Raw genomic sequence first — 86619 nt, 5'->3', positions numbered from 1 at the left:
CGCAAGGCGCCGGAGTGCCCGCGTGGCGGAGTCACGTGGGCACTCCGGCAACGCGGCGAGCGCGCGTGCCAGGCGTCGCGCGGCAGGCGGGAATGTGACGACAGACCCTAGAGGTCGCGCAGACCGTGGTCGGGCTCGTCGTCGAAGGTGGCCGCCGCCGCGTCCCAGTCGGTACGCGGCGCGGTCGCGTCGTCACCGTCGTATGGCATACGACCGAGAGTGACACGCGCCACTGACAGTCGAATTCGTGACAACCACCACTGACAGGACACCCGCCGATGAGGAACTCTCGGCGAAAGGGTCTACCTCCGTGAGAACACGGGAAGTCGGTAGGCACCGAAGGAGGCAGCCATGCGCCGCATCACCGTGCAGAAGCCCCTGAAAAAGACGGAGTCCGGCCGTTCGCCCCGTGACGAGGCCGACGAGCGCCCTTCCGGCCGTCCGGAGGTCCGCAAGGACATCGCACGGACGTGGTGGCCGGACGGCTGAGCCGGGCCGTTGAATCCGGCCCTACCTGATCTCAGTCTGAGTGCTTCCTTAAAGCGAGCATAAGGATCTCCATCACCCGCCTCCAGCAGGCGATTTCACGGTTTCCTCGGGCTAGCTTGCTGATCGCCCCCACGGGCCCGGCAAGCAACCGACGACCGTTCCCCAGGAGTTCCCCATGCCCGCACGCCGCAGGGTCGCCACCACCGCCTCCATCGCCTTCGCGGGCGTCGCGCCGCTCGTCCTGACCGCGCTCGGCGCGGCGCCCGCCGCGGCGCACGGCTCGATGGGCGACCCCGTCAGCCGGGTCTCGCAGTGCTACGCGGAGGGCCCCGAGAGCCCCAAGTCAGCCGCCTGCAAGGCAGCCGTCGCGGCGGGCGGCACACAGGCGCTCTACGACTGGAACGGCATCCGCATCGGCGACGCGGCCGGGCGCCACCAGGAGCTCATCCCCGACGGGAAGCTGTGCAGCGGCGGCAACGACGCCTTCAAGGGCCTCGACCTGGCCCGCGCCGACTGGCCCACGACCTCCGTCAGCAGCGGCTCGTACACCTTCAAGTACCGCGTGACCGCCCCGCACAAGGGCACCTTCAAGGTGTACATCACCAAGGACGGCTACGACCCGGCCAAGCCGCTCGCCTGGGGCGACCTGGATCTGGCGAACCCGGTGGCGACGGCCACCGACCCGGCCGCGTCCGGCGGTTTCTACACCTTCTCCGGCACCCTGCCGAAGCGTTCCGGCCAGCAGGTCCTGTACGCGGTGTGGCAGCGCTCGGACAGCCCGGAGGCGTTCTACTCCTGCTCCGACGTCACCTTCGGCGGCGCGTCGGGCGGCGGCGACACCACGAAGCCCGAGACCTCCCCCGCGCCCACCGCCTCCGCCCCCTCCGAGGAGCAGATCGAGGACGGCGCCGACCAGTCGACGATCGAGCACGGCGGCCACGGCGACCAGGACGCGAACACGACCGCGGACCCGGTCGACGGGAAGAACGACGTGCAGAACGACGCGAAGAACGACGCGAACGAGCCTTCCGCCGAGCCCAACCAGCCCAAGGCCGACGGTGCCGGGCAGAACCTCGCCGAGACCGGTGGCGACAGCTCCACCGGGTACCTCGCGATGGGCGGCGCGGCAGCGCTCGCGCTCGGTGCCGCGGCCCTGTTCCTGTCGGTCCGGCGGCGCGCGACGAGCGGCCGCTGACCGCAACGAGACTCCGGGGTCCGACCGGCGGCTCAGGCCGGTTGGACCCCGGCGGTGCTCAACTGAACACCGACGCGCAGGTGGTGGGCTTCGCCTTCGCCGGGTCGAGGGCATTGGCCACCTCGTGGAAGGCGATCCGGTCGATCAGTCCGATCGCCACATGCTCGGAGAGGTCCACCGGGCACAGGTCCTGGAGCAGCACGTTGCGTACGTTCGCCCCGCTCAGGAACTGACTCCGGTACGGCGTGACCACCTCGTCGTACTTGGTCGCGATCACCGTGTACTTGACGCCCGGCACGGTGTCGCCGCCCGCGTTCAGCTTGGTGAGGAACGCGGAGCCGACGATCTGGTCGGTGAGTGCGGGCGTGAGGGAGGAGATCAGGTCCTCGGCGCCCGGGAAGAAGGGCAGCAGATTGGTGAGGCCGGACAGATTGGTGCCGTGGTTCGACGGCGCGATGCCGACGAGGGCGTTCACCTCGGCCGCTCCGCCGAGGAACTTCAAGTAGTAGCGCGGCATCATCCCGCCCTGCGAGTGGCCGACCAGGTCGACCTTGGCGGCGCCGGTCGCGGCGCGCACCCTGTCGACGAAGGTGTCCAGTTGCTCGGCCGACTTGTCGATGGGCCCGAGGCCGTGGAAGAACGGCACGCCGGGCAGTTGGCCGTAGTCGAGGGAGAAGACGCAGTAGCCGCGCGCGGTCAGATAGGGCGCGAGGCCCAGCCAGTTGTCGACGGAGTTGCCGAGGGTGCCGTGCACCAGCACGACGGGGCGGGGGTGGGCGGTGGAGGGCTTGCAGTCGTAGTTGTTCCAGCCGGAGCTGGGCGCGGCTTCGGCGGCGGAGGCGGGGACGAGGGCGACCGTGGCGGCGAGCAGGAGGCCGAGGGCGGGTCTGAACAGTCTCTTCCAGGGCAGCATCGGGTGATCTCCTTGCGGCTCAAGGGAGTGGCGATGGCCTTACGCCCTGTGATCCGGATCACGGGATGCTGGTTCACTTGTCAAGTTACGGACCAGTAGTTCAAGTGGGAAGTTACGCGTCAGTAAAAACTTCCAGCGCTAACCGGTCACCAGGAAGGGCGCACCGGCCCGTTGGGCGCGATCTCCAGCAAGTACCGCCTGAGCTGCGCGACTTCCGCCTCACCGAGCACCGAGGACCACTCCCGCACCACGTCCGCCGCCGCCTCCTCCGCGGCCCGCGTGCCGGCCCACCCGAGCTCGGTCAGCACCAGCAACCGGGCCCGCGCGTCGCCCGGATGGGGCCGCCGCTCGACGTACCCCTTGCGCACCAGCTCCTCCACGAGCTGGCTCGCCGCCTGCTTGGTGACCCCCAGATGCGCGGCCAGCTCGGAGACGGTCGCCCCGCCCGCCGCGATCCGCGTGAAGGCGAACCCGTACGCCGACTTCCCCTCGAAACCGCGCGCGACGACCCCGTCGTTGATGCGTCGCACCAGCTCACCGGCGGTGGCGAGGAGCGCGAAGGACAGGGAGAGGGCCTCGGAGTTCTGCACGGGGGCATTCAAACACCCTTGACGATCCGGTCAAGCGGCTTGACCATGGGGGCAACCAAAGTAGTCAAGCAGCTTGACTATTTACGCCCAGGGGGAGAGCCATGCCCGTCATCCGTTCGTCCGACGCCGTGACCCACGAGATCCACGGCGCCCGTTTCGTCTCGTACGCCACCCCGCGCACCGGCAGCAAGGAGCTGTGCGCCTGGCGCGGCGAGGTCCCGCCGGGCACCGACGCCCCGGCCCACACCGTCAGCAAGGAGGAGATCCTGCACGTCCTGGTCGGCACCCTGCGCGTCACCCTGGACGGCGACACCGCCGACCTCGCGGCGGGCGACACCCTGGTGATCAACGCGGGCTCGACCCTGGCCGTTCAGAACCCGACCGACCAGACGGCCCTCACCTGGGTCACCACATCCGTCGGCCTGACCGCAGAACTGCCCGACGGCACCGTACTCACTCCCCCGTGGGCCAACTGACCCGCGCCACCAGCAGTTCGGAGCGCACCAGCTCCAGCAGCCGCCCGACCCAGTTGCGCCCCCGGCCGCGGCTCTTGTCCGTCCAGTACGGCGCCTCCTGGAAGCCGGTGTAGCTGATCCGAGCGTCCCCCGTGGAGAGCAGGACGTCGGCCAACCCGGGGTGCTGTCCGAACTTGGCCCGCAGCAGCTCGCCCATCACGCCGGCCCGCAACTCGGTCCAGCCGTCCCGCCGCGCCGCCCGTCCGCCCAGTTCATGGGCGTCCCGTGGGGTGGCGGCGGCACGGATGCGGTCGTGGTCGGCGGCGTCGGCGGCGGACAGGGCCCAGTAGGCGTGCAGGACGGAGGGGTAGGTCCGGCCGCCGAACTCGACCGGCACGGGGTAGTCGTTGCGCAGCACGAACAGACCGGGGGTCTCGGGCCAGCCCCGGGGGTAGACGGTCTCGTGGGACACGAGGGCCGGACGGGCGGGGCCGTCCCGGTCGTCGGCGTGGACGACGGCCAGCCATTCCTCGCTCTCCTGCACGGATTCGTCAAGGCGGTCGAAGTACTCCAGGGCATCCCGGTGCATCTCTGCGGTGGCCACGGGCCCGTCCCCGTCGACGGCCTCACCGAGGTCGGTGACCAGGATGCGCAGGGGCTTGTCCTGGAGGTCCATGTCCCCGAGGACGTAGATCCGCAGATGCGCGGGCACGCCCAGGTACGCCTCGCGCAGCAGCTGCCGGTTGGCCTCGGTCCGCTCCCGCCGATACCGCCGGATCGCCTCCATGAGCCGGTCTCTCGCGGTCGTCCGCCCGCCCAACTCCTCGATCTTGTCGGTGACTTCGAGGAGGAAGCTGTCCGGCGTGCACACTTCCGGGCTGCGCGAGCGCCACTTGGGCGCGTCCGGCGCCGGTTCGGGAGCCCAGGGGCTCCGGGCCGAGATCCAGCCGGACGCGAGCGACTCCGCCAACTCCTCCAGGTCCAGCCACTTCACACAGCGGACGGCCCCGTCCGCGAAGGCGTACAGGTCCTCGACGTCGTAGTCCTCGCTGTACGGATTCCACCGCCACACATGGCACCAGGCCCCGTCGATCCGCTCCCCGTCCACGACCCGATGGGTCGGCCCCCGCCAGCTCATGACCGCACCCTATGCGCTCACGCCGCCAGCGACCCCGGCACCACCGCCCGGGGTCCGAACTTGGCGCGCACCCGGTCCGCGACCTCCTCGATGCGGCGGACCTTCTCGTCCACGGGGTCGAAGCTGAGCTGGTAGGAGGCGTCCTCGGCGGAGTCGAGGCCCTCCGCGCGCAGGGCCAGTGAGCGGACCCGGGCCCGTTGCAGGCCCAGCGCCTCGTACATGCCGTACGCCACGCGGGTCAGGGCGGCCGAGTGCGCGGTGGGCTCCTTCAGGGTGCGGCTGCGGGTCGTCGCGGAGCGGTCGGCGTACCGCACGGTGAGGGTCAGGGCGCCGCACACCTGGTCCAGGGCCCGCAGCCGCATCCCCAGTTCCTCCGCGGCCGAGAGCAGGGCGCGGCGGTGCCGGTCGGGGTCCAACTCGTCCCGTCCGAAGGGCCGTTCCGTCATCAGGGAGCGGGCCACGCCGTTCGGCACCACGCGTCCGCGGTCCACGCCGTTCGCCTTCTCCCGCAGCTCCCGTCCTACCTTCGCGCCGACCAGCCGCTGCAGGGTGGACAAGGGGGCGGCGGCGACCCGGCCGAGGGTGTCGAGGCCGTACTCGCACAGGGTGCGCGCGGTCGCCGTACCGACGCCGGGCAGCGCGCTCACCGGTTTGTCGGCGAGGAACTCCGCGATGGCTTCCCGGCCCTCGGGCACCGCGCGGGTCACGCCGGGCCGGGCCTCGCGCAGCGCCATCCGGGCCAGCATGGTGCCCGGTCCGGCCCCGATCACGCAGTCCACGCCGTACAGGGCGAGCGCCCGGACCCGGATCACGGAGGCCAGTTCGACCGCGGTGCGCCCGAAGTACCGTTCGGCGCCCCGCAGATCGACCAGCACCCCGTCCGGGGGCAGCGCCTCGACGACGGGCGAGAACTCCTCCAGCAGCCCGAGCAGCCCCGGCAGGGCCGCCTCGTACATCGGCGGCAGCTGGAAACGTACGCAGAGGATGGTCATCCCGCACTCCCCGGACTCTGATGCCACAACTTCCGTGTCTGCGAGGGCTCCTGGCCCGCGGGTCGCAGATCGGCCCACGGATGCATTTCGTAACCGGTCGGCATCTGGATGCGCCGTCCGCCGGTCGGGTCCGCGCCCGCCTCGGGCATCGGCTCCGCGAGCCGCGCCGCGACCACGTCCAGCCCGCCCTGGGCGCGCAGTTCGACCAGTTCGGCGAGGTTCCAGGCGGCGGACCCCACCACACTGAGGCTGCGCGGGCCGCGCCGCTGCACCACTCCGCGCACCAGCAGCAGCCAGGAGTGGAAGACGGTGTGCGCGCAGGCGTCGTGGGAGTCGTCGAAGAAGGCGAGGTCGACCAGGCCGGTGCCGTCGTCGAGGGTGGAGAAGATGACCCGCTTGCCGGACCGGATCGGCGGTGTCTGGGTGGCCGCCTTGGCCCCCGCGACCAGCACCGTCTCCCCGTGCCGCGCCTCGCGCAGCCGGCGCGCGCTGACCACGCCCAGCTCGGCCAGGAACTCCCGGTGGTCGTCCATGAGATTGCGCGAGGCGTCCATGGACAGCACCCCCAGCTCGGCGCTGAGTTTCTCGGCGGAGGACAGGTCGGGAAGCCCGGCCGACGCCGTCTTCCGCCCACCGGCCAGCGGCAGTTGGCCGCCGCCGGCACCCCGGGAGCCGCGGTGAAGCTCCGTCAGATGCAGCTGCAGATCACGCCGGTTGGCGCCGAACGCGTCCAACGCGCCGACCTGCGCCAGCCGTTGGGCGAGCGGACGGCTCGGCCGCGCCCGCTCCCAGAAGTCCAGCAGTGAGGCGTACGGCCGCCCGGCCGCGATCCGCTCCGCCTCGGCCTCGCTGATGCCGTGCACATCGGAGAGCGCGAGCCGCAGCCCCCACACCTCCGGCGATTCAGACACCAGTTCGATACTGTGGGCGACCGCCGACCGGTTCACATCCAACGGCAGGATCGGCACCCCCCGCCGCCGCGCGTCCGCCAGCAGCAGCCGCTTGGGGTACATCCCGGGGTCGTGGGTGAGCAGCCCGGCGTAGAAGGCGGCCGGGTGGTGCGCCTTCAGCCAGGCCGACTGGTACGTCGGCACCGCGAACGCGACCGCGTGCGCCTTGCAGAAGCCGTACGAACCGAAGGCCTCGACGATCTCCCAGGTCCGCCGGACCGTCTCCGCGTCGTACCCCCGGGCCGCCGCGTGCTGCGCGAACCAGACCCGGATCCGCCCCTGCGACTCCGGGTCGGACAGACCGCGCCGCACCCGGTCCGCCTCGGCCCGTCCGCAGCCGGTCATGATGTCGACGATGTCGATGATCTGCTCATGGAAGACGACAACCCCGTACGTCCCCTTCAGCGGCCCTTCCAGATCCGGGTGCGGATAACGCACCGGCGCCCGCCCGTGCCGGGCCTCGATGAACGGCCGCACCATGTCGGCGGCGACCGGACCGGGCCGGAAGAGCGAGATGTCGACGACGAGGTCGTGGAAGGTGGCCGGCTGCAGCCGCCCGACCAGGTCCCGCTGCCCCGGCGACTCGATCTGGAAGCAGCCGAGCGTCTCGGTGGAGCGGATGAGCCGGTACGTGGCCGGATCGCCCGGCGGTACGGCGTCCAGGTCGACCCGCTCCCCCGTCGCCCGCGCCACCTCCGCGACCGCGTGCGCCATCGCCGACTGCATCCGCACCCCGAGCACATCCAGCTTGAGCAGCCCCAGGTCCTCCACGTCGTCCTTGTCGAACTGCGCCATGGGGAACCCCTCGCCGCTGGTCGGCATGACCGGCGTACGGCTGAGCAGGGAGGCGTCGGAGAGCAGCACTCCGCAGGGGTGCATGGCGATTCCGCGCGGCAGCGCGTCCAGCGCCTCGGTCAGCTCCCACAGCCTCCCGTACTTGTCCTTCTCCCCCGCCAGCTCGCGCAGTTCGGGCAGCTCCTCCAGCGCGGCCCGCGCGTCGCGGGCCCGGATGTGCGGGAAGGACTTGGCGATGCGGTCGATGTCGGCGGGGTCCATGGACAGGGCCGCGCCCACGTCCCGGACGGCGTGGCGCACGCGGTAGGTCTCCGGCATCGCGACGGTGGCCACCCGCTCGGTGCCGAACCGGCCGATGATCGCGCGGTAGACCTCAAGGCGGCGCGCGGACTCCACGTCGATGTCGATGTCGGGCAGCACCATCCGGCGCTTGGACAGGAACCGCTCCATCAGCAGCCCGTGCTCGACGGGGTCGGCGTGCGCGATGCCGAGCAGATGATTGACGAGCGAGCCCGCCCCGGAGCCCCGCGCCGCCACCCGGATACCCATGTCCCGCACATCGTCCACGACTTGAGCGACCGTCAGAAAGTAAGTGGCGAAGCCGTGGTACGCGATGATGTCCAGCTCGTGGTGCATCCGCTCCCAGTACGCGCGCCGATCGGCGTACCCCTTCAGCACCATCCCGGCCGCCGCCCGCGAGGCGAGCACCCGCTGGGCGGTGCGGCGGCCCGCGCCGACCAGGTGCGGCTCGGGGAAGTGGACGGTGCCGATGCCGAGGTCGTCCTCGGGGTCGACCAGGCACTCGGCGGCCGTCGCCCGCGTCTGCTCCAGCAGCCGGTGCGCGGTGTCGCGCCGGAAGCCCGCGGCCTCCACGATCCGCTCGGCGGCGTGCAGCATGGCGGCGGCGTCCTTCAGCCATGCCTCACCGGAGTCCAGTTCCTTGGTGGGGTCGATGGGGACGAGGCGGCGGGCGGCGTCCAGGACGTCGGCGACCGGTCCCTGTCCGGGGTCGGCGTAGCGGACGGCGTTGCTGAGCACCGGCCGCACCTTCTGCTCGGCGGCGAAACCGACGGTACGGGCGGCCAGCCGCAGCGAGCCCGGTCCGGTGCCCTTGCGGCCGTGCCAGACGGCTTCCAGGCGCAGGGCGTCGCCGTAGACCTCCCGCCAGGGGGCGAGCAGGCGGGCGGCGCGGTCGGGGCGCCCGGCGGCGAGGGCGCGGCCGACGTCGGAGTCGGGGCCGAGCAGGACGGTGAGGCCGTCGCCCCGGTTGGCGGACCGGGGCAGCAGCGGCGGCCCTTCGCCGGAGTGCGCCGCCGTAACGATTCGGCAGAGGTCGGCCCAGCCGCGGGCACCGTCCCGGGCGAGAAAGGCGACCCGAGGTGTCGACTCATCGACGAAAGCACCCCCACGAACAGGAGCACGACGCTTCTCCCCCCGCGCACCTTCCCGTCCGGCCCGAAGCCCCTCCACCGCCAGATCGACGCCGAACAGGGGACGCACCCCCGCCCTGGCGGCGGCCTTGGCGAAGCGGACCGAGCCGGCGAGGGTGTCGCGGTCGGTGAGGGCGAGGGCGTCCATGCCCCGCTCGGCGGCACGCTCGGCCAGCCGCTCCGGATGGGAGGCGCCGTAGCGCAGGGAGAACCCGGAGACGGTGTGCAGATGCGTGAAACCGGGCATCCACACCTCCGAAATCGAACATCAGTTCCCGACAGCCCCACCCCCACCATAGACCAAAACTCGAACGTCTGTACGACAACCGTTCGGCCCTCCCCCACCTGCGGAAACGCCCCCCGTCTCGGACCGTGGGGACATGACACGGAACGGCCTTCTCGCCGAGATGAAGGACGCGGTCACCCCGCGCGCCACCCTGCTCGTCCTCGGCGTACTCGCCCTTCAGCTGCTGTTCATCGCCTCCTACGTGGGGGCGCTGCACGACCCGAAGCCGAAGGACGTGCCGTTCGCGGTGGCCGGCCCGCGAGCCGCGGCCGAACAGACGGCGACCAGGCTGGACCGGCTACCGGGCTCCCCGCTGGACCCACGCGTGGTGGCCGACGAGGCGACGGCCCGGGACCAGATCCTGAACCGCGAGATCGACGGAGCGCTGGTCATCCACCCGGACCGCACGACCGACACCCTCCTGGTCGCGAGCGGCGGCGGCACGGCCCTCGCGGTCACCCTGGAGAAGTACCTGACCACCCTGGAGACCTCCCAGCAGCGCACCCTGCGAACGGTGGACGTGGCCCCGGCCTCCCCGCACGACTTCAACGGACTGTCGGCCTTCTACCTGGTCATCGGCTGGTGCGTCGGCGGCTATCTGTGCGCCTCGGTCCTGGCGATCAGCAGCGGCGCCCGGCCCGTCAGCCCGCACCGGGCACTGATCCGGCTGGCGTCGATGGCCGTGGTGGCGATCGTCGGCGGACTCGGCGGCGCGGTGATCGTGGGCCCGATCCTGGACGCGCTGCCCGGAAGCCTGATGGCCCTGTGGGGCCTGGGCGCCCTGGTCATCTTCGCCGTCGGCGCGGCCACCCTGGCCTTCCAGGGCATCTTCGGCATCATCGGCATCGGCCTGGTGATCCTCCTGGTGGTCATCGCCGGCAACCCCAGCGCGGGCGGCGCCTTCCCCCTGCCGATGCTCCCCCCGTTCTGGCAAACAATCGGCCCCGCCCTCCCCCCGGGCGCGGGCACCTGGGTGGCCCGCTCGATCGCCTACTTCGACGGCAACGACACGACCGACGCCCTACTGGTCCTCTCGGCGTGGGCGGCGGGCGGCATCGTGGTGACCTTGCTGGCGGCGGAGCTACGAGCGAAACGCACCCGCAGAGAACCCCACACACCGACCACCTCCAGCCCGTCCGCCACATGAGAACGCAGGCCAGTTGCACTCAGCCCGTCCGGCGTTTGAGGACGAGGCCCTTTCAGGGCCGACAGCGGGGGTCCGGGGGCGGCAGCCCCCGGGGACGGGACGGGTAGGGGCGGCGGGGGCGAAAACCCCAGAGAGCCCCGCCCCCTACCGAACAGGGACGGGACTCTCACACACAGGACGTCAGCCGATAGCTGCCCCCGTCACCGACAACGCCTCGGTCACCGGCTGGAAGAACGTCTCCCCACCGGAGGAACAGTCCCCGCTCCCCCCGGACGTGAGCCCAACCGCCTTGTCCCCGGCGAACAGCGATCCCCCGCTGTCCCCCGGCTCCGCACACACATCGGTCTGGATCAGCCCATTGACGATGTCCCCGTTGCCATAGTTCACGGTCGCGTCCAGCCCGGTAACCGTCCCGGAGTGCACCTGCGTCGTAGACCCGCTCCGCGTGACCTCCATACCGACCGTCGCCTCGACCGCCCCGGAGATCGCCTGCGTGGACCCGTTGTAGAGGTTCACCTCGCTCGGGTGCTCGACATCGGCCGTGTACTTCACCAGCCCGTAGTCGTCACCGGGGAAGCTGGACACCTCGTTCGTGCCCAGCTCGTTCCCGTTCGCGTCCTGCCAGTTGGTGATGGACTCGGTGCAGTGCCCGGCCGTGAGGAAGAACGGCTCCCCGCCCTTGACCACGTTGAAGCCCAGCGAGCATCGGCCACTGCCGCCGGTGATGGCGTCGCCACCGGCGACGAAGGGCTTGTACTCCCCCTTCGTGCGCTGGAGTTCGGCCTTGCCGCCGAGCTCCTCGACGACCTTGCCGAGCTTCTTCCACTCGGCGTCCGACACCGTGCGGTCGGCGGTGACGACGATTCTGTTGGTCGTCGGGTCGGTCACCCAGGAGGTGCCCGGGATCGTCGCGTCCTGCTTGAGCGTGGTGCGCGCACTCTTCAGCTCGGCCAGCGAGTTGGCCACGACCCGGGCCTTGGCCCCGGCCTCCTCGACCGCCTCCGCCGCGCTCTCGTCCAGGACGTTCACGACGAGGCTCTTGCTCTGTGCGTCGTAGTACGTGCCGGCCGCGGCGTTGCCGAGATCCTGGACCAGCGTCGAGGCGAGCTTTCCGGCCGCCGTGACCGACAAGGGCCGGGGCCCGGCGGTCGTCGAGGGCTCACTCGCGTTCGCAGTCTGGAAGGTGACTCCCGCGGCCACCAGCGCGGCGATGCCCGCTCCGACCGCGGCGGCCCGCCGCTTGGGTATGCGTCGGTGCTTCAACTCACGTCCTCCTGTGGGGGGTCGGCCGAGAGGTTGTGGGGACCTCTCGGACCGGAAGGCGTTCGGTCACAGAGGCGGCGCACAGCAAAAAGCCGCGTCCGTGCCGGTTGATCGCCGCCCACTATTCCGATCCTCACAGGGGGCACACAAGGTCGGCTCCAGGACGTACACACGGCCGTCACACCACATCCCCGCCCTCTTGACCGCACACGGTCACTCCAGTCGGGTTCGCACTGCAAACACCCCTACCGAGCAAGCCATATGCGGCGGGTGCGGCCTACTCCTGTCCTGAATTCAACCTTTCCCGTCCCTGTTCCACGACTGCCTGCGTAGCTGGCGGCCCCGCCACCGCCCCCGGCTGCTGCGCCTTCTCCAGGAACCTCAGCAGCTCCACCGGGAACGGCAGCACCAGCGTGGAGTTCTTCTCGGCCGCCACCGCCACCACCGTCTGCAACAACCGCAGTTGCAGCGCGGCGGGGGTGTCGGCCATCTGCTGGGCCGCTTCCGCGAGCTTCTTCGACGCCTGGAGTTCGGCGTCGGCGTTGATGACCCGGGCCCGCCGCTCACGGTCGGCCTCGGCCTGGCGGGCCATGGACCGCTTCATGGCCTCCGGCAGGGAGACGTCCTTGATCTCGACCCGGTCGACCTGCACGCCCCACCCCACGGCCGGACTGTCGATCATCAGCTCCAGGCCCTGGTTGAGCTTCTCGCGGTTGGAGAGCAGGTCGTCCAGCTCGCTCTTGCCGATGATCGACCGCAGCGAGGTCTGCGCCATCTGGGAGACCGCGAACCGGTAGTCCTCCACCTTGATCAGCGCGCTCGCCGGGTCCACGACCTTGAAGTACACGACCGCGTCCACCCGCACGGTCACGTTGTCCCGCGTGATCCCCTCCTGCGCCGGGACCGGCATGGTCACGATCTGCATGTTCACCTTGTGCAGCCGGTCCACCACCGGAACGACCGTCGTGAACCCCGGCTCCCGCACCTCGCCCCGCAACCGCCCCAGCCGCAGCACCACGCCACGCTCGTACTGCTTCACCACCCGCGCCGCGGCCATCACATAGACCACTCCGGCCGACGCGACCGCCGCTCCCGCCGCCACCAGTTCCTCGACCATCACGGCCCCCAGGGTCCGATGTGGACGCATCAGGTTGTCAGGTGCCACCTGGTGTCTGCTTCGACCGTAACTCCGCACGCGGGACAAGGGCGAGCCCCCGCACGACGGTTGCGTGCGGGGGCTCTTCAGGCGCTGCCGGAGGCGTCCGGACCCGCTCCTAGAAGACGCTCATGCCGTAGGCGTTGAGGGCCTCCACGACGGGCTGGAAGAAGGTCGTGCCGCCGGAGGAACAGTTGCCGCTGCCGCCGGAGGTCAGACCGTAGGCGGTGCCGTTGCTGCCGTAGAGCGGACCACCGGAGTCGCCGGGCTCGGCGCAGACGTTGGTCTGGATCATGCCGTAGACGATGTCACCGCCACCGTAGTTGACGGTCGCGTTGAGCGCGGTGACCCGGCCGGTGTGGATACCGGTGGTGGAGCCGTCACGGATGACGCTGGTGCCGACGGTGGGGTTGGCCGCGCGGACGATGTCCGTGTTGCCCGCGGTGCCCGACTTGGTGATCGAGGTGTTGGTGTAGCGCACCAGGCCGTAGTCGTTGGTCGGGAAGCTGGAACCCGCGGTCGGGCCGAGGACGGTCGTACGGCCGGAGTTGGAGTACCAGGTACCCGCGCCGTCGGTGCAGTGACCGGCGGTCAGGAAGTAGTCGGCACCCGAGCTGTTGCGGACGTTGAAGCCGAGGGAACAGCGCCAGCTACTCGCATAGATGGCGTCGCCGCCCGCGATGTACTTCTGGAACTTGCCCGGGGTGCGCTTGATGGTGAGGGCGTCGGCGTTGGCGCCCGCCTGCTGCCGGATCTCGGCGATCTCGGCCTTGGAGACCGTGCTGTCGACGGTGACGACGACCCGGTTGGTCTTGCTGTCGACGGCCCAGGCGGTGCCCGGCACGTCGGCCTTGAGCACCGAGGCGCTCGCACTCTTCAGCTGGCTCGCGCTGAAGGTGGTGGGGGTGTCGGCCGCGTTCGCGCTGGGGATCGCGATGGCCGCGGCGGCCACGATGCCGGTGGATACGGCGATCAGCCGGGTCCGTCTCGTAATGCCGCTGCGGGGGGTAATGCGCTTGATCCTCACTTTTCGTTCCTCCACATGGGAAGTCGGGGGCCCTCGTGGGGTTCGGGCCCGTGAGGCGCAGCCAGGAGCCGGAGTCATCCGGATTCCGAACACGCCGTGCCCCTGACAAGCGCTGTGGGGGAGTATTCGGCCGCACGGCTGATGGGCGCAAGAGCGCCTTTCAGCCGTCAACCGTTGAATCGCCTACCACATGACGGGGTGTCAAGGCCGCGCCGCGCGCCTCAGCAGTCGCACCCGCAGTCACAGCCGTCACCGCAGCAGCCGTCGTCGCCACAGCAATTCGAGCAGCAGTCACAGCAGCTGCAACAGCTGTCGCAACCACTGCAATCGCAATTGGCGCACGGCCCCTGGCGTCGCTCGCGCGACCAGGGGTCCTCGTACTCCCCGCAGCAGACCTGACAGGTACAAGCCAAACCAAGCCACACCGCGCACCCCGCGAGCAGCCCCCGCCGGTCCCGTCGGGGCGGCTCGGGAGGCGGGCCGGCCGGGCCGCCCGGACCGCCGGGCGGCGGGGCGTACGGGGCGTGCGCGCAGGAAGGGGCGCCGAACGCCCGGTCCACCGACCGCCGCAGTTCGTGCACCAGCAGCAGGTGCGCCAGGTGCGGATCGGTGAACTCGACCTCGCGCAGCGCGAGCCGGATGCCGTGCAGCGCGTCGTCGGCCAGCCGCCGCGCCTCCGTCAGGGACGTGCCGGTCGCCGTCAGCGGGTTCCAGGCACCTGACGCCGCGTCAGCCTCCCGGTCCTCCACGGCGTCCAGCAGATGCGCCAGCCGCCCGAACAGCCGCCCCGCCTCGGCGAGCGGCTCGGCGTTGGCCGGGCGCCCGGCCAGCACCGCCGTGTGCGCGAAGGCGGCGGCCGTGGCCGTCTCCGTCGGCTCGGTCACCACCAGTAGCGAGGTGCCCGGCCCCGCCAGCGCCTCGATCCCGGTCTGCCGGTCGACCGCGTCGACCAGCAGGGCGGTGTCGAACCCCACCGCGGAACCGCCGCGCGCCCCCGCGGCACCCCAGCTCGACGCGACCCGGCGCGCGGCCAGCGCCACCGGCTTGCGTGCCAGCAGGCCGTCGCCGTCGGCGAGATGGTCGCGCACCTTCGCCGAGGCCAGGACCAGCGACACCGCCGCCGCGAGCCGGGCGCCTTCACCTTGTGCCACCGACGCCGTCCGCATTCCGCGCAGCGGGCAGGGCCCGGCGGTCCGCCGAAGGCCCTCGGTGCCGACGGACTGAGCCTCCGTCAGAACCGAGATCAGCAGCCCGTCGTAGTTGGTCACCACCCGCGCGAGCTGACCGTGGTCCCCGCGCAACGCCAGGCACAGACCGCACAGATGGGCCATCCACTGACCTGCGTACCGCTCCCCCAGCCGGTGGCGGCAGGGCCTGACTATTCCGAACACGGCATCCCCCGAGGTTGACGCGACATGGAGCCGCCGCATCGTACCGGCCGCCCCTGAGGCCCCTTTCACGGCCTTCCGCATCACCCGTACGCACCGCACCTCACCCATACGCCGCGAAGAATATTATTTCACTCACAGTCAGCAGCCGTGTGTGTCACGACCCTTGGCACTACTGGGCTCTCGACGGATGCGCTGTGCACCAGTACCGTCACAAACCCCCCGCGCGGCGTCTATCCACTTGGCGCGCCGTCCGCATCATGGATGACCATAGGGATGCGGAATGCAAGAAAGACCGCTGTGAGAGGAGGCGTCCATGGGATCGGTGCGCAAGGCGAGTGCCTGGCTGGGCCTCGTTGACGACAACGATGACGAGCGTTACTACGACGACGACTACTCCGAAGGGACCGAGTCCGGGGATGCCTGGGTCACCGACCCGCGGGTCAAGGTGGCAGCGGACGTCGCCGAGGAGAAGGGCCGCCGGATCGGCACGGTCACCCCGGACAGCTTCCGGGACGCCCGCGCGATCGGTGAGATGTTCCGGGACGGGGTGCCGGTCATCATGAACCTCACCGCGATGGAGGCCGGCGACGCCAAGCGCGTCGTGGACTTCGCGGCCGGTCTGATCTTCGGCCTGCGCGGTTCCATCGAGCGGGTCTCCACCCGGGTGTTCCTGCTGACCCCGGCCGACACGGAGATCGTCAGCGGCGAGCCCGCGGCGCACCGCGCGGACGGCTTCTTCAACCAGAGCTGAGGCAGGGCCGCCGCCACGGCCCTGCCCCGCTGTTCACTTCTCCGGGCTCACCGGAAGGCGTCGATGCCGGTGAGTGCCTTGCCCAGCACCAGCTGGTGCATCTCGACGGTGCCCTCGTACGTCAGCACCGATTCGAGGTTGGTCGCGTGCCGCATGATCGGGTACTCCAGCGAGATCCCGTTGGCACCGAGGACGGTCCGCGCCGTACGGCAGATGTCGATGGCCTCGCGGACGTTGTTGAGCTTGCCGAAGCTGACCTGCTCGGGACGCAGGCGGCCGGCGTCCATCCGCCGCCCCAGATGGTGGGCGAGCAGAATCCCCTTGTGCAGTTCGACCGCCATGTCGGCGAGCTTGGCCTGGGTGAGCTGGAAGCCGCCGATGGGCCGCCCGAACTGCTCCCGTGACTTCGCGTAGTCGACCGCGGCCTCGAAACAGGAGCGGGCCGCGCCCATCGAGCCCCAGACGATGCCGTAGCGGGCGTGCGACAGACAGCTGAGCGGTCCGCGCAGTCCCGTGACCTCCGGGATTACGGCGTCGGCGGGCAGCCGTACCTCGTCCATGACCAGTTCGCTGGTGACCGAGGCGCGCAGGGACAGCTTGTGCTTGATCTCGGGGGCGGAGAACCCGGGGCTGTCCGTGGGCACGACGAACCCGCGGATCCCCTCCTCGGTCTGCGCCCAGACGACCGCCACCCCGGCGACGGACCCGTTGGTGATCCACATCTTCCGCCCGCTCAGCACCCAGTCGCCGCCGTCGCGCTTGGCGTACGTGCGCATACTCGCGGGGTCGGAGCCGATGTCGGGCTCGGTGAGCCCGAAGCAGCCGATGACCTCACCGGCCGCCATCCGGGGCAGCCAGGCCTGCTTCTGCTCCTCGCTGCCGTAGCGGTGGATGGCGTACATGGCCAGCGAGCCCTGTACGGAGACCAGGGAGCGGATGCCGGAGTCGGCGGCCTCCAGCTCCAGACAGGCCAGTCCGTACTGGACGGCGGTGGCGCCCGCGCAGCCGTAGCCGCTCAGGGACATGCCGAGCGCGCCGATCCCGCCCAGCTCACGGGCCAGTTCCCGGATGACGGGCAGCTCGCCGGTCTCGTACCACTCGGCGACGTGCGGCAGCACCCGGTCGGCGGCCCAGCGCCGCACGGTGTCGCGGACCGCGAGGTCCTCGGGCTCCAGCAGATCGTCGATCCCGAGCGGATCGGCGGGATCGAACGGGGGCAACGGCATGGGAGACCCTCCGGCAGCTCAAAACTAGCAGCGCTAGTCACGGATTGAAGGCCGACGTTACGACGCAGTCTCCACCACGTCCAGGGCGGCTATGCCGACACCCTGGCGTCCGCGACCTCGCGTGGCGCCGGAACCTCCACCGGAGCCGGAGCGGGCTCGCAGTTCATCGCGCGCGGGAGCCTGAGCGCCATGACCGCGCCGAGCAGCAGCAGCCCCGCGCTGACCAGCAGCGTCACATGCAGGCCGTGCACGAAGCAGTTCCGCGCGACCTCGCGCAGGGTGTCCCCCGCTCTGCCGCCCAGCTGCCCGGCCACCTCGTACGCCTCGCCCAGCGAGTGGCTGGCGGACGCGGACGCGGAGGCGGGTACGCCGGGGACGGAGGACAGGCCGGGCGCGTACGCCGCGTTCATCACGGTGCCCAGCAGGGCGATGCCGATACCCGCGCCGAGCTGGTAGGAGGTCTCACCGATGGCCGCCGCGCCGCCCGCCTGCTCCGTCGGGGCCTCGCTGAGCATCGACTCGTAGGCGCCGAAGAGCGTGGTCTCCAGACCGAAGCCCAGCAGGACGAACCCGGAGAGCATCAGGGCGGGGTTGTCGGTGTCGCCCATCGCGGTCAGCAGCACCACGGCGAACGCGGTCAGGCAGAACCCGGCGCACACCATCCGGCGCGGCCCGAACCGGCGCAGCATGCGCGCCCCGGCGAGCCCCGCGCCCATCGCCGCGAAGGTCAGCGGCAGCAGGCGCAGGCCCGTCTCCAGCGGGGACAGACCGAGGACGAGCTGGAGGTACTGCGCCGCGATCAGCTCCAGGCCGACCAGTGCGAGCATCGCCAGCACGATGCAGCCCACCGAGGTGCTGAACGCGGGCCGCGCGAACATCCGCAGGTCCACCAGGGGATGCTTGCGGCGCCGCTGACGCCGTACGAAGAGGAAGAGCAGCACCGCGCCCAGCACCAGCGGAAGGACGGTGACACCGTCGACCTCGCCGCCGCCGAGGCGCTTGACGCCGAGCACGACCCCGAACAGACCGGCCGCCGCCATCAGCGCGCCGACCACGTCCCAGGGGCCGTCGCCGTCGCCCTTGGACTCGGGCAGCAGGATCCGGCCCACGGGCAGGCTGACCAGCATCAACGGAATGTTGACGAGGAACACCGAGCCCCACCAGAAGTGCTCCAGCAGGAACCCGCCGAGCAGCGGTCCGACGGCCGCGCCGACCGCGGCCACCGCGCTCCAGATGCCGATGGCCAGCGCCCGCTCGCGCCGGTCGGGGAAGACCTGGCGCAGGATCGAGAGCGTGGCCGGCATGATCATGGCGCCGCCGACGCCGAGCAGCGCCCGGGCCACGATCAGTACCTGGGCGGTGTCGGCGAAAGCGGCCAGCGCGGAGGCGACCCCGAACAGGCCGTACCCGAGGAGCAGGATGCGTCTGCGGCCCACGCGGTCACCGAGCGTGCCGAAGAGAATCAGCAGCGAGGCGCAGACGAGCGGGTAGACGTCGACGATCCAGAGCAGTTCTATGGCGCCGGGCTTGAGGTCCTCGGTGACGGCGGGCACCGCCACGTGCAGCACGGTGGCGTCGACGGCGACCAGCAGCAGGCTGGCGCACAGCACCACGAGGACGACCCAGCGGTTGGCACCGGCCCCGGCCGCCCGACGGCGCAGCGCGGCGGCCGTGGTCGTCCCGGACATGTACGTACCTCCCAGATGTTCCCTCGCGTTCGGCGGGCACACGGGGTGGGGACTCCCCGTGACTCGGCCGGGGAGGAGCGATGGTCCCCGGCCCGCGCAACGAAGCGAGTGACTCGTCAGCGTACGCGAGTCCATGCCCCCACCGAGTGGCGGACCTCTCAGACTCCGGACCCAACACGTGTGGCGTACGCCACTTTCCTCCCACCGTGGAGTACGTCCCGGTGGGCCGTCCGGTTCCGCGCCGCACAGATAATCGAGCCCGTGACCGATCTATCCACGCGCGTACGCCAGGCGGCTCCGGCCCTGGTCGGATACGCCGCCGTACGCGCCCTCTGCCTGCTGGTGCTGGCCCTGTGGAGCGCGACGCGCGACAAGAGCGCCTACACGCTGCTCACCGCCCGCTGGGACTCCCTCTGGTACACGAGAGTGGCCGAGCTGGGATACGGCTACGAAGTCCGCCTGCCCAATGGCGACATCCACTCCAACCTGGCCTTCTTCCCGCTGCTGCCCTGGCTGGAGCGACTGGTCGCGGCCGTTTCCCCGCTCTCGGCGGCGGACGGCGGGTTCCTGGTCTCCCTGCTCGCCTCGCTCGCCGCGGCCTGGGGGATCTTCGCGGTGGCGGAGCATGTGTACGGCCGCCGGGCGGCCGTCTGCGCGGTCCTGCTGTGGGCGGTGCTGCCGGTCGGGATCGTGCAGTCGATGGCGTACAGCGAGTCACTGTTCACGGCGCTGGCGGCCTGGTCGCTGTACGCGGTGCTGACCGGCCGCTGGGTGACGGCGGGCACCCTCGCCCTGCTGGCGGGCCTGACCCGTCCGGTCGGGCTCGCCGTGGTGGCGGCGGTGTGGGCGGCCGGGATCAGCTCGATCGTGCGGGACCGCGGCGCGGCGCCCGGCGACCGCGCGCGGCACCTCAGGCGCGCCGTCGGCATGCTGCTCGCGCCCCTGGGCGCCGCCGGTTACGTCCTGTGGGTCGGTCACGACACCGGCAAGGGCCCGCTCGGCTACCTCGACGTCCAGGCCGGCTGGCGCAACGGCTTCGACGGCGGCTACGCCTTCGCCCGCTTCGTCGGCGACAAGTTCACGTCGTTTCCGTCGGCGCTCGCCGGGCTCGGCCTGATCGTCGGCGTGGGCCTGGTGGTGTGGCTGTACGTCGTCTGCGTCCGCCAGGGCCAGCCGCTCCCGCTGCTGGTGTACGCGGGTGTCGTCACCGCCCTCGCCCTGTGCGCGTCGAGCTACTTCGGCTCGAAGCCGCGCCTGCTGATGCCCGCCTTCCCGCTGCTGCTGCCCCTCGCCCTGGCGCTGGCCCGGATACGGACGCGCACGTCGGTCCTGGTACTCGGGCTGACCGCGGCGGCGTCGGCGGTGTACGGGGCGTTCTGGCTGAACGGCTCCGGTCCGCCGTGACCGCCTCAGGTCCGCCGGATGACCTCACGCGAATTCCGTAGCGGCTTGTCGATACCTCAATTCCTCAACCGTACAAAGCCGTACGTCGGAATGATCAAAGGAATTGAAGGGGAGCGTTTACCGCCGGTTGTGAACTCGCAGGAAATAAGCCCCTCCTGAGAGCAATCCCACATCACATCGTCATCACAAACCGGCGGTATGGACGGGCTTCAGAGCTCACTCGCTGTAACGTCGATTGGGTGCGTACCGAACGAAACCTCACCCGTCTGGACCGGGTGTTCGCGAGGCTCGACCGGGAGCCGGAGCGACCGGCCCACATCGATGTGCCGCGGATGAGCCGGCACCGGGTCGCGCTTTTCGCGGCGACCCTGGCCTTCTACGGGGCCATCGTGTGGGCCGTCGTGATCACCTCGTGGCTGGTCCGGCTGGACTGGCAGGTCATGTTCTTCCGGCCGTACGAGCAGTGGTCGGAGATCCACGCATTCGTCGACTACTACGTGGTGCTCGGCCAGCGCGGCCCCACCGCGGTGATGATCGCGGCCTGGCTGGGCTGGCGGTCCTGGAGACAGCACACGCTGCGGCCGCTGCTGGCGCTCGCCACCTCGCTGCTGCTGCTGAACGTCACGGTCGGCGCCGCCAAGATCGGCATGGGCCGGCTCGGACCGCACTACGCGACCACCATCGGCTCCAACGAGATGGGGCTGGGCGGCGATATATTTCCCAGCGGCCACACCGCCAACGCCGTGGTGACCTGGGGGATCCTGGCGTATCTGGCGTCCACTCCGGCGGCCCGCCGCTGGCTGTCGGCGCTGTCCGCGGTGACCTCCCTGGGCGTCGGTCTGTCCACCGTCTACCTCGGTACGCACTGGCTGAGCGATGTGCTGCTCGGCTGGGTCGCGGGCCTGCTGATCCTGCTCGCGCTGCCCTGGTTCGAGCCGCTGATCGCCCGTACCGAGGCGGCCATCTTCGACTTCCGCGACCGGCTGCGGGCCCGTCGCGCCGGTAGCGTGCCCGCCCTGCCCACCCCGGTGCAGGTCCCGGTACGGCACAAGCCGCGCGAATCGGCCCACGACGTCTCCCCCACGGCCCGAACCCCGAAGGCGCCGGTCTACCTGGCGCCCGGCCCGCACTCGGCCCGCTCGGAGCGCACCCCGGTCACCCCGGTCGGCAGCCGCCGGCCACCGCACCCCCACAACGACCGCGGCACACGTGGCACGGCCTCGACGGCCCGCCCGGTGACGTAGTCCGAGAAGGACGGCGGGGTCCGGTACGCACAACCCTCCCCGCACCGACGGCCCCGGCCCCTGCCAACAGGAGCCGGGGCCGTCGCCGTAACGGCGGAGTCCGGAGGCCGGTTCAGCCCTTCCAGGCCCGGGTCACCCGCCCGTCGCGCACCTCGAAGTTGAGCCGTCCCACGCGGTACTCCATGGTGATGATCGCGCCCGGCGGCAGCGAGCGCACGGTGGACCAGCCCCGCTCGCGGGCCAGCCGTTCGGCCCGGTCGGCGGCCAGTCCGAGATAGCTGTCCGGCTGGTCGTGGGGTTCTGCGGGGGGTTTCGGAATGGGTGCCATGCCGCCACGCTAGGCGTTGTGCGCCGATCGAGGCCAGGGCGGGGGTCATTTCGGGCGGTCGTCCCTCTCCTGTCACGCTTGTGTCACAAGATCACGACACGCGTTTCAGTCGCACCACGTCACACGTGCGAGCGATTCACTACGCCTTTCGCAGGTATTCGAACGTAATTCCCGCGTGTCGCGCCGACGTGTCCAAAAATGCGTCGGAGAGTTCCGGGAGAACTCCCCCCGGACTCCTTTCTCCTCTCGATTCCGCGCGGGTTCCAGGGAACTGACGCCCCGCGGGAATTGCCCCGCACCGGTTCGGCCGACCCTCGCACGCCCCCTGTCGGAGCGCGCGGTGGCGCGAGCATCATGGCGTGGGCTCGCGGGTACGCGTGGCGCGGGCTTCAGCGGGCCCGGGGCAGGCGAGCGAAGGGGCGAGCGAGCGATGGGCACTCATACTGTGCAGGCGCCGGAACGACCCGTGCGGAGCAGGCGGAAGGGCCGGGTCGTCGTCGACTGGCTGACCACCACCGACCACAAGAAGATCGGCCATCTGTACCTGATCACGTCGTTCCTGTTCTTCCTCGTCGGCGGGGTGATGGCGCTGCTGATGCGGGCCGAGCTGGCCCGGCCCGGGCTGCAGATCGTCACTAACGAGGAGTTCAACCAGCTCTTCACCCTGCACGGCACGATCATGCTGCTGCTCTTCGCGACCCCGGCGTTCGCGGGCTTCGCCAATGAGCTGATGCCGCTGCAGATCGGCGCGCCGGACGTGGCCTTCCCCCGGCTGAACATGCTGTCGTACTGGTTCTTCCTGTTCGGCGGTCTGATCGTGCTCGGCTCGCTGCTGGTGCCCTCGGGCCCCGCCGACTTCGGCTGGTTCGCCTACGCGCCGCTGAACAGCGAGGAACGCTCCCCCGGTGTCGGGGCCGACCTGTGGATCATGGGTCTGGCGCTGGCCGGGTTCGGCACGATCCTCGGCGCGGTCAACTTCCTGACCACGATCATCGGGATGCGCGCGCCCGGTATGACGATGTTCCGGATGCCGATCTTCGTGTGGAACACGCTGTTCACGTCGATCCTGATCCTGATGGCGTTCCCGGTGCTGGCGGCGGCGTTGCTGTGTCTGGAGGCCGACCGGCGCTTCGGCTCGCACATCTTCGACGCGGCGAACGGCGGGGCGCTGCTGTGGCAGCACCTGTTCTGGTTCTTCGGCCATCCCGAGGTGTACATCATCGCGCTGCCGTTCTTCGGGATCGTCAGCGAGATCATCCCGGTCTTCGCGCGCAAGCCGCTGTTCGGCTATCTGACGCTGGTCGGGGCGACGATGGCGATCACGGGGCTGTCGATCGTGGTGTGGGCGCACCACATGTTCGCCACCGGCGCGGTGCTGCTGCCGTTCTTCTCGTTCATGAGCTTCCTGATCGCGGTGCCGACGGGGGTGAAGTTCTTCAACTGGACGGGCACCATGCTCAAGGGCTCACTCTCCTTCGAGACGCCGATGCTGTGGTCGACGGGCTTCCTGGTGACGTTCCTGTTCGGCGGTCTGACCGGGGTGATCCTGGCCTCGCCGCCGATGGACTTCCATGTCACGGACTCCTACTTCGTGGTCGCGCACTTCCACTACGTCGTCTTCGGCACCGTCGTCTTCGCGGTGTTCGCCGGGTTCTTCTTCTGGTGGCCGAAGTTCACCGGGAAGCTGCTCGACGAGCGGCTCGGGAAGATGCAGTTCTGGACGCTGTTCGTGGGCTTCCACACCACGTTCCTGGTGCAGCACTGGCTGGGCGCGGAGGGCATGCCGCGCCGGTACGCCGACTATCTGGCCGCCGACGGCTTCACCGCCCTGAACACGGTCTCCACGATCGGCTCGTTCCTGCTGGGCCTGTCCACGCTGCCGTTCCTCTACAACGTCTGGAAGACGGCGAAGTACGGCGAGAAGGTCGAGGTCGACGACCCCTGGGGCTACGGCCGTTCGCTGGAGTGGGCGACGTCCTGCCCGCCGCCCCGGCACAACTTCACCAGTCTGCCCCGGATCCGCTCGGAGTCCCCGGCGTTCGACCTGCATCACCCCACGTTCGCGGCGATCGCTCAAGAGCCCTCGACAGCCGGTCCCGAGCGGTCCTGATGGCGTCGGTCAGCTCGATCGGTTCCAGCACCTCGAACTCGAAGCCCAGCAGCATCACATGGATCACCATGACGTCCAGGTTCCCGGCGCCGGTGCGCAGCAGGCAGCTGTCCGGCCCCTCGGGCTCCAGCACCCCGGCGGAGGGTGAGATGTGCTCGGCGGCCTCCTTCAGGGGCACCAGGAGCCGGACGAGGGCGTGGGTGGCGTAGGCGCGGGTGGAGACGCCCCGGGAGACGTAGGCGGCGAGATCGTCGGCGGGCGGGCGGCGCGGGGTGAAGCGGGGGCCGTGCGGGGGCTTGGGCACGACGCGGTCGACGCGGAAGATGCGCCAGTCCTCCCGGTCCAGGTCCCAGGCGACCAGGTACCAGCGGCGCTCGGTGCACACCAGCCGGTGCGGCTCGACCCGGCGGCGGCTGGGAGTGCCGTCGTGCCCGCGGTACTCGAAGCGCAGTTGCTCGCAGTCCCGGCACAGGTGGGCGAGTTCGGTGAGCAGACCGGGGTCCACACCGGAGGGCTGGTCGCGCAGCATCGGCACGGTGAAGGCGTTCAGGGCGCTGATGCGGCGGCGCAGCCGGTTGGGCAGCACCTGCTCCAGCTTGGTCAGCGCCCGTACGGAGGTCTCGCCGATGCCCTCGATGCCCTGTCCGGCGGCGGTGCGCAGTCCGACGGCGACGGCGACCGCCTCGTCGTCGTCCAGGAGCAGCGGGGGCAGTTCGGCGCCGGCGCCGAGCTGGTAGCCGCCGCCGGTTCCGGGGCTGGCGTTGACGGGGTAGCCGAGCTCACGCAGCCGCTCCACGTCCCGCCGCACAGTGCGGGGGGTCACCCCGAGGCGTTCGGCGAGTTGCGCGCCGGACCACTCCCGGTGGGCCTGCAGGAGGGAGAGGAGGCGCAGCAGTCTTGCTGAGGTGTCCAACATGGCGCCGAGTCTGCCAGCGCGACCGGACAGTTACGGTCCGCAATGCTCAACTCACAGAAGGACTAGGACAATTCGTTGTCACCTCGGTCAACGTCAGCGCTCGCTCAGGGCTTGTAGGGCAGCTGCGGCACCTCGAAGCAGTTCTTGTCCATCTCGCCCTGGGAGACCCAGCCGCGCCCGTCCTGCCAGCGGGCCACCGACAGACACGCCCGCCGGGTCTTCGGCGGCTCGGCGAGGTGCTCGAAATGCACCGGGAGCAGCAGGCCGTCGGCGGTGAAGCCCTGGCTGCGGCTCATCCAGCCGTCCACGCACGCGCGCGTGACGCCCTCGTCGGCGCAGGCCCGCGCCGCCTCGGTGAACCAGCGCGCCGCGGCCCACCCCTCCAACTGCCACTGCGAGTGGGTCTCCAGGCCCTCCGTCGCCTCCCGGAACTCCCGTACGGCCGGGTGGTCCGTGTCCTCGAAGTTGCGGCTGGAGCCGGTCGCCCACAGGGCGTTGCGGCAGCGCGGGGCGTCCTTGTAGTCGTCGGCGACCGTGGAGGTCCAGTTCTGCACGTTGGTCACCTTGGCGGTGATCTCCACGCCCGCGTCGTCCATGGCCGCGCACAGGCGGGCGTTGCCGTGGCTGTCGATGGCGTCGAAGACGAGGTCGGCGCCCTGCTGCTTCAGGTCGGCGGCGACGGCGCGGAAGTTGGGCAGCGCGAAGTCGACCTGCTCGGTGACGACCTTGTACCCCTCCGCCTTCAGCCCCTGCTCGACCAGGCGCGCGTAGGCGGCGGACGCGGACTGGTTGTACGAGACCACGGCGGCGGTGCGGGCGCCGTGCTCGCGCTTGAAGTACCGGTAGACCTCGGTGCCGCCGTACAGCTCTCCGTCCCAGCCGACCGTGCCCTCGCGCGGGGCGAGACTGCCGTAGATGCCGTACAGGTGCGGCCAGGTGTCGTAGGCGGCGCCGATGGGCTGGCCGCCGATGTCGGGCACGCGCGCGCGGGAGACCCGGGAGGCGCCCGCGTAGTCGAGGGCGGTGGTGGCGACCAGGGCGACGACCTCGTCCTCGTCGACGAGTTCGTGCACGCACTCGTTGTTGCCGACCCCGCTGCCGCCGTCGTCGCACAGCCGTACCTCGACCGGTCGCCCGTCGATGCCGCCGCGCGCGTTGAGGTGCTCGAAGTACGCCTTGGCGCCGTCGCGCGGTCCGGTGAAGGCGTTGCCGCCGACCGGGCTGGTGGCGCTGGTGATGATGCCGACCCGGATCGGCTCGCCCGCGGTCGACGGTGTCGTACGGTCCGGGCGGCTACCGTCCTCGAAGTCGCTCTCCGGCAGCCGGCTGCCGCAGGCCGCGCTCAGGGCGAGCAGCAGCAGCGCGGCCAGCGCCTCAGCAGCCCGGAACCGGCGACGCCGAGCCATTGCCGCTCAGTTGCACCAGCGCGCACAGGGTCTTCGCGGACACCTTCCAGGTGCCGTCCTGCTCCACGGCCGTCCCGGAGGCGTCCGGCAGGGCGGTGGCGCCGTTCAGGGTGAGGGTGTACGTCACGTCCGCCTCGGACGGCGAGGTGAAGGCGATCTCGGTGACCTGAGCGCCGACCTGGCCGCCGCGCTCGTCGCCGCTGAACGCCTGGAGCACCGGGGCCATCTGCTCGCCGTTCTCCAGGACGGTCTGCTTGTCCGCCATCGAGGTCTTCGGGTCGAAGAACTTCTGCCAGTTCTGCTTGATCTCCTGCTCCGCCGCGGCGGCGTCGGCGGGAGCGGTCGCCGGGGCGCTGGTCGTCCGTTCGACGGACGGGGTGGGCGGGGTGGATTCGCTTCCGCCTCCCTCGTCGTCGCTGCATGCCGCGAGCGCCGGGGCGAGGAAGAGCAGCAGGGCGGCCACGAGTGCCGTGCCGCGTCCCGTGTTCCGCCGACTGAGGTCGCTCCCGAGAACCATCTGGCTCACCACCGGGTGTCGGTCCGGGCCGGGTGCGCCCGGTGCTTTCAGGGTCAGCTCACAGAAGGCATAGTGCAAGCCATCGGCTGACATGGACAGACACACGACGTGTGAAGCCAGAGGAGCCCGACATGCGGACAGCCCGACTGCGGACCGTGCACCCCGTCCTGTGGGCGGGCTGGACCGCCCTCGCCGCGGGTGCGGTGCTGTGCGTGCTCGGCTGGTACGGCGTCTCCGGCGAGCGGTTCGCCGAGCGGCAGCTGCCCTACCTGGCCTCCTGCACGGTGCCCGGCGCGGCGCTGATCGTCGCCGGGGCGGTGCTGCTCACGCACGGGCGGTCCGCGCTCGCCGCCGCGCGCGTGGAGGAACTGTACGGCCTGCTGGTGGCCGCCGAACCGGTCGACGAGCGGTCGGGGCAGCAGGCGTCCGCGCCGCTCGCGGTGAGCGCGGACCGGCTGATGGTGCCCGGCGGCACGCTCTTCCACCGCGCGGACTGTCCGCTGGTGGCGGGCAAGGCGGAGGCCGTGCCGGTGGACGCGAAGCTGGTGCGCAGCGGCGAACTGGGCCCGTGCCCGATCTGCGAGCCCGCCGCGGCGGACGAGTGATGTCGTCCCTCACCTACGACCTCACCCTGGCCGGCCTGTCCGTCGGCAGCGCCGCCGCGCTCACCGGGATCGGCCTGGTCGTCACCTACCGCGCGACCGGCGTGCTCAACTTCGCGCACGGCGCCATCGCCATGGTGTGCGCGTACACGCTGCGGCAGTGCGTGGTGGAGTGGGGCTGGCCGCTGTGGGCGGGGGCCGCGCTGACCCTGCTGGTGCTGGCGCCCGCGATCGGCATGGTGCTGGAACGCTTCGTCTTCCGCCCGCTGTCCGTCCTCGGCAGCGATCCGGCGCAGACGCTGGTGGCGTCCATCGGGGTGTTCGTGCTGCTGGTGGGCGGCGCGGCGCTGCTGTGGGGGCAGGGGGCGCGGGACGACGCGCCGGAACTGCTCACGGACGCCGACCCGTGGGGGCAGCTCGCGGTGGTCCTGGTGCTGGCGGCGGCGGTCGGGGCGGTCGTGCGGTGGACGCGGTTCGGGCGGGAGCTGCGGGCGGTGGTGGACGACCGGCAGCTCGCGGTGCTCGGCGGGATCGACGCGGACCGGGTGGCGGCGGCGGGGTGGGCGTTCGGCTCGTTCACGGCGGGCCTGACGGGGGTCCTGCTGGCGCCGTACGTCCGGCTCGACCCGTACGGGCTGCCGCTGCTGGTGATGGAGGTCGTGGCGGTGGCGGTGGCGGCCCGGATGCGGAGCCTGCCGGTGGCGGTGCTGGTGGCGCTCGGGATCGGGGTGGCGCAGAGCCAGCTGACGCGGCTGCATCCGTCGGGCTGGCGCGAGCCGCTGCTCCAGGCGGTGGGCGCCAATCTGTTCGTGGTGGCGCTGCTGGTCGCCGCGCTGGCCCTCCCCCGCGTCGGCACCCGGGACGCGCTCCCGCGCACGGCCACCGCGCGGGTGCCCACTCCGCAGGGCGCCTGGACAGTGGCCGTGGTGCTGTTCCTGCTGCCCCTGGGCTTCGCGGGCTCGGACCTGCACACCTCGGTGCAGGTCCCGGCACTGGCCGTGGTCCTGCTCTCCCTGGTCGTGGTCACCGGCCGGGGCGGTCAGATCTCCCTCGGCCAGGCGGCGTACGCGGGCCTGGGCGCCCTCTTCACGGCCCTGCTGGCGGCGGGCCGCTTCCCGGGCCTGCCGCGCCTGCCGGAACTGGCGGCACTGGCCGTGGCGGTACTCCTGGTGGCGCCCCTGGGCCTCCTCACGGGCTGGCCGGCGATCACCCGCAGGGGCCTCGCCCTGGCCTTGGCCACCTTCGCAGTCGGCGTCGGGGTCAGCCGCTTCGTCTTCGCCCAGCCGTACGCCACGGCGGGCCTGTCGCTGGGCCGCCCGTCGGGCTTCGAGGGGGACCGCGCGTACTACGTCCTGGAGTTGGCGCTCCTGGCCACGGCGCTGCTCGCCACCTGGTACCTGCGCCGGGGCCGCATGGGCCGCGCCCTGGCGGCCATGCGCGACCACGAGGCGGGCGCGGCGGCCTCCGGCGTCCGGGTCCCCTCCCTCAAGCTCCTGGCCTTCGTCTCGGGCGCGGCCCTGGCCGCCCTGGGCGGCGGCATGCTCGGCATGGGCCTGCGCGCCTTCGACCCCGCCGCCTACGACCCCGTCCGGGGCCTGCTCTGGTTCGCCGCGATCATGGTCCTGGGCGCCGACAGCACCCTCGGCGCCCTGGCCGCCGCGGCCCTCCTGGTCGGCCTGGACGCAGGCACCCGCGGCGGCGTGGCCGCGGCCCTGATCGGCCTCCTGGCAGTCCTGATCGGCCGCTTCCCGGGCGGCCCGTACGAGGCCCTGCGCACAGCGGCGACCCGCCTGCGGGTACGCCCGTCGAGGGCGAGGTTGTCGGAAAGGGGGAGGGCGGTACGGGGCCTGCTGCGGGAGCGGACCGGAGGACGGGAGGAGGACGTACCGGAACGGCCGAGAGCGGCCGCGCTCCGCACATCAGCCCGCCTCGGAGCCGACTCGACACGGGCACCCAGGGATACGGCCGCGAAGCCCGCGCGCCCCCCGAACCAGCCCGCCACGGAGCCCGCACCGCCCCCGGAACAACCGGGCTCGGAGCCCGCGCCACCTCCGAACCAGCCGACCGCGCAACCCCCGCCGGCCACCCCCCACCCCGCAGCCGCCGACGGCGGGGCACCCCCACCAGGGCCACCCGCACCCGACCACGAAAGCCGCACGAGTGGTGCGGGTGGGAAAGCAGACCCGGCCGAAGGCCGGGTGCCCACCCTCCGGGCCCGCGGCCTGCAGGCGGCCTACGGCGGATTCAGGGCCCTGACCGGCGTCGACCTCGACGTACACCCCGCCCGCGTCACCGCCGTCGTCGGCCCCAACGGCGCCGGAAAAAGCACCCTGTTCCACTGCCTCGCAGGCACCCTCCACCCCACCCACGGCCACATCCACTACGGCGGCAGAGACATCACCCCCCTCCCCGCCCACACCCGAACCCGCCTGGGCATCGCCCGCACCTTCCAACAGCTCTCCGTCTTCCCGACCCTCACCGTCGCCGAGAACGTCCACGTAGGAGCGGAACAGGGCCGCACCAGAAACCCGGAAGCAGCGGAGCAGGCCCTGCGGCTCCTGGCCCTGGACGGCGACATCCGCAACGCCCCCGCCGCCGACCTCCCCACCGGCACCCTTCGCCGCGTAGAACTCGCCAGAGCCCTCGCCGGACAGCCCCGCGTCCTCCTCCTCGACGAACCCGCCGCCGGCCTGGACACCGCCGAGGTCACCGCTCTCACCCGCGTCCTGAAGGCCCTCGCGGCGGACGGCACCGCGATCCTCGTCGTCGAGCACGACCTCGACCTCGTCGCCGGCCTCGCGGATGTCGTCCACGTCATGTCCGCGGGCCGCGTCATCGCCTCCGGCCCCCCGGACCACGTCCTCGACGCACTCGGCGCCCAGGAGACCCCCGTATGACCCTCTCCCTGCGCCACGCGCGCGTGCGCTACGGCCCGTTGGAGGCCCTGCACGGCATCACGCTGGCCGCCCCCTCCCCCGGCCTCACCGTCCTGCTGGGCCGCAACGGCTCCGGCCGTACGACGGCACTGCGCGCCCTGGCCGGAACGGTCCCGCTGTCCGCGGGCGCGGTGGTGTGGGACGGCGTCGACGTGACCCGCGTACCGGCGTACGAACGCGCCCGCAGGGGCCTGTGCCTGGTCCCGGAGCGCCGGGCCGTCTTCGGCTCGCTCACCGTCCGGGAGAACCTCGAACTCACCGCCCGCGCCTACGACAGGGCCCTGGACGCCTACCCCCGCCTGGCGGGCCTGCTCGACCACCGCGCGGGCACGCTCTCCGGCGGCGAGCAGCGGATGCTCGCCCTGTCGAGGGTGCTGCTGGCCCGCCCGCGCGTGGTGCTCGTCGACGAGGCGGCGCAGGGCATGTCACCGGCGGTCGCGGCCCGTACGTACGAACTCCTCGCCGCGCTCGACGCCTGTGTCGTCCTCGCCGAGCAGCGGCTGCCGCCCGCCCTGCACCAGCGCCCGGCGCTCGTCTACGAACTGCGCCGCGGCGCCGTGGTGTTCAGCGGCGAGGCGGCCGAGCTCAGAACCGCTCCAGGGGCGGCCCGAAGACCGCCCCGGAGCGGGCCGCGCCCTTGGGGATGACGAGCAGCATGCCGGGCTTGATCCGGTTCGGATCGGCCCCGATCGTCTTCTTGTTGGCCTGGTAGAAGGCCGGCCAGCCGCCCTTGACCTTGTACTTGCGGGCGATCGAGGAGAGCGTGTCACCGGACTTGACGGTGTGCATCCGGCCCTTGAGCCCGTACCGCTTGGAGCACACGGGCCAGGCACCCCAGCCCTGCACGGCCAGGACCTCCTGCGCGACGGCGATCTGCTGGGCCTTGGTGGCGAGATCGGCGCGCGGGGCGTACTTCAGACCGCCGAACTCCTCCCACGTGGGCTGCCAGAACTGCAGTCCGCCGTAGTAGCCGTTGCCGGTGTTGATGTGCCAGCGGCCGCCGCTCTCGCAGTCGGCGATGCAGCCCCAGGGCCACCCCTGCTTGGCGCAGGCGTACGGCGGTGCCGCGGCGTGGGCGTCGCCGGGGGCGAGCACGGGGAGCAGTGCGGCGGCGAGGGCGAGGGTGACCGGCGTGCTGATCATCGGACCACGCTAAGCAGCCCGCCGCGTGCCGCCGCTCCGCCGCGTCGGTGTGGCGCGGGGCCCCACCCGGTCGGCGGACCGGCGGGCGGGGCCCCTGTGCCCGGTGAGGGGGAGTCGCGTCAGATGCGAAGACGCTGACCGGGCACGATCAGATCGGGATCACCGCCGATGACGGCCCGGTTGGCGGCGTACAGCCGCTGCCAGGTGGTCCCGTGCCGGGCGGCGATGCCGCTCAGGGTGTCGCCCTGCCGGACGATGTGGTCGCCGCGGGACGCGCCGCGGTCGGTGTGGCCGGTGGAGCGCTCCGGCGCCTTCGACGGAGCGGCCTTCGGCGGGGTCCCGTTGGACGGGGCCGCCTTGCGGGGCTTGGGCGCGGTGTTGGCCGCCGGCGCGGCGGGCACGCTGCCGTACGCCCCGGCGCGGGCCGAGCAGGTGGGCCAGGCCTGCCAGCCCTGCGCGCGCTGCACCTTGGCGGCGACGGCGATCTGCTGGGCCTTGGTGGCCCGGTCGGCGGTGGGCGCGTAGGCCGTGCCGCCGTAGGCGTTCCAGGTGCTCGCGGAGAACTGGAGTCCTCCGTAGTAGCCGTTGCCGGTGTTGATGTGCCAGTTGCCGCCGCTCTCGCACTGGGCGATGCGGTCCCACACTCCCGCGTCCGCCGCGGCGGCCTGGCCGGTGGCGGCCAGCAGTCCGAGCGGGGCGAGCAGCGCGGCCCCGGCGAGGGCCGCCGTCGTACGCGCCCTACGGGCGTGGTCGCGGGTGGTATCGGCACATTCGGACATGGAGTCCCCTCCCGACTGACCCGGGCTCCCCCAAGGCCGGGCGCGTTCCGCGCGCTGGGTCGCGGTGGTCGCGCCCCGCCCCGTCCGCCGGTGGGGTCGTACTGAGGACGTGCTGTGGTGCGGCCGGCGGACGTACCCGAGCGGTGCTCCGTGCACACGGCGGAGGAATGTAGGGAGGGTGACGGCCCGGCATCAACCAACTCCTTGTCATTCCTGGCCAGTTCGCCGTTACCGCGGGTATCAGCGAATTCCGGCCACCCACTTCATTCCCTGATTTCATGATTTGTCGACCAGTTGTTTCCGTGATCTGTGAGTCACTTCACGCAACCAACTGCCTTGACGTGTCATCGACTTGACCAGGAGTACCGGATTCCGCGGGCGTGGTGACCGTCCGCGACGGATGGTTCGATTCCGTTCGCCCTGGTGCGTGACTCCCGCCACAGATCCGGCGTTGTCTTCTTCATGAGCCCGGGACCCACCCGGATCACGGGCCGGGAGCCACCCGGCCGCGCCACGTACCACATCCCGAGGGAGCCACCCGTGCCGCGCATGCTCGACGTCAGCGACGAGGTACGCGCCGAGATCGGCGACGAAGAAGCCGACCGGCTGCTCGCCGGAGACAACGCCCCCGGCAGTTACGACTGCACGTCCTGCCGCACTCCGGGCGACTCCGCCCAGGAGCGCACCAGCACCGTGCTGTTCGTCGGTGACGAGACCGCCGTGCTGGCCTTCGCCCACGCAAGCTGCCTGCCCTCCCAGGTCGTTCAGGTGACCGAGGAACAGCTCCAGGGGGCCGTCCGGTCCATCACCGGCGACAGCGTCGGCCTGGAGCCCGACAAGGTCGTTCCCGAGCAGGCGGTGCTCGGCGTCACCAGCGGACTGGTGCTGATCGCCGGGGAGTTGCACCCGGCGCTGGTCGTGGAGCCGACCGCGCCCATCGTCCGTCCCGGCTCCACCGCCGCGGGCGACGACTTCCTGCCGCTGCTCATCGAGCAGGGCTTCATGCCGCTCACCGCGATCGAGTCGGTGCCGCCGGTGCTGCACGGCTGGTCGGTGCTGCTCGCCATGGGGCAGCTGCACGCGGTGCTCCAGCCCAGTGCCAACGGCGGTCAGCCGGTGGCCTGGTGGCAGGCACACCAGCCGCTCCAGGTGACCGAGGGGTGGCGTACCGCGGCCAACAAGCACCAGCAGGTGCTGATGTTCGCGGCGCCGGTGGGATCGATCGGGCGGCAGCCGCGGGAGGACCTGCTGCGGGACGCGCTCGACAAGGCGGCGGCCAACGGGAAGTTGGTCGCGTGCGCGCTGCCGCTGGCCGGAACGTGAGCGCCTGAGGGGTGGGGGTGCGTGTGGGTGCAGCGTGTACGGGTCGTTCGTGGCCTGTCGCGCAGTTCCCCGCGCCCCCATACGCACGTCCTCTGACCGCATCCCTTGATGTGCCCGGTCGTTTGGACATACGTGCACGCATACGATGTTTCTCCATCGGCCACGCCGATCTACGACGCGCTCTACGCCGAGTACGTCAAGTCCTTCCGTACGCTGCCGGGTGACCGCAGCGGCGAGGAGGGCCTGGGGTTCACCGCCTTCGGGAACATCCCGCGCAGTACGGGCTCCTACGGCGGACACCGGCCGGGTTCCTTCAGCAGCTCCTACAGCGCCTACAGCGCGGGCGCGCACACCGCCCGGCAGTCGCAGTGGCAGCGCGTGGGACACATCGGACCGCAGGCGTCCGGCACCACGCACGCGGCCCTGCAACCGGTCCCCCGCGGAAACATCTGAACATCGAAGAGGGCGGCCCCGAGCGGGGCCGCCCCTCTTCGATGTCGTACCGGCTACTTCTTCCTGCCACGCTTCTCGCGGACCCGGACCGAGATATGGATCGGGGTCCCTTCGAAGCCGAACTCCTCGCGCAGGCGGCGCTCGATGAAGCGCCGGTAGCCCGCCTCGATGAAGCCGGAGGCGAAGAGCACGAACCGCGGGGGCTTGGTGCCCGCCTGGGTGCCGAAGAGGATACGGGGCTGCTTGCCGCCGCGGATGGGGTGCGGGTGGGCGGCGACCAGCTCGCCGAGGAAGGCGTTCAGGCGACCGGTCGGGACCCGGGTCTCCCAGCCCGCGAGGGCGGTCTCGATGGCCGGGACCAGCTTCTCCATGTGTCGGCCGGTGTGCGCCGAGACGTTCACCCGGGGCGCCCAGGAGACCTGGCCCAGCTCGGTCTCGATCTCCCGCTCCAGGTAGTAGCGGCGCTCCTCGTCGAGGGTGTCCCACTTGTTGTAGGCGAGGACCAGGGCGCGGCCCGCCTCGACGGCCATCGTCACGATGCGCTGGTCCTGCACGGAGATGGACTCCGAGGCGTCGATCAGGACGACCGCGACCTCGGCCTTCTCCACGGCGGCGGCGGTGCGCAGCGAGGCGTAGTAGTCGGCGCCCTGCTGGAGGTGGACCCGCTTGCGGATACCGGCGGTGTCGACGAACTTCCAGGTGACCCCGCCGAGTTCGACCAGCTCGTCGACCGGGTCGCGGGTGGTGCCCGCGAGTTCGTTGACGACGACGCGCTCCTCGCCCGCCACCTTGTTCAGCAGCGAGGACTTGCCGACGTTCGGGCGGCCGATCAGGGCGATGCGTCGCGGGCCGCCGACGGCGGTGCCGAAGGTCTGCTCGGGGGCGTCCGGCAGCACCTCCAGGACGGCGTCGAGCATGTCGCCGGTGCCGCGGCCGTGCAGCGCGGAGACGGGGTGCGGTTCGCCGAGGCCGAGGGACCACAGGTAGGCGGCGTCCGCCTCGCCGCTCGGGCCGTCCACCTTGTTGGCGCACAGCACGACGGGCTTGCCGGCCTTGCGCAGCAGCCGTACGACGGCCTCGTCGGTGTCGGTGGCGCCGACCTTGGCGTCGACGACGAAGACGACGGCGTCGGCGGCCTCGATGGCGTACTCGGCCTGGGCGGCGACGGAGGCGTCGATGCCGAGGACGTCCTGCTCCCAGCCGCCGGTGTCGACGACCTTGAAGCGCCGCCCGGCCCACTCGGCCTCGTAGGTCACGCGGTCCCGGGTGACGCCGGGCCGGTCCTCCACGACGGCCTCGCGGCGCCCGATGATGCGGTTGACGAGGGTCGACTTGCCGACATTGGGGCGGCCGACGACGGCGAGGACGGGCAGCGGACCGTGGCCCGCCGCCTCGATGGCGCCCTCGACGTCCTCAAGGTCGAAGCCCTCTTCCGCGGCGAGCTCCATGAACTCCGCGTACTCGGCATCGCCCAGTGCTCCGTGGTCGTGCGCCTCGCCCGAGCCCTCGGAGGGGATCTGGTCGTTCATGAAGTCCGTACCTCGTTCAGTGTGGTGATCGGTGGATCTCCCGGTTCGCCGGTTGATCCACTACTCAGTGTCGCCTAGCGGCCGGTCAGCCGCCTGGCGTTTTCCAGGTGCTCGGTGAGCTGCTTCTGGATGCGCTCGGTCGCCTCGTCCAGCGCCTTGCGGGTGCGCCGTCCGCTGCCGTCGCCCGCCTCGAAGGGGTCGCCGAAGACGACGTCGACGCGGGAGCGCAGCGGCGGCAGCGCCTTGACCAGGCGGCCGGGCCTCTCGGAGCTGCCCAGGACCGCCACCGGCACGATGGGCGCGCCGCTGCGCACCGCGAAGTAGGCGAGCCCGGCGCGCAGCGAGGCGAAGTCGCCCTCGCCCCGGGTGCCCTCGGGAAATATCCCGAGGACGCCGCCGCTCTCCAGGACACCGAGCGCCCGGGTGATGGCGGTGCGGTCGGTGGAGGTTCGGTCCACCTTCAGCTGGCCGATCCTGGTCAGGAAGGGATCCAGCGGCCCGACGAACGCTTCCTTCTTGATCAGGAAGTGGGCGGGCCGGGGCGCCACGCCCATGACCATGGGACCGTCGACGATGTGGGAGTGGTTGACGGCGAGGATCGCCGGACCGGCGGCCGGCACCTTCCAGGCGCCGAGCACCCGGGGCCGCCACAGCCCGTACATCAGACCGACGCCGATGCACCGTCCGACCTCGGCGCCGCGCTCGGAAGGCAGCTCGGTCACTTCCCGGCCCGCTTCTCCTCGACGAGGGTCACGACGCACTCGATGACCTGCGGCAGCGTCAGCTCGGTGGTGTCCACCTCGACCGCGTCGTCGGCCTTGGCCAGCGGCGAGGTCTTACGGGAGGAGTCCGCCGCGTCCCGCTTGATCAGGGCCTCGCGGGTGGCGTTGACGTCGGCGCCCTTCAGCTCACCGGTGCGCCGGGCGGCGCGGGCCTCCGGGGAGGCGGTGAGGAAGATCTTCAGGTCGGCGTCGGGCAGCACGGTGGTGCCGATGTCCCGGCCCTCGACGACGATGCCGTCCACCGCGGCGGCCGCGATGGACCGCTGCAGCTCGGTGATCCGGGTCCGCACCTCTGGCACCGCGCTGACCGCGCTGACCTTGGAGGTGACCTCCTGGGTGCGGATCGGGGCGGCGACATCGGTGCCGTCGACGTGGATCGTGGGGTTCGCCGGGTCCGTACCGGAGACGATGTCCGGCTTACCGGCCGCGGCGGCGATCGCGTGCGGGTCGTCGATGTCGATGCCGTTGGTCACCATCCACCAGGTGATCGCCCGGTACTGGGCGCCGGTGTCCAGGTAGCTCAGGCCGAGCTGCGCCGCGACGGCCTTCGACGTGCTCGACTTGCCCGTGCCGGAGGGGCCGTCGATGGCGACAATCACGGGCTTGGCGGCGCCGTTTTCCACGGGGGGACACCTTCCTGGTGCGGTGCGAGGGGGTGAGCGGGACGCGAGCACGCCCCGCACAAGGTTACTGGGTGCGCGTCACTCGTCCGGACGCGCGCCTTTCAGGAGGGGCCCGTCCCCTTCAGCCCGTCCGGCGTTTGAGGACGAGGCCCGTCCGCCCCCAGCCCGTCCGGCGTTCGAGAACGAGGCCCGTCCGCCCCCCAGCCCGTCCGGCGTTTGAGGACGAGGCCCCTTCAGGGCCGAAGCGGGGGTCTGGGGGCGGCAGCCCCCAGGGACGGGAACGGGAAGGGGCGGCGGGGGCGAGAAAACCAGGGCCACACCCCACCCACCGTCACTGCCGGATCGCCCACCCCCGCTCCCGCAGCGCAGCGGTCAGCACAGGCACCGCGTTCGGCTCGACCATCAACTGCACCAGACCAGCCTGCTGCCCCGTCGCATGCTCGATCCGCACATCCTCGATGTTGACCCCGGCCCGCCCGGCATCGGCGAAGATCCGCGCCAGCTGCCCCGGCTGGTCGTCAATGAGCACCGCAACCGTGTCGTAGACCCGCGGAGCGGACCCGTGCTTGCCCGGCACCCGCACCTGCCCGGCATTCCCCCGCCGCAGCACGTCCTCGATGCCCGCGGCCCCCTCACGCCGCTTGGCGTCGTCGGAGGACTGCAGGGCCCGCAGCGCCTGCACCGTCTCGTCGAGATCGGCGGAGACGTCCGCGAGGAGGTCGGCCACCGGCCCGGGATTGGCGGAGAGGATGTCGATCCACATACGCGGGTCGGAGGCCGCGATCCGCGTCACGTCCCGAATGCCCTGCCCGCACAGCCGCACGGCGGCCTCCTCGGCGTTCTCCAGGCGCGCGGCGACCATGCTGGAGACCAGGTGCGGCATGTGGGAGACGAGGGCGACGGCGCGGTCGTGGGCGTCGGCGTCCATGACGACCGGCACCGCGCGACAGTGCGAGACCAGCTCCAGGGCGAGGTTCAGCACCTCGGTGTCGGTGTCCCGGGTAGGGGTCAGCACCCAGGGCCGCCCCTCGAAGAGATCGGCGCTGGCGGCCAGCGGCCCCGACTTCTCGCGGCCGGACATGGGATGCGTACCGAGGTAGCACGACAGGTCCAGGCCGAGCGCCTCCAGCTCCCGGCGCGGCCCGCCCTTGACGCTCGCCACGTCCAGGTAGCCGCGGGCCACCCCGCGCCGCATGGCGTCGGCGAGCACCCCGGCCACGTGCGCGGGCGGGGCGGCGACGATCGCGAGGTCCACCGGGCCCTCGGGGGCCTCGTCGGTCCCGGCGCCGAGCGCGGCCGCCGTGCGGGCCTGCTCCGGGTCGTGGTCGGCGAGGTGGACGACGACGCCCCGGCTCACCAGAGCAAGCGCGGCGGACGTACCGATCAGGCCGGTACCGATGACGAGTGCGGTTCTCACTGGGCGATGTCCTTGCGCAGAGCGGCGGCGGCGCCGAGGTAGACGTGGGCGATCTCGGAACGGGGCAGGTCGGACTCGATGTGCGCGAGCAGCCGGACCACCCGGGGCATGGCGCCCTCGATGTCCAGTTCCTGCGCGCAGATCAGCGGGACGTCCACGATGCCGAGCTTGCGGGCGGCGGCAGCGGGGAAGTCGCTGTGCAGGTCGGGCGTGGCGGTGAACCAGATGCTGATCAGGTCGTCCGTGGTCAGGCCGTTGCGTTCGAGCACGGCGGTGAGCAGGGCCCCGACCCGCTCCTCCATGTGCCCGGCCTCGTCCACGTCGAGCTGGACGGCGCCCCGGACCGCTCGTACCGCCACGGTTTGGCTCCCTTGCTGCGGATCGACTCTGTGCGCATCCAGCGTAGTTCCCCCGGAGGTTCCTTCTTCCTCGGCGGTTTCAGTGCCAAGATGCTGTTGATCCAGGTCTATACCGTTTGCGACCCATTTCGGAGTGACGCCATGACCCACCGTCCGAAGCGGCGCACGATCCTTCTCGCGACGGGCGCGGCGGCAGTCGCCGTCGGCTGTGGCGACTCGGGCGGCGACGACAGCGGTTCCACCGAGCAGACCGCCGAGATCGCGGAGACTCCCGGGACCGGCGAGACGGGGCAGAAGACCGGTTCGCCCAAGGCGGGCGAGGAGCTGGCCACGACCGACGAGATCCCGGTCGGCGGCGGCAAGATCTTCCGGGACGAGAAGGTCGTGGTGACGCAGCCCGAGGAGGGGCAGTTCAAGGCGTTCTCGGCGATCTGCACCCATCAGCAGTGCATCGTGGCGAACGTCGAGGGCGGCACGATCAACTGCACCTGCCACGGCAGCAGGTTCAGCATCACGGACGGCGCGGTGGAGAACCCGCCCGCGACCCGGCCGCTGCCCGCGGAGAAGATCGCGGTGGACGGAAATTCGATCCGTATGGCGTGATCCGCCCCGTACGCTGCGGGCCATGCACCCCGAGACCCTGGTCCGCGACCACACCGTCTACGCCTGTGTCATGGGCTCGCGCGCCTTCGGTCTGGCGACTCAGGGCAGCGACACCGACCGGCGGGGCGTCTTCCTCGCCCCCACTCCCCTGTTCTGGCGCTTCGAGAAGCCGCCCACGCACATCGAGGGCCCGGCGGAGGAGCAGTTCAGCTGGGAGCTGGAGCGGTTCTGCGAGCTGGCGCTGCGCGCGAACCCGAACATCCTGGAGTGCCTGCACTCCCCGCTGGTGGAGCACATCGACGACACCGGCCGGGAGCTGATCGGCCTGCGCGGCGCCTTCCTGTCCCGGCAGACCCACACCACCTTCGCCCGGTACGCCGTGGGCCAGCGCAAGAAGCTGGAGGCGGACGTCCGCAACCACGGCGCCCCGCGCTGGAAGCACGCCATGCACCTGCTGCGGCTGCTGATGAGCGTCCGCGATCTGCTGCGCACCGGCGAGCTGGTCCTCGACGTGGGCGAGCAGCGCGGGCCGCTGCTGGCGGTCAAGCGCGGCGAGGTGCCGTGGCCGCGGGTGGAGTCCTGGATGAACCGGCTGGCCGAGGAGGCCGAGCGGGCGGTGGACCGCAGCCCGCTGCCGGCCGAACCGGACCGGCGGCGGGTGGAGGACTTCCTGGTCCGCGTCCGCCGGGCCTCAGCGCTCCAGCCGTATCCGTACGACGAGGTCGTGCAGGGCGTCGTACCCGGTGGGGGCGTCGGGCAGGGCTGAGGCGGCCTGGGCCTCGTCCAGTACGCCGTGCAGCCGCTCCACGTCGGCTGCCACGCGCGCGTGGTCGACACCGGCGTCCCCGTGTTCCCGCTCGGCCTTGGCGGCGATCAGGTCGGGCAGGTAGGCGGGCGCCTCGGGCACCTCGCCGAGCAGGGTCGGCAGATGGGCCTGCACCTCGCCGGAGCGCATCAGGTGGGTGCCGGTGAGCAGGACCCGGAAGGTGTAGAGCAGCGGCTTGAGCTCGCCGGTCTTGTCGAAGAGCCGCCACTGGGTGCCCGCGAAGCCCCGGTAGTGGTGGGCGTGGTGGCGGGTGACGACGCCGGGGGCGAGCGCGGACAGTTCGCGGTGCGCGTCGGTGGTGTGCACGACGAGTGGGGAGAGCAGCTGCTCCAGGACGTAGCCGTTGCGGCGGAGCATCAGCCGGACGAACTTGCGCAGGTCGTGGGTGACCAGGTCCATCTCGACGCCGTCCCGGTCCCACATCCGGGACCGGGTCTCGGCCGGCTCGCGCAGCCCGACGAGGTCGGCGGCGGGCAGCAGGTGCACCCCGCGCAGGTCCACGTCGGAGTCGCGGGACGGGAAGCCGTAGAGGTGGGCGCCGGAGACCGTCGCGAACAGCACCGGGTCGGGCTGTTCGGCGACGACGGGCGCGAGGTCGATGTCCAGGGCGTCGAGCATCCGCTAAGCGTCCCAGAGGGCTCCCAGGGCGATCAGGTCGCCCCGGTACTCGATGCGGTCGGCCCACTCCGTCGGCCAGGCGTCGACCCCGTGGTACGCGCCCGCGAAGGCGCCGGTCAGGCAGGCGATGGAGTCGGAGTCGCCGGAGGAGCAGGCGGCCCGGCGCAGCGCCATGACGGGGTCGTCGACCAGCAGCAGGAAGCACAGCAGCCCGGTGGCCAGGGCCTCCTCGGCGATCCAGCCCTCCCCGGTGGCCAGGCACGGGTCGGTCTCCACCGACCCCTCCCGCACGGCCTGCTGGAGCCGTTCCAGTACGCCCAGGCACTCGTCCCAGCCGCGCGCGATGAAGTGCTCGGGGCTGGGGTCCTGGCCGCGGGTCCACAGGTCGCCGAGCCAGGTGTGGTGGTAGCGGGTGCGGTTGTCCAGGGCGTACGAGCGCAGCAGTCCGACCAGTCCGGTCGGCTCGGCACCCTGGGCGAGCAGCCGTACGGCGTGCGCGGTGAGGTCGGAGGCGGCGAGCGCGGTGGGGTGGCCGTGGGTGAGGGCGGACTGCAACTGGGCGGCGCCGGCGCGCTGTTCCTCGCTGAGTCCGGGGGCGAGGCCGAGGGGGGCGACGCGCATGTTGGCGCCGCAGCCCTTGGAGCCGATCTGGCTGGCGTCCTGCCACCGGCGGCCCTCGGCCTTGAGCAGGTCGCAGGCGACGAGGCAGGTGCGGCCCGGGGCGCGGTTGTTCTCGGGCGACTGGTACCAGTCGACGAACTCCTCGCGCAGGGGCCGCTCCAGCCGCTTGGGGGCGAGCACGCCTCTGTCCATGGCGGTGCGCAGTGCCTTGCCGACGGCGAGGGTCATCTGGGTGTCGTCGCTGACGATGGCCCGCCCCGGCAGGTCCAGCTCCCGCCAGGGCCCGAACTTGGCGAGGATCGAGGGCACGTCGTTGAACTCGGTCGGGAAGCCCATCGCGTCCCCGAGGGCGAGGCCGATCAGGGAACCGGTGGCGGCGAGCTTGTGCGTACGGGCGGTCATGTGGCGGGTCCTTCCGGGGCGGGCCGGAGCAGCGGCGGGTGGAGGGCGGTGGCGGTGCCCGCGCGGTAGAGCGCGGCGGGTTTGCCGCGCCCTCCGGTGAGCCGGGAGGCACCGGCGACCTGTTCGACGAACCCGGCGGTGGCGAGCACCTTGCGCCGGAAGTTGGGCCGGTCCAGGGCGGTGCCCCAGACGGCCTCGTAGACCTGCTGCAGCTCGCCGAGGGTGAACTCGGGCGGGCAGAAGGCGGTGGCCAGGCAGGTGTACTCCAGCTTGGCGCCGACGCGTTCACGGGCGTCGGCCAGGATCCGGTCGTGGTCGAAGGCGAGGTCCACGGCCTTGTCGTACGGCACCCAGCGGGCGTCCGCCGCGTCGCTGCCGCCGTGCGCCTCGGGGGCGTCGGGGAGCAGCGCGGTGAAGGCGACCGAGACGACCCGCATCCGGGGGTCGCGGTCCGGTTCGCTGTAGGTGCGCAGTTGCTCCAGGTGCAGCCCGGTGACGTCGGTCAGCCCGGTCTCCTCGGCGAGTTCGCGGCGGGCGGCGGTCTCCGCGGCCTCGTCGGGCTGGACGAAGCCGCCGGGCAGCGCCCACCGTCCGGCGTACGGATCCTGTCCACGCTCCACGAGGAGGACACGCAGGGTGCCGTCGCGGATGGTGAACACGGCGAGGTCGACGGTGACGGCGAAGGGTTCGTAGGCGTGCTTGTCGTAACCGGGCATGTCGGTGCCGCTCATGGGAAAGACCCCCACCCCCTTTAATAGTCACCACGACTATAAAGGGGGTGGGGGTCGGTCACAACCTCTTGGGGACCGTCCCTTACAGGTCGACTTCCTTCATCAGCATGCCGACCTCGGTGTTGGACAGGCGGCGCAGCCAGCCCGACTTCTGGTCGCCCAGGGTGATCGGGCCGAAGGAGGTGCGCACCAGCTTCTCGACCGGGAACCCGGCCTCGGCCAGCATGCGGCGCACGATGTGCTTGCGGCCCTCGTGCAGGGTGACCTCGACGAGGTAGTTCTTGCCGGTCTGCTCGACCACCCGGAAGTGGTCCGCGCGCGCGTAGCCGTCCTCCAGCTGGATGCCGTCCTTGAGACGCTTGCCCAGATCGCGCGGGATCGGGCCGACGATGGCGGCGAGGTAGGTCTTCTTCACGCCGTACTTGGGGTGGGTCAGCCGGTGCGCCAGCTCGCCGTGGTTGGTGAGCAGGATGACGCCCTCGGTCTCGGTGTCGAGCCGGCCGACGTGGAAGAGCCGCGTCTCACGGTTGGTGACGTAGTCACCGAGGCACTGCCGCCCCTCCGGGTCCTCCATCGTGGAGACGACACCGGCGGGCTTGTTCAGCGAGAAGAACTGGTACGACTGGGTCGCGACCGTCAGGCCGTCGACCTTGACCTCGTCCTTCTCCGGGTCAACGCGCTTGCCCTGCTCCAGCACGATCTCGCCGTTGACCTCGACCCTGGCCTGCTCGATCAGCTCCTCGCAGGCGCGCCGGGAGCCATAGCCGGCCCGCGCGAGCACCTTCTGCAGCCGCTCGCCCTCCTGCTCGGCGCCGGGGAAGGTCTTGGGCAGCTTGATCTCCTTCTTGCCCGCGTACCGCTCCCGGTTGCGCTCCTCCGCGCGGGTCTCGTACTCGCGGGAACGGGCCGGTTCCGTACGGCCGCGCCGCGGCTGGCTCTTCTTCGGGCCGCCCTTGGCGCCGCCGCGCGCCGCGCCGCCGCGCCCCGACTTCGGTCCGTCCGGGGAGGCGCCGGGGCCGACGTCGTAGCGGCGCTCCTCCGGGCGGGGCTTGCGGGGCCGGCCCTGGCCGCCCTGCTTCTGGTCCCGGTTGTTGCCGGCACCGCGGTAGTTACCGCGTCCGCCGGTGCCGCCACTCTTGCCGCTGCCGCTGCTTCGCATCAAAGTTCCGTCGTCTTGTCGTCTGCGTCCTCGGAATCCGGAGCGTCCGGATCGAACGACGGCACGCCTTCCTGGGTCTCGGCCTCGATCGCCTCCGCCTCCGGGAGGAAGGGCGCGAGCTCCGGGAGTTCGTCCAGGCCGCGCAGGCCCATCCGCTCCAGGAAGTAGTTCGTCGTCGTGTACAGGATCGCACCTGTTTCGGGTTCCGTGCCCGCCTCCTCGACCAGACCGCGCTGGAGGAGGGTGCGCATCACGCCGTCGCAGTTGACTCCGCGCACCGCCGAGACGCGGCTGCGGCTGACCGGCTGCCGGTACGCGACCACCGCGAGGGTCTCCAGGGCCGCCTGGGTGAGCCGGGCCTGCTGTCCGTCCAGGACGAAGCCCTCGACGGCGGCGGCGTACTCGGGGCGCGAGTAGAAACGCCAGCCGCCCGCGATCAGGCGCAGCTCGAAGCCCCGGCCCTGGACGGTGTACTCGTCGGCGAGGGCGCGCAGGGCGTCGGCGATCTGCCGCTTGGGCCGCTGGAGGATCTTGGCGAGGTGTTCCTCGGTCGCGGGCTCGTCCACGACCATGAGGACGGCCTCCAGGGCGGGCTTGAGGTCGAGGTCGGCGACGGCGCCGCTGGTCTCCTCGCTCACGGCTTCTTCTCCTCGTCCTTGTCCCCGGGCGCCTCGGGCGGCCGGTCGAACTCGTCGGTCACCATCGGCTGGACATCGCCCTCACCGCCGGTCCAGCGCACGATCAGGTCGCCGAGGGCGGTCTCCTGGTCGAGGGCGACGGCCTTCTCCCGGTACAGCTCCAGCAGGGCCAGGAAGCGGGCGACGACGGTGAGGGTGTCGTCGGTGTCCTCGACGAGGTCCCGGAAGGACGCCTCCCCGAGTTCCTTCAGCCGGTCCACCACGATCCGCGCCTGCTCCTGCACGCTGACCAGCGGGGCGTGGATGTGGTCGACGTACACCTGCGGCTTGGGCTTGGGCTGCATCGCCTTCACGGCGAGCTTGGCGAACCCCTCGGCGCCGATGCTGATGACGACCTCGGGCAGCAGCTCGGCGTGGTGCGGCTCAAGACCGACGGTACGGGGGTAGCGCCGGGCCTCTTCCTCCAGCCGCCGGTTGAAGATCTCGGCGATCTGTTTGTAGGCCCGGTACTGCAGAAGCCGGGCGAAGAGCAGGTCCCGCGCCTCCAGCAACGCCAGATCGGCCTCGTCCTCGACCTCGGCGGCGGGCAGCAACCGGGCCGCCTTGAGGTCGAGCAGGGTGGCGGCGACCACCAGGAACTCGGTCGTCTCGTCCAGGTCCCAGTCCGGCCCCATGGCCCGGATGTACGCCATGAACTCGTCGGTCACCTTGGACAGCGCGACCTCGGTGACGTCGAGCTTGTGCTTGGAGATCAGCTGGAGCAGCAGATCGAAGGGACCCTCGAAGTTGGCGAGCCGAACCTTGAAGACACCACCGTCGTCCTCGCCGGGAGCGTCGGCTTCCGCGCCTCCGTCGACGCCGGGAACGTCCGGATGCGGCTCACCGGCCTCGGGCGCCCCGGTCATCGGCGTGGACGGCACCGCCCCGTCGGCCACGACTTGCCCGAACTCCTCGGGCGCCCCCAGCCGCTCGGGCACGGTCCCAGGCTCCCCGGCCCCCGGCTCGGGCTCCTCCGCCGCGGCTCCGGGCTCCCCGAAACCCTCGGGCTCCAACGCACCGATCCCGGGCGCAGACGGCCGCAGACCGCCGCTGTCAGGCCGGGCCGCACCGGCCCCGGGCCGCCGCGGCCGCTCGGGCGCGACTGCGGAGCCCTCGGTCTCCAGGACGCCCGGCGAAGGCCGTGGCCCGTGCGGTTCGGGGACTTGCCGAGTCGGTCGATTCGGCTCGTCGGCATCCGGGTCCCCGGCCGCGGCGGGCTCCGGCGCACCACCGGTCCCGGACCGCGCCAACGGCTCAGGAGTCGGCGGCACCTCAGGAGTCGCCGACGCCTCGGGTTCGTCGGCTGCGGAGCTCCCTGGCTCACGGGGATCGGCCACGGGTCTCTGGGGACCCAGATCATCGGCCCCGGGCCCCGGAGGGGCAGCCGCCGGTTCCGTCGCCGCGCCGCCCGGCCCCCGGCCCAGCGCACGCCGCCGTGCCCCGGCGGGGCGGGGGGCGGGGGTGGGGGCGTCGTTCGAGGTCATAGCCCCCGCAGGCTACCGCTACCGTCCGCGGAGGCGGCGTACGAGGATGCTGGCGTCTCCGCGGGTCTCCAGGTCGGCGAGGACCACGGCCACCGCTTCCCGGACGATCCGCCCGCGGTCGACGGCGAGCCCGTGCTCGCCGCGGAGCACGAGGCGCGCGTGCTCCAGGTCCATGAGTTCCTCGGCGGAGACGTACACGGTGATCTTCTCGTCGTGCCGCTCACGTCCGCTGGGCCGCCGGGCCGCGGCCCGGCCCCGCTTGCGCGGGCCCGCCGGGGCGTCCTCCTGCGGAGCCTGCCGCCGGGCGGCGGCGCGGCTGCGGGACTCCCCGGTCTCCGCCGCATCGGCGTCCGCCGCGACATGCTCCGCGCCCTCGCCGTCCCCGCCCTGCGCGGGCACGGACTGCGGCGCGTCCTCCGCCGCGGCGCCGTCGCTCTCCCCCGCCGGTGCGGGCACCCGGGCCTCGCCGTTGGCCCCTCGCCGGGGGGTGGACGCCTGGAGCGCCATCCCCCCTGTCGTACGGAACAGTTCGTCGGCCCCCGGCAGACTCACTCGGCGTGACACCGGGCGAGCACCTCCCTGGCGAGCTGACGGTAGGCGGCGGCACCGACGGAGTTGGAGGCGTACGTGGTGATCGGCTCACCGGCGACCGTGGTCTCCGGGAAGCGCACCGTGCGCCCGATGACCGTGTGGTAGACGTGGTCGTCGAACGCTTCCACGACACGCGCCAGCACCTCACGGCTGTGCACCGTGCGCGAGTCGTACATCGTGGCGAGGATGCCGTCGAGCTCCAGCTCCGGGTTGAGCCGCTCCTGGACCTTCTCGATGGTCTCCGTCAGCAGCGCGACACCGCGCAGCGCGAAGAACTCGCACTCCAGGGGCACGATCACCTTGTGCGCGGCCGTCAGGGCGTTGACCGTGAGCAGGCCGAGCGAGGGCTGGCAGTCGATGACGATGTAGTCGTAGTCCGCCATCAGCGGCTTCAGGGCACGCTGCAGCGTCGACTCGCGCGCGACCTCGGAGACCAGCTGGACCTCCGCCGCCGACAGGTCGATGTTGCTCGGCAGCAGGTCCATGTTGGGGACCGCGGTCTTCAGCAGGACCTCGTCGGCCGACATACCCCGCTCCATGAGCAGGTTGTAGACGGTGAGGTCGAGCTCCATCGGGTTGACACCGAGTCCGACCGACAGCGCGCCCTGCGGGTCGAAGTCCACGAGCAGGACCCGGCGTCCGTACTCCGCGAGCGCGGCGCCCAGGTTGATGGTCGACGTCGTCTTGCCGACGCCGCCCTTCTGGTTGCACATCGCGATGATCTTCGCGGGTCCGTGATCGGTCAGCGGGCCCGGGATCGGGAAGTACGGCAGCGGGCGTCCGGTCGGGCCGATGCGCTCACGACGCTGGCGTGCGGCGTCGGGCGCGAGCGTGGCCGCGTACTCGGGGTCCGGCTCGTACTCCGCGTCGGGGTCGTAGAAGTGCCCGTCGGGCAGTTCGTCGTAGTCGGCGAAGTGGTTGTGGGGCGCGCCACTTCCGTCGCCGGCCATGGCGTTCACGTGATGGCCATCCATGCTCTGGTGTGCTGACAGAGTCACGCCGGTCTGCTGGTGACTCTGGTGGGCTGCGAAGGTGCGCACCGCGACGGAGCCGACAGCCTCGAACCCCGCGGGAGCCTGGCCCCGCGCAGGGCTTCCTGGTTGACCACCCCCGGGAGAAAATGTCGACTCATTCACAAGTCGTCTTACCTCCTTGGTGACCAGGAAACTTCTAGACAAGGTCAGCGTGGCACCATGCCGACAGTCGGCGACTCTATGGCGTGTCGGGCGTCCGCAGCAACACAATCCACCGGACCCGGCACGATGTGTCGGCAATGAAACATCCCTCTGTCAAGGGCGTACGGCCGTCGCACGGTAGGTTTCACCGGTGTGCGAATCGGTCGAAGGCCTACGTTCGAGGCGAGTTGACCGAGCTGCGCAAAGTGACCATACACACATCCGGCCGGACCTTGTGGGGCAAGGTCCGGCCGGGTGGGCGACGTTGACGACCCGATGTTGACGAATCGCCTTTACGAAAAGGTGACTTAACCGTTCGCCGAGGTCGGACGGTCAGCCGAGCAGGGTCTCCAGCTCCACGTGCTCCAGGCCGTGCGCCTCCGCGACCTCGCGGTAAACGACCTTGCCGTCATGGGTGTTGAGGCCCTTGGCGAGCGCGGGGTCGCGGCGCAGCGCCTCCACCCAGCCGTTGTTGGCCAGCGAGACGATGTACGGGAGCGTGGCGTTGGTCAGCGCGTACGTCGAGGTGTTGGGGACCGCGCCGGGCATGTTGGCGACGCAGTAGAAGACCGACTCGTGCACCTTGAATGTCGGCTCGGCATGCGTGGTGGGGTGCGAGTCCTCGAAGCAGCCGCCCTGGTCGATCGCGATGTCGACAAGAACACTTCCCGGCTTCATCCGCGCGACCAGCTCGTTGGTGACGAGCTTCGGGGCCTTGGCGCCGGGGATGAGCACCGCGCCGATGACGAGGTCGGCGTCGAGGACGGCCTTCTCCAGCTCGAAGGCGTTGGACATGATGGCCCGCACCTTGGTGCCGAAGACCTTGTCGGCCTCGCGCAGCTTGTTGATGTCCTTGTCGAGCAGCGTGACGTGGAAGCCCATGCCGACGGCGATCTGGGTGGCGTTCCAGCCGGAGACACCGCCACCGATGACGACCGCCTTCGCGGGCTGGGTGCCGGGGACGCCGCCGGGCAGCACACCGCGGCCGCCGGCCGAGCGCATCAGGTGGTAGGCGCCGACCTGCGGGGCCAGCCGGCCCGCGACCTCGGACATCGGGGCGAGCAGCGGCAGGGCGCGCGAGGGCAGCTCGACCGTCTCGTAGGCGATGGCAGTGGTGCCGGACTCGATCAGCGCGTCCGTGCACTCCTTGGACGCGGCCAGGTGCAGGTAGGTGAAGAGCGTCTGGTCCTTGCGGAGGCGGTGGTACTCCTCGGCGATCGGCTCCTTGACCTTCAGCAGCAGGTCGGAGGTGGCCCAGACCTCGTCGGCGGTGTCCAGGATCCGGGCGCCCGCCGACACGTACTCGTCGTCCGGGATCGAGGAGCCGAGACCGGCGCCGCGCTCGATGACGACCTCGTGGCCGTTGCGCACCAGCTCGTGCACGCCGGCGGGGGTGATGGCCACCCGGAACTCGTTGTTCTTGACCTCGCGGGGGATGCCGACCTTCACGTCGATCACGGTCCTTGGATCAGAGGGTATGGGGGCAATACAAGACATACCCAGGCATGCGGGGCACACTGGGAGACACCGCAGGAGAAGGTGCGGCAGAACCAGTCTAATGAAGGTGTTCCCGCTGTCTAGCCTTTCATTGCATCAATCTTCAGGGGAAGCACTACGGATTTCGCAGGCCCTACCCCTCCGCAGGCTCTTCTTCCTGCCCGGATTCCCCCTCCAGGGGCTCCTCACCCAGCATGCGCTCGGCGGCCCCGCGGTGCAGTCGGGCGGCGGCGGGGTCCCCGAGATGTTCCAGCGTGTCGGCCAGTCGCAGATGCAGCGCGGCCTGCAGCCGGGTGTCGTCGGCGTGCCGTGCCCACTCCACCGCCTCCTGGCAGGTGTGCAGGGACTCCTCCATGCGCCCCGCGTACTCCTGCACCCGCGCCAGCTCGCTCAACGCCCGCGCGTGGGCGGTGACATCGCCGCAGCGCCGGTGCCCGGCGACGGCCGCGCGCCAGTTGCGCTGCGCCTCGCCGTAGCGGCCCGCGAAGGTGTGCGCGGCGCCGATCCGGCCGTAGAGCCGGGCCGCGTCGGCGCGCTCGTCGCGGGCCAGCCGCTGGGCCAGCGCCCGGCCGAACCAGTCGGCGGCCCGGTCGTAGTCCCCCAGTTCCAGATGTGCCCCGCCTACGGATTCCATCGCGCGGCCGGTGGCGTACGGGTCGTTCGCGGCGCGTCCGGCATCCAGTGCCGCCCGGTAGCGGCCCAGCGCCTCCCGGGTCCGCCCGGTGCGGGCGTCCAGATCGCCCAGGTTCAGCAGCGCGGCGGCCTGCTCGCGGGGCAGGTTCCGGCGCTCGGCCACGTCCAATACCAATCCGTGGATGCCATACAGGTCGGCGGCGGCCGCCTGGGTGCCGAAGTGCGCGACCATGGCCCGTACCAGCTGGGACATCAGCCGCCGGGCCAGGGTGTCCAGGTCACCGTCGGCGACGGCGAGCCGGGCCGCCGCGAGCAGGGCGGGTCTGCGCAGGCGCAGCCAGTCGGCCGCCGCGCGCGGGCTGGGGAAGCGCAGCGAGCGCGGCATGCCGAGCAGCTTCTCGCGGGCCTGCGGACTGTCGGTCTCGGTGATCGCCCGGCACGACTGGAGCAGCCGTACGGTTCGCTCCAGCATCCGGGCGCGGGCCAGCTGCAGCTCGGCCGCCCGGTCGTGGACCTCGGTGAGCGACGTGAGCAGGGGGTGCAGACAGCCGGGCACCTCGTACTCGGGCAGGGGTGAGTCCACGGTCCGCAGCAGTCCGAGGGCGACGAAGTCGTCCAGGGTGGTGCGGGCGCTGCTGACCGAGCAGCCGGCCAGCGCGGAGGCGGTGTGCGGGTCGACCAGACCGGCCGGGGCGAGGCTGAGCAGTCGCAGTATCCGGGCGGCCGGGGCGGGCAGGGAGGCGTGCGCGAGCCGGAAGACCCGGGTGAGCGGGGTGGCCGCGTTGTCCTCGTCGAGTTCGGCGTGCAGGTGCTTGGCGAGGTCGGCCACCGCCGACTTGGGACGCGCGGCCAGCCAGCCGCCGGCCAGCATCAGCGCGGCGGGCTGTGCCTGGCACTCCTCGACGAGTCCTTCGGCGGCGCGCGGGTCGACGGTGATCCGGACCGATCCCGCGTGCCGGGACAGCAGTTCCACCGCCGACTTGGTGTCCAGGCCGCCGAGCGTGCAGGGGCGCACGTCCGCGATCCCGGTGAGCGGTCCCGCGGAGACGGCGACGACCAGGCAGTCCGGGGTGTCGGGGAGCAGGGCGTCGACCTGTTCGGCGGTGGCCGCGTCGTCGAGCAGCAGCAGGACCTTGCGGTCGGCGAGCCCTTCGCGCAGGGCCGCGGTCAGATCGTCCTCGGCGGCACCAGGCGGGGTCGGCAGGTCCAGGGCGGTGAGCAGTTCCCGGGCGACGGCTTCCACGGGGACGGGGGCGCCGCCCGGTTCGCTGAGCCGGGCGCGCAGCACGCCGTCGGGGTAGCGGTCGGCGACCTGCCGTACGAGTTCCTCGGCGAGGGAGGTGCGGCCGGAACCGGGGCGGCCGGCGATGAGCAGCACCCGCGCGCGGGGGGCCTTCTTCCCGGAGAGGGTGTCCAGTCCGGCTCGCTCGATGTCGGCGAGCAGTTCCTTCAACTCCCTTGTACGGCCCAGGAATTGACCGTCAGCCGACACCCGTACGCCGCCTGTGTCCACCGCCTGATCCGTCACGGGCCACACTCCCGTCCCACGCACGCGCAAGCCCGCCGGGATTCCGGTACGGGCGTGTTTCCGAGCCTAGTTCACGCTCTGCGACGAACTGTGTGGACCACGACCCCGCAACCCAAGACCCCCCGATCGGATCAACAGATCGTAGGACTCGGCAGTGAAGAGGCGCAGGCAATAAGGGGCGCGGGGAACTGCGCGACAAAGCCACGACGAACCCGCAGCCGCGATACGGCAGCTCCCGGCACCCCCGTAGGCGTCAGGCCTCGAACGGCCGTGAGCGCTACGCCTCGAACGGCCGCGCAGGCCAAGGGGCGTCAGCCGGACGCAAATCATCCAGCCGGCCGGAGGCCCGCGCCGCGGCCAGCGACAGCACGCCCACCACCAGGCAGTTGTTGTGCAGGTCCCCCGCCAGCACCCCGCGCACCAGCTCGTCCAGCGGCACGCGCGCGTACTCCAGGTCGGTCTCCTCGTCCTCGACCGCGAACCGCTCCCCCTCGGCCTCCGACAGATCGCGGGCCAGGAAGATCCGGATCGCCTCGTCGCAGCCGCCGGGCGTGGTGTAGACGTCGGTCAGCACCCGCCAGTCCTCGGCCTTGACGTGCGCCTCCTCGTACAGCTCGCGCTGCGCGGCGTGCAGCGGGTTCTCGCCGGGGACGTCGAGCAGCCCGGCCGGGATCTCCCACAGCTTCTGCCGCACGGGGTGCCGGTACTGCTTGATCAGCAGCACCCGGTCCTCCTCGTCCAGGGCGAGGACGGCGACCGAGCCGGGGTGGACCTGGTAGTCGCGGCGGACCACATGGCCGTCGGGCATGACCACGTCGTCCGTGCGGACGGAGGTCTTGTTGCCCACGAAGGGGGTGTCCGTCGCCCGGACCTCCCACTCCTGAGGGGTGTCCTTGATCGTCATGCCCTGCCCTTCCCCACGTACCCAGACCCGCGCTCACCCGCGCAGAGAAACCGGGGCGCGCGCGTCCTGAACGCGCACACCCCGGCCACCGTAACAACCCGTGTGTTACTTACCTGTCTTGCGCTCGACCGCCGCCTTGACCAGACCCGCGAAGAGCGGGTGCGGGCGGGTCGGGCGCGACCGAAGCTCCGGGTGGGCCTGCGTGGCCACCAGGTAGGGGTGGACATCGCGGGGGTACTCGACGTACTCCACGAGCTTGCCGTCCGGCGAGGTGCCGGAGAACACGATGCCCGCCTTCTTCTCCAGCTCCGCGCGGTAGGCGTTGTTCACCTCGTAGCGGTGCCGGTGCCGCTCCTCGACGTACTCCTTGCCGTCGTAGACCTCGCGGACGATGGAGCCCTCGGCCAGCTTGGCCGGGTACATGCCCAGGCGCATCGTTCCGCCCATGTCGCCCTCGCCGGCCACGATGTCCAGCTGCTCGGCCATCGTGGAGATGACCGGGTGGGAGGTGGCCGGGTCGAACTCGGTGGAGTTGGCGTCGTTGATGTCGGCGAGGTTGCGGGCCGCCTCGATCACGATGCACTGCAGGCCCAGGCAGAGGCCGAGCAGCGGGATCTTGTTCTCGCGGGCGTAGCGGATCGCGCCGACCTTGCCGAGCACACCGCGGTCGCCGAAGCCGCCGGGGATGCAGATGCCGTCGACGTCGGAGAGCTGCGCCTTGGCGCCGGCCGGGGTCTTGCAGTCGTCCGAGGTGACCCACTTGATCTTCACGCGGGCCCGGTTGGCGAAGCCGCCCGCGCGCAGCGCCTCGGTGACCGAGAGGTAGGCGTCGGGCAGGTCGATGTACTTGCCGACCAGGGCGAGGGTGATCTCGTGGTCGGGGTTGTGGACGCGGTCGAGCAGGTCGTCCCAGGTCGTCCAGTCCACGTCGCGGAACGGCAGGTCCAGCTTGCGGACGACATAGGCGTCCAGGCCCTCGCCGTGCACGGTCTTGGGGATGTCGTAGATGGAGCGGGCGTCGGGGCAGGCGACCACGGCGGCCTCGTCGACGTCGCACATCAGCGAGATCTTCCGCTTGATCGCGGTGGGCACCTCGCGGTCGCAGCGCAGCACGATCGCGTCCGGCTGGATACCGATGTTGCGCAGGGCCGCAACCGAGTGCTGGGTCGGCTTCGTCTTCAGCTCTCCCGAGGGCCCGATGTACGGGAGGAGGGAAATGTGGACCACGAAGACGTTGTCCCGGCCGACCTCGTGCCGGACCTGACGCACGGTCTCCAGGAACGGCAGCGACTCGATGTCGCCGACCGTGCCGCCGACCTCGGTGATGACCACGTCGACCTCGTCCGTCGCCATGCGGCGGATGCGGTGCTTGATCTCGTTGGTGATGTGCGGGATGACCTGGACGGTGTCGCCCAGGTACTCGCCGCGCCGCTCCTTGGCGATCACCGTCGAGTAGACCTGTCCTGTAGTGACATTGGCGGAGCCGTCCAAGTCACGGTCGAGGAAGCGCTCGTAATGTCCGATGTCCAGGTCCGTCTCGGCGCCGTCGTTGGTGACGAAGACCTCACCGTGCTGGAAGGGGTTCATCGTCCCGGGGTCGACGTTCAGATACGGGTCGAGCTTCTGCATGACGACGCGCAGGCCCCGCGCCTTGAGCAGCATGCCCAGGCTGGAGGCGGTGAGGCCCTTGCCCAGCGAGGAGGCGACACCCCCGGTGACGAAGATGTGCTTGGTCGTCGTGGCTGTGCTGTTTCGGAAAGCAGCGGGCGGCATGGCCAAAGGGGGGCTCCCGTGGTCGCGGTCTGGGGTGCGGTGCGGCTGGACCGCCGGAGATTCCGGAGTCGCCGTCGCTGCGGTTCGGGGGTTTTTCTCCCACCGGTCCACGGGCTACCAGGGTATCAGCGCCTCGGGGCGATGGCTTCCGGCCACGCTCTGCGCACACCCCGACACGCAGCCGAGGGGGTACACGGGTTTATCACCCGTTGCTCACCCGTTCGGCCCATCCACGTTGTCCGGAGCGGCACGCAGATCATCTACGTGCGTCGTATCCTGCTCGGACACTCACTGCCGAGCCGGACCGGCACGACGGCACCACCCCCGCCCGTACCACCGGAACAACGCGAGCTCGTCAGTTCGTTGAGCAACAATTGACGTTTTGCCCCCAGGGCGGAGCGGCTGCTTTGCTTCACCGCTCAACGACGCTTTACAACGACCCCTTGACCGCACTAGCGACCGCCCCCCTTTTCCTGTTCGGGGGGTGACGTGGCCGTTCGACTGGAGTTGCACGTGGCCGGGCGCATCGAAGACTACGCACTCATCGGAGACATGCAGACCGCAGCACTGGTCTGCCGGGACGGCACAGTGGACTGGCTGTGCCTGCCCCGCTTCGACTCGCACGCCATCTTCGCCGGTCTGCTGGGCACCGAGGAGCACGGTTTCTGGCGGCTCGGCCCGGCGCACGCGTCGGACGCCCAGCCGCCGGCCGCCGCGCGCCGCAGTTACCGGGGGGACTCCCTGATCCTGGAGTCGGAGTGGGACACCCCGCGCGGCACGGTCCGGGTGATTGACTTCATGCCCCCGCGTGACGGCGCCCCGCAGTTGATCCGGATCGTCGAGGGGGTCTCCGGCCGCGTCCGGATGCGCTCGGCGCTCAGGATGCGGTTCTCCTACGGCCGGGTAGTGCCGTGGGTGCACAAGCACGAGGGCCGTACGGTGGCCGTCGCGGGCCCGGACTCGGTGTGGTTCGACACCGAGTGCGAGACCTACGGCAAGGCCCTGACGACGTACTCCGACTTCACCGTCGGCCCCGGTGACCGGATCGCGTTCACCATCTCCTGGGAGCCCTCGCACCGTCAGCCGCCGGCGCTGCCCGAGCCGGAGCAGTCGCTGGAGGCGACCGAGGAGTTCTGGCGGGAGTGGGTGGAGCACTGTACGTACCACGGCCCCTACCGGGAGGCCGTGATCCGCTCGCTCATCACGCTCAAGGCCCTCACCTACGCCCCGACCGGCGGCATCGTCGCGGCCCCCACCACCTCGCTGCCCGAGGAGATCGGCGGCGTCCGCAACTGGGACTACCGCTACACCTGGCTGCGGGACGCGGCGATCACCCTGTCCTCGCTGCTGCGCACCGGCTACCGCGAGGAGGCCCGCGCCTGGCGCGAGTGGCTGCTGCGCGCGGTCGCCGGCGATCCGGAGAACCTGCAGATCATGTACGGCATCGCCGGTGAGCGCGAGCTGGGCGAGGCGGAGCTGGACTGGCTGCCGGGCTACGAGAACTCCGCGCCGGTGCGGGTCGGCAACGGCGCCGCGCACCAGCTCCAGCTGGACGTCTACGGCGAGGTCACCGAGGCGCTGCACCTGGGCCATATGACGGGCCTCGCCCGCAACGACTACGCCTCGCTGCTCCAGCTGAAGCTGATTCGCTACCTGGAGGACCACTGGCAGGAGCCGGACGAGGGCATCTGGGAGGTGCGCGGCCCGCGCCGCCACTTCGTGCACTCCAAGGTGATGGCCTGGGTCGCCGTCGACCGCACCATCAAGCTCATCGAGTCCGGTGACGCGGACGGCCCACTGGAGCGCTGGCGCGAACTGCGCGACGACATCCACCGGGACGTGTGCGAGAAGGGCTACGACAAGGAGCGCAACACCTTCACCCAGTCCTACGGCTCCACCGAACTGGACGCCTCGCTGCTGCTGATCCCGCAGATGGGCTTCCTGCCGCCGGACGACAAGCGGGTCATCGGCACCATCGAGGCGATCCAGCGGGAGCTGTCCACGCCGGACGGCTTCATCCTGCGCTACCCGACCCAGGGCGAGGACGAGGGTGTGGACGGGCTGCCCGGTGACGAGGGCGCCTTCCTCGCCTGCTCGTTCTGGATGGCGGACGACCTGGCGATGATCGGCCGCGTGGACGAGGCCCGCAAGCTGTTCGAGAAGCTGCTCTCGCTGCGCAACGACCTCGGCCTGCTGGCCGAGGAGTGGGACCCGCGCCGACAGCGCCAGGTCGGCAACTTCCCGCAGGCCTTCAGCCACGTGCCCCTGATCGACACCGCCCTGCGCCTGACGGCCTCCGGGGCCTACGGAGGCTGAACGAGGAAAACCGCAGCCCCGGTCGCGAAACAGATTTCGCGGCCGGGGAATTTTTCTTTTCCACTCGCTTAAGCCTGTCTACAGGATTGCTTGATTGTGACCCGCACCACAGGTTGATTCCTGGACAGCCGCGCGAAAACCCCGATTCGATAGAGCAAGCGAGGCCGACAATCTCGGCCGCAATCCACGGGGGAATTACCCGAATCTTGTCGTTGGCAATGGCGCTGAACGAGAGGTATGGGGCATGTTGGCGATCCTGACGTGCACGACCGGCAGAACCGAGAACGCGGCGGAGCCATGCTGAGCCGGCTCCTCCCGCCACAGGGTCCCGCGCGTGTCCTCACCGGCATCACCCTGGTCCACACCCTGGGCCAGGGCCTCTGGATGGCACTCAACGCCATCTACGCGATCACCGTCCTGCATCTGACGCCCGGCCAGTTCAGCGTGGGCGTGGGCATCGCCGCGGGCGTGGCGCTCGCGGTCTCCACCCCGACCGGCCATCTCGCCGACCGGGTCGGACCGCGGTCCGTCCAGGTCTGGTCCTTCCTCGCGCTCGGTCCGCTGACCGCCGCGCTCCTCGCGGTGGACGGCTTCGCCCAGTACGTGGCCGTGGTCAGCGTGCAGGCCGTCGCCTACAGCGCCAGCCGCAGCGCCCGGATGGCCATGGTGGCCGGGCTGATCCCGCCCCAGCAGCGGGTGACCGTGCGTGCCTACCTGCGGGCGACGAGCAATGTCAGCGTCTCCGTGGGCGCGGCACTGGCCGGACTGCTGCTGACCGTCGACTCGGTCGGGGCGTACAAACTGGCCGTCGTCCTGAACGCCGCCACCTACCTGGCCACCGGGCTGCTCACGCTGCTGCTGCCCGCCGTGCCCGCGCAGCCGGCCCGGCCCGGACCGGCGCTCATCGTGCTGCGGGACCGGCCCTATCTGACCTTCATCGTGCTGGACGGGCTGCTGTCCATGCACAATCTGCTGCTCGACGTGGTGCTGCCGCTGTGGGTGCTGCACGAGACCGACGCGCCCCGGTGGATGATCGCCGCGATCCTGCTCACCAACACGATCGCCGTGGTGCTGCTCCAGGTCCGGGCGGCGCGCGGCACCGACGAACCGCCCGCGGCCGCGAGGGCCTCGCGCTCGGGGTCGCTGTGCATCGCGGCCGCCTGCCTGGTGTTCGCGATGACCGGTGCCGCCCCGGCCGCGGTCGCGGGGGCCTTGCTGCTGCTCGGCGCGCTCGCCCATGTGCTCGGCGAGATCCGGCAGTCCGCCGGGAGCTGGGGCCTGTCGTTCGGCCTGGCGCCGGAGCACGCCCAGGGCCAGTACCAGGGCACGTACGCCATGGGCGCGGACCTGGGCAAGATGATCGCACCCGCGCTGCTGACCTGGCTGGTGATCGAGTTCCAGGGGCTCGGCTGGATCGTGATGGCGGCCGGTTTCGCCCTGGTCGGTGCCGCGGTGCCGACCGTCACCGCCTGGGCGCTGCGCAGCGGAAAGGCCGCCGCGGACTGCGTCACGGCCTGATCGCCGGAATCCCGGCATTCCCATTTCCTTTCTTCCGGCGTGGCCGTCATTCGGATCATCGCGATTTATGGGCGCATGCCGCGCGGCCCGAATTCGAAAAAGCGAGGAGAGAACCACCATGACCGTGGGCGATATCTCCGCCGAATCGTCCCTTGCGGCACCTGCGCTGCAATTGCCCGTCCGGGACGGCACCGCACCGCAGGCGGGCACCGGAACGCACTCCTGGTCCTCCGGCTCCTGGCCCCCGGAGCTGGTGCACGCCGCGTTCACCGTGCTCGTCCACCGCTACAGCGGGCAGGACGACATCGTGCTGGCGCGGGACGGCCGGGCCGTGCGGTCGTACGACGTGGAGGGGCTGCCCCTCACAGAGCTGGCCGCCGTTCTCGACGACCGGTATCTGCGAGCCGCAAGGGCCCTTCTCGACCTCGGCGCCGGGCTGCGGGTCGGGACCGTCCGCGCCCCGTCCGCCCCCGAGGGCTTCGCGCTGCTCCTCTCCATCGCCCCGGACCGGCTGACCCTGCGCTACGACCGCGCGCTCTTCGCACCCGAGCCGGTCCAACGCATGGCCGCCAACCTCGACACTCTGCTGCGCGACGCCCACCGGCGACCCCAGGCGCCCGTCTCCGAGCTGGAGCTGCTCTCCGCCGAGGAGAGCCGGTACCTGCTGCACCGGTTCAACGACACCGCCCTCCCCTACGACCGCGGCGCCACCGTGCACGGCCTGGTCGAGGCGCAGGCCGCGCGCACCCCCGACGCCCCGGCCGTCGAGTGGCGGGGCTCGGTGCTGACGTACCGGCAACTCGACCGGCAGGCCAACCGGCTGGCGCGCGCCCTGGCCGCCGGCGGGATCGCCCCCGGCTCCCGGGTCGGCCTCTGCCTCCCCCGCACCCACCACGCCGTCGCCCTGTTGCTGGCGGTCCACAAGGCGGGCTGCGCCTATGTCCCGCTCGACCCCGCCTATCCGGCCGACCGGCTCACCGCCATCGCCGCGAGCGCCGACATGGCCGCCGTGGTCCACGACGGGGACACCGCCCCCGACTGGCTCGCGGGTCTCCCCGCGACCGCGCTGTCCTGGCCGGAGCTGTGGGAGAAGGCGTCCGCCGAGGACGACACCCCGCCCGGCACGGCCGTCGGCCCCGAGGACACCACTCACCTGATCTACACCTCCGGATCGACCGGCGTGCCCAAGGGCGTGGTGATCGGGCACCGCAACGTGGTGGCGCTGCTCGCCTGGTCCGAGGCCACCTACGGGGCCGGGGACCTGGCGCGGGTGCTGTTCTCCACCTCCCTCAACTTCGACCTGTCGGTGTACGAGCTGTGGGCGCCGCTGACCCGGGGCGGCTGTGTCGTGGTCGTGGACAACGTCCTCGCGCTCACGGAGGACCCCGGGCTGCGGCCGACGCTGGTCAACACCGTGCCGAGCGCCCTGAACGTGCTGCTCCAGCGGGCGGCGGTGCCGGAGACGGTGCGGGTGCTCAATGTCGCGGGCGAGCCGCTGTCCAAGGAGCTGGTGAACGCCGCGTTCGCCGGGACGGAGGCGGAGCGGCTCTACAACCTGTACGGGCCGAGCGAGGACACCACGTACTCGACGTGGAAGTGCTTCACCGGTCCCGTCGACGAGGCCCCCACCATCGGCGTCCCGGTCCACAACACGGTCGCGTATCTGCTCGACGCCGACGGCAGGCCCGTACCGCACGGCGCCACCGGTGAGCTGTGTCTCGGCGGTGACGGACTGGCGGGCGGCTATATCAACGATCCCGAGCGGACGGCCGCCGTGTTCGTGCCCGCCCCGGACCGTCTGGGCCCCGTGCCGGGCGGCCGGCTGTACCGGACCGGCGACCTGGCCCGCTGGACCGAGGACGGCGAACTGCGCTTCCTGGGCCGCAGGGACAACCAGGTGAAGGTGCGGGGCTTCCGGATCGAGCTCGGGGAGATCGAGTCGGCGCTGCGGGAGGTCGTGGGCCCGCGGGACGTGGCGGCGCTGGCGGTGGGCAGCGGCCCGGACACCCGGTTGGTGTGCTGGGTGGGCCTGGACGGCGCCGAGGTGACGGCCGAGGCGATGGCCGCGCATCTGCGGGCGAAGCTGCCGCACTACATGCGGCCCGCGAAGATCCTCGTCGAGGAGCGGCTGCCCCGGCTGCCCAACGGCAAGGTCGACCGCAAGGCGCTGGCCGACCGCGAGATCGACTGGGGCACGGCCCCGGCCGCCGCCCTCACCGGGGACGAGGCCGATGTCGCCCGGATCTGGTCGGAGCTGCTGGGCCTGACCGGGATCTCCCCCGATCTGGACTTCTTCTCCGTCGGCGGGCACTCCCTGCTGGCCACGCTGCTCGCGGCGCGGCTCTCCGACGCCGCCGGTCGGCCCGTCCGGGTGGCCGAGATCTACGGTCACCGCACCCTGGCCGAGCAGGCGGCCCTGCTGCGCCACGCCCGCGAACGGGCGGCCACGGACGCCCCGGCCGTGGCGGACACCCTGCGCGAGTCCGCGCGCGGGCACGGGGTTCCCGGGGCCGGAGTGGCGGTGTTCGCCGACGGCAGGCTGGAGTTGACGTACTACGGCGTCACCGACATCGACTCCCGCAGCCCCTACGGGCCGCGGACCCGGCAGCGCGTCACGTGCGTCACCAAGGCCATGCTCGCCTTCGTCGCGCTCCGGCTGGTCGACCGAGGTCTCGTCGGCCTCGACGAACCGTTGCACGGCCCGCTGCCGCACGCCTTCCGGCGCCGCGACGGCCGTACCGTCGAGGTCACCCTGCGCCAGCTCCTCTCGCACACCAGCGGGATCGACGACTCCTACGAGGTCTGGCACGACACCGATCTGCCCGACCTGGACACCTACCTGGACAGCCTGTCCCGGTACGGCCAGATATTCGAGCCCGGTGAGGTGTTCGCGTACTCGGCGGTCGGCACCTCCATCGTCGCCGGACTGATCGAGAAGCTCTACGGCAAGCCCTGGCGCCGCGCGCTGAACGAGCTGCTGCTCACCCCGCTCGGCATCAAGGAGATCCCCGAGACCCGCACCGAGGGCGGGCACTACGGGCGCTCGGTCTCCACCGGTTACGTGTGGACCGAGAAGCTCCAGCGGTACGTCCGCCACGACCCGCCGCCGCAGACCATCGCCGACGACGCCGCCGGGTCCTTCTCCGTGTGCCTGACGCTGGAGGAGGTGGCGCGGATCGCCCGGCTCGCCCTGGACGACGGGGTCACCCCCGACGGCGAACGGCTGCTGTCGGCCGAGCTGGCCCGTCAGATGCGCACCCCTCAGATCCCGGTCCCGGGACACCACTTCATGCACGCCTGGGGTCTGGGCTGGCTGATGTTCGGGCCGAGCGCCTTCGGCTTCAACTCCAACGGCAGCGGCCACCACAACTTCGTCCAGATCTTCCCCGAGCGGCGCTCCTTCCTGCTCCTGCTCGCCAACGCCTACCCGGCGTTCGGCCTCTACGAGGACCTGCTGCGGGCCTTCACCGGCGAGGGCCTGATCCGCACCGGGCGCCCGTTCGAGATGGAACTCGCCGACTGCGCCGGGCTCTACGCCTCCGACGGCTACCGGCTCCAGGTGGACCGCGGCGCCGAGCACCTGCGCTACGCCTACTCCGAGCGGCAGCGGGACGGCTCGTGGCAGTGCCTCGACGAGGGCGACCTCGTCCTGTCCGGGGCGGGCGGGTTCAGCTCCATGTCCGAGAGGAACATCCTCGCCGGTTCCATCTCCTTCATCCCCACCCCCGGTACCACCACCCCGGGCTACGTCCGGATCGGCCAGCGGTTCGCGAGGAGGACCCGATGAAGCACGTGGTCTTCGTGACCTGGAAGGCCGGCAACGCCCCGGCGTTCGAGGCGGCCAAGCGGCTCGGTCACCATGTGACGCTCATCCGCTCCCAGGTGATGGAGCAGGCCCAGAACATCGACTTCGACTCCTCCCCCTACGCGCGGTTCGTGGACGAGGTGCACGTCCTGAAGGACGCCACCGACCTCGACGCCCTGCGCGCCCGGGTCCGGGCCGTGCACGACGCACGGCCGGTGGACGGGTTCGTCGCCACCGTGGACGCGCTGGTGGTCCCGGTCGCGCGGATCGCCGAGGAGCTCGGCATCCCGTTCACCGACGCCGTCGCGGCCGAGACCGCCAAGCAGAAGGACCGCTGCCGGGACGTCCTCGCGGCGGCCGGGGTCGACAGCACCCGGCACACGGTCGTCGACGGTTTCGAGGGGGCCGCCGCCTTCGCCGCCGCCACCGGCTACCCGGTCGTCGTGAAACCGGCCCGGGGCTCCGGCAGCGAGGGCGCCCATGTCGTGGCCTCGGAGCGGGAGCTGGCCGAGGTGCTGGCGCGGGCCGGTGCGGGCGTGTACGCGGCGGGCATCCTGGTCGAGGAGTACCTCGAAGGGCGGTTCCTGTCCGCCGAGATCGGCCTGGCGCACGGCCGGTTCCTGCGCCTGGCGGTCAGCGAGCGGTCCACCTGGCACCGGCACGAGGCACTGGAGACCGGGACGACGATCCCCGCCGGGGTCGGCGCCGAGGACCACGACCGGGTCATGTCGTTCGCGGAGGCCGTCGTCGGCGCGCTCGGGCTGCGGCTCGGCATCTTCCACGTCGAGATCATGCTCGGGGACGACGGCACGCCCCGGCTGATCGAGGTCAACCCCCGGCTGATGGGGTCCTGCCTGCCGAACCTGTTCCGGCTGGCCGGCGGCGGGGACATCTTCGAACTGCTGGTCCGCGTCCACCTCGGCGAGCGGATCGAGCCCTCCCCCAGCACCTTCACCCGGTACGCCACCGTCCGCTGGTTCGGCGCCGCCGACACCCAGCCCAAGCCGGAGCACGTACCGGACCTCGGCTGGGCCGCCGCCCGGTACGGCGACGCCCTGCACTCGCTCACCGTCCGCTTCCCCGACGGCGACACCCTCCTTCCCTGCCGGGGCAACCTCGGCAACTTCGGCGAGGTCCAGGTCGTGCACCCCGACCGCGTGACATCGATCCGCATCGCCGAGGACATCGTGGCCGGCATGGCCGACCGACTCGGTTTTGAGGTGACCCGGTGATGGCCCCGACCGCCTTCTACGACCAGACCCGCAGACAACTCGCCCGGCTGGGCCTGCCCCTGGGCGACCTGGAGCGCATCCCCCGCTCCGAGGGCACCTTCCCGGACGGCGGGCACTTCCGCATCGAGGTGCCCACCGTGAACACCGTCCAGGCCGCCGAGACCCTGCTCGCCGAGAGCCGCCGCCGGGGCTTCGCCATCAACCGCATCACCGAGACCCGCGGCATGTACCGGCACACGGAGCGCGAGATCGGCGCCTATGTCGCGCTCGGCGAGGAGTACGGCACCGAGATCCTGATGTCGGTCGGGCCGCGCGCCACCTACGACATCGGCGGCGGGGTGCAGACCCCCGAGGGCTCCCGGATCGGCTACCGGTTGCGCGGACAGGACCAGATCGTCCGGGCCGTCGAGGACGTCAAGCGCGGCATCGCCCTCGGCGTGCGCGGCTTCGTCGTCTACGACGAGGGCCTGCTGTGGGTACTGGGGCGGCTGCGCAGCGCCGGTGAACTGCCCGCCGGTATCCATCTGAAGGTCTCCGCGCACTGCGGACAGGGCAACCCGGCCTCGGCGCAGTTGCTGGAGATGCTCGGCGCGAACAGCTTCAACCCGGTGCGCGATCTGACCCTGCCGATGATCGCGGCGCTGCGGCAGGCGGTGCGCATCCCGCTGGACTGCCATGTCGACAACCCCCGGATGTCCGGCGGGTTCATCCGCACCTACGAGGCCCCGGACATCGTCCGCGCCGCCGCGCCGGTGCATCTGAAGACGGGCAACAGCGCGCTCGACGGGCACGGTGTCAGCCCCACCCCGGCCCAGCTCGACGACATCCTGCGGCAGGTCGAGATCGTCACCGAGTTCCTCGCCCGGCACTACCCGCAGGCCCGCCAGAGCGGCACCCGGTCCCCGGAGCCGGCGGCCGCCGCGGTGGCGGCGAAGGAGGTCTGAGCCGTGTGCCGTATCTACGGCTGCTTCGGCGGCGAACGCGCCGCGCCCGGCGTACTGGACGCGGTGGCGGCGGCCATGCTCCCGGGCGGGCCGGACGAGCAGACCCGGCGCGTCGGCGACGGGTGGGCGCTGGGGACGAACCGGCTGGCCATCCAGGGCGTCGACTCCGGCCACCAGCCCTTCGTACGCGGCCGGCTGACCTGCGTGTTCAACGGGGAGATCTACAACCACCGGCAGTTGCGCGCGGAGTTGCGGGCCGCGGGGTACTCCTTCGACGGGGACTGCGACGGCGAGGTGCTGCTGCCGCTGTACGAGCGGTACGGGGACGCCTTCGTCTCGCGGCTGGAGGGCATGTTCGCCCTTGCGCTGGTCGACGAGCGGGAAGCTCCGGTGCTGAAGCTGTTCACCGACCACGCGGGCATGAAGTCGCTCTACTACTACCTGTCCGCCGACGGCCGGCGGCTGCGCTTCGCCTCCGAACTCCAGGCCCTCAGCCGCTTCCCGGACTTCCCCGACGAGCTGGACCCGCTCGCCGTCGACCGCTACCTCGGCGGCAGGGCCGTCTGGGGCCCCGGCACGGTCCACAGCCGGGTCCGCACCCTGGAGCCCGGCTCGGCCCTGCGCTTCGCCGACGGGCGGATCACGCTCACCCGCGCCCCGCTCGAACCCGCCGAGCCGCACTGGCCCGACGGCGAGCCCACCGTCGCCGCCGCGGCCGGGCTGCTGGACGAGCGCCTGCGCACCGAGGTGGGCCGCATGGTCGACGCGGACGTGCCGGTCTGCGTCATCACCAGCGGGGGCCTCGACTCCAGCTACACCACCGCCCTCGCGGCCCAACTGGTCGGCGACGTGGCCTCGTTCAACATCGCCTACCGCGGCGACTGGCCGGCCGACGAGCGCCATCACGCCGCCGAGGTGGCCCGCCACTGCGGTACCGACCACCACCAGGTGCTGCTGGACCCGGCCGGGTTCCCGGAGCTGGTCGAGCGGTTCGTGCGCAGCCTGGACCAGCCCAACAACGCCCCGCACAGCCTCAGTACGTACGCCCTCTTCGAGGCCGTGCACGAGGCCGGGTTCAAGGTGGCGCTGACCGGCGACGGCGCCGACGAACTGTTCGCCGGGTACGCGCGGTTCGTCAAGGCCGAACGGGACGGCGCCGCCACCTGGCACCGCACCTACCAGGGCACGATGGCCGCGGCGGAGACGGCCGCCCTCGAACGGCTCTACACGCCGGACTACTTGGCGCTCGTGAGGGCGACGGGCGGCTTCTTCGCGGACCGCAGCGGCGACGAACTCGACCGCCGGGTCCGCTCGGGGCGGCACGGCAAGCTGGAGACGCTGCTGCGCTACGACCAGGCCGAGCGTTTCCCGTACTACATCCTGCGCCGCGTCGACCACTTGAGCATGGCGCACTCGGTGGAGGCCCGGATGCCGTTCCTCCAGCCGTCCGTGATGCGCCTGGCGCACGCCCTGCCCGCCCACGTCAAGGTGGCCGGAGACACCGTGAAGGCCCCGGTCGCCGAGGCCGCCCGGCGCTGGGTGCCGCGCACCGTCGTGGAGCGCCCCAAGCAGCCGTTCACCCTGCCCGTCACGGCGATGATCAGGCCCGGCGAGGCGCTGTACGACATGATCGGCGACCTCCTGCTCGGCCCGAACGCCCGCTGCGGCACGTACGTCCGGCGGGACACCGTCCAGGACGTCTTCCGCACCCAGACCGAGAGCCCGGCGCCGCACGCCGCCGAACTGCTCTGGTCCCTGCTGATGCTGGAGACCTGGCTCTCCGCACGCAGTCTCACGCCCGCCCCTCTCACGGAAAGCCCGCGCCCATGACCGAGACGCCCCGGACCGCGCCCGCGATCACCTCCCTGCTGGCGGGTGTCACGAAGGACGACATACGCCGCGACCCGTTCCCGCACATCGTGGTCCCGGACGCGCTGCCGAAGGACCTGTACCAGGCGCTGTCGGAGTCGATGCCGACGGCCGAGTACATCGGCGAGCGGATCGGCAAGCCGATCACCTCCAACGAGCGCTACAACTACATGTCGGAGATGGTCCTGGGCGATCCGGCGATGCCCCGGGTGTGGAAGGACTTCGTGACCTACCACGCCTCGCCCGCCTTCTACACCGAGTTCCTCGACCTGTTCCAGGAGGACCTGCTCGCCAACCTCCCCGGCACCGAGGAACGGACCGGACCGCTGCGGGACCTGCGGGTGGGCCGCCGCAACCGCGACTCCTTCGAGAGCCACGACATCCTGCTGGACTGCACCGCGGTCATCAACTCGGCGGTCACCGGCCGACCGTCCAGCTACCGCGGACCGCACGTGGACAAGCCGTACAAGCTCTTCGGCGGCCTGTTCTACATGCGGCTGCCCGAGGACGACGCCGTCGGCGGCGACCTGGTGCTCTACAAGTACCGGCCCGGCGCGCACAGGTTCCGCACCAGCGCCTCCGAGTACGGCGACACCCGCTTCGACATCGACCCGGGCTATGTCGAGGAGGTCGCGACGGTGCCGTACCGGGCCAACACGCTGGTGATGTACCCGATCAACCCCCTTGCCCTGCACGGGGTCTCGGTCCGGAGCCTGACCGAGCACCAGCGCCGTTTCATCGCCCTCGTCGGCGACCTCCCGCACCCGCTCTTCGACCTCGCGCTCTGAAAGGCACCCCGTGCTCCCCTTCGACCAGCGCACCGGGAAGATCTGGTACGACGGCGCCCTCGTGGACTGGGCCGACGCCCGACTCCATGTGCTCAGCCACGGACTGCACTACGCGTCCAGCGTTTTCGAGGGCATCCGCGTCTACGGCGGCACCCCGTTCCTGCTCCACGAGCACATCGCCCGGCTCGGCTCCTCGGCCCGCGTCCTCGACTTCGCCCTGGAGTACGAGGAGGAGGAACTGTACGAGGCGACCCTCGCGGTCGTCGCCGAGGACAAAATCACCGAGGGCTACGTCCGGATGAACGCCTGGCGCGGCTCGGAGATCATCCAGACCGCGGCCCTGCACACCTCCGTGCACACCTCGGTGGCCGCCTGGGAACTCCCCGAGGGCTACTACGCGGCCACGGACGCCCTGGAGAAGGGCATCTCCCTGGTGACCGGCCGCTACCGCCGCCCCTCGCCCGAGTACGCACCGGTCAAGAGCAAGGCGGCCGGCAACTACATGATCGGCACGGTGAGCAAGAACGAGGCGCTGCGCGCCGGTTTCGACGACGCGCTGCTCCTGGACGACCGGGGCAACTTCGTCGAGGCGACCGGGGCGCACCTGTTCTTCACCAAGGACGGCGCGCTGCACACGCCGACGACCCGCTGCACCATCGAGGGCATCACCCGTGCGTGTGTGCTGGCGCTCGCCGAACGCGAGGGCATCGCGTGCGCGGTCGGCGATCTGCCCCCGGCATTCGCGGCGGAGGCGGACGGCGCGTTCCTGTGCGGCACGGCGTGCGAGATCCTCCCGGTCAGTCGTATCGATGATCATTACTACGACCTCGGCGGCAACGAGGTGCTGCGCCGGATCGTGACCGGGTACCGCGAACTGGTCGACGGGCACGCCGAAGTGCCCGCCGAGGTGCGCGTCCGTTAGCGAGGAGCAGGGGCACATGCATGGGAGCTGTTTCGGCTCTGGAGAAGCTCGTACCGGTGGTGCTGGCCTTCGGCTGCGGGGTCGTCCTCGCCCGGCGGAAGGTGGTGCCCGCCGAGAGTTCGAAGGTCTTCGCCGACTACGCCTTCCTCTTCGCGGTGCCCTGCTTCCTGTTCGGCAACATCTACACCAGCAATCTGGGCGCGCTGTTCGACTGGCGGGCCATCACCGGTTACGCGGCCGCGGCCGGGGCCGCCGTCGTCATCACCGGGGCGATCGCGGCGGCCACCGGGGTGCGCGACCCGCGCGGAGTGGCGCTGCGCATCATGGCGGCCGTGCAGGTGAACACGGCGTACTTCGCGGTGCCCGTGTTCATCATGCTGTACGGCAACGCGGCGCCGATCTTCCCGGTGCTGCTGTTCCAGGTGTGCGTGCTGTCCCTGGTCATCATCTCGATCATGGAGCTGGGGCGTCCGGACCGGCTGGGCAGTCCGGGCCGACGGCTGGGCTCGGCCGTGACCGCCTCGCTGCTGACTCCGGTGGTCATCGCCTGCAACGCGGGCATCCTGCTCAACCTGGTGTCCGTGCGGGTGCCGGAGGTGGTCCTCGACAGCTTCGCCTTCGTCGGGGACAGCGCCTCCCCGGTGGCGCTGTTCGCCCTCGGGCTCCACCTGGGCGGCAGCGGGCTGAATCTGCGGGGCACCACCCGGGAGGAGATGTGGATCATCGCCTTCAAGTGTGCCGCGCTGCCCCTGATCACCTACGCGGTGTGCCACCACCTCTTCGGGGTGGACGGCGACTGGCTCGGCTACCTGGTGCTGATCGCCGCCATGCCCGCGCCGCAGAACCTGTTCATCTTCGCCCAGCGCTACGACGTCGGGGTCGACCTGTCGGCCTCCCTCGTCGTGAAGTCCTCGCTCGTGGCCCTGCTCCTGCTCCCGCTGTGGACGCAGTGGGCGGCGCAGGTGTCCTGAGCGCCGTCAGCCATCCACCAGGAAGGGCACAGACATGCGCGGAACCGCGCAGCTCAGCAGAGTCACCGTCCAGCAGGTCGCCGGCCGCATCGGCGCCGAGATATCCGGGGTCGACCTGCGGGAGGAGCTCGACGACGCCACGGTCGCGGAGATCCGCCGGGCCGTGCTGACGCACCGGGTCGTCTTCTTCCGCGACCAGCACATCGGCCACGCCCAGCACATCGCCTTCGGCCGCCGTTTCGGCGCGCTGACCCGGCGCCCCGGCAACAAGCACGGTCTGCACCCCGAGGGCCACCCGGAGATCCTCACCGTCGACCCCAAACGGGACGTGGAGCGCTACGGCGCCGACTTCGAGGAGCACTACCGCCGTAAATGGCTCTCCCCGCTGGCCGGCTGGCACAGCGATCTCACCCAGGCGGTCAACCCGCCCAGCCTGTCCATCCTGCGCGCCGAGAAGACCCCGCCGGTCGGGGGTGACACCCAGTGGACCAACACGGTCGCCGCCTACGAGGGCCTGTCGGCGCCGTTGCGGGAGTTCGTGGACTCACTGATGGCCGAGCACGCCTTCTTCACCGCCGTGCACCTGCGCCACTCCGATCCGCGGGACCGCGAGATCCTCAAGCTCTACTGCGCGGACCCGCAGGTCGCCGTGCACCCGGTGGTGCGCGTCCACCCGGAGACCGGCGAGCGGGCGCTCTTCGTCAGCCCCGGCTCGACCACCCGGATCACCGGGTTCACCGAGTTGGAGAGCCGCCATCTGCTGGACCTGCTCTTCCAGCATCTGACCAGTGCCGAGTACACCGTCCGCTTCCGCTGGGAGCCCGGGTCCATCGCCTTCTGGGACAACCGCAGCACCTGCCACCTCGCCCCGACCGACTTCGCCCATCTCGACGTGGAGCGCGTGATGCACCGGGTCACCGTGCTCGGGGAGCCCGCCGAGGGGCCGAACGGGTTCGTCTCGCAGCAGGTGAGCGGGGAGCCGATGCGCGCCTGGTAGGCCGTTCGGCTGAACGAGCCGGTCGGGCCGCCTCCGCCTACGCTGGAAATCCAACAATTCCCCCTTTTCGGAAAGGGGGCCTGCCATGGCTTCCCCTTCGAAGGCGGGCGCGGCGCTCGCCGCGCTGCGCGAGGATCTCAGCGGTGATGTCTTCGCCCCGGGGGACCCCGGCTACGACGACGCCCGCATCGTCTTCAACGCGATGATCGACCGCCGTCCCGCCGTGATCGCCCAGTGCGTGGACGAGGCGGACGTGGTGCGCTCGGTGCGGTTCGCCCGCGATCTCGACCTGCCGATCGCGGTGCGCGGCGGCGGCCACAGCGTGGCGGGCTCGGCGCTCAACGACGGCGGGCTGGTCATCGACCTGCGCCATATGCGCACCGTGACCGTGGACCCGGCGGCCGAGGCGGTCAAGGTCGCGGGCGGCGCCACCATGGGCGACCTGGACCGGGCGACACAGGAGCACGGGCTGGTCACCACCGGCGGGCGGGTCTCCACCACCGGGGTCGGCGGCTTCGTGCTGGGCGGCGGCTCGGGCTGGCTGGACCGCTGCTACGGGCTGGCCGTGGACAACCTGATCGCGGTGGAGCTGGTCACCGCCGACGGACGTCAGGTGCACGCGAGCGCCGACGAGAACCCGGACCTGTTCTGGGCACTGCACGGCGGCGGCGGCAACTTCGGCGTGGCGACCTCGCTCACCCTGAACCTGTACGAGCTGCCGGAGTTCTCCATGGCGTTCCTGCTGTGCCTGCCGGAGTACGGCGGCGAGCTGGTGCGCACCTTCCGCGATGTCATCGACTCCGGCCCGAACGAGGCCAGTGGCGGTGTGCTGTACCTGACCGGCCCGCCCGAGGACTTCTGCCCGCCGCACCTGCAGGGCAAGCTGCTGTGCGCGGTGCTGCTGACCTACGCCGGTTCCGAGGCGGCGATGCGGAAGGTGGCCGAGCCGCTGCTGGCGCTGCCGCACGAGGCGGCGATGGTCGGGCCGATACCGTACGTCGAGATGCAGCGCATGCTGGACGACCCGCCGGGCTTCCGGAACTACTGGTCGGTGGAGTATCTGACGGGGCTGCCGGACGACTACGTGGACGCCTTCTGCAAGGGCGTGGAGTCGATGCCGGTGCCGTCGGGCACGATCCACGTGGTGTGGCCGCAAGGAGGCGCCATCGCCGCCGGACCGCACGAGTACCCGGTGCCCTACCGGGACGCGCCCTGGGCCACGCATCCCTTCGCGATGTGGGAGGACCCGGCGGACGACGAGCGCTGCATCCAGTGGGTCCGTGACGTCCGCGCCGCCGCCCGCCCCTGGAGCACGGGCGACGTCTACCTCAACTTCATCGGCGAGGAGGGCCACGACCGGGTGGTGGCGGGCCTCGGAGCGGACAACTACCGGCGGCTGGCGGAGATCAAGCGGCAGTACGACCCGGACAACGTGTTCCGCTTCAACCACAACATCAAACCGGCCTGAGCGGGCGCGCGCCGGTGCCCCGGTGGTGATCGGGGCACCTCGGCGCGGGTAGCGTCCGGCTATGGACAGCGGCAAGGACAGCAGATTCGACACCCAGGGCGCCGGGATCACCGTGCAGCGGGCGCTGGAGCTGCCCGGCCTGCGCGGCGGGCTGCCGGAGATCGTGGCGGGCGCCGACCGGCTCGGGCGGACGGTGCGCTGGGTGCACGCGGGCGAGGTGCCCAACATCGCCTCCCTGCTCAAGGGCGGGGAACTGCTGCTGACCACGGGGTACGGGCTGGGCACCCGCCCGGCCGAGCTGCGCGCGTTCGTCCGCACGCTCGCCGAGCGGGGCATCGCCGCCCTGGTGGTGGAGCTGGGCCCGCGCTTCACGCGGCTGCCCGCCGCCCTGGTCGACACGGCCCGGGCCACCGGGCTGCCGCTGGTCCAGCTGCACCGCGAGGTGCCGTTCGTGACGGTCACCGAGGAGATCCACACCGAGATCGTCAACGGCCACTACGCGCTCCTGCAGCGCGCCGAGGAGGTGCACCGCCGCTGCACCGAGGCCCTGCTGGGCGGCGGGGGCATCCCCCAGGTCCTGGGCATCCTGGCCGACTTCAGCGGCAACCCGGTGTTCCTGGAGACCACCGACGGGCAGTTGCTGTACGCGGCCGGTTCGGGCCCGGAGAACGCCGATCCGCTCCAGGTGTGGGAGGGGCTGCGCGGCCAGCACGGCAAGGACACGCCGCCGCCCGCCGGTTCGGTCCTGGTGGACGTGCCGGGCGGGGGTCCGGGCACCGGCTCGGTGCGCGCCCGTCTGGTGCTGCTGCCGGTGCGCGGCCCGCTGGCGCCGGTACACCGGATCGCGGCCGAGCGGACCGCGGGGATCCTCGCCGTGGTGCTGATGCAGGCGCGGCAGGAGGAGGAGCTGGCGGCGCGGGGGCGCGGCGACTTCCTCACCGACCTCGCCGAGGGCCGGATCGCCCCGGAGGACGCGCCCGCGCAGGCGCGCGTGCTGGGCTTCAAGCCGGGCAACAGTCCGCTGCTGCCGGTGGTGATGCGGCTCGGTGACGCGCTGGCGCCGGGCGGCGGCTGGGCGGTGCTGGCCCGCGCGGTCGCCGAGGAGCTGGCCTCGGTGGGCGTGCCGGTGCTGCTGGGCGTGCGGCCGGTGGAGGGCCGGGTGCTGGTGCTGCTGGGGCTGCGCTCGGAGTCGGAGCGGTCGGCGGTCGCGGACCGGGTGGCGGCGGCGCTGCGGGCGGGGGTGGAGCGGGCCGGGATGCAGCGGCCGGGGGCACTGCCGCCGGTCGTGGTGGTGGGGGTCGCGGGCGGCTGGGCGGCGGCCTCGGCAAGCCTGAGGCACGCGGCGGAGACGGCGACGGCGGCGCAGGGCCTGACCGACCGTCCCTGGTACGACGCCCGCCGGCTGGACATCGACCTGCTGCTGTGGCGGCTGCGCGACCACCCGGACCTGGCGGCGTTCGTGGACCGCGCGATCGGTCCGCTGCGTGACCACGACGCCCGCTCCAAGCCGCCGCTGCTGCCGACGCTGCAGACCTATCTGGCGCACGCGGGCCGCAAGGCGGAGACGGCCCGCGAACTGCACCTGAACCGCCAGACGCTCTACAACCGCCTCGCCCGCATCGGCGAACTGCTCGGCACCGACCTCGACGACCCGCAGGCGGTCCTGGCCCTGAGTCTGGCCCTGCGCGCCCGCCGTCACCTGCCCTGACGCGGGCCTAGATGAACGGCCGGTGCTGGGTCAACTCGTCGTACACGCTCAGCACTTGGGCCACCGTCTCGTCCTCGCTCGGCCAGGTCGCCGCCTGCCGCACACCCCGCTCCCGTAGTTCGTCGCACCGCTCGGGGTCGCCGAGCAGCCGTACCACCGCGTCGGCGAGGGCCTTGGCGTTGCCGTAGGGGACGAGTTCGGCGGCGTCGCCGACGAGTTCGGGGATGCCGCCGACCTCGGTGGCGACGAGCGGCACGCGCGCGTGGAGGGCTTCCTGGGCGAGCACGGACCGCGCCTCCCAGCGGCTGGGCAGCAGGGCGAGGTCGGCGGCGGCGAGCAGTTCCCGTACGTCCTCGCGCCGTCCGATGAGCCGCACCGGCAGCCCCTCGTCCTCGATACGGCGCTGGAGTTCGCCCCGCAGCGGCCCCTCACCGGCCACGACGACGAGCGGCACGGGGTCGAGCCGCAGCCAGGCGCGGGCGGCGTCCAGCAGCACGTCGTAGCCGCGGTGCCGGTCGAGGGAGCCGACGGCGATCAGCAACGGGCGTCCGGTGGCGCCGAGTTCGGCCCGCACCTTGGGGCTGAGCCGCTCGGCGTCCTCGCCCTCCTGCTCGGCGCTGCCGCGCGGCCGGGGCAGTGACACAGCGGCGAGCCGCGCGTCCCGCGCCCCGGTGCGCCGGGCCCGGTCCACCAGCGCGGAGGTGGTGCCGAGCACCACGGAGGCGGCCTTGGCGACCCGCCGCTCCAGCAGCCGTACGAGATGGGCGCGGGCGCCCTCGGCGTAGGCCCGGTCGTGCCAGGTGACGACCAGGGGCGTGCGGCGTCCGCCGAGGGCGAGGACGGCGCGGAAGGAGGCGTGCAGCCCGTGCGCGTGCACCAGGTCGGCGTCCGCGCAGGCCGCCCTGAGCGCGGCCACGGACCCGGGGTCGCTGCTGCGCGGCACGGGCACGTGTTCGGCTCCGGCGCCGGTGAAGTCGTAGAGGTGATCGGCCTCCGTGGGGGCGCACACCGTGACCCGTACGCCCCGCGCGACGAGCCCCGCGGCCAGCGACCGCACGTGCACGCTGCTGCCGGCGTTGCCGCCGCCCAGTACCTGCACGGTGCGCAGCGGCGACTGGCCGTGCGGTGAGTGGCTGCCAACGGGGGTCACGTGGCCGTGCTCCTGGTTCGGGGTCGGTCGGTCACGAAGAAAGTACAGAAGGATCGAGCGGAGGGGGTGAACCGCCCAGATCCCTGCGCGTACGTCACGCACCCCCAAGGATGCCAGCACGCAAGGCCGTTCCGGGAACCCCGAGGCGCCCGGGAAGCACCGCCGACGCGGCCCGGAACCCCCCGCACCTCACCCACCTGGATGAACGCGGGCACGAATGTTCGCCGCGCACAAAAGCGCAGGGGAAGCCTCTACCGACCCGGGGGTACGGGAGTCAGCCCCCGCGCCCCGGCCCTCGCCGGGAGGTGCCGTCACCGCGCAAGTGGCAACTCACGGCCACCCGGACACCGCCGTACCGCCCTCCCCGAGGCGAAAAGTGACCCGAAACCGCCGGACAACCCGAGGACCACGCCCCCTCCGCGATCACCGCGCCCAGCGCCTCCGCGCCGCCCCGCTCACCGCGTCCCCGCACACCGCCGCGGCCACCACCCCGGCCGCGTGCACCACGAGCCCCGCCCTGCCGTTGCCCGCCGCGATCGCGGCGCCCAGGGCCGCACCCAGGGCGTGCGCGCCGGTGTCGCCGAGCATGGAGCGCTCGGCCAGGTCGTCGGGGAGTACGGCAGCGGCGGCGCCCATGGTGGCCGCGCTCAACTCCCGCGCGGGACCGCGCCGGAGCAGTCCGGGCGCGAGCACGGCACCCGCGGCCCGCCCCGGCCGTACGTCCACCAGGTTCACGAAGTGCGCGGTACCGGCGACGACCACCCCGGCGAGCAGCCGGTCGACGGGCTTCTCCTTCAGCAGGGCGCCCGCGACCAGCCCTGCCGCGCCGACGCCGAACAACTTGACGGCGCCGCTGGTGACTTCGCCGTGCCGCAGGGCGGACAGATGCGCCCGGAACCCGCGTCGCGGATCCCCGGCGCCCACGACGTCGTCGTACGCCCCGCACGCCCCGGCGGCCAGCACGGCCGCGCCGAGGCCGGGCCGGACCAGGCCCGCACCCACGGCGGCGGCCAGGGCGCTCGCGGGACCGGTGTGCAGGTCGACGCTCTTCCCGGCGTGGTTCACGCGCCGCCACCCGTCGGGCGCGCGGTGGCGGAGGCCGGTGAGCGTGCTGCGGGTGAGGGCGGCGGAGAGGACGGAACGGAGGATCATCCGTCCACCCTGCCGTATCAGCCCTCGCCGCGTGCTGTCGCCAGCAGTTCCTCCGCGTGCGCACGGGCCGTCTCGGAGTCCTCCTGGCCCGCGAGCATCCGGGACAGCTCCCGGATCCGCTCCTCGCCCTCCAGCACCTTCACACCGGAGCGCGTCACCGAGCCGTCGTTGGTCTTCTCCACCAGCAGCTGCCGGTCGGCGAAGGCCGCGACCTGCGGAAGGTGCGTGACGACGACCACCTGCGCGGTCTTCGCCAGCTTCGCCAGCCGCCGCCCGATCTCCACCGCCGCCTTGCCGCCGACGCCCGCGTCGACCTCGTCGAAGAGATACGTCGGCACCGGGTCCGTGCCCGCGAACACGACCTCCACGGCCAGCATCACGCGGGACAGCTCACCGCCGGAGGCGCCCTTGGCGATCGGCCGCGGCGGCGCCCCGGGGTGCGGAGCCAGCAGCAGCTCGACCTCGTCGACACCGGCCGGCCCGTAGGCGACGGTCCGCCCGCCGACCTCCACGCCCTCGGGGTCCTCGGTCTGCCGGATGGCGAAGGACACGCGCGCGTGCGGCATCGCCAGCGAGGCCAGTTCGGCGGTCACGGCCGCCGCGAACCGCTCGGCGGCCTCGGTGCGCGCGTCCGTCAGGGCCTGGGCCAGACCGCCCAGTTCGACCCGCAGCGCGTCCCGTTCGGCGGTCAGCTCGTCGAGCCGCTCGTCGTCGCCGTCCAGTTCGGTCAGCCGCGCCGCGCCCTCCTCGGCCCAGCGCAGCACGGCGTCGATGTTCTCGCCGTACTTCCGGGTCAGCGCGGTCAGCGCGGCCCGCCGTTCCTCGACGGCGGCCAGCCGCAGCGGATCGGCGTCCAGGTCGTCGGCGTACCCGGCCAGCTCCCCGGCCACATCGCCCAGCAGAATCCCGATCTCCCCGATCCGGTCGGCCAGCGCCGCCAGCGCGGGGTCGTGCGACCGTACGGCGTCCAGGGCCCGCTGCGCGCCCGCGACGAGCGTGGCGGCGTCGATGCCCTCAGGGTCCTCGGGGTTGCCCGCGAGCGCGGCGTGCGCGGCCGTCGCGGCGGACGACAGGGCCTCGGCGTGCCCGAGCCGCTCCGCCTCCTCGGCAAGCTCCACGTCCTCACCGGCGCGCGGTTCGACCCCGGCGATCTCGTCCAGGCCGAAGCGCAGCATGTCGGCCTCCTGGGCCCGCTCACGCGCGCGTGTGGTGATCTCGTCCAGCTCGGCGGAGACCGCCCGCAGCCTGCGGTACGCCTCGGCGTACTTGGCGAGCGGCACGGCGACGGCGTCCCCGGCGTACCGGTCGAGCGCCTGCCGCTGGCGGGACAGCTTCAGCAGCCCCTGCTGGTCGGTCTGCCCGTGCACGGCCACCAGGTCGTCGGCCAGCTCGGCGAGCAGTCCCACCGGCACGCTGCGCCCGCCGAGGTGGGCGCGTGAGCGTCCCTCGGCGGAAACGGTCCGGCTGATCAGCAGCGCGCCGTCGTCCAGTTCGGCCCCGGCCTCCTCGGCCCGTACGACCGCCGAGGCGTCCGCGGGCACGGAGACCCGCCCCTCGACCACGGCCCTGTCGGCGCCGATCCGCACGAGCGCCGGGTCCGCGCGCCCGCCGAGCAGCAGCCCGAGACTGGTGACCACCATGGTCTTGCCCGCACCCGTCTCACCCGTGACAGCGGTGAACCCGGGCGACAACTCGACGACCGCGTCGTCGATGACCCCGAGTGACCGTATCCGCATCTCTTCCAGCACGGACACGACCATACGAGGTGGGCCGGTCCGGAAGCGAGGCACCCTGTCACCCGGGGGAGTGGACGTACGTCAGGGGCGCGGGGAACTGCGCGAGAAACCCCCACAAACCCGCACCCGCCGACGAACCGCCCCACCCCACCCCGTGGGCTAGTGAGGCGCCCCCCGCCACCCGGACACCGGCAGCGCAAACTTCGCAACGAGCCGATCCGTGAACGACGCATGATGAAGCCGAGCCAGCCGCACCGGCACCGCCCCCCGCCGCACCTCGACCCGCGCCCCCGGCGGCAATTCGACCGTCCGCCGCCCGTCACACCACAGCACCCCCGGAGGAATGTGCGGCAACACCTCCACCGCCAGCACGGAATCCGGCGAGGTGACCAGCGGCTTCGCGAACAGCGCGTGCGCGGAGATCGGCACCATCAGCAGTGCCTCCACCTCCGGCCACACCACGGGCCCGCCCGCGGAGAAGGCGTACGCCGTCGACCCGGTCGGCGTGGACAGCACGATGCCGTCGCAGCCGAACCCGGTCACGGGCCGCCCGTCGATCTCCAGCACGACTTCCAGCAGCTTCTCCGCGCCCGCCTTCTGCACGGCGGCCTCGTTCAGCGCCCAGTCGGTGTGCACGATGTCGCCGTTCTGGTGGACGACGACGTCGACCGTCATCCGCTCCTCGACCTCGTACGCCTTGGTGACCACCCGGTCGACAACCTTGTCCAGGTCGTCCCGCTCGGCCTCCGCGAGGAACCCGACCCGCCCCAGGTTCACGCCCAGCATCGGCACCCCGGACGCGCGGGCGAACTCCGCGCCGCGCAGCAGGGTTCCGTCACCGCCGAGCACGATCAGCAGCTCGCACCCGTCCAGGCACTGCGGGGTGGCCTCCTTGACCAGCTCCACGCTCTCCGGCAGCGGCAGATCGGCGGCCTCCGCCTCCAGTACCCGCACGCCGATGCCGGACCGCAGCAGCCCCTTGACCACCAGCTCGGCGCTGCGGATCGCCGCGGGGCGTCCGGTGTGGGCCAGCAGGAAAACAGTACGCGCTCGGTTCTGTGTCAACGCGGCCCCTCCGCCACTGCACGGTCAACGTCGGCCGGGTCCAGTTCCGGTGCCCCGGACCGCAGCCACAGAAAGTACTCGACATTCCCGGACGGTCCCGGCAGCGGACTGGCCGTGACCCCCCGCACCCCGAGCCCCAGTTCCCAGGCCCGCTGTGCCACCCCCCGTACCGCCTCGGCCCGCAGCTCCGGGCTGCGTACCACTCCCCCGCTGCCCAGCCGCTCCTTGCCCACCTCGAACTGCGGCTTGACCATCATCACCAGATCGGCGTCCGGCTGCACGCACCGCACCAGGGCGGGCAGCACCAGTCCGAGCGGGATGAAGGACAGATCTCCCACGACAAGATCCACAGGCTCCCCATCGATCGCTTCGAGCGTCAACTCGCGTACGTTCGTACGGTCCTTGACGGTGACGCGTTCATCGCTTCGGAGACTCCAGGCGAGTTGTCCGTAACCCACGTCCACGGCGACCACGTGCGCCGCGCCCGCGCGCAGCAGTACGTCCGTGAAGCCGCCGGTGGAGGCGCCCGCGTCGAGGGCCCGCCGTCCCTCGACGACGAGCCCCTGCGGGACGAAGGCCTTGAGCGCGCCCGCGAGCTTGTGGCCGCCGCGGGAGACGTAGTCGGGATCGCTGTCGTCGGCGGAGACCACGATCGCGGCGGCGGTCTCCACCTGCGTGGCCGGCTTGGTCGCGACGGTCTTGCCGACGGTGACCCGTCCCGCGGCGATCAGCTGGCTGGCGTGCTCGCGCGAGCGCGCGAGCTTCCGGCGGACCAGCTCGGCGTCGAGACGGCGGCGTGCGACTCCTGCCACGTTCGGTTCAGCTCCTGCTCTGATACGGCGAAGGGGGCGCCGGAGGTCCCGGGCGGGCGTCGAGCGCGGTGAGCGCGTCGCGCAGCCCCCGGTGTACATCCTCGTACACCTCGACGTGTCCGTCCGTGGCGAGGTGGTCGGCGTCGGCCAGCCGTTCCAGCTGGGCGTCGACCTCGGCGTTGCCGGTGGGGGTGCGGGGCACGCCCAGCGGGGCGGGGGCGGCCGGGTCGTACTCCGGCTCCACGGCCTCCTGGGAAGTCTCCGGCTGCGGAACTGCGTCGCTCATGCCCAGACGCTACCCCGAAGCACTGGGGTACCGTCGATCGCGATGGCCACGATCGAAGAGTGCCGCGCCGCACTGGAGAAGCTCTCGGAGAACATGCAGCACGCCGAGGGGGAGGTCCGCACGGCCACCGCCCTGGACCGCTCGGTCAGCTGCCATCTCACCGACCTCGACGTCACCTTCGCCGGACGCCTCAAGGACGGCCGGATCGAGGTGCGCGACACCCTCCAGGGCCCGCCCCGCGAGAAAGCCCAGATCCGGCTGGCGATGACCGGGGACGACCTGGTCGCGCTGGTCGGCGGCGGGCTGAACTTCGCCAAGGCGTGGGGCGCGGGCCGGGTGAAACTGCACGCGGGCGTGCGCGACCTGCTGGTCCTGCGCAAGCTCCTCTAACGCGCGGCTGTCCGCGCCTTCCGCGCGGCCGGGACCACCAGCGGCGTGCCCGTCTCCGGGTCCTCGATGATCTGGCAGCGCAGCCCGAACACCTCCTCGACCAGCTCGGCCGTGACGATGTCGTTCGGCGCGCCCTCGGCGATCACCTCGCCGCCCTTGAGGGCGATGAGGTGGGTGGCGTACCGGGCCGCGTGGTTGAGGTCGTGCAGCACGGCGACCAGCGTGCGGCCCTGGGTCTCGTGGAGTTCCGCGCACAGGTCGAGGACGTCGATCTGGTGCTGGATGTCGAGGTAGGTGGTCGGCTCGTCGAGGAGCAGCAGCGGGGTCTGCTGGGCGAGCGCCATGGCGATCCACACGCGCTGCCGCTGGCCGCCGGACAGCTCGTCCACGTACCGGTCGGCCAGCTCCGCCACCCCGGTCTGCCGCATGGACTCCTGCACGACCCGCTCGTCCTCGGTGGACCACTGGCGCAGGATGCCCTGGTGCGGGTACCGGCCGCGGCCCACCAGGTCGCCGACGGTGATCCCGTCGGGCGCGATGGAGGACTGCGGCAGCAGCCCGAGCGTCCGCGCGACCTTCTTCGCCGGCATCGACTGGATGGCCTGTCCGTCCAGCAGGACCCGGCCCTGGCTGGGCCGGAGCATCCGCGACAGCGCCCGCAGCAGGGTGGACTTGCCGCAGGCGTTGGGGCCGACGATCACCGTGAAGGAGTTGTCGGGGATCTCCACCGACAACTGCTCGGCGATGACCCTCTGGTCATAGGCGAGGGTGACGTTCTCGGCGGACAGGCGGTTCACGGTGCTCCTTCGGGTGTTCTTCTTCGCGGTGCCGCCGGTGGCGCTCATATCCGGCCCGCCCGGCGCTCGCTGACCAGCAGCCACAGCAGATAGACGCCGCCGACGACTCCGGTGACCACGCCCACGGGCATCTGGTCGGCGCCGAACAGCCGCTGCGAGCTCCAGTCGGCGACGACCAGCAGGGTCGCGCCCATGCACAGCGACGGCAGCAGGTTGGGTCCCGGCGAGCGGGTCAGCCGCCGGGCCAGCTGCGGCGCGGTGAGCGCGACGAAGCTGACGGGACCGGCGGCGGCCGTGGCGGCCGCGGTGAGCAGTACGGCGGAGACCATCAGTAGCGCCCGTACGCGCTCCACGCGCACCCCGAGGGCACTGGAGACGTCGTCGCCCATCTCCATCATCTTCAGCGCCCGCGCGTTGCCGAGCACCAGCGGCACCAGGACCGCGCACAGTGCGAGCAGCGGCCACACCTGCTCCCAGCCCCGGCCGCTGAGCGAGCCGGTCATCCAGACCACCGAGCGGGCCGCGTCGACGATGTCGGAGACGGTGAGCAGATAGCCGTTGACGGCGGTGAGGATCGCGGACATGCCGATACCGACCAGAACCAGCCGGTAGCCGTGCACGCCCTGCTTCCAGGCGAGCAGATAGATCGCCAGACCGGTCACCAGGCCGCCGACAAGCGCGCCGGCCGTGACCTGGTTCGCGCTCCCGGAGAACAGCACGATCATCGTGAGCGCCCCGGCCGTCGCCCCCTGTCCGAGCCCGAGGATGTCGGGGCTGCCCAGCGGATTGCGGGAGACGGCCTGGAACAGCGCGCCGCCGAGCCCGAGACAGGCCCCGACCAGCAGAGCCACCAGCACCCGTGGCAGCCGCAGCTCGTTGACGATGAACTCCTGTCCCGGATCACCCCCGCCGAAGAGGGTCCTGACCACGTCTCCGGCCGAGATGGGGAAGTCCCCGGTGCCGATCAGCAGCACGCTCGCCCCGAACGCCGCGAGCAGCAGCAGGAGTACGACCACCAGGGCACGGACGTCGAGCCGTACCGAGAGCCCTCCCGGGGTGCGCACCGCACGGTTGGTCTTCACAGCTGCGCCGTCCTCCGCCGTCGTACGAGCAGGATGAACACCGGACCGCCGATGATCGCGGTGATGATGCCGACCTGGACCTCCGCGGGCCGGGCCACGATCCGGCCGATGACATCGGCGCCGAGCAGCAGCACCGGCGACAGGACGGCCGAGTACGGCAGGATCCAGCGCAGGTCGGGCCCGGTGAAGGAGCGCACGACGTGCGGCACCATCAGGCCGACGAACACGATCGGGCCGCAGGCGGCGGTCGCGGCCCCGCACAGCACCGTGGCGGCGAGCATGGACAGCGCCCGGGTGCGGTTGAGGTTGGCGCCGAGCGCCTTGGCGGTGTCGTCGCCCATCGCCATCGCGTTGAGCGGCCGGGCCAGCGCGAGCGCGAGGAGCATGCCGGCCGCCAGGAACGGCAGCACCTGCGTGATGGTCGAGTCGGTCGCCGCGGACAGCGAGCCCACGGTCCAGAACCGCATCCGGCCGAGCGCCGCGTCGTCCGAGATCATGACGGCCTGGAGGTAGCCGTAGAGGGCGGCGCTGATCGCGGTGCCCGCCAGTGCCAGCCGTACGGGCGTGGCGCCCCGGCTGCCGCCCAGGAACCACACCAGCGCCCCGACCGCGGCCGCGCCGAAGAACGCGAACCAGATGTAGCCGGTCATCGAGGTGACGCCGAGGAAGGAGATCGCGGTGACGACGGCGGCGGAGGCCCCGGCGTTGATGCCGAGCAGTCCGGGGTCGGCCAGCGGATTGCGGGTCAGCGCCTGGAGGACGGCACCCGCGAGTCCGAGCGCCGCCCCGGCGAGCAGCCCCAGCGCGGTGCGCGAGACCCGGTCGTCCACGACGACGTCGCTGTAGGTCCCGCTGTCCTGGAACAGCCCGTGCCAGACCTGGGCCAGGGAGAGGTCCTTCGCCCCGATCGCGATGCTCGCCAGGGCGACGAGCACCAGGATGCCGACGGAGAGGAGGAGACCGAGGGAACGTATCGCCCGACGGTTCGGGGGCGCGGAAGCGGATTCCGCGCGCTGTTCGGGAGGACTGTCGACCAACACGCGGTTAGGTTAGCCTACCCTGCCATCAATCCTTCCCGGTGAGCGCTGGTGCGGGCTGGTGCGGGTTCACAGACCGAGCCTGGCCAGCGCCTTCCCCCCGTCCAGCGCGCACGAAGCCCCGCCCGCCGCGGTCCAGGCCGCCGCACACAACGCACGCAGCCCGTCCAGTGCCTCCCCGTCGCCGTCCAACTCCAGCCGCTCCGCCCCGGCCACCGCGACCCAGCCACCGCACCGGAAGCCGTCCCCCTCCACCGCGACCTCCGGCTGCCCCGTCAGCAGCCCCCGCAGATCGGCGTCCACATAGGTGGGCCGGTGCTGCGGCGGCGCCGCCAGCAACTGGGCGCCGTCGGTGACCCCGGTGAGCACCAGCAGCGAGTCCACCTCACCGTTGAACGCCCCCTCGATGTCCGTGTCCAGCCGGTCCCCGACCACCAACGGCCGCTCGGCGCCGGTACGCAGAATCGTCTCCCGGTGCATCGGGGGCAACGGCTTGCCCGCCACCTGCGGCTCGGCACCGGTCGCGATCCGCACGACCTCCACCGCCGCCCCATTGCCCGGTGCGATCCCCCGCCCGCTCGGAATCGTCAGATCGGTGTTGGAGGCGAACCACGGCACCCCGCGCGCGACGGCGTAACTCGCCTCCGCGAACCGGCCCCACGTCAGATCGGGCCCGCCGTACCCCTGCACCACGGCCGCCGGATCGTCGTCCGCCGACTCCACCGGTACGAGCCCGCGCTCACGCAGCGCCACCCGCAGCCCCTCACCGCCGATGACCAGCACCCGCGACGCCTGCGGCACCTGCTCACTGATCAGCCGGGCCACCGCCTGCGCCGAGGTGATCACATCCCCGGCGCCGGTGGGTATCCCCAACTCCGTCAGATGCCCGGCGACGGCGTCCGGGGTCCGCAGCGCGTTGTTGGTGACGTACGCCAGATGCATCCCGCCCGCCCGGGCCGTCGCCAGCGACTCCACCGCGTGCACGATCGCGTTCCCGCCCGCGTACACCACGCCGTCCAGATCGAGCAGCGCCGTGTCGTACGCCTCGCTCAGGGCCCGCTCACTGCCCGCCGGGCTCGTCCTGACGCTCTGGCTCATACATCGCTCCTCGTTCGACCGCTTTCCCCCGATCATCTCGCACCCCACCGACACACGTACGATGCCGGGATGAACACTGCAGGTCACCCGGAAGCAATGGCGCGCCGGGGCCTCGAACTCACCCCGTTCCGAGGCCTTCGCTACGACCCCGACCGGGTCGGAAGTCTGGCCGCCGTGACGTCCCCGCCCTACGATGTCGTGGTCCGCCCCGACGGCCTGCACCACCTCCAGGACGCCGACCCGCACAACATCGTCCGGCTGATCCTCCCCCAGGCCGACACCCCGAGCGCCCGCAACGAACAGGCCGCACGCACCCTGCGCCACTGGCGCTCCGAGGGCATCCTCAGGGCCGACGCCGAACCCGGCCTCTACGTCTACGAACAGACCGACACCGACGGCCTGATCCAGCGCGGAGTGATCGGCGCCCTGCGTCTGTCCGACCCCTCGGACCAGGTGGTGCTGCCCCACGAGGACGTCATGCCGCACGTCGTCGCCGACCGCGCCGACCTGATGCGCGCCACGCGGGCCAACCTCGAACCCCTGTTGCTCACCTACCGGGGCAACGGCACCGCCGCCGACACCTCCGCCGTACTCGAACGCGTCATCGAGCAGCCCCCGCTGCTCGCCACCACCACCGAGGACGGCTACCGCCACCGACTCTGGGCGATCACCGCCCCCGAGGACATCACCCGCGTCCAGGCCGACCTGACCCATCACCAGGCCCTCATCGCCGACGGCCACCACCGCTGGGCCACCTACCGCCGGCTACGCGCCGAACACCCCTCCCCCAGTCCCTGGGACTACGGCCTGGTCCTCCTCGTCGACACGGCCCGCTACCCCCTGCGCGTCCGCGCCATCCACCGCCTCCTGCACAACCTCCCGGTACGGGACGCCGTAGCGGCCCTGGAGGGACACTTCCGCGTGCGGCGCCTGGACGTCCCCCTCGCGACGGCCCTGGAGCACCTCGCCGAAGCGGCGGCCTCCGGCAACGCCTTCCTCCTGGCCGGCGACGGCTCCTTCCACTTGGTCGACCGCCCGGACCCGGACCTCCTGGCCCGCACCGTCCCCGCCGACCGCCCCGAGGCCTGGCGCGCGCTCGACGCGACGGTCCTGCACGCCACGCTCCTCGACCACATCTGGCGCATCCCCGAGGACGACCCGGCCCGCATCGCCTACATCCACGACACCGCCGCCACCGTCCGCAAGGCGGAACGCGACGGCGGTACGGCCGTACTGATGCACCCCGTCCGCGAGGAGGTCGTCCGCGACCTGGCCCGCCAGGGCGTCACGATGCCCCGCAAGTCGACGTCCTTCGGCCCAAAACCGGCGTCCGGCCTGGTCCTGCGCGCACTGGACCTGTGAACCCTGTGAACGACGAAGGGGCGGACCCCGTCCGGGATCCGCCCCTTGCCTTCTCTGCCTACTCCTTGTCGGAGCCCTCGCCGTCGTCCGGCGTCACGGCCTCGCCCTCGTCGAGCGCGTCGACGAACTCGACACCGTCCAGCTCCGCGAGCCGGTCCGAGGCGTCCGTGCTGCCGTCCTTGTCGGACTCCACGGCCTTCGCGAACCACTCCCGCGCCTCACGCTCCCGCCCGGCCGCCAGCAGCGCGTCCGCGTAGGCGTACCGCAACCGCGCGGTCCACGGCTGTACGGAGTTGGAGGCCAGCTCGGGGCTCTGCAGCGTCACGATGGCCGCGTCCAGCTGCCCCATGTCGCGCCGGGCGCCGGCCGCGACGAGCCGCATCTCGACCTGCCCGGCCTTGTCCAGCTTGTGCACCTCGGGCGCCCCGGCCATGTCGAGCGCCTTCTCCGGGCGCCCGAGCCCACGCTCGCAGTCGGCCATGAGCGGCCACAGATCCGCGGTCCCGGTCATCCGCCGCGCCGCCCGGAACTCCGCGAGCGCCTCGGAGTACTTCTGGTTGGCGTACGCGGCGAACCCGGCGGCCTCACGTACGGCGGCGACACGGGACGCCAGACGCAGGGCCACCTTGGAGTAGCCGTACGCGCCCTCGGGGTCCTCGTCGATGAGCCGGGCCACCATCACCAGGTTCTTGGCGACATCCTCCGCGAGCGTCTTCGGCAGGCTCTGCAGCTCCTGCCGTACGTCCTTGTCGATCTCCTCGCCCGTGACGTCCTCGGGGATCGGCAGCCGCTTGATGGGCTCGCGGTCCCGGTCACGGTCGTCCCGGCGCTGGAACCCACCACCGCGGCGGTCGTCCCGCCCACGGAAACCGCCCGGACGCCCACCGCGGTCGTCGCGACGGAAGCCACCACGGTCGCCGTCACGGCGGTCGTCGCGCCGGTCGTCCCGGCGACCGGCGTAGCCGCCACGGTCACTGTCACGGCGGTCGTCCCGACGGAAGCCGCCGCGGTCGCCGCGGTCCCCACGGTCGCCCCGGTCGTCGCGGCGGAAGCCGCGGTCACGGTCGTCACGGCGGAAGCCACCACGGTCGCCGTCGCGACGGTCATCCCGCCGGTCGTCGCGCCGGTCGTCCCGACGGAACCCACCACGGTCGCCGCGGTCCCCACGGTCGCCCCGGTCATCGCGGCGGAAGCCGCCACGGTCGCCGTCGCGACGGTCATCCCGCCGGTCGTCACGTCGGTCGTCCCGGCGGCCGCCGTAGCCCCCGCGGTCACGGTCGTCGGGACGGCGGTCGTCGCGACGACCGTAGCCGCCACCCGTGCGGTTGTCGTCGCGACGGAAGGACGGCCGGTCCCCACGGTCGCCCCGATCGTCCCGACGGAAGCCGCGGTCACGGTCACGGTCGTCACGGCGCGGACCGCTCGGCCGGTCGTCACGGCGGAAGGACGGACGAGGACCACGGTCACCGTCGCGCCGGTCGTCCCGGCGGCCGCCGTAGCCGCCACGGTCGCGGTCGTCACCACGACGGTCGTCACGCCGGCCGTAACCACCGCTGCCACCACCGCGGTTGTCGCGACGGTCATCGCGTCGATCGTCACGCCGGTCGTCGCGCCGGTCGTCCCGGCGGAAGCCACCACGGTCGCCACGGTCGTTACGGCCGCCGCGGTAACCGCCTCGGTCACCACGGTCACCACTGTCCCGTCGCCGCTGGTCGCGCTCCGGTCGGTCGTCGGGAGAGTTGGTGGACATCGGTGACTCCTGTCTTAGGTACCGCAAGCATTGTAAAAACAAAAGGACCCCTGGCCCCAGCTGAACGCTGGTGACCAGGGGTCCTTCCCAAAGATTGTTCGGCGGCGTCCTACTCTCCCACAGGGTCCCCCCTGCAGTACCATCGGCGCTGTGAGGCTTAGCTTCCGGGTTCGAAATGTAACCGGGCGTTTCCCTCACGCTATGACCACCGAAACCCTAATGGTTTCGAGCGAACAAGCACACTCTGTAGTTATGCATTCTGCTCAAACCGGCAACGGTCGTTGCCTCAGAACTAACACAGTGGACGCGAGCAACTGAGGACAAGCCCTCGGCCTATTAGTACCGGTCAACTCCACACGTTACCGTGCTTCCATATCCGGCCTATCAAC

At 71.7% G+C, this 86619-nt stretch carries 74 protein-coding genes, 1 rRNA gene and 2 pseudogenes; 29 read left to right on the top strand and 48 right to left on the bottom strand.

Going from position 1 to position 86619, the window contains the following annotated elements:
- Window positions 1-113: 113 nt before the first annotated feature.
- Window positions 114-209: pseudogene (locus tag ACZ7L7_RS33645) on the bottom strand (SAM-dependent methyltransferase); the annotation flags it as partial.
- Between the two features lie 142 nt (window positions 210-351).
- Here ACZ7L7_RS33645 and ACZ7L7_RS33640 point away from each other — a divergent pair.
- Both ACZ7L7_RS33640 and ACZ7L7_RS33635 read left to right on the top strand, forming a co-directional pair.
- On the top strand, window positions 352-489 hold the full coding sequence (locus ACZ7L7_RS33640) for a hypothetical protein (RefSeq protein ID WP_285511617.1): 138 nt from the start codon (window positions 352-354) through the stop codon (window positions 487-489).
- Window positions 490-664: 175 nt separating this feature from the next.
- Entirely contained in the window at window positions 665-1684 is a 1020-nt protein-coding gene (locus ACZ7L7_RS33635) for a lytic polysaccharide monooxygenase auxiliary activity family 9 protein (protein WP_472077847.1), read from the top strand.
- 58 nt (window positions 1685-1742) lie between these two features.
- Here the strand turns inward: ACZ7L7_RS33635 and ACZ7L7_RS33630 are convergent, their stop codons facing one another.
- Both ACZ7L7_RS33630 and ACZ7L7_RS33625 read right to left on the bottom strand, forming a co-directional pair.
- On the bottom strand, window positions 1743-2597 hold the full coding sequence (locus ACZ7L7_RS33630; RefSeq protein WP_285511619.1) for an esterase/lipase family protein: 855 nt from the start codon (window positions 2595-2597) through the stop codon (window positions 1743-1745).
- A 146-nt stretch (window positions 2598-2743) separates the two neighbouring features.
- Complete coding sequence (locus ACZ7L7_RS33625) at window positions 2744-3187, bottom strand: MarR family winged helix-turn-helix transcriptional regulator (RefSeq protein WP_471593178.1); 444 nt, start codon at window positions 3185-3187, stop codon at window positions 2744-2746.
- A gap of 101 nt (window positions 3188-3288) precedes the next feature.
- Between ACZ7L7_RS33625 and ACZ7L7_RS33620 the strand changes: the two genes are divergently transcribed.
- Window positions 3289-3663 (top strand): cupin domain-containing protein, encoded by a 375-nt coding sequence (locus ACZ7L7_RS33620; RefSeq protein WP_285511621.1) that lies wholly within the window; start codon window positions 3289-3291, stop codon window positions 3661-3663.
- Here the strand turns inward: ACZ7L7_RS33620 and ACZ7L7_RS33615 are convergent.
- The 3 genes from ACZ7L7_RS33615 to ACZ7L7_RS33605 are packed head-to-tail and all read right to left on the bottom strand — an operon-like array spanning window position 3641 to window position 9194.
- Complete coding sequence (locus ACZ7L7_RS33615; protein ID WP_453605405.1) at window positions 3641-4780, bottom strand: NADAR family protein; 1140 nt, start codon at window positions 4778-4780, stop codon at window positions 3641-3643. The genes ACZ7L7_RS33620 and ACZ7L7_RS33615 overlap by 23 nt on opposite strands.
- A gap of 17 nt (window positions 4781-4797) precedes the next feature.
- Window positions 4798-5772: a DNA polymerase Y family protein gene (locus ACZ7L7_RS33610; protein WP_472077846.1), complete on the bottom strand. Its 975-nt coding sequence runs from the start codon at window positions 5770-5772 to the stop codon at window positions 4798-4800.
- Complete coding sequence (locus ACZ7L7_RS33605; RefSeq protein WP_472077845.1) at window positions 5769-9194, bottom strand: DNA polymerase III subunit alpha; 3426 nt, start codon at window positions 9192-9194, stop codon at window positions 5769-5771. The genes ACZ7L7_RS33610 and ACZ7L7_RS33605 overlap by 4 nt, the downstream gene beginning before the upstream one ends.
- 133 nt (window positions 9195-9327) lie before the next feature.
- Between ACZ7L7_RS33605 and ACZ7L7_RS33600 the strand changes: the two genes are divergently transcribed.
- Window positions 9328-10380 (top strand): DUF3533 domain-containing protein, encoded by a 1053-nt coding sequence (locus ACZ7L7_RS33600; RefSeq protein WP_285511625.1) that lies wholly within the window; start codon window positions 9328-9330, stop codon window positions 10378-10380.
- Window positions 10381-10560: 180 nt separating this feature from the next.
- On the opposite strand, the gene ACZ7L7_RS33595 is transcribed toward ACZ7L7_RS33600, so the two are convergent.
- From ACZ7L7_RS33595 to ACZ7L7_RS33580, 4 genes are all read right to left on the bottom strand, one after another.
- Entirely contained in the window at window positions 10561-11643 is a 1083-nt protein-coding gene (locus tag ACZ7L7_RS33595) for a S1 family peptidase (RefSeq protein ID WP_285511626.1), read from the bottom strand.
- Between the two features lie 277 nt (window positions 11644-11920).
- A complete protein-coding gene (locus ACZ7L7_RS33590) occupies window positions 11921-12760 on the bottom strand; it encodes a slipin family protein (RefSeq protein WP_453605423.1) in 840 nt (279 codons plus the stop codon).
- Between the two features lie 157 nt (window positions 12761-12917).
- Entirely contained in the window at window positions 12918-13826 is a 909-nt protein-coding gene (locus ACZ7L7_RS33585) for a S1 family peptidase (RefSeq protein WP_453605413.1), read from the bottom strand.
- A gap of 221 nt (window positions 13827-14047) precedes the next feature.
- Window positions 14048-15217 (bottom strand): DUF5685 family protein, encoded by a 1170-nt coding sequence (locus tag ACZ7L7_RS33580; protein ID WP_285511628.1) that lies wholly within the window; start codon window positions 15215-15217, stop codon window positions 14048-14050.
- 313 nt (window positions 15218-15530) lie between these two features.
- On the opposite strand from ACZ7L7_RS33580, the gene ACZ7L7_RS33575 reads away from it, so the two are divergent.
- Entirely contained in the window at window positions 15531-15968 is a 438-nt protein-coding gene (locus tag ACZ7L7_RS33575) for a cell division protein SepF (protein ID WP_285511629.1), read from the top strand.
- 47 nt (window positions 15969-16015) lie between these two features.
- Here the strand turns inward: ACZ7L7_RS33575 and ACZ7L7_RS33570 are convergent, their stop codons facing one another.
- Together ACZ7L7_RS33570 and ACZ7L7_RS33565 are read right to left on the bottom strand one after the other, a co-directional pair.
- A complete protein-coding gene (locus ACZ7L7_RS33570) occupies window positions 16016-17194 on the bottom strand; it encodes an acyl-CoA dehydrogenase family protein (RefSeq protein ID WP_285511630.1) in 1179 nt (392 codons plus the stop codon).
- 89 nt (window positions 17195-17283) lie between these two features.
- Window positions 17284-18882 carry an MFS transporter gene (locus ACZ7L7_RS33565; RefSeq protein ID WP_285511631.1) on the bottom strand — a complete coding sequence of 533 codons (1599 nt, stop codon included), beginning with the start codon at window positions 18880-18882 and terminating at the stop codon, window positions 17284-17286.
- A gap of 261 nt (window positions 18883-19143) precedes the next feature.
- Between ACZ7L7_RS33565 and ACZ7L7_RS33560 the strand changes: the two genes are divergently transcribed.
- Together ACZ7L7_RS33560 and ACZ7L7_RS33555 are read left to right on the top strand one after the other, a co-directional pair.
- The gene (locus ACZ7L7_RS33560) at window positions 19144-20286 is read left to right on the top strand and encodes a glycosyltransferase family 39 protein (RefSeq protein WP_285511632.1); all 1143 of its coding nucleotides are present in this window, start codon (window positions 19144-19146) and stop codon (window positions 20284-20286) included.
- A 239-nt stretch (window positions 20287-20525) separates the two neighbouring features.
- A complete protein-coding gene (locus ACZ7L7_RS33555; RefSeq protein ID WP_285511633.1) occupies window positions 20526-21530 on the top strand; it encodes a phosphatase PAP2 family protein in 1005 nt (334 codons plus the stop codon).
- Between the two features lie 112 nt (window positions 21531-21642).
- Here the strand turns inward: ACZ7L7_RS33555 and ACZ7L7_RS33550 are convergent, their stop codons facing one another.
- A complete protein-coding gene (locus ACZ7L7_RS33550; RefSeq protein ID WP_285511634.1) occupies window positions 21643-21858 on the bottom strand; it encodes an I78 family peptidase inhibitor in 216 nt (71 codons plus the stop codon).
- Window positions 21859-22288: 430 nt separating this feature from the next.
- On the opposite strand from ACZ7L7_RS33550, the gene ctaD reads away from it, so the two are divergent.
- Entirely contained in the window at window positions 22289-23968 is a 1680-nt protein-coding gene (gene ctaD, locus ACZ7L7_RS33545; protein WP_472077844.1) for an aa3-type cytochrome oxidase subunit I, read from the top strand.
- On the opposite strand, the gene ACZ7L7_RS33540 is transcribed toward ctaD, so the two are convergent.
- The 3 genes from ACZ7L7_RS33540 to ACZ7L7_RS33530 form a co-directional block, all read right to left on the bottom strand.
- Window positions 23859-24884, bottom strand: coding sequence for a helix-turn-helix transcriptional regulator (locus ACZ7L7_RS33540; protein ID WP_453601592.1), 1026 nt, complete (start codon window positions 24882-24884; stop codon window positions 23859-23861). The two genes, ctaD and ACZ7L7_RS33540, sit on opposite strands and share 110 nt — an antisense overlap.
- A gap of 104 nt (window positions 24885-24988) precedes the next feature.
- A complete protein-coding gene (locus tag ACZ7L7_RS33535; RefSeq protein ID WP_472077843.1) occupies window positions 24989-26290 on the bottom strand; it encodes an ABC transporter substrate-binding protein in 1302 nt (433 codons plus the stop codon).
- On the bottom strand, window positions 26259-26807 hold the full coding sequence (locus tag ACZ7L7_RS33530; RefSeq protein ID WP_453601586.1) for an MTB12 C-terminal domain-containing protein: 549 nt from the start codon (window positions 26805-26807) through the stop codon (window positions 26259-26261). The genes ACZ7L7_RS33535 and ACZ7L7_RS33530 overlap by 32 nt, the downstream gene beginning before the upstream one ends.
- A gap of 131 nt (window positions 26808-26938) precedes the next feature.
- Here ACZ7L7_RS33530 and ACZ7L7_RS33525 point away from each other — a divergent pair, with 131 nt between their 5' ends.
- Genes ACZ7L7_RS33525 through ACZ7L7_RS33515 form a run of 3 tightly spaced genes read left to right on the top strand, consistent with a single transcriptional unit; the run spans window position 26939 to window position 30992 of the window.
- Window positions 26939-27412, top strand: coding sequence for a hypothetical protein (locus ACZ7L7_RS33525; protein WP_453601583.1), 474 nt, complete (start codon window positions 26939-26941; stop codon window positions 27410-27412).
- Window positions 27412-30306, top strand: a complete 2895-nt coding sequence (locus tag ACZ7L7_RS33520; protein WP_472077849.1) for a branched-chain amino acid ABC transporter permease/ATP-binding protein — start codon at window positions 27412-27414, stop codon at window positions 30304-30306. The genes ACZ7L7_RS33525 and ACZ7L7_RS33520 overlap by 1 nt, the downstream gene beginning before the upstream one ends.
- Window positions 30303-30992 carry an ABC transporter ATP-binding protein gene (locus ACZ7L7_RS33515; protein WP_471593181.1) on the top strand — a complete coding sequence of 230 codons (690 nt, stop codon included), beginning with the start codon at window positions 30303-30305 and terminating at the stop codon, window positions 30990-30992. The genes ACZ7L7_RS33520 and ACZ7L7_RS33515 overlap by 4 nt, the downstream gene beginning before the upstream one ends.
- On the opposite strand, the gene ACZ7L7_RS33510 is transcribed toward ACZ7L7_RS33515, so the two are convergent.
- Together ACZ7L7_RS33510 and ACZ7L7_RS33505 are read right to left on the bottom strand one after the other, a co-directional pair.
- Window positions 30931-31488, bottom strand: coding sequence for a LysM peptidoglycan-binding domain-containing protein (locus ACZ7L7_RS33510; RefSeq protein WP_285511642.1), 558 nt, complete (start codon window positions 31486-31488; stop codon window positions 30931-30933). The two genes, ACZ7L7_RS33515 and ACZ7L7_RS33510, sit on opposite strands and share 62 nt — an antisense overlap.
- Window positions 31489-31607: 119 nt before the next feature.
- A complete protein-coding gene (locus ACZ7L7_RS33505; RefSeq protein WP_472077842.1) occupies window positions 31608-32267 on the bottom strand; it encodes a LysM peptidoglycan-binding domain-containing protein in 660 nt (219 codons plus the stop codon).
- 540 nt (window positions 32268-32807) lie between these two features.
- Between ACZ7L7_RS33505 and ACZ7L7_RS33500 the strand changes: the two genes are divergently transcribed.
- Both ACZ7L7_RS33500 and ACZ7L7_RS33495 read left to right on the top strand, forming a co-directional pair.
- Entirely contained in the window at window positions 32808-33590 is a 783-nt protein-coding gene (locus ACZ7L7_RS33500; RefSeq protein ID WP_285511644.1) for a hypothetical protein, read from the top strand.
- Between the two features lie 132 nt (window positions 33591-33722).
- Window positions 33723-34043, top strand: coding sequence for a hypothetical protein (locus ACZ7L7_RS33495; protein ID WP_453601575.1), 321 nt, complete (start codon window positions 33723-33725; stop codon window positions 34041-34043).
- A 53-nt stretch (window positions 34044-34096) separates the two neighbouring features.
- Here the strand turns inward: ACZ7L7_RS33495 and der are convergent, their stop codons facing one another.
- The 5 genes from der to aroH all read right to left on the bottom strand — a co-directional run bounded on the left by der (window position 34097) and on the right by aroH (window position 38753).
- Entirely contained in the window at window positions 34097-35572 is a 1476-nt protein-coding gene (der, locus tag ACZ7L7_RS33490) for a ribosome biogenesis GTPase Der (protein WP_285511646.1), read from the bottom strand.
- 74 nt (window positions 35573-35646) lie between these two features.
- Complete coding sequence (locus ACZ7L7_RS33485) at window positions 35647-36294, bottom strand: lysophospholipid acyltransferase family protein (RefSeq protein WP_472077841.1); 648 nt, start codon at window positions 36292-36294, stop codon at window positions 35647-35649.
- On the bottom strand, window positions 36291-36977 hold the full coding sequence (gene cmk, locus ACZ7L7_RS33480) for a (d)CMP kinase (protein WP_285511648.1): 687 nt from the start codon (window positions 36975-36977) through the stop codon (window positions 36291-36293). The genes ACZ7L7_RS33485 and cmk overlap by 4 nt, the downstream gene beginning before the upstream one ends.
- A gap of 331 nt (window positions 36978-37308) precedes the next feature.
- On the bottom strand, window positions 37309-38394 hold the full coding sequence (locus tag ACZ7L7_RS33475; protein WP_285511649.1) for a prephenate dehydrogenase: 1086 nt from the start codon (window positions 38392-38394) through the stop codon (window positions 37309-37311).
- Window positions 38391-38753 (bottom strand): chorismate mutase, encoded by a 363-nt coding sequence (aroH, locus tag ACZ7L7_RS33470; protein ID WP_285511650.1) that lies wholly within the window; start codon window positions 38751-38753, stop codon window positions 38391-38393. The genes ACZ7L7_RS33475 and aroH overlap by 4 nt, the downstream gene beginning before the upstream one ends.
- 141 nt (window positions 38754-38894) lie before the next feature.
- On the opposite strand from aroH, the gene ACZ7L7_RS33465 reads away from it, so the two are divergent.
- Together ACZ7L7_RS33465 and ACZ7L7_RS33460 are read left to right on the top strand one after the other, a co-directional pair.
- A complete protein-coding gene (locus ACZ7L7_RS33465) occupies window positions 38895-39356 on the top strand; it encodes a Rieske (2Fe-2S) protein (protein WP_453605484.1) in 462 nt (153 codons plus the stop codon).
- A gap of 22 nt (window positions 39357-39378) precedes the next feature.
- Window positions 39379-40122, top strand: coding sequence for a nucleotidyltransferase domain-containing protein (locus ACZ7L7_RS33460; protein ID WP_453605486.1), 744 nt, complete (start codon window positions 39379-39381; stop codon window positions 40120-40122).
- Here the strand turns inward: ACZ7L7_RS33460 and ACZ7L7_RS33455 are convergent.
- From ACZ7L7_RS33455 to ACZ7L7_RS33400, 12 genes and pseudogenes are all read right to left on the bottom strand, one after another.
- Entirely contained in the window at window positions 40048-40800 is a 753-nt protein-coding gene (locus ACZ7L7_RS33455) for a nucleotidyltransferase domain-containing protein (protein WP_453605488.1), read from the bottom strand. The genes ACZ7L7_RS33460 and ACZ7L7_RS33455 overlap by 75 nt on opposite strands.
- Window positions 40801-40803: 3 nt before the next feature.
- The gene (locus tag ACZ7L7_RS33450; protein ID WP_471430304.1) at window positions 40804-41823 is read right to left on the bottom strand and encodes an ADP-ribosylglycohydrolase family protein; all 1020 of its coding nucleotides are present in this window, start codon (window positions 41821-41823) and stop codon (window positions 40804-40806) included.
- A complete protein-coding gene (locus ACZ7L7_RS33445) occupies window positions 41820-42554 on the bottom strand; it encodes an NUDIX hydrolase (protein WP_285511655.1) in 735 nt (244 codons plus the stop codon). The genes ACZ7L7_RS33450 and ACZ7L7_RS33445 overlap by 4 nt, the downstream gene beginning before the upstream one ends.
- An 82-nt stretch (window positions 42555-42636) precedes the next feature.
- Window positions 42637-43713 carry a pseudouridine synthase gene (locus tag ACZ7L7_RS33440; protein ID WP_285511656.1) on the bottom strand — a complete coding sequence of 359 codons (1077 nt, stop codon included), beginning with the start codon at window positions 43711-43713 and terminating at the stop codon, window positions 42637-42639.
- The gene (scpB, locus tag ACZ7L7_RS33435) at window positions 43713-44351 is read right to left on the bottom strand and encodes an SMC-Scp complex subunit ScpB (RefSeq protein WP_285511657.1); all 639 of its coding nucleotides are present in this window, start codon (window positions 44349-44351) and stop codon (window positions 43713-43715) included. Before scpB ends, ACZ7L7_RS33440 begins: the two co-directional genes overlap by 1 nt.
- Window positions 44348-45256: a segregation and condensation protein A gene (locus ACZ7L7_RS33430; RefSeq protein ID WP_453605528.1), complete on the bottom strand. Its 909-nt coding sequence runs from the start codon at window positions 45254-45256 to the stop codon at window positions 44348-44350. The genes scpB and ACZ7L7_RS33430 overlap by 4 nt, the downstream gene beginning before the upstream one ends.
- A gap of 636 nt (window positions 45257-45892) precedes the next feature.
- The gene (locus ACZ7L7_RS33425; RefSeq protein WP_453605493.1) at window positions 45893-46438 is read right to left on the bottom strand and encodes a hypothetical protein; all 546 of its coding nucleotides are present in this window, start codon (window positions 46436-46438) and stop codon (window positions 45893-45895) included.
- Window positions 46423-47601, bottom strand: coding sequence for a ParA family protein (locus ACZ7L7_RS33420; RefSeq protein WP_093724148.1), 1179 nt, complete (start codon window positions 47599-47601; stop codon window positions 46423-46425). Before ACZ7L7_RS33420 ends, ACZ7L7_RS33425 begins: the two co-directional genes overlap by 16 nt.
- A 372-nt stretch (window positions 47602-47973) precedes the next feature.
- The gene (ald, locus tag ACZ7L7_RS33415) at window positions 47974-49098 is read right to left on the bottom strand and encodes an alanine dehydrogenase (RefSeq protein WP_285511660.1); all 1125 of its coding nucleotides are present in this window, start codon (window positions 49096-49098) and stop codon (window positions 47974-47976) included.
- Window positions 49099-49233: 135 nt separating this feature from the next.
- Window positions 49234-51298, bottom strand: a pseudogene (locus ACZ7L7_RS33410) (tetratricopeptide repeat protein).
- Window positions 51299-51575: 277 nt separating this feature from the next.
- Entirely contained in the window at window positions 51576-52202 is a 627-nt protein-coding gene (locus tag ACZ7L7_RS33405; protein ID WP_285511661.1) for an NUDIX domain-containing protein, read from the bottom strand.
- Window positions 52203-52307: 105 nt separating this feature from the next.
- Window positions 52308-53975 carry a CTP synthase gene (locus tag ACZ7L7_RS33400; protein WP_285511662.1) on the bottom strand — a complete coding sequence of 556 codons (1668 nt, stop codon included), beginning with the start codon at window positions 53973-53975 and terminating at the stop codon, window positions 52308-52310.
- Between the two features lie 513 nt (window positions 53976-54488).
- Here ACZ7L7_RS33400 and ACZ7L7_RS33395 point away from each other — a divergent pair.
- The 12 genes from ACZ7L7_RS33395 (at window position 54489) to ACZ7L7_RS33340 (ending at window position 72513) form a co-directional block, all read left to right on the top strand.
- On the top strand, window positions 54489-56291 hold the full coding sequence (locus ACZ7L7_RS33395) for a glycoside hydrolase family 15 protein (RefSeq protein WP_453605530.1): 1803 nt from the start codon (window positions 54489-54491) through the stop codon (window positions 56289-56291).
- 297 nt (window positions 56292-56588) lie between these two features.
- Window positions 56589-57809 carry an MFS transporter gene (locus ACZ7L7_RS33390; RefSeq protein WP_472077840.1) on the top strand — a complete coding sequence of 407 codons (1221 nt, stop codon included), beginning with the start codon at window positions 56589-56591 and terminating at the stop codon, window positions 57807-57809.
- A 118-nt stretch (window positions 57810-57927) separates the two neighbouring features.
- Window positions 57928-61596 (top strand): amino acid adenylation domain-containing protein, encoded by a 3669-nt coding sequence (locus ACZ7L7_RS33385; protein ID WP_471593184.1) that lies wholly within the window; start codon window positions 57928-57930, stop codon window positions 61594-61596.
- On the top strand, window positions 61593-62846 hold the full coding sequence (locus ACZ7L7_RS33380) for an ATP-grasp domain-containing protein (protein ID WP_471430294.1): 1254 nt from the start codon (window positions 61593-61595) through the stop codon (window positions 62844-62846). The genes ACZ7L7_RS33385 and ACZ7L7_RS33380 overlap by 4 nt, the downstream gene beginning before the upstream one ends.
- Window positions 62846-63790 carry a peptidase gene (locus ACZ7L7_RS33375; RefSeq protein WP_471430293.1) on the top strand — a complete coding sequence of 315 codons (945 nt, stop codon included), beginning with the start codon at window positions 62846-62848 and terminating at the stop codon, window positions 63788-63790. Before ACZ7L7_RS33380 ends, ACZ7L7_RS33375 begins: the two co-directional genes overlap by 1 nt.
- 3 nt (window positions 63791-63793) lie before the next feature.
- Window positions 63794-65620 carry an asparagine synthase (glutamine-hydrolyzing) gene (gene asnB / locus ACZ7L7_RS33370; RefSeq protein WP_472077839.1) on the top strand — a complete coding sequence of 609 codons (1827 nt, stop codon included), beginning with the start codon at window positions 63794-63796 and terminating at the stop codon, window positions 65618-65620.
- The gene (locus ACZ7L7_RS33365; RefSeq protein ID WP_285511668.1) at window positions 65617-66447 is read left to right on the top strand and encodes a hypothetical protein; all 831 of its coding nucleotides are present in this window, start codon (window positions 65617-65619) and stop codon (window positions 66445-66447) included. Before asnB ends, ACZ7L7_RS33365 begins: the two co-directional genes overlap by 4 nt.
- A gap of 10 nt (window positions 66448-66457) precedes the next feature.
- A complete protein-coding gene (locus tag ACZ7L7_RS33360; protein ID WP_472077838.1) occupies window positions 66458-67369 on the top strand; it encodes an aminotransferase class IV in 912 nt (303 codons plus the stop codon).
- A 20-nt stretch (window positions 67370-67389) separates the two neighbouring features.
- Entirely contained in the window at window positions 67390-68340 is a 951-nt protein-coding gene (locus ACZ7L7_RS33355; protein ID WP_453605506.1) for an AEC family transporter, read from the top strand.
- A 34-nt stretch (window positions 68341-68374) separates the two neighbouring features.
- On the top strand, window positions 68375-69337 hold the full coding sequence (locus ACZ7L7_RS33350; RefSeq protein ID WP_472077837.1) for a TauD/TfdA dioxygenase family protein: 963 nt from the start codon (window positions 68375-68377) through the stop codon (window positions 69335-69337).
- Window positions 69338-69422: 85 nt separating this feature from the next.
- Window positions 69423-70805, top strand: a complete 1383-nt coding sequence (locus ACZ7L7_RS33345; protein WP_472077836.1) for an FAD-binding oxidoreductase — start codon at window positions 69423-69425, stop codon at window positions 70803-70805.
- A gap of 61 nt (window positions 70806-70866) precedes the next feature.
- Window positions 70867-72513 (top strand): PucR family transcriptional regulator, encoded by a 1647-nt coding sequence (locus tag ACZ7L7_RS33340; RefSeq protein ID WP_453605512.1) that lies wholly within the window; start codon window positions 70867-70869, stop codon window positions 72511-72513.
- Window positions 72514-72520: 7 nt separating this feature from the next.
- On the opposite strand, the gene ACZ7L7_RS33335 is transcribed toward ACZ7L7_RS33340, so the two are convergent.
- The 6 genes from ACZ7L7_RS33335 to ACZ7L7_RS33310 form a co-directional block, all read right to left on the bottom strand.
- The gene (locus ACZ7L7_RS33335) at window positions 72521-73663 is read right to left on the bottom strand and encodes a glycosyltransferase family 4 protein (protein WP_285511674.1); all 1143 of its coding nucleotides are present in this window, start codon (window positions 73661-73663) and stop codon (window positions 72521-72523) included.
- Between the two features lie 423 nt (window positions 73664-74086).
- Window positions 74087-74815, bottom strand: coding sequence for a hypothetical protein (locus ACZ7L7_RS33330; protein WP_472077835.1), 729 nt, complete (start codon window positions 74813-74815; stop codon window positions 74087-74089).
- Between the two features lie 17 nt (window positions 74816-74832).
- Window positions 74833-76575, bottom strand: a complete 1743-nt coding sequence (recN, locus tag ACZ7L7_RS33325; protein WP_453605515.1) for a DNA repair protein RecN — start codon at window positions 76573-76575, stop codon at window positions 74833-74835.
- Between the two features lie 135 nt (window positions 76576-76710).
- The gene (locus ACZ7L7_RS33320; RefSeq protein ID WP_015661465.1) at window positions 76711-77616 is read right to left on the bottom strand and encodes an NAD kinase; all 906 of its coding nucleotides are present in this window, start codon (window positions 77614-77616) and stop codon (window positions 76711-76713) included.
- Complete coding sequence (locus tag ACZ7L7_RS33315; protein ID WP_285511677.1) at window positions 77613-78428, bottom strand: TlyA family RNA methyltransferase; 816 nt, start codon at window positions 78426-78428, stop codon at window positions 77613-77615. The genes ACZ7L7_RS33320 and ACZ7L7_RS33315 overlap by 4 nt, the downstream gene beginning before the upstream one ends.
- A 7-nt stretch (window positions 78429-78435) precedes the next feature.
- The gene (locus tag ACZ7L7_RS33310) at window positions 78436-78714 is read right to left on the bottom strand and encodes a hypothetical protein (RefSeq protein ID WP_453605518.1); all 279 of its coding nucleotides are present in this window, start codon (window positions 78712-78714) and stop codon (window positions 78436-78438) included.
- Window positions 78715-78756: 42 nt separating this feature from the next.
- Here ACZ7L7_RS33310 and ACZ7L7_RS33305 point away from each other — a divergent pair, with 42 nt between their 5' ends.
- On the top strand, window positions 78757-79104 hold the full coding sequence (locus tag ACZ7L7_RS33305; protein ID WP_453605520.1) for an SCP2 sterol-binding domain-containing protein: 348 nt from the start codon (window positions 78757-78759) through the stop codon (window positions 79102-79104).
- Here ACZ7L7_RS33305 and ACZ7L7_RS33300 read toward each other — a convergent pair.
- The 4 genes from ACZ7L7_RS33300 to ACZ7L7_RS33285 all read right to left on the bottom strand — a co-directional run bounded on the left by ACZ7L7_RS33300 (window position 79101) and on the right by ACZ7L7_RS33285 (window position 83118).
- Complete coding sequence (locus ACZ7L7_RS33300) at window positions 79101-79949, bottom strand: ABC transporter ATP-binding protein (protein ID WP_285511680.1); 849 nt, start codon at window positions 79947-79949, stop codon at window positions 79101-79103. The two genes, ACZ7L7_RS33305 and ACZ7L7_RS33300, sit on opposite strands and share 4 nt — an antisense overlap.
- Window positions 79946-80983 carry a FecCD family ABC transporter permease gene (locus ACZ7L7_RS33295; protein WP_285511681.1) on the bottom strand — a complete coding sequence of 346 codons (1038 nt, stop codon included), beginning with the start codon at window positions 80981-80983 and terminating at the stop codon, window positions 79946-79948. The genes ACZ7L7_RS33300 and ACZ7L7_RS33295 overlap by 4 nt, the downstream gene beginning before the upstream one ends.
- Window positions 80980-82023 carry a FecCD family ABC transporter permease gene (locus ACZ7L7_RS33290; protein WP_453605522.1) on the bottom strand — a complete coding sequence of 348 codons (1044 nt, stop codon included), beginning with the start codon at window positions 82021-82023 and terminating at the stop codon, window positions 80980-80982. The genes ACZ7L7_RS33295 and ACZ7L7_RS33290 overlap by 4 nt, the downstream gene beginning before the upstream one ends.
- Before the next feature lie 66 nt (window positions 82024-82089).
- Window positions 82090-83118, bottom strand: coding sequence for an HAD hydrolase-like protein (locus tag ACZ7L7_RS33285; RefSeq protein WP_472077834.1), 1029 nt, complete (start codon window positions 83116-83118; stop codon window positions 82090-82092).
- A gap of 69 nt (window positions 83119-83187) precedes the next feature.
- Here ACZ7L7_RS33285 and ACZ7L7_RS33280 point away from each other — a divergent pair, with 69 nt between their 5' ends.
- The gene (locus ACZ7L7_RS33280; protein ID WP_471593189.1) at window positions 83188-84480 is read left to right on the top strand and encodes a DUF1015 domain-containing protein; all 1293 of its coding nucleotides are present in this window, start codon (window positions 83188-83190) and stop codon (window positions 84478-84480) included.
- A 58-nt stretch (window positions 84481-84538) separates the two neighbouring features.
- Here the strand turns inward: ACZ7L7_RS33280 and ACZ7L7_RS33275 are convergent, their stop codons facing one another.
- The 3 genes from ACZ7L7_RS33275 to rrf all read right to left on the bottom strand — a co-directional run bounded on the left by ACZ7L7_RS33275 (window position 84539) and on the right by rrf (window position 86443).
- Complete coding sequence (locus ACZ7L7_RS33275; RefSeq protein WP_285511702.1) at window positions 84539-85267, bottom strand: tetratricopeptide repeat protein; 729 nt, start codon at window positions 85265-85267, stop codon at window positions 84539-84541.
- Window positions 85159-86166 (bottom strand): hypothetical protein, encoded by a 1008-nt coding sequence (locus ACZ7L7_RS33270; protein WP_472077848.1) that lies wholly within the window; start codon window positions 86164-86166, stop codon window positions 85159-85161. The genes ACZ7L7_RS33275 and ACZ7L7_RS33270 overlap by 109 nt, the downstream gene beginning before the upstream one ends.
- 160 nt (window positions 86167-86326) lie before the next feature.
- Window positions 86327-86443 (bottom strand): 5S ribosomal RNA (gene rrf, locus ACZ7L7_RS33265).
- Window positions 86444-86619 lie beyond the last annotated feature (176 nt).

The sequence above is a fragment of the Streptomyces sp. NPDC110618 genome, from assembly GCF_055657065.1.
This window is presented reverse-complemented; position numbering and strand designations above follow the sequence as displayed.

Bases quoted from the DNA above. Each gene is read 5' to 3' on its own strand.
- ACZ7L7_RS33355 (WP_453605506.1), top strand. From the start codon at position 67,390: ATGGGAGCTGTTTCGGCTCTGGAGAAGCTCGTACCGGTGGTGCTGGCC.
- ACZ7L7_RS33390 (WP_472077840.1), top strand. From the start codon at position 56,589: ATGCTGAGCCGGCTCCTCCCGCCACAGGGTCCCGCGCGTGTCCTCACC.
- ACZ7L7_RS33310 (WP_453605518.1), bottom strand. From the start codon at position 78,714: ATGAGCGACGCAGTTCCGCAGCCGGAGACTTCCCAGGAGGCCGTGGAG.
- ACZ7L7_RS33605 (WP_472077845.1), bottom strand. From the start codon at position 9,194: ATGCCCGGTTTCACGCATCTGCACACCGTCTCCGGGTTCTCCCTGCGC.
- ACZ7L7_RS33575 (WP_285511629.1), top strand. From the start codon at position 15,531: ATGGGATCGGTGCGCAAGGCGAGTGCCTGGCTGGGCCTCGTTGACGAC.
- ACZ7L7_RS33530 (WP_453601586.1), bottom strand. From the start codon at position 26,807: ATGGTTCTCGGGAGCGACCTCAGTCGGCGGAACACGGGACGCGGCACG.
- ctaD (WP_472077844.1), top strand. From the start codon at position 22,289: ATGGGCACTCATACTGTGCAGGCGCCGGAACGACCCGTGCGGAGCAGG.
- ACZ7L7_RS33510 (WP_285511642.1), bottom strand. From the start codon at position 31,488: ATGATCAGCACGCCGGTCACCCTCGCCCTCGCCGCCGCACTGCTCCCC.
- ACZ7L7_RS33640 (WP_285511617.1), top strand. From the start codon at position 352: ATGCGCCGCATCACCGTGCAGAAGCCCCTGAAAAAGACGGAGTCCGGC.
- ACZ7L7_RS33515 (WP_471593181.1), top strand. From the start codon at position 30,303: ATGACCCTCTCCCTGCGCCACGCGCGCGTGCGCTACGGCCCGTTGGAG.
- ACZ7L7_RS33635 (WP_472077847.1), top strand. From the start codon at position 665: ATGCCCGCACGCCGCAGGGTCGCCACCACCGCCTCCATCGCCTTCGCG.
- ACZ7L7_RS33380 (WP_471430294.1), top strand. From the start codon at position 61,593: ATGAAGCACGTGGTCTTCGTGACCTGGAAGGCCGGCAACGCCCCGGCG.
- der (WP_285511646.1), bottom strand. From the start codon at position 35,572: ATGAACGACCAGATCCCCTCCGAGGGCTCGGGCGAGGCGCACGACCAC.
- ACZ7L7_RS33400 (WP_285511662.1), bottom strand. From the start codon at position 53,975: ATGCCGCCCGCTGCTTTCCGAAACAGCACAGCCACGACGACCAAGCAC.
- ACZ7L7_RS33450 (WP_471430304.1), bottom strand. From the start codon at position 41,823: ATGACCGCCCGTACGCACAAGCTCGCCGCCACCGGTTCCCTGATCGGC.
- ACZ7L7_RS33600 (WP_285511625.1), top strand. From the start codon at position 9,328: ATGACACGGAACGGCCTTCTCGCCGAGATGAAGGACGCGGTCACCCCG.
- ACZ7L7_RS33610 (WP_472077846.1), bottom strand. From the start codon at position 5,772: ATGACCATCCTCTGCGTACGTTTCCAGCTGCCGCCGATGTACGAGGCG.
- ACZ7L7_RS33550 (WP_285511634.1), bottom strand. From the start codon at position 21,858: ATGGCACCCATTCCGAAACCCCCCGCAGAACCCCACGACCAGCCGGAC.
- ACZ7L7_RS33520 (WP_472077849.1), top strand. From the start codon at position 27,412: ATGTCGTCCCTCACCTACGACCTCACCCTGGCCGGCCTGTCCGTCGGC.
- recN (WP_453605515.1), bottom strand. From the start codon at position 76,575: ATGGTCGTGTCCGTGCTGGAAGAGATGCGGATACGGTCACTCGGGGTC.
- ACZ7L7_RS33540 (WP_453601592.1), bottom strand. From the start codon at position 24,884: ATGTTGGACACCTCAGCAAGACTGCTGCGCCTCCTCTCCCTCCTGCAG.
- ACZ7L7_RS33570 (WP_285511630.1), bottom strand. From the start codon at position 17,194: ATGCCGTTGCCCCCGTTCGATCCCGCCGATCCGCTCGGGATCGACGAT.
- ACZ7L7_RS33300 (WP_285511680.1), bottom strand. From the start codon at position 79,949: ATGAGCGCCACCGGCGGCACCGCGAAGAAGAACACCCGAAGGAGCACC.
- ACZ7L7_RS33345 (WP_472077836.1), top strand. From the start codon at position 69,423: ATGGCTTCCCCTTCGAAGGCGGGCGCGGCGCTCGCCGCGCTGCGCGAG.
- ACZ7L7_RS33350 (WP_472077837.1), top strand. From the start codon at position 68,375: ATGCGCGGAACCGCGCAGCTCAGCAGAGTCACCGTCCAGCAGGTCGCC.
- ACZ7L7_RS33565 (WP_285511631.1), bottom strand. From the start codon at position 18,882: ATGTCCGGGACGACCACGGCCGCCGCGCTGCGCCGTCGGGCGGCCGGG.
- ACZ7L7_RS33375 (WP_471430293.1), top strand. From the start codon at position 62,846: ATGGCCCCGACCGCCTTCTACGACCAGACCCGCAGACAACTCGCCCGG.
- ACZ7L7_RS33280 (WP_471593189.1), top strand. From the start codon at position 83,188: ATGAACACTGCAGGTCACCCGGAAGCAATGGCGCGCCGGGGCCTCGAA.
- ACZ7L7_RS33330 (WP_472077835.1), bottom strand. From the start codon at position 74,815: ATGATCCTCCGTTCCGTCCTCTCCGCCGCCCTCACCCGCAGCACGCTC.
- ACZ7L7_RS33535 (WP_472077843.1), bottom strand. From the start codon at position 26,290: ATGGCTCGGCGTCGCCGGTTCCGGGCTGCTGAGGCGCTGGCCGCGCTG.
- ACZ7L7_RS33445 (WP_285511655.1), bottom strand. From the start codon at position 42,554: ATGAGCGGCACCGACATGCCCGGTTACGACAAGCACGCCTACGAACCC.
- ACZ7L7_RS33630 (WP_285511619.1), bottom strand. From the start codon at position 2,597: ATGCTGCCCTGGAAGAGACTGTTCAGACCCGCCCTCGGCCTCCTGCTC.
- ACZ7L7_RS33615 (WP_453605405.1), bottom strand. From the start codon at position 4,780: ATGAGCTGGCGGGGGCCGACCCATCGGGTCGTGGACGGGGAGCGGATC.
- ACZ7L7_RS33405 (WP_285511661.1), bottom strand. From the start codon at position 52,202: ATGACGATCAAGGACACCCCTCAGGAGTGGGAGGTCCGGGCGACGGAC.
- ACZ7L7_RS33455 (WP_453605488.1), bottom strand. From the start codon at position 40,800: ATGCTCGACGCCCTGGACATCGACCTCGCGCCCGTCGTCGCCGAACAG.
- ACZ7L7_RS33340 (WP_453605512.1), top strand. From the start codon at position 70,867: ATGGACAGCGGCAAGGACAGCAGATTCGACACCCAGGGCGCCGGGATC.
- ACZ7L7_RS33365 (WP_285511668.1), top strand. From the start codon at position 65,617: ATGACCGAGACGCCCCGGACCGCGCCCGCGATCACCTCCCTGCTGGCG.
- ACZ7L7_RS33525 (WP_453601583.1), top strand. From the start codon at position 26,939: ATGCGGACAGCCCGACTGCGGACCGTGCACCCCGTCCTGTGGGCGGGC.
- ACZ7L7_RS33460 (WP_453605486.1), top strand. From the start codon at position 39,379: ATGCACCCCGAGACCCTGGTCCGCGACCACACCGTCTACGCCTGTGTC.
- ACZ7L7_RS33440 (WP_285511656.1), bottom strand. From the start codon at position 43,713: ATGCGAAGCAGCGGCAGCGGCAAGAGTGGCGGCACCGGCGGACGCGGT.
- ACZ7L7_RS33430 (WP_453605528.1), bottom strand. From the start codon at position 45,256: ATGACCGGGGCGCCCGAGGCCGGTGAGCCGCATCCGGACGTTCCCGGC.
- ACZ7L7_RS33465 (WP_453605484.1), top strand. From the start codon at position 38,895: ATGACCCACCGTCCGAAGCGGCGCACGATCCTTCTCGCGACGGGCGCG.
- ACZ7L7_RS33590 (WP_453605423.1), bottom strand. From the start codon at position 12,760: ATGGTCGAGGAACTGGTGGCGGCGGGAGCGGCGGTCGCGTCGGCCGGA.
- ACZ7L7_RS33505 (WP_472077842.1), bottom strand. From the start codon at position 32,267: ATGTCCGAATGTGCCGATACCACCCGCGACCACGCCCGTAGGGCGCGT.
- ACZ7L7_RS33620 (WP_285511621.1), top strand. From the start codon at position 3,289: ATGCCCGTCATCCGTTCGTCCGACGCCGTGACCCACGAGATCCACGGC.
- ACZ7L7_RS33305 (WP_453605520.1), top strand. From the start codon at position 78,757: ATGGCCACGATCGAAGAGTGCCGCGCCGCACTGGAGAAGCTCTCGGAG.
- ACZ7L7_RS33385 (WP_471593184.1), top strand. From the start codon at position 57,928: ATGACCGTGGGCGATATCTCCGCCGAATCGTCCCTTGCGGCACCTGCG.
- ACZ7L7_RS33285 (WP_472077834.1), bottom strand. From the start codon at position 83,118: ATGAGCCAGAGCGTCAGGACGAGCCCGGCGGGCAGTGAGCGGGCCCTG.